We start from the raw sequence: 97,335 nt of genomic DNA on the forward strand, positions 1-97,335 counted from the left end.
TGACCAATGACCAATGACCAATGACCAATGACCAATGACCAATGACCAATGACCAATGACCAATGACCAATGACCAATGACCAATGACCAATGACCAATGACCAATGACCAATGACCAATGACCAATGACCAATGATAAAAAAACAACGTCTTTTACTCCCCATCCTTGATATTATCACCCTAGGCATTTGGGGAATTTTATTAATTCAATACTGGGTCAGTGGCGAATTACAGTTACTCATTCACCCGAATTACTTTGCCTTAGTTCTAGGAACCGGGATACTTTTGCTAGTGCTGGCGGTATTAAAAGCCATTCAAGTCATCGGTCAATTACCACCCCGAAATCCCAAAACCATGCCGATGATGGAACATATTAGCTGGTTTCCACCTGGTTGGAGTACAGGATTACTGCTAGCCACGGCGATTTTAGGGTTATTAGTCGAACCCAAAGTCTTTACCAGCCAGACAGCGATTCAACGAGGTGTAATGGAATCCTTAACCGCCACCCGCACCCAGCCTCAATCCTTCCGCAGCCTCAGCAAACCCGAAGCGCGATCGCTGATTGAATGGATTCGCACCCTGAGTGTTTATCCGGAACCTGATGAATATGCGGGTCAAGCGGTTAATGTTAAAGGGTTTGTCGTTTATCCCCAAGACCTATCCTCGAACTATTTATTAGTAACGCGCTTTGTGATTACCTGCTGTGCAGCGGATGCTTATCCAGTCAGTTTACCCGTGAAACTTTCGGGAAATCGTCAGGCGTATAAACCGGATACTTGGATACAAGTGAAAGGTAAAATGATGACAGAAACATTACAAGACAAACGGCAATTGGTGATTGAAGCCAGTGAGGTAGAAAAAGTTCCTGAACCCGATAATCCTTACTATTATTAAATGAATCAAAGAAAATGTGCGATCGCGTCTCTTCACCGCCGATTCAAATCCCCGATATCTTGAAGACATCGGGGATCTCGCCCGCTCATCCAGTTCTGTTTAAATCACCGTAAAAACGGCTGACGTTAAACTATCAGCATTCACCCCATTCAAAATCGCCAAGGTTTCATCATTAATCTGAATCAAAGAATCATTACCGGATTGGCTAATATTCAACTGACTAAACATCAAACCCTCTGCCAATCCAATCCCGTCTTCCTTGATACGAAAATCGAGAATCGTATCCGTTCCTTCACCCACTGCCAAAATAAAGATATCACGACCGCGATCGCCTGAAAAGTTATCCCCCACTAACCGATCATTTCCTAAACCACCGCGCAGGATATCATCACCCCCATCGCCCCACATTTGGTCATCGCCGTCTTCCCCATAGAGGGTATCATTCCCAGCTTTCCCGCCAATGCGATCATCACCACCCCCCCCATAAATGACATCATCGCCGCCAACGCTTTGCGGAGAACGTTGATTCAAATCCCCTCGCAGTACATCACTCCCTTCACCACCAAAAATCAGGTCATCGCCTAAACCCCCTGCAACCGTATCATCTCCCATTCGACCATAAAGGGTTTCGTTAGCGTTAGTCCCCACCAATGCTTCCGACTCAGAGGTTCCCCAGAAAACATTTGGATCACCCCCTAAACTCAAGCGAGACATTAAGGGATCATGGTCACTGGCTGAGTCATTAAATTCGCTATTCGTATGTACCGCATCAAATTCGGTATTAGCGACTAAATTATCGCTGACTAGAATATGATCCAATGACTGGGAATTTCCCCGAAAGATATAAGAATAACGCTCATTTTCGGGTAGCGTTTCGGTTAAGTTGGTCAGACTCTCTCCCTTGAGTATCTCTAAAGGCGATAAGAACTCAAATTCGTTTAAATCCCCCAGTACCACCACATTAGCATCGGGGTCATTCGCCAAGATAGTCTCCACATAATCGTTAACCGTTTGGGCTTGGGCTTCCCGTTGTTCTACACTCCCATTCACTGGCGGTTGCACTTGACCAAATAGAGGCGTACTGCCACCTTTTGATGCAAAATGGTTATTAACCAGGGTAACCTTTTCTCCCTTAAATAGGAACTCAGCCGCCAGAGATTTCCGGCTGTCCTCAAATCCCGGATCTCCCACACCAATCCGTTCACCGGAGTTGGGAATCAGGTCTACGCGGTCAGGATTATAAAGATAACCGACCCGAATATTACCGCCCGGTTGACCGCCATCTTGATTATTCACTGGGGGACTATCAAAGAATTCATACTCAGTACCACCAGCAGTAATAATCGCATCAATTAAGGTTTGATAGGTTTGGCTAGCGTCAACTGTACCATCATTCGTCGATCCGGTATTATCTTGAATTTCCTGGAGGGCGATGATATCCGGCGTTTTCAGATTGTTAACAATTTGATTCGCGATCGCATCAAATTTACCCTCAGCAATATCCTCATCCCCATCCTCATCATTGGGGTCGAGATTTTCTACATTGAAGCTAGCAACAGTGAGTTGATTCTCCGTCCCGATCAAGTTAGTGACTTCCGGTTGTAACTCTGAGGAAATCGGAGTAAACGCCTCAGTCGCCTTCACTTCAAAGTTGCCGAAATTGTAACCCACTACACCCGTAACATCACCCAGTTGATCGCCGACCTTTACCGATGGCGAAAACCCCGGTAAGATATCATCATCAACCTGAATCTGAATCCGTTCGGGATTAAAGTCATCGGGACTAATATTAATCGTCCCTCGGTTACTTAATCCTGTCGCATTCACCCCATTATCAGCGACAGTGAAAATTTCTCCAAATCGGTTAATCGGACTAACAGCTAACGCATCTTGAACAGTGACTCGCATTCCTTCTAACGTTTCATAGAAGTCTATGCCATCTTCAGCCGGATCAAAGATGGTCAGGTTATCATTATCGATAATTTGATTCGGGGGAATGCGACCATCCGTTCCCAGGATAACGGCTGTTGGTAAAGCATTCCCTGTGGACAAGGTGGTAATTGTTGGATTACCGCTGATTTGAGTAATAGAAAGATTCCCCGTATCTGCGCCACCAGGAATAAATTCACTAACTGTCCCTTCCACTTGCAACTCATCACCAATACTGACAGTGGGTAGAGACTGGGTGAAGACAAAAATACCATCAGCAGTTAAATTATTACTATCCCCTGTCGCGTCTTGCAGGTAAAATCCATTCCGATCAATGGCTGTAACGATACCGTTGGTGATTACCGATTCACCCTCAAAGGGCGAAATTTGACCTATACCTTGGATATCGTAAATGGGGATAATAGTCGGTGGTTGTGCAGTAACTTGTTGATTCACTGTACCCGGCGTGTTAAAGGCTTCACCCACAACCGGACTTCCACTGAAACCGGGAATTCCGGAACCGTCAAAGTCATTGCGAACCCAATCGGTTACCGACTCATCCGTACTATTAACAAAACGAGATGCGCCGCCAGGAGTAAACGAAATCCCATCATAGCCTGGAGTTAAGACAACAGCCGAGTACGTGCGATCGCCACTGTCACCATCACTGACGCCAATACTATCAGCAATCGTCGTCCAAGGGGTTAAATCCAGAACACCATCATCATCGGTATCCAAGTCATCCCCGGAACTCCCCGTAAAGTTCTCGACTAGCAATAGTGTCTGTGTACCGTTCTGAAATCTGCTATTAACAAACCCCGTTGTCCACAAGCCATTGGCGTCTGTTGTGCCTAGGGAATTAACCGTGGTAATCTTACCCGGAGTTGATCCGCGATCGCCTTCAATTTGCAGTAGGGAATAATTACTATAGTCGCTATTGGCGTCAGCGACAATTTCTACATATTCGTTGGTATCTGTTCCCGTGTGATTAAAGACAAACTCGTTAATCAGTGGCGTGGTGGGCGTACTATGATTACCAAAACTTTGTCCTTGATTAATCCCATCAAACGTATCACTGGTTGTTTCCATCCAGGCAAAATCAGTATAGGTTGTCCCCGTTCCGGTCAGTTGTAAAGACGCACCAATCGGCGTACTACTTCCCTGAGAAACACCAATATCAATACTGGTCATTCCCGCTGCTATTCCGTCTACAGCCGTAAAACTGCCTTCATAGCTGAGAAACTGGACAACGCTACCATTATTATCCACCAAAGCTATACCATCTGGGCTACCATTTTGAATCCCATTAGTCGGATAGTCGAATGTAACCGTACCAAAGCCATTATCTTGGTCAGGAATGACGCCACTGAGAGAGGTTGTCGTGTAAACCAATCCATTCGCACCGTTATATAAAACGATACTCCAGTCTGTCAGGTCAATTCCTGCTAAACCCGCTAGTTCAATCGCTTCACCGACATCTGTTCCGGTGTTGTCATAGTGAATCTCATTAATAAATACGTTAGCCATAATCAATTATTTTTTGCTGAAAAAACACGGCAATTACAAGCAAAAACTAAGCTCAGTCAATGGTTTTTACATTGCCTCACTGTTTGGGAGAAATCCAATTAAGGATTAACAAAAAATCTTGATAATTTTATTGAACAAAAATCTTGACTTGCCCCCTTTAATCCTAGATTTAACCTGATAGAAAAAATCTAGGTTAGTCAAGACAACCGTATTTTATCCGACTGGGGCTTAAGAGGAGGTAAAGATAAATCTAAGAATCGGGTACTTTACCGAATCTTCATATTCGCGGTAGGTATGGGTATCATATTCAGATCCCCGACTTCTTAAAGAAGTCGGGGATCTCGCCCTGAAGTTGACACCATTGCTCCCCCAGCTTCCCCTAACCCGATTTGATTTTGTCCGACTCCTACGAACCAGTCACCTCAATAATTCCACAGCCAACTCGTCCACCAGCATTACCCGTAGGTTGACCAAAATCATCAGGCTGTTCATGAAGAATCACTGCCCGATTCCCAATCGCATATTTCCCTTCGGTAAACGTGAGTCGCTCAACCGTCATACTTTTTGTGCCAGTACCATCTTCAGCAATCGTAATATTGCCTAAATCTCCCGCATGAGCATTTTCAAATCCATCTTCGGTAATTAATCCATGTTTCACATCATCTGGATTAAAATGACCGCCAGCCGCATTCCCTTGATCCGCACAACTCCCCGCTTCATGGATGTGGAAAGCCCGTTCTCCAGGTGGAGCATTTGTCATCGCCACTTCAATCAACATACCGTCCGCCGTTGTCGTAAACTCAGCCTCTCCCAAAACTTCTGAGGGATCGGTTGTGCTGTTAATTACGGCTGTGGCGGTGCTAGCTTGTTGTTCCGTGACTTCTGCTTGGGGTTCGGTTACAGGTTCCTCGGTCACATTGTCCGCTGGCTGACAGCCGTACACGAACATCAGCAGCGTCGAAAAAAGTGCGATCGCGATAATTCTTAGGGGTCTATTAATCAAGGTCATATCCAGTTAAATGGTAATGCACTACAAGTTGAATTAAACCAGTCAAATTCAAGCTATTATTAATCCTCAGCTATTTCCTAAAAAATGTCAATTTCCATAGATTCCACCTGAGTAACCCCGGCTGGTGGCACAAAGGTAAAGGTATCAGCAGCAACTACAGGCGATGGCACACGGCGAATAATTTGTTCGGTCATCTTGATCTCCATTCCGTCCGCTTTCCCATTCATTTGGATCTGATTTACCGTTGCTGTATTCGGTTCCACTAGAACGGTGAATGTAAATCCGGCTTGGTTATCTTTATAGTTATAGCCATAGTAATCTTGCCCTTGTAAAGTTTGCCAACCTCCTTCTACGGGAACATCTTCAACTTTCAAAAAAGATTCCAGCATCTCAATAACAGCGTTAGGAGCCATTTCTCCCTCACCAAAAATCTGCCGGAATGGGGCAGACATTTCCAGGAATAGCATCGAAGAAAAGCCAATTAAAAAGCTATCATTTGACTGATCAAATTCTGCATAATCGCTCACGGCGTATTGTTTTAACTCTGGGTTATAAATCCATACTTGACGACCATCAGAAATCAGAATATAAGTCGGTTGACCAAATCCCCCTGACTCAGGTGTATAAATTTCAGAGCGAAACTGCTGAGGAGATTGGGCAATTGTTTTAACCAACACCGAAAATTGACCAGTAAAACCCCGTGCCTCAAAACTGAATTGCATTTCGGATTCAGTTTGATAGCGTTCGGCTTGAATAAAATTAGCAACCGTTTTAGCTAAAAGACTGACATCAAGTTCATCCGTCAAGGGACGGCTTATTCCCGGTGTCGGATTCGACTGGCTAAGTTGACTGGGGACAACTGATTCTGAGGGAGAAACTTGAACCTCTCTAGATTGAGGCTTGACCCGAACCCCCGGTTCTCCATCTTGTCTCGCTTGAGCAGTCGTTATACTAAATAGTGTCCCGTTGTCGCAGATAGAGGGAATGATACCCCAGGCATTCACCGTGGCAGTTATGCCGAAAATTGTAATGGCTTTTTGCAGTCGGTTCATTGTAAGAGTTAATCGTTATTCCTTTTACCCTAAACCAAAGCAAGCACGATGAATGATGAATTTCCTGTTTCCTGACAAAGGACAAAGGACAAAGGACAAATGACAAAGGACAAATGACAAATGATACCCTTTGATCTGCAAGCCCCCTTTGAAGCCAAGGGCGACCAACCCCAAGCTATTTCCCGCCTAACAACTTCGCTGCAAGCGGGTAACCGTTTCCAAACCCTACTTGGTGCGACGGGAACGGGTAAAACCCATACCGTAGCCAGAGTCATCGAACAGATGGGTAAACCCACTCTGGTACTGGCGCACAATAAAACCTTAGCCGCCCAACTCTGTAACGAATTGCGGGACTTCTTTCCCCAGAATGCGGTGGAGTATTTTGTCTCCTACTACGACTACTACCAACCGGAAGCCTATATTCCCGTCAGTGATACCTATATCGAAAAAAGCGCCGCCATTAACGATGAAATCGATATGCTGCGCCACTCCGCCACGCGATCGCTCTTTGAACGGCGAGATGTAATTGTGGTAGCCTCGATTAGCTGTATCTATGGCTTGGGTATCCCCTCCGAATACCTCAAAGCCGCGATTCCCCTGCGAGTGGGTACAGAATTAGACCAGCGTCAACTCCTGCGAGATTTAGCCTCCGTCCAATATTCCCGCAATGACATCGAAATGGGGCGAGGAAGATTCCGCGTCAAGGGGGATGTCCTGGAAATTGGTCCGGCTTACGAAGACCGAATTATTCGCGTCGAATTCTTTGGTGATGAGATTGATGCTATCCGTTATGTTGACCCAGTAACTGGCGGAATTATCCAAAGTCTCAACGCCCTCAACATCTATCCCGCCCGTCACTTTGTTACCCCCGATGAACGATTAGAAGAAGCCTGTAACGCCATTGAAACAGAACTCCACGAACAAATCACCACATTACAACAGGCTGGCAAATTACTCGAAGCCCAACGATTAGACCAACGCACTCGCTATGATCTAGAACTCTTGCGCGAAGTCGGATATTGTAATGGTGTAGAAAACTATTCCCGTCACCTTGCTGGGCGCAGGGCGGGGGAACCCCCAGAATGTTTAATTGATTACTTCCCCGACGACTGGTTATTAGTCGTGGATGAATCTCACGTCACTGTACCCCAAATTCGGGGGATGTACAACGGCGACCAAGCCCGGAAACGGGTATTAATTGACCATGGGTTTCGCTTACCCAGTGCAGCAGATAATCGTCCCCTGAAGGCAGACGAATTTTGGACAAAAGTTAACCAATGTATCTTTGTTTCCGCGACTCCTGGAGATTGGGAAATAGAACAGTCCCAAGACCAAGTAGTGGAACAAGTGATTCGTCCCACAGGGGTGGTTGACCCAGAAATTTTTGTCCGTCCAACTGAAGGTCAAGTGGATGATTTATTCGCGGAAATTCAGGAACGGGCATCCAAAAAAGAACGGGTACTGGTCACCACCTTAACCAAGCGCATGGCGGAAGATTTAACTGAATATTTACAGGAACGCGGGATTCGCGTGCGCTACCTACATTCGGAAATTAATTCAATTGAACGAATTGAAATCTTGCAAGCATTGCGGGAGGGGGCTTTTGATGTACTCATTGGTGTGAATTTGTTGCGCGAAGGATTAGATTTACCAGAAGTATCTCTGGTGGCTATTTTAGATGCCGATAAGGAAGGATTCCTGCGGGCAGAACGTTCCCTGATTCAAACCATTGGTCGGGCGGCGCGTCATGTTCGGGGACAAGCCATTCTCTATGCGGATAATCTCACCGATAGCATGGCAAAAGCCATTGATGAGACCGAACGGCGTCGAGGAATTCAATTGGCATATAACCGGATGCATGGGATTACCCCGCAACCGATTGTCAAAAAATCCAGTAATGCGATTTTGGCATTCCTAGACGTGTCGCGGCGGTTGAATCATCAACAGTTGGTAAAGGTTTCTGAACAAGCGGAGGATTTACCCTTAGAACAGATTCCAGAAGTCATTAGTCAATTAGAAACCCAGATGAAAGAGGCGGCGAAGAATCTGGAATTTGAGCAAGCTGCCCAATATCGCGATAAAATTAAGCATCTGCGGGATAAATTGGTGGGTCGGTAAGGGCAAGTGTAATGGTTCAACACTATAATCCTCAAATTCATCATCGACGTTCAATTCGTCTAAAATCCTACAGCATTTCTCAGTCTAGTGAGGTACAGGCACAAACAGATGCCACTCAACCCACCCAGACCAAATTTTAAGTGGTAGAACCTTAAAAACCTTACATGCTATGAAACCCCTAAACCTAATTATTCCACTATTACTTGTGAGTACGTCTGCCTGTATGAGCGCGACTGTCGAAGAGACTAGCGCCGAAATGCAGGCAACGATAGCCAAAGCGAGAGATTGCGCTGGCTGTGACTTGAGTAAGATTGATCTCAATGGTGCAGACTTAAGCGGCGCTAATCTCAAGGAAGCTATATTAGATGGTGCTGATCTGAGTAATGCCAATTTAGCAGAAGCGGATTTGAGTGGTGCGTCTCTAGATGGTGCTAATTTGAATGGAACAAACTTCAATAGTGCCAACTTGAAAGGGGCTAATTTAAGTAATGCGTCGCTAATTAGCACAAACTTAGTTAACGCCAATTTACGCAAAGCCAAGATTAAGACTGCGAATGTCTATCTCACAAATTTTTGTGGAGCAACGATGCCTAATGGAAGTCGCTCTATGCAAGGTTGTAGTTAACCAAAATTAAGTGAATCGTTAGCGCTTGTTCCCAAAAATTGAAACGTTTACAGTTTTACCCGTGATTGACCTGGGCAATTTGCAAAGCGGAAAGATAGGAGGTTTTGATTCTTCCTGTACAGGTTCTCTCTAATACGTCTCTCAAACCGGAAAATAACGACACTCGTTGCCGCGACTCTAACTTTATGTAGGGTGATATTGTACTCAAAAGTGTCAAATACTCATCAATACTATGAGTTGTATGACAAACGAACTGTTCTGACAAAAAATTCTGGAATAAACCTGAGTTGATAAAATCTTGTTCAATTTCCTTCAGGTTGGCTTGATGGGTTTCTATAGATCCATACCGAGCAAATTCGGGAATAGATGGCGCTTGAGTTTGATAAACTTCATCGAATTGATGACAAATTTCATTATTAGGGTGCGGCGGTGTATTCCACAACATAATTATAGAGCCATTTTCTTGTAAAGCCCCAGCCGATTTTTGCACCCTCATTTCGGGTGAAACCCAATGCATTGAAGTCGCGGCAAGAATAGCATTGAATCGCCCAGCTTCTAGCTGCCATTCTTCAAAACTTGTATTGATAATCTCCACATTGGGATAGGCTGAACAGTTGCTTTTGGCGAGTTTGCAAGCGGCTGGGCTTGGCTCAAGACAAACCATGGAGAAGCCTAATTCAGCAAATTCTACAGTGGCAATTCCTGGACCACATCCTATTTCTAGAATGGTAGCTTGAGCAGGAAGTTGAGCTAACTCAACAGCGCGATGGATTAGGGTTTTAGGATAGCGTGGTCGAGCTTGATCATAGACATTGGCGACATCACTGTACCAGTGTTTTCGTTGTTCTAAGGTATAGGCGTCTTTGATGCCACTACACCATACTTTGACTGATGCCGAATCTTTATCTGTCATCATACCCAATCTGTCATCATACCCATAATACCCAGGTGTGGTTAAAAAGACTACAATGGATTGTTGGATTCATCCACTTTGACGACTTTGGGATGATGTAGAAGCGCTTCTTCCGGTGTCATCTGAGCGTAAGCAATTACAATCACATTGTCTCCAACCGCGTTCAGACGAGCCGCCGGACCATTCAAGCAGATGACACGACTTCCCCATTCCCCAGGAATGGTGTAGGTTTCCAGACGAGAGCCATTATTAACATTGACGACCTGTACTTTTTCGTAAGGTAAAATATTTGCCGCTTTTAGGAGTTCCTCATCAATGGTAATTGAGCCATCATAGTGCAGGCAGGCATCGGTTACTTTTACCCGATGCAACTTGCTTTTAAACAGGGTAATCAGCATTTGAAAAAATAACTCTAATTAAATTTTACAATATCTTTATATTTATTGACGTACCCATTTATCTACCGATAGTAAATAGGTGAGTTAAAAATTTTTCAATTCCTGTTGTCTGTTGCCTGTGACACACCGAGCGTGTTACCGAGCGCAGTTCGACCAGGCTCACTGACCATCGAGGTAAGTCGAGGTGTTTCCTGTTTCCTAAAAATGGGATGCACCCATAGGAGTCTTACGCCAAACTAAAATTATGCCATTGCCAATTTAACTGCACGATTGAGTTGCTCTTGGGAAAAAGGCTTCGTCAAGTAAGCTTTAGCTCCCTGTTTCATGCCCCAAAGACGGTCAATTTCTTGATTTTTAGAGGAACAAATTATAATAGGAATGTTAGCTGTTGCCGGATGACCTTTAAGTTTTCGACACAACTCAAAACCACTCATTCCTGGCATGACAACATCTGTAATAATCACATCGGGTTTTTTGTTAGTTGCGTGAGTCACCGCCTCTTTGGGCTTAGACACTCGGATAACGGTGTGACCCCCTTCGCGCAGGTAGTTCTCGATCAGATCCATCTGACTGGCGTTGTCTTCAACTAGTAAAACTGTACTCATGTTGGCTGATTCCTATTCAGAAAAGTAGGGACAAGTGAAACCTTAGCCTCGTGATTAAAAGGTAGGATTACGTGATCTCGCGATCGCAGCATCAGTTCTCCACTCAGCCGTTTGGCTTGCGTCTCTGAATCGTCACCGACTAGAGTTGTAACCGGACAAGTGTAAAATGCAACCTGAGATTAACACGCCTACTGTTTCCATAGCGCCTCGTCTGCTGCGTTTGGCTCGCTTAAAAATGAAGATGCATTCCCAAATGAAGAGGTAATGGTTTAGGCTTCAACCGACAATCATAGCATTGGATAATCTTTGAGTGGAAGGGCATTTACGAATCTATTACAAAAAGTGATCGGATCGTCATTTGTCCTTTGTCCTTTGTCCTTCATCATTGATCAGGGGTTGAGGGGCGTTTACAAAACTTCATATCGTTAAGTTTATTTAGACTCACGGATTTAACTATCTTGCAAGAGTTCATCGATTAAAGATTGCAAGTCATCAATAGAGAGCGCCTCAGTTTCCGGGGCTGACTCTGTGTCCAGGTTAGCAGACGACTGGTGACGCGATCGCTGAATTAACCCTTTGAGGTGATCCTTGAGTTGCTCCCTCATTGACTCAGTTGTGGCAATAATGTGCGTTACCTGCTCGTCGGTTAAGTTAGAGGGTTCCTTCATCCCGTCAATTAATTTTTTCAAGGCGTAAAACACTTGCATTAAAAATGCTTGCAACCTCTGGTCAACCTGGAGTGAACCCTGCTGTCGAATCAAATTAACACAATCCACTAAGCATAAACCGGTTTGATGAATCCCTTGGATATGAAGCTGACTAATTGGCAGCAGGTTAGCCCCCCCCACAATACCACAACGAGTCGCGTGGCAGAGTTCATTCACTTGGTCTGGGTCTTTGAGCGTCCTTCGCAGATGCAGCAAATACTGCTCAATGAGTTGCAGGTGTGCTTCGGCAGCCTCAAGGTAGTAGCCTTTTATTTGCTGTAGCTGTTCTGGCTGCATAAAGAATGTCCTTGCTAGATGCCGGATTGTTTGTCGGGTATAGCATTGTGGCTAGGAATAAAGCATTATCTATCCCTATGATCAAAAAAATAATCTTACTCTAACTTTTAGAGCAGGTCAATCGCTAATTTATGTTAAGAAATGACGCTTTAGCTTATGATAATTCACGGTGTTTGACATTACTTTTCTTTGTTAATACAGTCTGCCAATTCATTCCCGACGATACCGACCTCGGACTCCCCCCACTTATGATCAGTGAAACCAATCGCACCCCTAAATAGCGGAGTTTTTCCGGTTTTAGGTATGGCGTCAGGGACTTCCATCCTTCTCGGCGAACTTTCCGCGTATAAAACAGAAGGCTGCGGAAAAAATCCTGAAATCGTCTTCCCCGATAGGCTTTCTGAATTCCGCCTGGATCAAGTCGTATATTATGGGGATTGTAGTTATTTCGATTTAAGGGATTCAGTTTCGTCAGTCCTTCTGTTTGAGCAAACTGCTGGTATGTAATCCCCTCTTTTCGGGATTGGGGATGAGTGTGAGGATAAATCCATTCCCATACTGCCCAATCCAGACCAGAAAACAAGAATTCTGGCACATCTTTAGTCACCTGACAATATTTTAAGCGAATCCCGATGGGAATTTCTGCCCAAGGTCCGTGCTGCCACACAAAGTCGGGATCAAAAAATGCTTTAAAGGCAAAATCTTTTTCATTTATCCTCAGACGAGCCACCCGACCAATCATTCCTGCTCCAGCCATTTCTATTTCAATTTTCATGGCTTGGGTAAAGAGAGGAGATGGGCAAGTCTCTCCTTCTTTTTTCATCAGAATTATCCTTTTCGTCTGGTGTTTTAGCCGGAGCCTGACTCGTTTGAGGTAGAAGGTTGTGCGCTCCCCTTCCTGAACCGTCCCCCGTACATATCGGGCTAAATGGTCGAGAAATCGTCTAATTTCCCGCGCTCCGATTCCGTTGGTTAAATCAATGAACGTTGAATCAGGAGTATAGAAGTATAATCTGGTCTGACCCGATTGCTGACGCGCTTGTTGACAGAGACGATAGAACTGATCAGGAGATAACAGTTCCTGCTGGGCTTGCCAAAGGATAGAGGTTAAGGTAGATGTATTCAAGTGAGGGCGATCGCTCATATAAGCTAGGTTCGTAGTTGCGCTGTCTTCGCTATAAACGCTTAAATCAGTGTTATTCAGGTTGATATACTATGATCATCGCTCAAAAATAGGCAAGTTGGGAATTGGGATCGCTTGGCTTTTCGGAAAGTAGTCGGACTTTCATTACAGTTGACGGTTGAGATGGGGAAGGAACAGGGAACAGTAAGGATTTGAGGCTCTTTAAGCTGTTCGGCATTTAAACCTTAATGTCAATAATGGCGAAAGCCGTGTAGTGCGTTTAGCGAAGCCATGCCGCAGGCTTTGCATCTTGCTCGCTACTAATACCCAATTTAAATGCATGACAGCTTATCATTTCTTAGTACCGCAGACAGAATTGATGTCCAGGGACTTATTGGGTAGAGCGATCGCTCTACCTAACCGACTTGAACGTTTTGTGCTGTAATCAAGGATTTTCCCTCAATCACAAACTTTGGTAGCCAAGAAAAATTCAATGGCAAATTGTATCAAATCATACGGAAAATTGGATAAATTTTCTTCCTTTATTATCTGCCCTCCTCCTTTTTTACACACCACTTCTCTAAGCCGACGTAAAAGAAAATGACTAATCTTATATCGCCAAGGAAGCCAGCAAATCTCATAGATTCTAAACTTCAGCAGAACCAATTTAAAATTCTCTTTTTAGAGATTCAGCCAATTGGCGCATATCCAATCAAACATCTGGCTGAGGTAAAATTGGCAAAAACTCCTTCACAATTGAAACTAAAGCCTATAGTCTCCTACCATGGCAACGAAAATCAGAAAATTCTTCTCTGCCCTTGAAAACCACTCTTCCCGCGTTGGATTCCCAGGTCGTCAATTCTTTGAATGGGGAAATCAGAGAGATAGGAGACTTAATTCAAAACTCTGCCGACTAGGGAAGCGAAGGGTCAACACTCAAAACGCTCCCACTTTCCCTGTATGTTCCTGGTAAATAGCTGTTTAAGCTGTATATAGTTATAATAGCACTTTTAAAATCCCAATGAGTTAAGTTTACATTATGAACTTTGATAAGAATTATCAGAAATGTTTGGACAAGCTCATCTGGGCAACCCATCAGCTCGGCGTTAAAGTTGCCCAATCGCAGCTTGCGAATCTTGCCAAAATCATCGTACAAACGATGATGGGTCCCTGGCGCTATTTTCATTCCATCGAACATATTTTAGAGGTCGGTGGCTCGACGGATGCCATTGAAGTTCTGGCGGCTTTATTTCACGATATTATCTATGTGCAAGTTGATGGGAGTATTCCGTTTAACCTGACACCGTATCTCGCTCCTTTTATTGAAGAGGAAAGAGGTAAGTTTTTTGTCCGCAGCGATAATCCAGGTGAACGCGATGCCATGTTTGAGCTAGTCGCCACTCTGTTTAAGGTTGCGCCAGGAGAGGAACTATTTCCCTTTACCGGACAAAATGAGTTCTTAAGTGCGATTGTTGCTGCTAAACTACTAGAGCCTGTTTTGACGCCAGCGCTGATTGTGCAGGTTGTGGCTTGCATCGAAGCGACCATTCCCTTCCGCACGCAATCTGATTTTGGGTTAAGCCCTAGCGAAGAATTATATCAGTCTTTGAAATCGATCAATCAGGGATTTAATCTTAACTTAACAAGTGCTGAACTCCTCGAAACCGTGAAGCGTTCAGTACGGTTAGCGAACCGGGATGTTGGTGGATTTGCTCATCCGAGTTCTGCTGTTTTCTTATCCAATACCTGGAAGTTATTACCCGAAACCAATCATACGTTGAAAAAGTCAGAGTCGTATACCGTTAAGGATTATCGCTTTGCTATCCAAAAAATGGCAGTTTTCATGAAATTCCTGAACGCCGAACTGATTTTTCGACAATTCCGAGGCGAACCTAATGATTTAATTTATCTCCAGTTTGTCGAGCAAGCTCGTCGGAATCTAGAAGTGGCACGACTATATTTAGACAGTAAATTGGTGGCGAATGGAATTTTAGAAGCCTTATCATTGCGTTTAGGTTCAGATGTTCCCTTAACCCTTATGATGGGAGAGTTTGGGGATGAACCGAGTTCAATCGGTCGTTTGGGCGATTATTTTCCCACACTGATTAATCCGCATCGCCCGAAAACGCTTCTAGAACGGGAAGTGTGGAAATTATTAGAGGAGGGACGCGCTCAAAGCATTTCCTTTGATTTTCAAACCTCTCCCCTAACCAGCTTTGTGGTTCAATACATTGGATTTGATGGGATTTGCCAGATGTGGCACGAGACCCAGGAGTTTTTTCAAGGGAAAATAACGTCGGAAGAATTTTTAGCCCGTTGGGATGCTGATCTAGTGAACATTATTATCGATGGGGTGGCTAAACTTTTGGAAAAGCGAAAAGTTGCCTTATGTAGTCTCTATAAACCGTTATCGATGAATGGAGTGAGACAATGACAACATGATTAGATCTCTGTATTTTTCCAGACGCCCAAACCTTGTAGAGACGTTCCATGGAACGTCTCTACAATTACAAAGGAGGGTGATACCACGCTCATCTAAAAATTCTGGCGGTTGGCGATCGCACCCTCCATGCGTTCTAACACCTGCGCCACAGGAATCGCCCCTAAGTCTTGGGATTGCTTCCCAGCGATGCGAGTCCGCACACTAAGACTATCCGACTCAACCTCCTTCGCCCCGACAACCGCCATTACGGGAATTTTTGCCTTCTCGCCATTGCGGATCATCTTCGGTAAGCGATCGCCACTGGTATCGACTTCGACGCGAACTCCCACCAGGCGCATCTTCTGGGCGACATCTTTGGCAAAGGATAACTGTTCATCACTCACGGGTAAGAGTCGCGCCTGCACTGGGGCTAACCAGAAGGGGAAGTCTCCCGCATACTCCTCAATCAAAATCCCAATTAGCCGTTCCAATGAGCCAAACGGCGCACGATGAATCATCACCGGGCGCTGGCGTGTCCCATCTTCTGCCACATACTCTAAGTTAAATCGCTCTGGCAGGTTATAGTCCACCTGTACTGTCCCCAATTGCCATTCGCGATCTAAAGCATCATGGAACATGAAATCCAGCTTCGGACCATAAAACGCGGCTTCGCCAATGCCTTCAAAATGCCCCATTCCCAGGGTTTCCACTGCCCGACGAATGGCATTTTCGGCTTTATTCCACGCCTCATCTGAGCCAATATATTTGTCTTGGTTGGGGTCACGGAAACTCAAACGGGCTTTAAAATCTTGTAACCCTAGGGTATTAAAGACTGATAGAGTTAAATCAACCACCCGCAAGAACTCATCATCCAGTTGTTCGGGAGTGACAAACAGATGAGCATCATCTTGGGTAAAGCCACGAACTCGGGTTAATCCGCCTAGTTCCCCGGATTGTTCATACCGATAAACTGTGCCAAACTCCGCCAGACGCATGGGCAGATCTCGGTAGGAACGTAGTTCATGCTTATAGATTTGGACATGAAATGGGCAGTTCATAGCTTTGAGGACAAAGCCCTCGGCTTCTGACTCTCCCATCATCGGGAATAAGTCTTCTTTATATTTCTGCCAATGTCCTGATGTTTTAAACAAATCGACGCGACCAATATGCGGGGTGACCACAGGCTGATAGCCGCGCTTAATTTGCTCCTCTTTGAGGAAGTCTTCTAAGGTACTCCGCAGGATTGTCCCTTTGGGTGTCCACAAGGGCAAACCGGGTCCTACGGGGTCGGATAAAATAAACAGTCCTAGGTCTTTGCCCAGCTTGCGATGATCCCGCTTGAGGGCTTCTTGTTTGCGCCGCTTATATTCAGTTAGTTGTTCCGGCGTCTCCCAGGCGGTGCCGTAAATTCGCTGGAGTTGCGCCTTATTTGCATCGCCGCGCCAGTATGCGCCAGCGACACTTTCTAGGTCAATCGCTTTGGGATGAATGTCGCCTGTGGTTTCAACATGGGGTCCGGCGCACAAGTCCCACCACTCTTCTCCGAGGTGGTATAGGGTGATTGGGTCTTCTAAGTCTTGGAGGATTTCTAGTTTGTAGGGTTCACCGAGTTCTTTGATCCGGCGTTCGGCTTCCTCACGACTGACTTGTTCCCGAATTAGGGGGAGTTTACGCTTGAGGATTTTCACCATCTCTTTTTTGATGGCTTTTAAGTCTTGCTCGGTAAAGGGTTCGGGTTTGGCGAAGTCGTAATAAAAGCCATTCTCAATCCACGGACCAATCGTCACCTGTGTCCCCGGAAATAGCTTCTGCACCGCCATTGCCATGACGTGGGAGGCGGTATGACGGATTTTTTTCAGGCTCTCGGATTCACTGGTCCGAGGCAAATGGATTTTTTCGGGTTTTTGGGGGGCTTCTACGTTGGACATGGGTGACTGTGCCATTGAGTTGAGGTTGAAAGCAGTTCTACGGTTTCCCTGGTTCCTTTTCTCCATTCCATGATACTCACCTTCTTCATTCAATGCAGGTTGCCGAGTTGATTGCGTATTGTAAAGAATTGTAACTAGCGTTAAGATAAATTTACAGATGAATTAGCGCTTAAGATTCATGCCTCAGTCTCAGCCTCACGAGCAAGACCTGCTCAAGTCGATACTACAGCCACTTTTGGATGATTTTCAATATTGGTTTTCGCGATCGCATTCGTTACTCGAATCAGAGGAGATCAGCTTTTTAAGCCGACAGCAGCAGAGGGATTTACTCGAGCGAGTCAAAATCGCCCAACGGGAAGTGAATGCGGCGGTAACATTGTTTCAAGCAACGGATGGTCAAGTGGGGATTGAACCCGCTACATTAGTGCCATGGCATCGGTTAGTCAACGAGTGTTGGCAAGTCGGGATGCGCTGGCGCTCATTGAAATCGGGAGAATCCGAGTCGGAGGTTTCCGGAAATGTCAATATTGAGCCGAGAGAGTGATCAAATTTCTGCCCAGGTTTGATAAGCTAAACGGATTACAGATAAAAACGTAATTTCAAAGACCCACCTAAGATAATCGATTAACAGATCAGCGGTTTAGTCTGGAGGATGCCATGTTACACCTACTCTACATAATTGCCTTTACCGTTATTGCATTTCTCGCGATCAGAAATTTGATTCGCAGTTTGCTGAACTTGAGTATAGATGCTCAACGGCATTACGCACCTGCGGGAAAGGCTTCGTTTGCTGCGTCTAGTTCTAGCAATACTCCTGTCCCCCATCCAGAACTGTTGGATGATACCGGGAATCCGACAAGTGAACCACTGCTGGTGATGAAATCAATGACGGTTGAAGACGCCCGTACTCAGCTTGATGCTTTATATGATGCTTCCCCTAGCAATAGCATTGATAAGTCGGAAGACATTTAGTGCAGATAAGCTAAAGGCTATTTATAGTAGGTAGACGCAAAAAGCATCACAAGTTATTTATTGGCGGGTGGGAGCAACAGTTAGCTGTCCTGATACGTTAGCTTTGAAAACCCGCCGTACTTTAATTGTGTTTGCCTACTTAACCCCGATGACTCCCAGCTTATTAGAAATAGCGGAGCAGCCCTAATTAGCGCCGTTCTCCAGTGAAGATACCTTTGAAGATATCCTGAATATCTTCCTGTTTATAATCCTTAAATTCCCCAGCATCAAACCAGATACCATAACAAATTGGGCATTTTTCGTACCAAATATGAGATTGCTTTAGGTCAACCATTTTGGTCATCCTGGCTTTGCATTTCGGGCAATCAATATCTTCAATGGCATTAAATTTACTGCCGATTTTGGGATCACCCGTATCAATTGCTTCCGAACCCTCGATTGTCTTGAGAGTTTGAGCTTCTTGAGAATCAAACCAAATGCCATGACAATCAGCGCATCGGTCTACTTCAATATCAGCATAAACGACAGATTCTAGGCTTCCTTGACACTTAGGACATTTCATTGATGTCATTTTTCAACCATTCCATTCGGGATTTTTTTAAGATGGCTGTAGTTTAGCAATTTTATGGGCAACCTATAGAGTTTTATTTTTAAAAGTTAACGAAAATAAATCATAAGTAATAAGTAATAAGTCGTCGGTGTGGGTTTTAGACACCGTAGGGGCAGGTTTAGCCACAATTGTAGGGGCGGGTTTAGGGAATCAATCGTAGGGGCAGGTTTAGCCACAATTGTATGTGCGGGGATAGGGAATCAATCGTAGGGGCGGGTTTTGGGAATCAATCGTAGGGGCGGGTTTAGGGAATCAATCGTAGGGGCGGGTTTAGGGAATCAATCGTAGGGGCGGGTTTAGGGAATCAATTCAGCTAGTCACCGATAAATGAAAAACAAAACCCGCCCTCCCCACCGATAAATGAAAAACAAAACCCGCCCTTTCTCACCGATAAATGAAAAACAAAACCCGCCCTCCCCAACGATAAATGCGATAACGGGTTGAGATAAGGAAAGAACAGAGAACAGTTGTTAACATTTCTTAGTACAGCGGACAGAATTTATGCCCAGGTACTTATGCTTCCGTTCACTGTTACCTGATTAAGACTACCCAGCCATTTAGTTCTTGGCACGCGATAGGGTTTAAACATCAAGGGTTCCCAACCGCCAAATTTAACCAAGTGAGCCAGAAAATGTAACGTCCCGGCTAGAATATCACTCCGTTGCGGTTGTAGAATATTGCTTAAGTTTAATTGATCCGGAGATTGCCAAACGTCCTTCATTGATGCCACAATATCTGGAGCCTTGGATAAGCGCACGAATAAAAAGACAACTTGAGCCATTTTTGCTTCAACAGCCGCTGGGTTTTTGAGTTGATTACCTTGGAACGTTCCGCCAAAACGCTGCTGGATAAATGTTTTAACCTGCTGGGAATAGGCTGTCGAATTATAGTCAGCAATTCCTTGAGAAACCGATTGATAGCGACCCGAATTAATCAGATATCCGATAACACAAGCTGCCACATCTGCGGTATAGTCTGAATCTCTAGCAAAGCGAGTTAAGGCTTCAGATAAGCTTTTGACAGCGAGGGTTTCATATTGCGTCCGATACACAATAATGGCTGAACCAATATCACCCGCCCACGCCGTATGATCTGCTGTCCATTGGGTTAAATCTGACCATTGAACGCCTGGTTGATTAATTTGGTCAGACAGGGAGGCGAGAAAATGACCAAAGTCTGTCATTTCACCACTTAATTGCACATCCCCATTTAGTTTTCCTTGATATTCCCCTTGAATATAGTCTTGATGATAACCTGTGGCGGTACTCCATAACCGACTTGTATAGTTTTTTCGGGTATAGCCGCGCAGGATATTGGCAATTTGATAGGCTGATTTATCGGGGTTTTCCCGTTCAACATTCCGGATAAATTCTAAGGCTGTTTCAAGTTTAGACATAAATTCGTCATTTGTTATTTGTCAATTAGGACATCGCTTCCCCGTTGGATGTCATTAAATCTTATATTCAAAACGGCTTGTTGTAATCGTGGGGACAACCAAGCATTATACTGCGGATAAACGGGTAAGCGTGGTACGAGATGCCATCCGGCTGGTTCGAGGATATTTCGTAGTCGCTGAATTTGAGGATGGGGATAATCGGGATTAACCTCATCTTTGGGTCCAATTCCCCCTAAATCTCTCGCCCCTGCTGCTAAACAAGCGAGTAACCATTGGTTATCTAGGACTAAATTAGGCGGAATTTGCAAGGTGATATCGGCGGGTAAAATTTGACGGGCTTTGGCAATAACTTGGGGTAATTGCTGCGGATCAAATGCGGGGGCTTGCCAATGTTGTTGATCACCGGGACTATGGGGTTGTAAAATTACTTCTTGGATGTGACCATACTGAGTATGAAGCTGCGCGATCGCATCCAAAGTTTCCCACCAATCCTCACTTGTCTCACCAATCCCCAACAATAGCCCGGTTGTAAACGGAATCTGCAATTCCCCCGCCCAAACAAGCTGTTGTAGCCGTACCTGTGGTATCTTACTCGGTGCATGACGGTGAACGGTTTGCTGGAGTTGTGGCGTTATCTGTTCTAACATTAACCCCATTGACACATTTACCGACTTTAGCGATCGCATCTCCTCAAACTGCAAGGGTCCAACATTAGTATGGGGCAAAAATCCTCTGGATAGGGCGAGTTCACATAAATCATAAATCCGCTGGAACCAGGCTTTACGCCGTGGTGAATGGGGATGCACTTCACCACTGAGAATAAGGATTTCACAAATTCCCTGGGATTGAAGCTGTTTTAAGAGATGATCAGCCTCAGTTAGAGTTAACCATGAACTTTGACCTGGATCAGTGCGAAAATTACAGTAGCTACAACGGTTAAAGCATTCGTAGGTGGGAACTAGCGTGTAAGCCGGACTATAGGTAATAATTTGAGAAGCGTTAATTTCCATTCTCTCCCAACTTTCAACCTGGCATCACTATAGGCTGCACTTAATCGCAGGCAGCAGGCACGCACCCTATAGTTTTAGCTAGGGAGTAGCGACTAGCTATTGACTGTCATAACATATATATTATATACTACATTTATGTTATGGGAGATAATATTTCACGAAGAATTTTACGAATGGTTCTTGGAACAAAACGATGGCTTACAGGAATCGATTGCTATGGTGCTTGATGTTCTTGAAGAGCAGGGAGCAAGTCTTGGTAGACCATACGTTGATACCATTAAAGGTTCATCGCTTCCAAACATGAAAGAGCTACGTGTTCAACACGCTGGTGAACCATACAGGATACTGTTTGCTTTTGACCCGAAACGGCAAGCAGTTCTTTTGCTTGGTGGCAATAAATCTGGAGATAAACGCTGGTATGAGAAAAACATTCCAATAGCAGAGCGGCGATTTAGAGAATACTTAGAAGAAACTAAAGGGGGTGAGCTAATATGACAGTTCATAAAACTTACAAAGAAGTAAGAAATAACTTTTCTCCCGAAGCTAAAGCACGTATTACTGCTGGAGCCAACAAAATCAGAGAAGAACTGAAAATTATCCGCACTATTCGAGAAGTTGCAGGACTATCACAAGAAGAATTAGCAGAGCGACTTGAGGTAAAGCAGCCCTATATTTCACAACTGGAAGGGAGAGAAAATATCACACTCAATACGCTGGTAGGAGTGGTCGTTGCTTTAGGAGGTTCTGTAGATATTACTATCAATTTCCCTGAGAAAGAACCCGTATGCTTTTCTCGTATTGAAACCCTCCTATCTGCGAAAGGAGCAGAGTCAGAAACAGAAATGTAATGCAGCGGCGGCAGAGGGGAGGGAGCAGATATCCCCACTACACAAGAATTTCCAGACTAATGACTTAAATCTCAGCCATATCTTGGGAACGCTCCAACCAAATCGCTCTCAATCCCGCCGCTTTAGCCCCCTGATAATCATCCCGCAAACTATCGCCAACGTGCCACGCTTGTGAAGGTTCACATCCATGTTTCTGTAAAGCGCTAGTAAAAATTTTGGGATCAGGTTTAGCCGCCCCCACTTCTGTGGAAATGGTGATTGAACTGAAAAATTCATCCAGATTCAGTGCTTTTAGCACAAAGTAAAGGCGAGAATCAAAATTCGACAAAACACCCAATTGAATACCAACTCGCCGCCACGCCTCCAGTGCTGGGATAACATCCGGGTAAATAAACCAGGGTTCGGCGGTGGCAAAGTGGTTGTAAAGGTGGTCAAAAAAATCGGTAAAGTCGGCAAACTGTTCCAGAACACCAACGTTTTGGAACGTGCGAAGGGCAATCACGCGCCACCATTCAAATTCACACTGAGGAATCTCTTGGGAGTCTGTATCTGGAAAAACTAAGGGATCAGCCGCCGCAAATGCTTGGAAAAAGGCATCGTTAACCAATTTGGGTGGTACATTTACATTAAACTGGCGAGCTATGCGGCTGTAAATCTGACCCACACTCCCACGCACCCCAAATAATGTACCGACGGCATCGAGTAAAATGACTTTGGGATTGGTCATTTGTCCTTTGTCATTCGTCATTTGTCATTTGTCAAATAGTCATGGCGGGTTTAGTTACTTATGGGTGAGGTTAGAAACGATAGTAGTAAAACCCGCCCCTACATACCCTCATTTTTGAGTAGATTCAATAAAGGTTGTGCCATCCAATTGAAACCAACTTTGAGCTGATGATCTAGGGTGGGCATACGATAAAGATAGGCAAGACGCCGCGCTAAGTGGGCGAAGACCCCATCAAGTTTTAATCCTAACCCGGTCAGTGTGGCGTTGTCTGTCCCTAATGTCATCATCTCGCCTAAATGCTGGTAGCGGAAGGGGAGTAAGGGACGCCCAGTCAAAGATGCCCAAATATTCCAAGCGGCGTAATCAGCTTGCTGGAAGGCGGATTGAGCCGTATTGGGGACTTGTTGACCGGTGATGTCTCGACAATCGGCTAGATCCCCTAAAGCATAAAGTTCTGGATGGTCAACCACTTGTAGGGTTGGGGTGATCATGAGTTGACCCCGGTGGTTTTGTTTAAAGGGGAGCGATCGCACGACAGGGGCGACTGTGGTGCCAACTGCCCATACCACTATATCTACTGGAATGGTATCCACCTGTCCTTTGTACAGCAGAGAAATGGTATCAGCGCTGATCGCATCGACCGAGGTGTCTAGGTCGATCCATACCTTTCGTTCATTTAAAGCCTGTTGTGCGGCTTCACGGTTAAATTCGGGAGAGGTTTTCAGAATCATCTCACCTTGTTCAATTAACCGGATGCGTCCCCGTTCTCCTAACCGTTCAGCGAGTTTGCAGGCGAGTTCCACGCCACTATATCCACCGCCAACAACCGCGACACGAATTTTTTCCGCCTCGGATTCTTCGAGAATGCGTAATCGTTCTTCTAAACGATAAGCATCTGCGATCGCCCGGAAGGGAATGGCATGTTCAGCCACACCGGGAACGATCTCCATCGGTGTCACTCCGCCTAAGGATAAGACCAGGCGATCGTAAGCAAACTCTACGCCATCCTGCAATTGTACCTGCTGCCCGTCACTATCAATACCCATCACTGTCGCTTGGGTGAAGCGCACTCCTGTATTTGCCAGGAGTTCTTCAAAGGGTGGGGCAATTTCCCAGGTTTGCAGTTCACCTGTCAGGAGTTCGTACAGCAGCGGCATAAATACGAAGCGATCGCTTTGATCAACAAGTATAATTTCTGGCTGCTGTGACTTTTCCCAAGGGAGTTGGCTTAAGCGCAGGGCAGTATACAGCCCCCCAAAGCCTCCACCGAGAATACATAATCGGGTTGTTTGGTCACTCATTGTTGAATGGGCGGATTATCCGTGGTAGGGGAACTTCCTTCCAGGATAGCAAGATACCCAATGTAGAGACGCGCCATGGCGCGTCTCTACAGGCAGGGCGGGTTTTGAGGTAAGGTTATCTATAGCGAAACACGATTCCCAATACACCCCCCTCTGCTTTAGATATCGCCGCGAATTTCTTCGACTACGCCATCTCGTAGGAGAATTTCGACCTGCATTTTGCGAACCAGGTTATCTCCGGCTTCAACGCGGAAGAAGCTTTCGATTTGACCTTGATTGACTTCTTGGTCAAGTTCGAGCATCTGTACCTGTTGAAGTTGCTGGAGTTGCTGGTTTTTTTGCTCAAGCAGCTCACTTTTCTTTTGATTAACCTGCAATTGAATACTTTCGATTTGCTGCTTGACTTGAGGACCCGGAGGATTCACACTTTGCTTTTGAATTTCCGCGATCGCCCGTTGTCCTTGCATATCCAACTGTTGAAGTTGAGAGTCCAGTTGGTTAATTTGTCCCTGGAGTTGTTGTTGTACCTCCTCCTTCCAGCGGGGTGTGACAATGGCTTTAATATTAACCGGTCGCTTCAAGAGTAGGTTGGATTGAGATTCTTTGGATTGAGAGTCTTCTGTAGGCATATAGGTATTTCTCAGTAGGTCTGACACTTAAAAAGGTAAGGGTTAATCCGGCTAACAGGATAACCCAAAGTTTGGGGGCATAATGATGTTAAGCGCAACAGACAGCTTGCCAGCAGGCTCTTTCACCCTATTTCCCCGCAATTAGGCGAACATCCCGTTAATGATATCGTGATATCGTTGAGTAACAACGGGTCGCCGGATTTTCAGTGTTTGAGTCATCATGCCATTTTCTATGGAAAAGGGGTCTAAAATCAGCGCAAATTGACCAATTCGATCATCAGGGCGATAACCTGGTCGATTTTTGACTTCCCGGTTCAATTCTTGCCGGAATAGGTTCTGCACCTCTTTACTTTTCAGGTCAATACCCGTCCGGAATGACTCGCTGTCCTTCTGCGTATCGGAGTTGGGCAAGTTTAGGGTAATATTTTCAGCGGCTGCCCACTGTTGCAGGGCATCCAGATTCGGCACAATTAACGCACCGAGCGATCGCTGATCTTGACCTACTAGCATAATTTGGTCAATATAAGGACTTCGCAGACAGGCATCTTCAATCGGTTGCGGCTCGATATTTTCGCCGTTGGTCAATACGATGGTATCTTTTGCCCGTCCTGTCAAGACTAAATCATTGTTGGGTGTCACCCATCCCAAATCGCCGGTATCAAACCATCCCTCGGAGTCAATGGCTTTTGCCGTTGCCTCTGGATTTTTATAATACCCTTGCATTACTTGGGGACCTTTCACCAAAACTAACCCCTGTTCGTTTGTGGGCAAGGGTTTCCGGGTTTCGGGATCAACAATACGAATCTGGGTTCCAGGCATGGGTAATCCGGATGAACGGCGCAGATTCCGTTCCATCCGGCGAACGTTCGTCACGGGAGAGGTTTCAGTGAGTCCATACCCGACGAGAATCTCAATCCCGGCAATTTCAAAGAAGTTTTCTAAATGCATTGCCAGGGAACCCCCACCACTGATAATGGTTTTGATTTGACCCCCAGTTGCCTCCCGCACGGTTTGATAAATGAGTTTGTCGGCTAATTTGTGGGCGGGTAACAGGAGTGAGGCTTGGATGCTGGCGCTGAGGCGTTCTAGGGGACTAGGGTTAAGCTGGTTCAAGTCTAATCCTTGAGCGATTCGCCGCGCTTTGATATAGCGCTGACTGATATCCAGTAAGGTATACACTAATTTTTGCTTGTTCGGGGGTTGCTCCCGAAACTGCTTTTGTACCCCGTCATAAATGGATTCCCACAGCCGAGGAACGCCGATCATGTAGATGGGTTTAAAGGCTTTGAGATCGGCTTTGACATGGCGAATTGTGGTGTAAATTTGGGTACACCCTTGAGACAAGAGGAAGTATTCAACGGTGCGTTCGTAGACATGCCACGTCGGTAAAATACTCAAGATGCGATCGCCTCCTTTGGGTTGGAGAACGATCCCAAAGGTGGTGACTTGATGCAGCAGGTTTCCATGGGTTAACATCACCCCCTTGGGTTTCCCGGTGGTGCCGGAGGTGTACATTAAGGTGGCGAGGGTTTGACGGGTTGCCTGAACGGGTTGTAGAGTGGTTTTTGACCCCAGACTCATCACCTCAGAGAAATTAAGCACCTTGAGCTTGTCTTCAGCAGGTGGTTCTTCATCGGAGAGTAGGATCACAAATTGAATGGGCAAGTCGTCAAGATGAGGTTTGAGTTTGGTCAGTGTCTTCGTATCTTCGACTACTAACGCAATGCTGCCACTGTGTTCTAATATATACCGCAGTTCATCAGGATCAGCTTGGGCGCTGCGAACCACATTTGCCGCCCCAGCCGTCATGATCCCCTGATCAGCAATTAGCCAACGGGGACTGTTATCGGCAATTAAGGCGATACGGGGCGGAAGATCCGAGGATTCCTGTTCCTGCTTGATCACGGGATTATCGAACAAGGTTTGTAACCCCGCCGCCAATTGTTGAATCTGGCGTACCAACTGGGTGTACGTTAGGATAACCTCTGGTTGGGTATGGGGATCTCTCAAGGCGATGATTTGTCCAAACCGCTGCGCCGCGATCGACCAAATTTCTGGCAGAGACTGGATAGAGGAATAGTCAACTAAGGAGTGGAGCAGGTTACGCTCCTGGGGACTCATCGACAACGACATAGAATTAGTTGGTTTTGTGTTTAACATCTATTACAATTGCTGGTTTTTTTTACCATACTCTTTTGAAGTGAGGCAGAATAGGGGTTTCAGGTGGACAGAATCTCTTCTGTCTGTCATTATTGTGTCTTCCTATACCCCATCTCTCCGTTTCCTGAAAAATTGTCACAAATGATGTAGGCAAGGCTGAGGGTTTAGTAGGGGAGGAATTTCCTGCTTAAAAATCGGGGGATATCACAGGAAGAGTCAGGATCATCTATTGTTCAAAGGGGGAAGACTATGAAACTTTTGGTTGTTGAGGATAATCCTACCTTAGCCCAAACCATTGTGGCAGGATTAACCCAACAAAATTATGTTGTTGATCTAGCCCAGGACGGTGAGACCGGGTTAGACAATGCTTTAGCATATAACTACGATCTAATTTTGCTTGATATTAATTTACCTCATTTGGATAGTATTAGTCTTTGTCGTCGTTTAAGACAAGCGGGAAATACCAGTCCGATTGTTTTATTGAGTGCATCAGCCGCGACTCAAGATATGGTGGCGGGGTTAGATGCAGGCGCTGATGATTATATTATTAAACCTTGTCCCGTTGAAGGGTTAGCCGCTCGAGTTCGGGCTTTACTCAGACGTAACCGAGATACCAGTACCCCAACGTTGCAATGGGGGAATTTGGAAATCGATCCGAGTACCTGCGAAGTAACCTGTCAGGGACAACCCTTACGTTTATCTCCTAAAGAATATGGTCTTTTATATTTGTTGATGTCCTCTCCCACCCGGATATTTAGTCAAGATTATATTATCGAAAAACTATGGACGTTCGGAGAGCCACCTAACCGGGAAACGGTGAAGGCACATGTTAAAGGATTACGACGCAAGCTCAAAAAAGTGGGTGCAGGTGACATTATTGAAACTGTGTATGGGTTCGGGTATCGTTTGAAGGAGCTGTGTGAACTGCAAACGGCGTCTAAGCTTAATCCCATTCTGGAACGGTTTGTGGCAATGCGCCAGATGGAGTATTTGATCCTTAATCCCGATTTAACCATTCGCGAGATTTCTGAGCAAGCCAAGAACTTTTGTGATTTTCCCGAAAAGTTAACGGTTGGACAACTGGTGAGTATTAGTTTTCCAGAGTTGATTGGTTTAGACGATATATTATTGGATGTTTTGGCAGGAAAAACAGAAGATTTTAGGTTGGAAGGTGTGGCGCGTTCTCATAATCCGCAGCGACCGGAGTATATTGATATCTATAGTATGAATGTTGATAATCAGTTATTTCTGCTGTTTGAAGATGTCTCCCATAAAATGAGCTGGAAACAGACGGTTACTCAACAAGAAAATGAAACCTATCTTTTATTGGGGTTTTAATCTGAATGTCCCATTTTATCAGACGCCCCTGGTGTTGATGACGAAAGCGATCGCTACTTTAGCGGAAGCCTGAAACCCTTTTGGGTAGAGGATTTTGCGGGTATGGGTGAGGAGGTTACTTTTCACGGGATCTGGAAAACCTCTCTCCTGCGAGGAGAGAGGCTTTGAATTCTCCCCCTTCCGTGCAAAAAAAGCGAAGCAACATCTGGTCTCCCCCTTTTGAAGGGGGACGGAAGGGGGATCAAAAAAAGGGGTTAGGTTTGATATCGATTTTTCTGGATGGCGTAAAAAGTTAGGTGGAAAGGTGCGATCGCTCTCCTCAAACGAGTCATCTAAAAGTTCTAGGGGAAACAGGCAGACAAGGCGCGATCGCGATCGCTGCTCCGGCTTGTATTTAATTCAGTGATATTCCACTTTAGAGTGATGAAAGACGTGGCAGCTTCTCTTTATCCTTTAGGTGAAGCTAAAAGCAAAAAGCAATGAATAAGAGCATGAAAACCAGTATAATTTCAGGACTTACTCTAACATTAGCACTGGGTTGTAGCTCTTCTCCACTGTCTGCCCATGAATCTTTCTCCGGGCAAGCTAACACCCTCGACACGAATAGAAAAACAATTGCATCAGAAGTAAGCCACACTAAGCAGACATCTCCTCCAGACTTCAATGATTATCCAGCAACCGAATCTTTCTCAGGTAATCCTGCACCCGTTGACTTAAGCAGTGACCCAGATGCTAGAAGATTCCGCACTGTTTTACGAGAGGGCGCACAAACGACGGAGGACTTCATTATATGGAACCCTGTGAGGAATAACGCCAATCAATGAATTCAGGCTCTACCGAGGCTAGAGAGGAGAACCAGCGAAATCGTTAAAGGAGGAACGAATCAGACCTAATGATTAGGCAAAACTTCAGTTCAAAAAAATCAAAACCGATATTTCGCTACCTATCTGTGGGAATCATTAGCAGCGTAATTCCCTTAAGTTGGACTTTACCTGCCAATGCCCAAAATCCTCTTCAAGATTATCGGCATCGATATGTGGCTAATTCGAGTCAAGACACAACGAACAGCGTTGAGTTTAACTGTCAAAATATCTTAGCATCGGCTTCAAACTCCTCGACGGATGAATATGGACAAGCCGAACCTGAAGCGGCTTACTACCAGCTAGAACAGTATTCTCCTCAAGAACTGCCAACCCTGCGTCAAGGTAGTACAGGACAAAGAGTCAGACAAATGCAACTCTTTCTGGCAGATCAAGGCTACTATGACACCACCAGAGAAGACCTTACAATTGATGGCATTTATGGCAAAGGAACCGCTAGTGCGATAGAACAGTTCCAACGCATTCATAATTTAAATGATGACAGTATCGTGGGTTCCCAAACCTGGCAAGCTATCATCAATCGAATCGAGGAAATTTTATCAGTTCCACCGTCTCAACGGGGTACTCTGAGTAGCTATTTACCAGAAGTTTGCCGACGGGTTCAATTTCTATCTGACATCTATAGTGATAATCGTAGCCAAGCTGAAGTCGAGGCAATTCGTCAATACCGCCAAAAGTGGCAGAGTCAGTATGATGAGCGAGCAAAATTTTTGGGTCATTGGTATGGACCCTTTGGTGTTGCCATTACTCTAATTCCGACTTCTAATCCTAATCGTGTCTGTGTGCAGTATCAAGACGAGTATGGTGCAGGGGTAGAATCAGCAGAATTTAGAAACAATAAACTACTCTGGAAGGATCACATTATGCTACTCATGCAGGACAGATTAGTATTAGTTTGGTACGGACAAGGTGAAATTGATGCGAAAGTGGATGTTCAAGACTTTCCTTCGGCTAAGATTCCGGCGACAGTCCGCGATGACTCATTCCAAGAGCAATACGAACAGTTAGGATGTCAAGGATGGAATTAGTGAGTTATATCATGTTCTGAGGATTGCCCATAATTGCAATAGGGAACAGTAAAGAATGTCCTAACCTTTCTTAGTACTGCCATACTCTAATTTGCAATCTGTTATAAAAAATTGGTCTTGTGTCAGAAAACAAGACCAACTTAAGGCAGAAAAAATCCGTTTAAAATTAACGGAATACTTATTGATTAATTTCTGATTGATTAAGAGGGGATATCTTCCAGAGCTAAATCAAAGGTAATCTCATGAACACCAGGAATATCTTTAATTTGCTCAATGTATTTACGCGCCGTTGCTTGGTCTTTAACTGTTCCGGTGAGTCGAACCGCACCACTCGCAACGCCAGCAACTAGGTTCTCAGAAACATCGGACTCAATCTTATCCTGAATCTGAGAATCACTCAGTTCCTTTCCACCTCGGCTTGATTCAACATATTCAATTCCTTGGTACTGACTCCCCACTGCAGAGGTGGTCACTTTTTCATTGTTGGGTTGTTGACTGCCTTGAGAGGAATCTACAGCAGCTTGAGGGGGAGCAGCAAAGGCAGGAAAAGCACTATTAAATGTAAAGATGGCAATACCCAGCAGCATCATAGCTGAGCGAAACAGGCGATTCGGCTTCACGAGAACAAGACTCGCGATCGCCAAAGTAGCGATGATCATTAATACGTTGATCATATCCATAACTATCATTTTCTCCGTACACTACAGCTAACATTACCGACTGCTGCGAAAATAGGCGTCATTCTACAGTCATAAATTGCTTTTCTATCCAAAGATAGATACGAAATTAAGGAAACCGGGATATGGAAAACCCTTAGAGACGCGCCCTGAGGTAGAGACGTTGCATGCAACGTCTCTATATCTTCAAGCAACGCCTAAAGCGCCTGCACCTGCGGAAGCTAGCGCCGAAACCAGCGCCGTACCAAACAGCCACCAAGCAGCAGCCGCCGCCGCTTTGCGAGTTTCTTCGGCTTGACGTTGTGTTTGATGCTTGACCTGTTCTAAACGCAGTTGGGCTTGTTGTTGAATCCGTTCTGCCCGTTGTAGCACACGAGTGCGAACCTGCTCAATCTGAGCAATCATCTGATTAGCATCGGCTTCGGAGATATCGTCACGGGAACTGAGAATAGCGACGAGGGTATCCCGATCAAACTGAGACAAGCGATCGCGCAGTGCATCAAACCCAGCTTCTGGGTCATCAAACAATGTCCGCACATCTTGCTTGATGCCATCATAATTCAGTTCCGGACGCTCTAAGCTATTCAGGTAGTCGCGAATGCGCTCAAAAATACCGTCAATAATCGACTGAATCCGATATTGTACCGTCCGGATTTGGGCGATCGCTTGATCGCGCACCTGGAGGATTTGATCGACAATCTGATTAACATCCTCTTCTGAGATATCCTCCCGTTGGGATAACAGCGCCACCAGCGTCGAACGATCAAAGTGGGATAGGCGTTCTTGCAAACTCGACATCCCAGCACCGGGTTCATTCAGCAACATTTGCACATCCCGCTTAATTCCTGCGGGATTCAGTTCCTCTTTACCCGTCGAACGCAGGTAATCCTCAAAGGCGGCTTGGAAATCTTGGGCGGTTTCCTGAGTGCGTAGCGCCCATCGTCGGGGGGCTTTGACTACACGGCGCAGGGTGGAAAGCACTTGATCAATGATCTGATTAACCTCTTGTTCACTCAGATCATCCCGTTGGGCGAGTAACTGTACCAGAGTATCACGATCCATTGCTGCTAATCGACGTCTGATTAAGCGGCTTCCAAGCTGTGGATCATCCAGAAGTTTGGTCAAATCCCGCTGAATCCCGTCTGGATTGAGTTCTGGCTTCCCGGTGTTCCGCAGATATTGAGCGATCGCGGACATGGTTTTATCGTATTGCTCTTTTGTTGTATCCGCCATTTTTTGGGGAATACTGCGAACACGAGTCCAAGTCCGTTCAACCTGATCGATAATTTGGTTAATTTGGCTTCCACTCAGGTCTTGACGCTGATTTAACAGTTGTACCAACGTATCCCGGTCAAAGCGTTCAGCGCGTTTACGCAGCAGCAGCCATCCCGCTTGCGGTTCATCTAAGAGTAATTTGAGTTCCTGTTCAATGGCTTGAGGATTCAGTTGAGATTTACCCGTGTTACTCAAAACAGACTGAACCTTCATCCACTGGGCTTCAACTTTTGCCTTCAGCGCCTCTTGGGTTTCTCTGGCTGTATCCAAAACGCGATCGCGGGCTTTCTCCAGTTCCACGATGACGGCTTCCCCTTCCACAGGGGTTAAGTCTTGACGTTGTTCGACTAACCGTTCAAATAGAGGACGATCAAACTGAGCCAGACGATTGCTCAGGTGTTCATAATCTGCATCAGGATCTTGTAGAATCTCCCTAATATTCAGTTGAATCTTCTCAGGCGTGAGTGCTTCCTTGGGCGTGGATAGGAAATATTGCTCCATCGCGGCTAATAGTGCGATCGCCTCGGCGCGTTCTCTAGCCGCAATTGCTACCGCTAAGGCTTCTAAGCGAATGATATCCAGCCAAGTCGAAATTTCTCTGATCCGTTCTTCAGTAAAAACACCCCGTTGGGCTAACAAATCAGCAAAATCTGACCGATTGAGCTGCTCTAATTCCTGCACCACGGTGGCGGGGTCAGCTTCTGGATCATAGAGTACATCTCGGAATTCCCGCTCCAGCGTTGGTCGATGCATCTGCCAAGAATATTTATTGAGCAGGTAATTTTCCACATCAGCCCGCACCGTACTGTAGGTTTTATCCTGAGTACCACCACGGATCTGAGCAGAAACTTGACCAACCTGTTCAGTGACTTGGCTTCTGGCGCTTTTAAGCTGACCGACAATTTTCTCCATATCTAAGTCTGATATATCCACACGTCCCATCACCATGCCCATCAGACTATGCATACCTGTGGATGCAGCTTGAGCCAGAGGTCCTGGATGTTGGGCTTTGCGGCGCTTGCGGAGTTCTGCCACTAAATCATCGAGCTTCTGGGTAAACTCATCACTAACGAGCTGATCCGGCGTAGCTGACTGAAGGTACTCCCTAAATTCTGCGATCGCATCTCTAGAAGAAGGCAGCCGATTCACCGTTTTCTTCCAGACGGCTTCAAGTTGGTCAACAATTCGATTCACATCCCGTGGCGGTAAATCGCTGCGGCTACTTACTAAATCAATAAATGTCTGCCGATTAATATCACGCAGGCTGTCACTACCAGCAATTTCTTGTAAATTTGGGTCATTGATTAAGTCTTCTAATTCCGCCCGAATCTTTTGCAGATTCAGTTCTGGAGGTCGTATCGCCTGAATATAATCTTCTAAGTTCTCGCGAATCGTCTCCGGGTCAATTGCAGAACCCAGTTCTCGACGTACCGCCGCCGCTGTTGCTTCTGCGGTTTGCACCACCTCTTTTTGGACGGCGCTACCCCCAATTGCGGCTGTGGCGGTGCCTAAAATAGCTTGAAAACCAGAGGTAGCGGTACTCATTACTGATCCGATCAACGAACCAACAGTTGTCGAACTGACCCAAACCAGTAACGAAAAGTACGTTGCCCAAATCACCAACCCGACGATCGCACCCAAGCCGGGATTTTCCAGCAAGCTTAATTCTACGGCAAATAGACAAGCAAAAAATAGCGCCAAGGTAACGCTAATTAACGTGGCTAATCCTAATGCTGTACCAACCTTGCGAATTGTACCCTGCACACCGTCTGATGACTTCTTGTCAGACGATGATGAGTCTCCGCCTCCAGCAAAGGAAATTCCCAATGCCACACCCAGATTCGTTAAGAGCATCTGGAACGCAAACGCTAAAACCACACCAGCGACTAATGTGGTAAAAAATTGAGGTCCGTCAAAGATCAGCGCGGCATCTTCAACGGTATCGAGTTCTGGCTCTATCGGTATCTGTGCTATCCAATCTGCCCAACCCATGAGTCCTAGTGCTAGTCCCACACTCTCAACCATAATGTTCTTCCTCTACATAAACGATGATCAGAATAGGATTCCCTCTTCCAGGACAAATCCTCCTGTCTTTCTGCCAGAATCGTTGTCTCAAGGCAGAAAATCATCTCCCCAAGGGGTGAAACTCTTGGGCAAATTGCCAATTTATGCCCATTGATAGAGTTCAGTGGGGGATGGCTGAATACTCCCATCAAGATTCCTGATCTTGGTGTTGCCGCTATTGACAAATTCAATCTATTATGCATAATGAGCGGTGCGGTGTAGGTGGGAAGATATAACAGAATGACTAACGGAGTTAAAAAAGTATCAAGTAATACAAAAAATGGACTAACTCATGCCGACTTACTCAACATCATTGCTAAAGCTGCCGAGGAGGGAACAAACAGGCTCTCTTTGTCAAAGGAAGGTATTACAGAAATTCCCAATGAAATTGCCCAACTAACTACGCTGGAAGAACTGAGTTTATCGGAAAATAAGATAACAGAAATACCTGACTGTATCGCCCAACTGACTAGACTGGAAACTCTAAATTTATCGAATAATCAGATAAGAGAGATACCCGACTGTATTAGAAAGCTCAAAAAGCTGCGCTGGCTGAATTTAGCAAACAATCAGATAACTGATATATCAGCATGTATTGACATACTTATTAGGATTAGGTGGCTAAACAGTCTTAATTTGGCGAATAATCAGATAATGAAAATACCGAAAAATATCGTAAATTTTGCACATTTAAAATGGCTTGATTTATCAGCTAATAATATAAAAACTATACCAAGCTGTATTACCAATATCCATAAACTAGAAAAGCTTGATTTATCGAAAAATGCTATAAAAAGGATACCGAACTCTATTATTCATCTGACTAAGCTGGAAGATCTGAATTTAGCGAATAATCAAACAACAGAAATACCGGAATATCTTGCCCGACTCTATGAACTGACAAATCTGAACTTAGCGAATAATCAGATCAGGGAAATACCTAGATGTATCGGCAAACTGACTAAGCTGTGGCAATTAAATTTATCAAACAATCAAATAACCGAAATACCTGAAGATTTTGACAAACTGACTAAGCTATGGCAATTAAATTTATCAAACAATCAGATAACCGAGATACCTGAATGTATTGCCAAACTTACTAACTTACAATGGATTTATTTATCGCACAATCAGATAACCGAGATACCCGAATGTATTGCCCAGCTCACTCAGCTACGGTGGCATAGAGAAATCCATTATTATGGAAGCTATGTATTGAATCAGCTAGATTTATCGAATAATCAGATAATAAAAATACCAGAATATATGGGCAAACTCAATTGCCTGAAAAAACTCAATTTAGCAAATAACCAGATTAGGCATATACCCGAATGTATCGCCCAACTCCATGAACTAACAGAACTGAACTTGGCGAATAATCAGATTAGGGAAATACCGGAGTGTATAACCGAACTGATTTACCTAAACTGGTTGGATTTATCGAATAATTATATCAGGGAAATACCAGAAGGAATCACCAAGTTTATTGGGGAAAAACGGGGGTTAAATTTCTCGAACAATCAAATCCAAGAGATACCAACATTTATCGCCAAATTCACTCAACTGAACGAGCTGAATTTCTCTAGTAATCAAATCAAAGAAATACCGGAATCTATTTCCCAACTTATTTATCTGAGAAAGCTTAATTTAGCGAATAATCATGTAATAAATATACCCAAATTCATTAGCAAACTCACTTACTTGGAATCGCTTAATTTAGCCAACAATCAGATCAAGGAAATACCCGAATGTATTATACAACTCACTGAGTTAAAAGAGTTAAATTTATCGGGGAATCCGATAGGAGATGTAGTCTTAGGACTACCCCACCGTAACTCTAAATCCCCTCGTCCCGGAGACATGGTGCTGGGTTCTCAATCTTCTCCCCAGGGGATTGAGTAAACAGGTAGTGATACCCCCTATTCGTTAGCGGTATCCTAGAAGGACAAAGCTTGCGACCCATTAGTTTTGGTAAAGGATGAGGTAGCATATTAGCGAAAGGCACGGGTATTAGGAGTTTGACGTGGGTTTATTTGAGGATCTCAATCGCTTTCTGGAAAATCGGCTGGATGAATTTCTTCGCAACAATCCCCATCTAGAGTTACAGGCACTCGAAGAACAGTTACGGGAGCAAGAAGAAGACACATTGAAGCTGATTGCTGACTTGCAACTTCAGCAAAAGCGCCTACAGGACGAAATATTAGCAGTTGCCCAAGATATTCAGCGTTGGCACGAACGGATGAACAAGGCTCAATCGAAAGGCAGACCTGATTTAGCCCAAGCCGCTCAACAACGAGAAGCTACGCTTTTGCATCAAGGGAATCAACTTTGGGGCAAGATGGAAGGGGTTAAACAGCGAATTGCTCAGACGAAAGAACTCCAGCATCAGATTCAAACCCGTCGTAATGAAGTTCATGTCAAAGCCAGAGAAGTCGAAGCCGCCCGCGCTCAAGCCCAAGCTCAATCTCAGTGGCAGACATCGGCTTGGAACCAGAGTTCAAACTACAACATTGGAGCAGGTGCAGACCCCTTAGAGGCTCAGTTTCAGCGCTGGGAAACTGATGAGGAGTTAGACCAAATGAAACGGAATATGGGACGCTGAGGGGTGTCCCTCCCATTAGGTATCGATAAACATTGTAGTGGCGTGGCACACCTTATTTGATGAATTAGAATTGGTTCGTAGTGAGGGCTTCAGCCCTCTCCAGCTAAGTGTTATAGCACTCTTCGTGCTTACTACAAACAAAACCCTATTTTAGCTGTGTCACGCCAGTAGGGGCGACCCGCCGCATTTAATTGACACCACCCAACCTTTAATTTAATCGGGTCGCCCCCAGCCCGGTATCGGTAATTATCTAACACCACGTACATTGGCAATTGGGCGAGTCGATATAGGTTAATTCTTACACTGCCTACTATGTGCAGCGACCATCCGTGTCAACTTAAGGTGAAAACCAATACTGGCAAGGGTTTAAGCTGTCTCAAAAGGGGGTAACAAAGGCAAATTTGGTATTACCCCTCCCCATTTACCCATTCCCGGATGAACGACGAGGAATCGTAAAGGAAATGGAACGAGGCGGCTTAGGTAGTGATGTGGATGACGATGGATTAAGCACCGTCGAGTTAGATGCTGGATTAGCACTCTCCACAGAGGGAGACTGAGTTTGATTGCTTGAGAATTGTCTGGGTTGTAGAGAGATAGACCAACCTGGAGATTTACCGTAGTTAGACGCGATCGCGAGTAACGCTCCTGCCAAAATGAATACTGGCATGGGTAGGATAAAATCGCTCATCCACTGGGACAATTCTATTAGGCTAAATACTACCACAAAGGTGGTAATTACAACTCTCATCGCTCTGACTTAAAACTAGCGCTGCCGCCATCATCATACACCATGCAAATTTTTGCGATTCGCTTAAAACCCAATGACGACTTAAAGGCAAACTTAGGGCATTTCGTCAAACAGCACCAGATTGAAGCTGGATTTATGGTAACGGCTGTGGGTAGCCTTAAACAAGCCACCCTGCGCTTTGCAGGTCAAAACTATGCTCAAGCCTTCAAACGGCGCTTTGAGATTGTTTCCCTGGTTGGCACCCTCTCTATTCATGGTATCCATCTACACATTGCCCTGTCAGATAAAAAAGGCAGAACAATCGGAGGTCATCTTCTAGAGGGATGTATTATCTATACAACGGCTGAAATTATTATGGGTGTCAGCGACAATTTAATTTTTTTGAGAACGATGGATGAAACGACGGGATATCAAGAGTTAGAAATCCAACCTAAATAAACCTTACTGTACAACAGGCTGACATCTGTCTTCCTCAAACCCAGCCAAATCAGTTTATCACAGTCGTTTAAGCGTCATAAAATCAAAACAGATGAGCTTAACGCTCACTCAGATAGTCGCTGAAAGCAGATTGAAAAATAAAAAACTATCCTTCACCCAGAATTAGCTGAAGCGTTCGATGCGCTTCTTGTAGGGTTTGGAGTTCGGAATTAAACTTCCAGAGATAAGGCTTAACTCTATTGCCTCCCACAATAGCAGGTTCCCAAGCCGTCAATTGCCATCCTTGCTCAGTTGCGGTAAGGCAATAATCAATTCGGGGAGGAATAATCGAGGGGTTGGCGTTAGTAATCATCATTGCTTGCTCGTAATACCCTGTAGGTGGTCAAAAAATTTGTGATTGAGGGTAAGGAAGCGATCGCCTATAGCTTACTGGTGATGCCCTGAGTCCTATCAATCATCTTGCCACTCCTTTCTCAAGATGGTAAGCCTTACCCGCAATCTTTATCGAAATATCATAATTAAGTTGGAACAAAACACGAGGTTATGGGGGGTTGCCGAAGTCTCTGTGAAATTGAGCTTCATACAACCTTCACATAACTCGGTCGAGTAAATATACTTATTCTACGGATTGTTACAAAATAGACAAGAGGGGAGCTGGGGGAGTTATCAGTTATCAGTGAGCAGTTATCAGTGAGCAGTTATCAGTTATCAGGAGATGGGGGACACCTCGACTTACCTCGGCTTCGCTCGGTAACACGCTCGGTGTGTCAGATGGGGAAAAGTGTAATCAGTGTCAATAAGCTCTCGCCTCCCTACCCCTATCTCTCCAATAAATCCGTGCAATCAGTGTTTTGACAAATGACAAATGACAAATGACGAATGACAAATCACCACTCAAACGCCTATTTGCCTACGGTCATAACTATCGCACACAAATCAGGCAGGCGATCGCCTGTTCGGTTCTGAATAAAATCTTTGACTTAGCGCCACCCGCTTTAATTGGTGCGGCGGTGGATGTGGTAGTACAGCAAGAGGATTCTCTCATCGCCCAACTTGGCGTCACCGATAGTTTCACTCAACTGTCGATTCTGGCGGTGCTGAGTCTAATCATCTGGGGATTAGAATCCCTGTTTGAATATGCCTACAACCGACTTTGGCGTAATCTGGCACAGACAATTCAACATGATTTGCGCTTAGATGCTTACTCCCACTTACAATCCCTCGACTTGGCTTATTTTGAGGATCGGAGTACGGGTCGGTTGATGTCGATTCTCAATGATGATATCAACCAACTGGAACGCTTTCTGGATGTTGGTGCGAATGAAATTCTCCAGGTATCCACCACGGTTGTCATTGTTGGTGCTACTTTCGTGATTCTGGCACCTGGGGTGTCTTGGATGGCACTTCTCCCCATGCCCTTTATTCTCTGGGGTTCCATCGCCTTTCAGCGTCGTCTTGCGCCCCGTTATGCTGAGGTTCGGGAAAAGGTGAGTTTACTTAATGGGCAATTAGCCAATAATTTGACCGGAATCACCACAATTAAAAGCTTTACAGCAGAAGCTTATGAAATTCAGCGCATTAGAGCCCAAAGTGAAGCCTATCGCCAAAGTAACCGTCGCGCGATCGCACTCTCGGCGGCGTTTGTTCCCCTGATTCGTATCCTTATTTTGTTGGGTTTTATCGGCATTCTTCTCTATGGGGGGATGGAAGCCGTAGCGGGAAGATTAGCGGTTGGTACCTATAGCGTGTTAGTCTTCCTCACCCAACGCTTACTCTGGCCCCTCACCCGATTAGGACAAACCCTGGATCTCTATCAACGGGCAATGGCGTCTACAACCCGGGTGATGAATTTGTTAGATACACCCATTACCATGCATTCGGGGGAGATTTCCTTACCTGTGACTCAGGTCAAAGGTGAGTTAGCGTTAAAAAATATTACCTTTTCCTATCAAGGACGCCATCCTGTGATAGAAAATCTTTCCCTGCATATTCCAGCCGGAAAAACCATTGCTATTGTTGGTGCGACAGGTTCCGGGAAAAGTACCCTCGTCAAGTTATTATTGCGACTCTATGAAGTCCAAGACGGAACCATAACCCTGGATGGGATTGACTTGCGCCAGCTTCAGTTAGCTGATTTACGCCAAGCCATTGGTTTAGTCAGCCAGGATGTATTTCTGTTTCATGGCACAGTGCGGGAAAATATTACCTATGGTAGTTTTAATGTCACCTTATCTGAGGTAGAAGCCGCTGCCGAAATCGCTGAAGCCCATGAATTTATTTGCCAACTTCCCCAAGGCTACGACACAATTATCGGGGAGAGAGGACAAAAGTTATCCGGTGGACAGCAGCAGCGACTGGCAATTGCCCGTGCTATCTTAAAAAATCCCCCGGTGCTGATCCTCGATGAAGCCACCTCCGCCGTGGATAACGAGACAGAAGCCGCCATTCAGCGATCGCTAGAGAAGATTACCCAAAACCGAACCACGATCGCGATCGCTCATCGCTTGTCTACTGTACGCAATGCTAATTGTATTTATGTTATGGATAAAGGTAAATTAGTTGAACAAGGCACCCATGAAGAATTACTGGAGCAACAAGCTATTTATGCGATGCTTTGGCGAGTTCAGTCTGGGGTTAAATAATTGTCATTTGTCATTGGGAATTGGTCATTTGTCATTGGGGATTATCAACCATGATTATGTTCAGTAAAGCTCAACCAAATAAGCCAGAGGAGCAGTGGAAAGTTAAGCTAAATCAGTTTGCCAAAGAACATAGTAAGAAACTGGCGGCGCTGTCATGGGGACTCTTTCTAGAGAAGGGCGAAAGCGACGAAACGATAGGAATTGACCTAAAACCCAGACCCCATTTTGTCTATTGTCCCAAAGCCGCCCTGGAAAAATTAAATCAAAAGGTGGAGAACTATCTTCAAGAAGTAGTAGGTATTGTTAATGCTCACCAACCTGATAAAGAAGTGTTAATGATTGGGATTGGTAATGACCAAATTAAGTTAATTCATTTTGAACCAGAATCTCCACCTCCGGTATGTTTTGAGGAAGTGGGTAAAGATGTCGATACATTAATTGAAGAATTAGAACAGCGTTTGAGCGAATTTGATATTCGTCCTTAGTTGTCAAAACACTGATTTCACGGATTAATTGGAGAGAGTGAGGTAGGGAAGTGAGAGGTTAGTTACACTGATTACACTGAGTTACATCAGGGTGAAAACCTCCCCGTTAGCAGTAAAACCCACCCCTACAATTCCCCCAGCTCCCCCAGCTCCCCTGTACCCCTGCATCCTCATCCTGCGATCGGTACAATATTGAACAATAGTCAACAAACTACCATCCAACTCTGCTAACTATGACGCCTGACGTAAAAACGTTACCCCAGGAACCGACTGACACGAGTGAAACCGACTACCTCGACGAACTTCCCAACGATGTCGAGATGTCGCTGTTTGATCACCTAGAAGAGTTGCGGCGGCGAATTTTCTATTCGCTGCTGGCTGTAGCCGTTGGTGCGATCGGCTGCTTTGTAGCAGTTAAGTACATTGTTCAGGTATTGGAAATCCCGGCTCAAGGCGTTAAGTTTTTGCAATTAGCTCCCGGTGAATACTTCTTTGTTTCCCTGAAAGTAGCGGGTTACAGTGGTTTGCTGGTGGCGACACCGTTCATTCTTTACCAAGTGATTCAGTTTGTCTTACCGGGATTGACTCGCCGCGAACAACGCTTGATTGCGCCTATAGTTTTAGGGTCGAGTATTCTGTTCTTTGTCGGGTTAGCATTTTCCTACATTGCTTTAATTCCCGCCGCGCTGAAATTCTTTATTAGTTACGGCGCTGATGTCGTTGAGCAAGCTTGGTCAATTGAACGGTATTTTGAATTTGTGCTGCTTCTCATGTTCAGCACGGGGATAGCTTTTCAAGTCCCAATTATTCAGCTTCTCTTGGGAAATTTAGGAATTGTCTCATCCTCTCAAATGCTTTCCGGTTGGCGGATTGTTATTTTAGGTGCAGTGATTTTAGGCGCTGTTTTAACCCCCTCCACTGATCCTCTGACTCAAAGCTTACTCGCTGGTGCGGTTATCGGTCTTTACTTTGGCGGAATTGGTATGGTTAAGTTATCAGGAAAGTAATTGAGTTCGTAGTTTGTAGTACGGGAACTTTAGCCTGTTACGTTTGTAGTACGGGCTTTAGCCTGTTAAAATTCTGGGTTGACTATTAGCGTAACAGCGATCGTTCAGGAATAGTTGTTTACCCCCACGCGATCGCGAATCACCTGGAGCCTTGAAGCCTTTACCAAGGACTACCAATCATCGTAAACGCCGCCCAATAATAAGGATGAGAGAAATTTTTGTCGGGCAATTCCGATACAACGGGGCGATTTTCCCCTTCTCCCAACCCCCGTAATTCTCCTGATTCCACACGCACCTCCCCTCGCAGCATGGCGATTTGGGCGCGTCGCAGTGCCTCGGCTTTAATCGTTACATCCGGCTGACCCAATTGGTTGTAGAATCCACTCATTAAGGCAAAAGAGCCGCCATCATCAACAGACCAAAGACTGGCTAAAGCTGACTTAACCCCAGCTTTCACCGCTAATCCGGCAAAGCCTAACTCGGCTTCGACACTGCCAAAAGCGGTACGACAGGCGCTTAAAACCAAAAGGTCTACTTGGGGCTTCTCATGCCAGCCCAGTTGTCGCATTTGGTCGAGTTGCAGTTTCGTGTCCCAAAGCTGAATATAAGAATTGCTGGGGTCTCCCTCCTGGAAATTGGCGTGACTGGCAAGGTGGATGATTTGCCAAGGTTCTTGTTGGCGCTTTTGTTGCAGATTCTGGAGGGTGAATTGGTCGTTGAGGTAGGCGTCTCCTGACCAGACTTGTTGGGTAATGGTTTCCAGTTCGATAGGGACAGCAGGTAAGGGTCTTTGGTCAGTAAATTCAGAGGCACCCATGGCTAGGACTGGCGCATCTTTGACGGGATTGTAGCGGGTATTGGTCAGGCTGATGCTGGGGATGGAACCGAGGGCATATTTTTCGATGAGAAACTGTTCCCCGTCGTGTAAAGCCGCCATGGGGATGGTGCGTAAACCCGCGTCCATGGCAAAGATGAGGGTGTCAATACCGAGGGCTTCTAGATGTGGTTCTAGGGGGGCAATCATCCAACTATAGAGTTGTTGGGCGGAAGGTTTCAGGGAGTCTGGGGGCAGGTCAGAGTTGGTGACTAGTTTATAGAATTCGTTGAGTTTTTTCTGGAAGGCTGCACGATTAGCTTCGGGAATGGTTTTGCGGATGGGAGTACCGTCGGGAACAACCATGATGAGTTCCAGTTGGTCGGGTAGGGAAACGGCGTAGACGATAACTGGGTGAGTGCCCGTTTCAGCAGTAATGGTTTTGAGAGTATTGCGAATGGTTTCGACGCTGGCTTCTTCGTTGGCAATGTCTTCACCTAAGTAGTCTTCGTATTCTCCTTCAAATAGGTCATCAATGGCGGGAATGGCATCATTGAGGTTTTGAGTTAGTAGGTTGGGGATGTTGATGCGTCCGGTGTCTAGGTTTCCTGTACCGGGAATATTCCAGACAAAGCTAGATTCTCCGGTGAGGGGGTCTTGGTTGGCTGAGGTTTCAGCGCCGAGAATATCGCCAATGAGAAAGGCTAAATCGGTTTGGGCGCCGTCGGGGGAATCAGAGGGGCGTTCTGAACCCTCTGGGGGAGATGGGGGAGTAGGGGGTTCTGGGTTAGAACCAGGTGCGGGGACAGAGATGATTTGAATCCCGTCTTGGGTGTGGGTGTAGGGAAATTCGGCTGTAGGGGAAATGGTTTGTTCAGGTACGGTATTTCCGGTGGTAATTGCCCCGGCTGTACCGTTGGTGTTGGCATCACCGACAATAAAGGGAGTGACGCCTGCGCCGCCGTGACGAATCGTGATTGTACCGCCTGCGGTGACGCCGCCTGTGGAAATGCTGGCGGTTGTGCCGTTGAGATTTGGGAAAGTGTCAGTGACGCGGAAGAAGCCGGAGGTAGTGATATCGACAGCGCCGCCTGTGCCAGCAATGCCACCTTCGGTGTTAATGCCTGTGACGGTAATATTGCCACTATCTGAGTTGAGGGTAATTTTACCCCCATTGTTAATGGCTGAATTAGAGAAGATGGGTAGTGAACCTATATTGATGTTGGTGGCAGCATTGAGGGTCATATCACCGCCATTACCATTGCCGGAAAAAGAACCGATACCGCTTCTGATAGTCAGGCTTTCATCGAGAATAGTAATGGAACCACCACTATCAAGGTTAATCGTACCAGCATCCCCATTCGTCGCACTAGATGAGATGCTGTTGCTGGTAATATTTCCTGCGGCATTGAGGCTGATATTGCCGCCATTTTCATTGCCTAAAGTAGTCACTAGGGATGTGGTAATATCAGCCTCACGACTGGTGAGGTTTATCTCTCCACCATCACCATTAGCTCCATTAGCATTGATGCTATCTGTGGAAATGCCGTTAGCCGCTTGCAGAGTAATATTGCCGCCTGTGTTATTACTGAAAGAGCTAATAATGTCTGTGGTGATTTCATCGCCACTGGTGAGGCGAATCTCTCCACCATTATTGGTAACGCCCCAGGATAAGATGTTTTCGGTGGTAATGTTACCCCCGGCATTAAGAGTGATGTTGCCGCCATTGGTGTTGCCTGAAACGTTGATAAGGGCTGTAGTAATATTGCTATCGCTATCCAAGTGAATAGTGCCGCCAGTGCCGTTGCTGCTAGTGGCTAATATACTATCAGTAGAGATGTTACCTATGGCAGTGAGAGTGATAGTTCCGCCATTTTGATGATCGACAACGCTGAGACTACCTGTGCTAATTTCACCACTTTTACTGGTCAGGCGAATAGTTCCACCATTATTGAGTGTGCCATTACTGTTTATATGGTTGGTAATGATATTACCAGAGGCATTGAGGGTAACCGTGCCGCCAGTCCCATTACTTTCAGTAGTAAGAATCCCGGTACTCGTGTTAATCCCGCCTCGGTTATTTATTAAAGTAATATTTCCACCTGTGATATTACTGGCTGTGATATCGCCACTGGCATTATTCGTTAAGCCATCACCTGTACCGAGAATTAAGGTTGTATCGCCTGTGCCGGAATTGAGAGTGACTCCAGGGGTGATGGAGATAACCGCTTGACCAGAGTCGCGAAAAGCATTGACGACTCCATTGGCAGTCGTTTCATTGGCAATTAGGGTGAGATTGCCGTTATCGGTGGAGATAGAGGAATTGACGATAATACGGCGTCCTGCCTGCATGGTCAGGTCACCGCCATTACCACTAGGATTGGTGCTGATAATGGCACGGTTCACGGTAATATCATTATTGGCTTGTAGCACTACAGTTGTACCAAAGCTCAGGGTTTGTTGTAACGTACTGGGGGCAAGTGTAACGGTAGCACTGGGGTCGCTGTTAAAGCGGAACTGATTTGGCTCAAAAATGGGAGTTGAAAGGCGAGTGGGATTGCTAGGCGCAACAGTTATCCAATCATTGCCTTCACTGGTAAATCTGACTAAAAATGTGCTATTCACAGCGTCTTCAACCACTGTAATTGGATTGTCATAAACTGTGCGACCAATAATACTGTTTTGAGAATTGATAGTATTGATGTCATCCCGCGTTCTTCCCGTGCTGCCATTACCCCAGGTCACCGCCCCCGCACTCTCTACCGCCTCGTTCTCCCAGTCAGAGTTACGAACCACGTAATGACCGTTGCTCAGTGCCAGCACACCACCATTGCCCAGTCGATCAAAATCTTGAGTCCCCACCACACTATTGTCCAGTGACACTTTTCCCGTGATGCCAGTAGCGCCATTGCCCCAGGTCACTGCCCCCGCACTCTCTACCTCCCCGTTAGCCCAGTTGCGACTGCTAACTACATAATTGCCGTTAGTCAGCGCTACCACAGCATTGCTGATTACGTGTTCTCCTCCGCCTACTCGGTCAAAATCTTGAGTACCCACCAAACTATTGCTGAGTTCCACTTCACCCGTGATGCCAGTAGTGCCATTGCCCCAGGTCACTGCCCCGACATTCTCTACCATCCCGTTGTCCCAGTTGGGGCTGCGGATCAGGTAATTGCCGTTGGTCAGCGCCACCACACCCTCACTGCCCACTTCGTCATTTTCTTGAGTCCCCACCAAACTGTTGTCAGCAGAAACCTCTTCAGAGATGCCAGTAGTGCCATTGCCCCAGGTAGCTGCCCCCCGATTCCCGTTCCAGTAGGGGCTAATAACCACGTAATTGCCGTTGGTCAGCGCCACCACGCCTTCACTGCCCACTTCGTCATCTGGTTGAGTACCCACCAAACTATTGCCGAGTGCCACTTCCCCCATGATGCCAGTAGCGCCATCGCCCCAAGTCACCGCCCCAGCATTCACTGCCTCCTTGTCTGGGTTGTCCCAGTTTGGACTGCGAACCACGTAATTGCCGTTACTCAGAGCCACCACGCCTTCACTGCCAACTCGGTCATCTTTTTGAGTACCTACCAAACTATTGTCGAGTGCCACTTCCCCCATGATGCCAGTAGCGCCATCGCCCCAAGTCACCGCCCCAGCATTATCTACCTCCTTGTCTTGGTTGTACCAGCCGGGGCTACTAACCACGTAGTTGCCGTTGGTTAGCGCAGTTACGCCCCCACTACCCACTCGGTCATCTTTTTGAGTACCTACCAAACTATTGCCGAGTGCCACTTCCCCCATGATGCCAGTAGCGCCATCGCCCCAAGTCACCGCCCCAGCATTCGCTGCCTCCTTGTCTGGGTTGTCCCAGTTGGGGCTGCTGACCACGTAATTGCCGTTACTCAGAGCCACCACGCCATCACTGCCCACTAGGTCTTCAGCTTGAGTCCCGACCAAACTATTGTCCGATGCCACCGCCTCAGTGATACCTATGCTGCCATCGCCCCAAGTCACCGCCCCAGCATTACCTGCCTCCTTGTCTGGGTTGTCCCAGTTGGGGCTGTTAACCACGTAATTACCGTTAGTCAACGCCACCACACCCTCACTGCCCACTCGGTCGTTTTCTTGAGTACCCACTAAACTATTGGAGGTGGAAACTTGCCCTGTAATACCTATGCTGCCATCGCCCCAAGTCACCGCCCCAGCATTACCTGCCTCCTTGTCTGGGTTATCCCAGTTGGGGCTGTTAACCACGTAATTACCGTTGGTCAACGCCACCACACCCTCACTGCCCACTCGGTCGTTTTCTTGAGTACCCACCAAACTATTGGAGGTGGAAACTTGCCCTGTGATACCTATGCTGCCATCGCCCCAAGTCACCGCCCCAGCATTCGCTGTCACTGGAGTTGAGTCTCCGTTATCCCTGTCCCAGTTGGGGCTGCTGACCACGTAATTACCGTTGGTCAGCGCCACCACGCCCTCACTGCCCACTCGGTCATTTTCTTGAGAACCCGTCAAAGTGCTAATTAATTCTCCTGTAGCACCGTCATAAAGATAAACCGCTCCCGCATTCTCTGCCGCAAAGTTATCCCTCGGCTTAGTTACCACCACATTCCCGGTACTCAACGGTACAATATGCTCACCAAACTCCGTGCCACCACCAGCATTGGGGTCAATGAGGTCAAACAACTGCGGGAATTCCGTACCCTCGACATCATCAATCACAATATTTTTCGGGTCAAGCAATAACGTCCCAGCGTCTCCATTCACCGCCCCCGCTTCCACAACCCCTGCCATCGCCAGTGTCTCTTTCCCCGACACTTCCACAAACCCACCATCACCCTGCACTGCACCCCCCCGCGCCTGAATCGTACCCGCAAATTGGGTGAGTTGGTCTGACCAAACAATCACTTTACCCGCATTTCCTACGGTTAGCGCATCTGCCTTGAGAATAGTGGCATGATTAATCAGCGTATTTTGAGCATTGACCATCCCCCCTTGCCCCAAATTCAGGGGATTTCCCTGAAAATCACCCCCGACTAAAATCTCTCCACCCCCACTATTACCACTCACATCCACATCCGCCGCTAATAGCCGCACATCCTGACCAAACAGATGCACAGAACCGCCCACCTCTCCTGTGGCATCAAAGCTACCAGAGGTGGTTAATTGAGTCTCCTCTCCCCCATAAACCCCAATCTTTCCCCCTTCCTGAGTCCCCGTCGCCGAAGTCAAAGCACTCGCGGTCTGAATCAGCGTCCCCGTATAATCAATCTGAATTTCTCCACCCTGACCATTACTACCATTGGCACTCAGCCTGCCACTATCCAACAAATTCTTCGTCTCAATCTGGATATGCCCCCCATTCTGCCCATCTGCGGTAATTTCCCCCTGGTTATACACCACCGTTCCTGCCAGATTAACTTCTCCGGCATCAGGACTATCCACAGAAACTTGTCCCTGATTATTTACTTGTCCCCCAGTCCCCGTTAACAATACCGCCAAATCCAAGGGCTGAACCGGGATAACCTCTCCCTCACCATCCTGGGGTGGGACAAACTCCAAACTCAACAAATGCCCCGGTTGACTCACCCGGACTAAATTCTCCCCGGCTACAGCCGCAATAGTAATCGTTCCCCCCGGTGCGGTGAGTTCTCCCTGATTGGTTACACTTCCCCCCAGTAAGGTTAAAGTCTGACCCTCACCGACGACCAAATTCCCCTCATTGACAATACTGCCCGACTGCGCCAAATCAAAGGCAAACTGACTAGGATTCCCAATTAACGTGTCGTAGTTATTATCACCAAAAGCATTAAACCAACCATTCTCCTCAAACCCAATTCCCGTCGCCGTAGTTGCGGTAAAATCCCCCATCACATTTAACTGAGAATTCGCACCAAAAATGATCCCGGCTGGATTCATTAAAAATAAATTAGCGTTCCCCCCCGTCACCTGAATCAACCCATCAATCATTGAGGCATTTCCGCCCATCACACGGGCTAAGATATTTTGAATATCTGGCGTAGAGAGAAAATTAGCAATCTCATGGGCAGAGAGTCCAAACTCCTGAAAACTATGAAACAGGTTAGCCCCATCCCCCGATAAAGAACCCCCCGAAATATCGTACTGATTGCCATCAATCGTCACCACCGTACCCGTACCATCTTCAGCCTGGGTAATCGATTGCGCCTGAACTGGAGACATGGCATGAAGCGTAACCATGCCCAGAGAAATTATTCCCCCTAAAGAGAATAATCCAGGTAACTTGCCAACGGAGGAGTTGCACATTTTTCTAACCTGATTTCACAAATATGCCTAGAAGAATAATGGCACATTTTTTTGAGAATGGCTCAGGGGAAGTTGACCAAAATTTCGGATTAACCTCAGGGAATATTAGTCTCAAACTGCTACAACCGTTACGCCTGTTCTCTTAGGGGTTGATGTTGTGAATCTTTGACTTAATATTTGGTTACAAAAAATTAATTTAACCAAGAGTCACCTTAACGGTTCACAGGCGGTTGTAGACGCCCAACCCAGATAGATTCAGTCAGGTCGTACAAAGTATTACCTTTACGTCATTACTCTCCCGATTGTAAATAAATATGAAAAGTATTTACCCTGAGTAACGAATCCGATTTAATAGGAGATGTGCTGTACAGGCATCTACCACCAATCCCTCATCAAATTAAGCAGTTTTACCTAAATATTCAGGGAACTTTCGACCGAGTAGCACGACTAGCTAGAAATAACTGGAAACACCTAAATATTAATTCAGGGAATAGCGAGTATTATGACAAAAACAACCTACTCTCTACTCTTAGCAACCACCTCATTGGTTTGCTCTCTTTCACTGGTGAGCTTCTCGCGCTACGCCACCCCAGTGCTGGCAGAATCTCAACCCGTTAATTCATTCACCAGTAACCTTTTCTCTGGTTCATTGGCGATCGGATTCAAATCTCCACGAACTGAAGGAGAACCTAAAGAAAGCGGCACACTCGGCACTCGTGGCGGATGTCTTACCGATGAATCTTTATCTCCTTCTCTGACTCCGCTAACACCGGGTACTGTGCAAGGATTAACCGAACATCTGGACAGTGTGGAGGAATATCCCACGTTAACCGTAAGTGAACATCCCACCTTCTTCGTCTATGTACCCGAAACCAGTGCCAAAACTGCCACGTTTATTTTGACGGATAGCGACGTAACTGAACTGGTTTACTATACCACTATTGAGCTTCCGGAAACTCCGGGTATTATCAGCATCAAAGTCCCCACAGATCAAGACTCATTAGAGATTGATCGCGTTTACAAATGGACATTTAGCCTGCAATGCCACTCAGCCGGTGCCGATGGAACTCCGAAAGTGATGGGATGGATTAAACGCACTGAACCCAACCCAGCTTTAGAAAAAGACCTAGACAAGGTGAAGCCTTTGGAGTTAGCGGCATTGTACGGAAATCATGGCGTTTGGCATGACCTTTTAGCCACATTGGTTGATTTGAGACTGTCTCACCCAGAGGATTCTAACCTAACAATGATGTGGGAAAATCTGCTCAAATCAGAATCCGTGAAACTAGAAAAAATTTCTCAAGCGCCTCTGGTTGAAAGTACGCCAGTTGAGTATTGAGAATTTGGCGAGGATGGCAATGGGTGGGGAGAAGTTGAGACGAAAACATTGGAAATCCAATTGACTAAATTAAGTCAAATTGTAATGGCGTGACATGGCTAAACTGGTGGAATTTTCTGGACGCACGTTGGTAAAGGGCTCACGTTGGGAAATCTGGGCGCACGTCAGTGCGCCCCTACAGTGCCTATTACGAATCTGTTTTAATTCAATGGCATTCAATTAATAACAAAGGACAAAAGGACAAAAGACCAATGACCAATGACCAATGACCAATGACCAATGACAATCCTTCAGTTTTTCCAGGAATGGCGGGGTGTATTCATTTCAGCGCCAACTGTCGCCGGATTAACCATTGCGCTGCGCTTAACCGGTGCGTTACAACTCCTTGAATGGGCAGCATTAGATCAATTTTTCCGCTGGCGTCCTCCGGAACCTACCCCCGAACGGATTGCAATTGTGGCGATTACGGAAAAGGATATCCAAAATGCTGGACAGTGGCCCATTTCTGATCAGATGTTGGCACAGTTAATTGAGAAACTGAAACAGCAACAACCCAAAGCCATTGGTCTGGATTTATTTCGGGATTTGCCTGTGCCACCAGGTCATGACGAATTAATGAATGTTTTTGCCTCTACACCCAACCTAATTGGTATTGAAAAAGTTGTCGGCGATGCCTTGGGTGAACCTGTCGCCCCACCGCCTATTTTAAAGGAACAGGGTCAGGTGGGTGCAGCTAATGTGATTTTTGATCAAGATGGGAAAGTCCGCCGTGCCTTACTGTCAATTACCCTAAAAAATGGCGATACCATTGAAACCTTAGCCGCTAAGTTGGCATTACTTTATCTGGAAACCGAAGGCATTACCTTAGAAGAAATTGAACCCGACTATAAATATGGCTTAGGTGATGCGGTATTTACTCGCCTACAACCCCAAGATGGCAGTTATATCAATGTCGATACAGGCGGGTACCAAATCCTGTTTAATTTTCGCAACCATGAATGTCGGGGAAAACTGGAGGGAACCTGTCCCGTCTATCCCACGGTGTCCATGACTGAGGTTCTAGAGGATAAAATTCCCCCAGATTGGGCAAACAATCGGATTGTTTTAATTGGTACAGCGGCAGAAAGTGTCAAGGATCGGATTTTTACCCCATACAGTAATAGTTTTTTCACCGCCCCGAATGGCGTGGAAGTTAATGCAGATTTGACCAACCAAATTTTAAGTGCCGCATTAGATGGGCGTCCCCTGATCCAAATCTGGTCGGAACCGATAGAATGGGGCTGGATTATTCTCTGGTCGTTTGTCGGTGCAACCGTGGGCTGGAAAGCATTCCGTATCCGTTGGAAAGCCGCAGGACTTTTTGTGGTGGGAGGATTGCTGACGATTGGGTCTTACTTTGCATTTCTGGCGGGGTGGTGGATACCGTTGGTTCCGCCTCTGTTAGCCCTGAGTGGTTCGGGTGTGGCGATTACTGCCTATATCGCCTACACGGAAAGCGAAGACAAGCAAACCGTTATGCACCTCTTGGGACAACACGTCTCTCCTAAAATAGCCCAAGCCATCTGGCGCGATCGCAACCAACTCCTCAAAGATGGACAGTTATCGGGACAGAAGCTAACCGCAACGGTTCTATTTACGGATTTAAAAGGCTTCACCACAATCACCGAAAACACCGACCCAGAAACCCTAATGGTCTGGTTAAATGATTACATGAATGTTATGGCAGAGACAGTTCTCAACCATAATGGCGTCCTAGATAAATTTATCGGTGATGCGGTGATGGCAGTCTTTGGTATACCCATCCCCAGTACCACAGACGCCGAAATTACCCAGGATGCGATCGCGGCGGTGAATTGTGCCATAGAGATGGGCAAAAATCTGCGATCGCTGAATCAGCAATGGCAAACCCAAGGATTACCCACAGCCGCTATGCGTGTAGGAATTGCCACGGGTACAGTCGTCACCGGAAGTGTTGGTTCTCGCCAACGCCTCAACTACACCACCATTGGCGATAGTGTGAATATTGCCGCCCGGTTAGAAAGTTATGATAAATCGATTGATGGTGGACTCTGCCGTATTTTAATCAGCGAAGAAACCTATCAGCATATCCACGATAAATTTACCAGCAAATTTATTGGCACGGTGCAGTTAAAAGGACGCCAGCAATCCATCAAAATCTATCAAATTTTAGAGTCAATCGAGTAACCTGTTCGGCATTTAAACCTTAATGTCAACAACTGCCAAATCATTGTAATGTGAGCATCTTGCTCGCTACCCATTCCCAATTTAAATGCGTGACAGCTTAATAGCCATTAGGATCTACTTCAAATTAACATTGTTTCAGCAGCGCAATCCACATATCAGGCGGACTGGCATAATAATTAATCTTATCCACTTGATAGCGATTTGAAGTAGAACCTCTCTGCAAGATTAGATAATCACCAGGTTCTACGCCTTGACCCTGTTCTGTCATATACGCTCGAATTCCGCCATCTTTGGCGACAAATACATGATTGTGACGCTCATTGGATACTTTGTAGTGATGCGTTTTCTGCTGTCGCTGGGATGGATTGGATACAATAATTTTTTGGTTTAAGGACAAATTCGTGGAAGAACGGGTTGCGAACTGGGTTGAGGACATATCTGACACGTCTTAGCTCAATGTTACAAGTTGTTAGAAAAAGTTATTCCTGAAAATGCATGACTACATTTTCATACCAATTGTTGATTGACTAATTAAGTTTTATCAAAGTCAGTGGCTGTCTATCTCAGCAAAATAGCGTAATTTTTATCCGCCTGATCACCGATATTCGGATAAATAAACTATTGTAAAGATATTTTTATGTAAATATACAAAATTAAAATAATCTTTTCATTAAATAGGTTAAATAGTCGTGTATTATAAACAGATTTGGTTTTGTTGGCAGCGGTAAAGATAGTTGAAGCACTGGGAGTAGCTGCTGTCATTGAAATGAACACTGTCTATAGTTTTGTAAAGTTTTATTAAGGGTAGCTCATGATTCCAGGGGAACTCATCATCCAAAAGGGAGAGATTGAACTGAATGCGGGACGTCCTACCTTGCGCCTGTCGGTAGCGAATACAGGCGATCGCCCGATTCAGGTGGGTTCTCATTTCCATTTCTATGAAGTGAATGACGCTCTCACCTTTGATCGAGAGCAAGCCAAGGGAATGCGGTTAAACATCCCGGCGGGTACAGCCGTGCGTTTTGAACCGGGAGATGAACGGGAGGTTGAGTTAGTTCCGTTTGTCGGTAGTCGTCAGGTTTATGGGTTTAATGGCAGAGTCAATGGGGCGCTATAACGGGGAGCTGGGGGAGCTGGGGGAGCTGGGGAAGCTGGGGAAGTCATAACATACGCTTATGCTACTCTAGATCCCCGACTTCCTGGTTGAAACCCTGATGTCACCAATGAATTGATTCAGAAGTTGGGGATTTATCGGATAAGTAGCAAGAATTGTGGCTTAGGGTCAGGAATTGACGGGACTGTGAGCCACCGAGGACGCTTTTATCGGGGAGTTATCCGATACCCGTTGTAATCGTGCGCCAAGTTTCTGTAACTTCGCCTCTAGCTTCTCATACCCTCGGTCTAAATGATGCAGTCCCTGAATTGTGGTTTTACCATCGGCGGCTAAGGCGGCTAATATCAGCGCAGCGGACGCTCGTAAGTCAGTGGCAACTACAGGGGCTCCTGATAACAAAGGGACACCGCGCACGATCGCATTATTCCCTTTAATCCGAATATCTGCCCCCATGCGATTCAGTTCAGGAACATGTCCTAAACGATTTTCAAACACGGTTTCAGTAATTACACTATCCCCATCACTCAGGGTTAGGAGTGCCATGAAGGGAGCCTGCATATCCGTGGGAAATCCGGGATAGGGCAAGGTTTCAATATCCGTCGCCCGAATAATTCCCGTCGGGATAATCCGCAGACAGTCTGGGGTTTCCTGAATCACTCTCATGCCAATATCTTGGAGTTTGGCGATCGCGGCGGTAATATGATCAGGCACAACCGGGGACAGGGTGAGTTCTGACTGAGTAATTGCCGCCGCCACTAAAAACGTACCCGTTTCGATGCGATCGGGAATAATCGAGTAGTCTACTGAATGTAAACTGGGAACGCCAGAAATAATAATCGTGTTGGTTCCCGCCCCTCGAATCTTTGCACCCATGGCGTTACAAAAATTTGCCAAATCCACCACTTCTGGCTCTTGGGCAGCATTTTCTAAGATCGTTTCCCCTTCTGCTAACGTCGCCGCCATCATCAGAGTTTCCGTTGCACCCACACTGGGATAGTCCAGATAAATTTTTGCCCCATTTAACCGCCGCCGTCCATTCCCCCTCACATAAGCATGAACCATACCATGCTCAATTTGCACCTCAGCCCCCAGCGCTTGCAATCCCCTAACATGAAGATCGACAGGTCTAGCGCCAATGGCACAGCCACCCGGTAAAGGAACTTGAGCCGCACCCAATCGTGCCAACAGAGAGCCAATCACAAAGAAACTGGCTCGAAGCTGATTCACAATCTCGTAGGGGGCTTTTGACTGCTTCAAATGACGAGCATTGATATCCAAGATATCTCCTTGGCGCTCTAGCTTTACACCCAAAGCCGCCAGCACCTGACCCATCCGCCCTATATCTACCAGAGAAGGCACATTACGCAGTCGGCAATCTTCAGGACATAGCAGCGCCCCTGCCATAATTGCCAATGCTGAGTTCTTCGCGCCACTAATGGTGACATGTCCTTTCAGGGACGATCTGCCCCAAATCTCTAGAACGGATGGGTTTGACTTGGGTGCAGAGCCAGTATCTGTCAAATTAAGAGAGTGGTTGATAGGTCTATCCTCCAGAATCGGTGAAATCTTGGCATGTTTTAAAATTTGGTTTTGATTCTACCTGAAAGAGGGCAAATGTCTAGATTTGTCCCCCAAAATAGTGAATCGACCAGCCTTGGATTGTACCTTGTCCGATGCTGAAAATCCGCAAAAAAGAAATAGTTGACAAATGGGTCAGGATTGTTGCATGATAGAAAACTGCATGGAAAATTAAACAACCCAGCGGAACTGGCGGAATTGGTAGACGCGCTAGATTCAGGTTCTAGTGTTCGCAAGAACTTCCGGGTTCAAGTCCCGGGTTCCGCATAGAAAATTGTAGAGACGCGCCATGGCGCGTCTCTAAATACCATTGAAATAATGCTAACCAGTACCAAAAATCCTCTAGTTAAGGCAATTCGGAAATTGCACACAGCCAAAGGACGACGGGAGGAGCAACTTCTGTTGTTAGAGGGAACTCATCTGTTAGCAGAAGCCTGTGCGGTCAATTATCCCTTAGTCACGCTTTGTTGTACACCCGATTGGCAGCAGAGTCATCCCCAACTTTGGCAAGACGCTACCCCTCACTGCCAGCGTGTAGAACTTGTTAGCGCCTCGGTTCTCAAAGCCATGGCGACAACGGTTCAGCCAGATGGCGTAGTGGTAACGGCAAAATCTTCATTCCTCGCCCCGCCTCAGATTCCCTGTTCCCTTGGTTTAGTTTTAGAGACGCTGCAAGATCCAGGAAACTTAGGTACGATCATTCGTACCGCCACCGCAGCCGATGTGGATGGTTTATGGCTCAGTCCAGACAGTGTAGACTTAGAAAATCCCAAAGTATTACGGGCTTCAGCCGGTCAATGGTTTCATCTGCCCATGAATGCCAATGCTAATCTGACTCAGGTGGTTAAGCAAAGTCAGGCTCAAGGGGTACAAGTTGTGGCGACTTTACCCAAGGCGACATTAAGTTACTGGGAGGTAGACTGGCGCTGTTCTAGCTTAATTCTACTGGGCAATGAGGCGGCGGGGCTGCGTCCTGAGTTAGCCACACTCGCTGATCAATCGGTACAAATTCCCCTAGGTCAGAATGTAGAATCGTTAAATGTGGCGATCGCGGCAGCTTTAATCGTGTATGAAGCCCTGCGCCAACGGGTTGGGGGAACAGGGAATAGGCAATAGGCAATAGGCAATAGGGAATGGGGAATAGTGAATAGGCAATGGGCTATAGAAATTTTGTCCCTTATCTCCCCCTGCTTCCCCAGCTTCCCCATCTCTCTATTCCTCCTCCAGTGGTTCAGTGTCACCAAAAAATGCATCTAGATCAGCTGCCGCTTCTTCGAGAAGATCTAGATCAAAAACGTCATCGTCTGACTGAGCCGATTTTGATTGAGGAGTTTTTGATTGAGAAGTAGGGGATTTCAATGAAGAAGGACGGGATTTCGATTGGGGAGGAGGAGATGTATGACCCAAGAGATTCTCCAGTTGGTCAAGTGACTCTACAAACGCTCTAGCTGCTTCATTTCGATGATTTTGTTGAGACTCGCGCATAATGGTTTTATCCCCTAAAGCTATTGTTTATTGAGAGTGAACGCTACTCATTAGCCTATACTCGGAAAAACAACACCCTTACCGTTTCATTCTATGGTATAGTTTTTTAGTTTTAGGGCTAGCTGCAAAAATGGTAAATATTAAGAATCCTCAAATCCTTACTGTTGCCTGTTGCCTAATCTCAACCGTTAACTTTAATGAAAGTACGACTACTGAGATTAGGACAAGAAATTGCTCTACTGAGTCAAATGGCAATCTGCGATAAAATCTCCGCTTTTTCGGGAAATAATATTTACTCAAAAAATAGTTTTTGTATAATCAAAGATGCCAAAAATTATGTCGAAGCAATTAAACCACAATCTAAGAAATCTCCGTGACCTATCCAATTTAACAAACGCACAACCCTTAAAGAAACCACCGCCTCAGCTAGATCAGGCAAAATTTTTTAGCAAAAGCTTGCGATTAGTCAGGGGTCAAGTTGAAAATAAGGGGGCAATTGCGTCAGGAAAATGGATGTGAGTCAAGAATTTGATTACGATTTAGTGATTATCGGTGCTGGCGTCGGTGGACATGGCGCGGCATTACACGCGGTAAGTTGCGGATTGAAAACCGCCATCATTGAAGCATCGGAGATGGGCGGGACTTGTGTGAATCGTGGTTGTATCCCGTCAAAAGCCCTATTAGCCGCCTCAGGGCGGGTGCGTGAGTTACGCAATACTCATCATCTGGAATCCTTGGGAATTCAGGTGGGTGGCGTGAACTTTGACCGAGGCGCGATCGCGAATCATGCCAATACCCTGGTGAGTAAAATTCGTGGCGATCTCACCAACAGCCTCAAACGTTTAAAGGTGGATATCATTCCCGGTTGGGGTCGAGTGGCGGAACCCCAAAAAGTAACGGTGACAACAGACGAGGGTGAAAAAACAGTCACCGCCAAAGACATTATCCTCTGTACAGGTTCCGTTCCCTTCGTTCCCCCCGGTATTGAACTTGACGGGAAAACCGTCTTCACCAGCGATCAGGCACTAAAGCTGGAATGGTTACCTCAATGGGTGGCAATTGTTGGCAGTGGTTATATCGGGTTAGAGTTTGCTGATATCTATACCGCCCTAGGGTCAGAAATCACGATGATTGAAGCCCTGGATCAGTTAATGCCCACCTTTGACCCCGATATTGCCAAACTCGCCAGCCGGGTACTGATTTCTCCCCGCGATATGGAAACCTATTCCGGCACTCTGGCACAAAAAGTGACTCCGGGTTCACCGGTGGTGATTGAACTAGCGGATGCTAAAACCAAGGAAGTCGTGGATGTCTTGGAAGTGGATGCCTGCTTAGTCGCCACGGGACGGATTCCGGTCAGTAAAGATTTAGGCTTAGACGCCGTAGGCGTGGAAACAGATCGCCGAGGCTTCATCCCTGTCAATGATCAAATGGCAGTGTTATCGGGTGAGGAAACCGTTCCCCACCTCTGGGCAATTGGAGACGCTACGGGTAAACTCATGCTGGCACATGCGGCATCCGCTCAAGGAGTTGTCGCCGTAGAAAATATTTGTGGGCGTCAGCGTACTATTGACTATCGCAGCATCCCCGCCGCCGCCTTTACCCATCCAGAAATTAGTTACGTGGGACTCACTGAACCCGCCGCCAAGGAACTCGGTGAACAAGAGGGATTTGAAGTTGCCTCAGTGAGGACGTATTTTAAAGGAAATTCCAAAGCGATCGCCGAAGGAGAGGCGGATGGGATTGCCAAAGTTATTTATCGTAAAGATAGCGGTGAAATCCTCGGCGTTCACATCTTAGGCATCCACGCCTCTGACTTAATTCACGAAGCCTCAAACGCGATCGCCCAGCGACAGTCCGTGAATACTTTGGCATACTTAGTCCATGCTCATCCCACTTTGTCAGAAGTCCTTGACGAAGCCTACAAGCGAGCCGTTGCTAGTCATTAGACAAGGCAGGAGGCAATAGGCAATAGGCAACACCTCGGCTTCGCTCGGTGTGTCATAGGCAATAGAGTTTTTTTGACAAAGGACATAAGACCAATGACAAATGACCAAAAACAAATTCGCCGTCGTCCACCTAATCCGGCGGTTGACCTGAATATCCTGCGCTATCAAGTTGTTCTCCCAGATGCCCAGCCACGGCATATCCTAGAAGAAATTGTCTGGCATAAAGAAAAAGAAGTTGACCAGATGCGGGAACGGCTGAACTTAGCTCAACTGCGGAAACAGATCGAGTCAGCCCCGCCAGTGCGTGACTTTAAAGCGGCGTTATTAGCGGCAAAGACTCGTCCCGCCTTAATTGCTGAAGTCAAAAAGGCATCACCGAGTAAAGGGGTGATTCGGGAAGAATTTGACCCAGTTGCCATTGCCCAGGCTTACGAACAAGGGGGGGCGAGTGCCATATCCGTGCTGACGGATAAAAAGTTTTTCCAAGGGAGTTGGGACAATCTCAGCTATGTCAGGGAAACTGTAAATTTGCCCATTCTGTGTAAAGAGTTCATCATTTATCCTTATCAACTCTATCTGGCTCGGAGTCGTGGCGCTGATGCGGTGTTGCTGATTGCGGCGATCTTGTCGGATCAAGACTTACGGTATTTTGTCAAAATTGCCAATGGGTTATCCATGACCCCTTTGATCGAAGTGCATACTCTGGATGAATTAGACCGCGTGTTATCGGTAGATGGCGTTACCCTAGTAGGTATAAACAATCGCAACTTGACAGATTTCTCGGTTGATTTGCAAACGACCTGCCAACTTTTGGCAGCACGAAGTCAGCAGCTTAAAGAACGCGGTATTCTGGTTGTCAGTGAGTCAGGACTGCGTAAACGTGCTGATTTAGAGCAGGTCGCATCGGCGGGGGCTACAGCCGTACTGATCGGTGAATCATTGGTCAAACAGCCTGATCCAGCCCTAGCCGTTACCAATCTGTACTCGTTCAACTGAAGCGCGATCGCAATTCGTCCATTTAAGGTAAACCCGGTTTCATGGAGCCAATACCCCTTCCGTCTTATATTCACTACGAACTGCTACTACAGATGCTAGAGCGTCATACTTCCTTTGCCACGAATCAAAACCCCATGATTCGAGAACAGGTGCATCAATTGATTGTTACCCTCCGCAAAGCGTTAGCCCAGCAGAAACAACTCGAACAAACCTGTAATCGGCTCAATTTACCAGTTGAGTACCGTTGGTTTCTCAATAGTGTCAATGTTGAGTCAAAATCATCAGATAATGGTTTTCCCCTAGATTCGGATACCAAAACCCAGTCATGAGATAGTGGTGTGATTCAGAATTAGGTGATGCTCAAAGGTTGAGGATAAAGCTCATGGATAATAAGTTGATGCTGATGATTCCCGGACCAACACCGGTGCCTGAACAGGTTTTGCTGGCGTTAGCCCAGCATCCGATCGGACATCGCAGTGGGGAATTTAGTGCCGTTATGGCAGAGGTAACCCAAAACCTAAAATGGTTGCACCAGACTCAAAATGATGTTTTGGTGTTAACGGTGAGTGGTACGGGTGCCATGGAAGCTGGGATTATTAATTTTTTGAGTCCTGGCGATCGGGTTTTGGTCGGAAGTAATGGCAAATTTGGCGATCGCTGGGCGAAGATGAGCGCGGCGTTTGGTTTAGAGGTGGAGACGATTACGACACCGTGGGGTCAACCCCTTGATCCGGAGGTGTTTCGTCAAAAGCTGGAAGCGGATACGGATAAGACGATCAAAGCCGTCATCGTTACCCATTCAGAAACCTCCACCGGGGTACTCAATGACCTGGAAACGATTAATCGTTATGTCAAAGACCATGGTCAAGCTCTAATTATTGTAGATGCAGTAACCAGTGTGGGCGCGGTCAATTTACCCATTGATGAGTGGGGGATTGATGTAGTGGCGTCAGGTGCCCAGAAAGGCTATATGGTTCCCCCAGGATTAGGATTTGTTTGTGTCTCAGATAAGGCATGGCAAGCCTACGAAACGGCTAAACTGCCTCGCTTTTATTTAGATTTGGGAAGCTATCGCAAAGCAGCACAAAAGAATAGTAATCCGTTTACGCCTCCGGTCAATTTAATGTTGGGACTGCAAACGGCGTTGCGAATGATGAAAGCTGAGGGGTTAGATAATATTTTTGCTCGTCATCAACGCTTGATGCAGGCAACTCGGGCGGCGGTTGAGGCGCTTTCCCTTCCTTTATTTGCTCCGGATAATGCTGCTAGTCCCGCAGTAACGGCGGTAGCCCCTACGTCGATTGAAGCCGAACAAATTCGTAGCGTGATGAAAAAGCGCTTTGATATTTCCCTGGCTGGGGGACAAGATCACTTCAAAGGGAAACTATTCCGGATTGGTCACTTAGGCTTTGTCTGCGATCGCGATATTTTGGCGGCGATTGGGGCGCTAGAAGCCACGTTGCGGGAATTAGGTTATGAGTCCATGACACCAGGAGCCGGAGTGTCAGCAGCCGCTCGCGTCTTGACTCAATCGTAGGTTAAGCCATAAACGAGACACCCAAGACGCCAAAAAAGAGCGGGTCAACTAGCGACCCGCTCTTTCTGGTAGAGGACTCAACGGTCAATGGATCATAGGGTATGAATTTCGACGGTTTAGACGTGAATGGATTATTCCCAAAGCGTAAGCATTTAGACATTCTTCATTTTCTCCTGACCGATTGTTTGGGTTTCAGACTGTTTCCAGCCAGTCATAGATTTGGTCTAATTGCTGCAATGTGACTAAACCGTACTGCCACAGAATCATCGGTAATGGTCCTGGGTCTTGTTCCCGACGTCGTTGAGCGATCGCAATGGAATCAGTAGAAATTGCCAATTCCTCTTGCAAAAATCGTAAAAATTCAGAATAGGTTGCAGGTGCCATAATGGCTGTTCACCTCCTTATCGGCTACTATTGTGGAATCAGCGTCCTGCCTCCTTTAGCAATGGGTAGACAGATTTAATACTGTCTACTAGCTGAGGGTTCTTTGCTTATTGTGATAGGTTAATCCGGCACTGCTTGTGTCCTAGATCACTGACCATCTAAGATCTTGATTGATCGAGTTGAAAACTCACTGGATGTGCTGACCAGGTATCGTTTTAACCTTCACCCCCCATCAACTTGAGGGTAATTTTAGTTAACTCACTTCACACCACTAAAAGCTAGTTGCAGACTACACCCCTACTTGGTCGTGTTGATGGGTAGCCACAGCTAAGACAGGTCACTACCTCGTCGTCAGATAGTCTTTTATGAGAATCTATCTTACGAAATGTTAACGTAATTTCGTATAAATATCTTTACATCGTTGATTTAATTTTTCAATGATGTTAATCAAGTTTTAAGATTCTGACGAGGGATTAATCTCTTCCTCTAGGAGGATGATTTTTATGTGATCGCCTACTTGTAGTCCTAGTTGAGCGGTTCGTCCCCCAGCGAGTTCAATCACTTGGTCAACCAGAACCCCTGGTCCATAGGTAGGACAGGGAGTGGAGATACAGGGGGGAACATTTTCCGCGATCGCTTTGACCTCGCCATCTCGCAAAAAGATCATATCCAGGGGGATTTTCACATTCTTCATCCAAAAGCTAGCGGGTCGCGGCGGATTCAAGGGAAACAACATCCCTCGATCTGGCGCTAAAGCCGTGCGATACATCAATCCGATCTGTTGTTGTCGAGGTGTCCTAGCCACTTCGAGTAAAATCTGCTGATCACCGATCTGGGTTTGAGCGCTAATAGGTAACATCTGACCGGAATTAGAGGATGACGAGGAGAGGGAAGGCGGTTCTGGAAGTGGTTTGCCAGATTTTAAGGGGGTGCCATCGGCGACAGGGTTGGAACCGGAAACCGAACATCCAAACAGTATCAGACTAAGCGTGATTCCGAATAGGCGAGTATGATAGGTCATGAGTTTAGGTTAGGGAGATGGGGTTGTAGAGACGTGCCATGGCACGTCTGGGAGTAGGGGAAGATGGGGGCGAATGATGAATGAAAAATGACGTAGCTTGCTTCTTTTCAGGAGCGAGTAGGACAAATGACCAATGACCAATGACCAATGACAATCAAAACCGTTAACTTTAATTTTTCCCACCCACTTAACTAAGATTCTCGTAAAACATACCCGACACCCCGGACAGTTTGAATAAGACGCTTGTCACCCTCATCTTCAATTTTCAGGCGTAGGTAACGGATATATACCTCAATCACATTCGACTCACCTAGAAAATCGTATCCCCACACATTTTCCAGAATCTGTTCGCGAGTTAAAACTTCACGGGGATGAGTCATCAAATACTTCAGCAGTTCAAACTCTTTCATGGTCAAATCAATCACTCGTCCTCCCCGCATAGCGCGGCGCGTCGTCAAATCCAACACCAAATCCCCAAATCGGAGTTGTTCACTCGTATTGGTATCCGGTTCTAGATACAGACGTATCATCTGCAAAAAGGCATCAGCGCGATAGGGTTTTAGGAAAAAATCATCAGCACCCGCTTCTAAGCAGGCGACTCGATCCTCAATCGTGTCGCGAGCGATGAGTAAGAGTAAGGGAACACGAGAACCGGCTTTTCTCAGGCGAGTACATAAATTGAGACCGGATTCGCCAGAACCAGAAAGCGATTGATCCACAACCATCATAGCGGGTTGGATTTCACAAGCTTGATGCCAGCCACTGGGCGCATCTGTGGCGATAACCGTATGATAGCCAGCTTCTATTAGATCTAGACTCATGCGTTGAGCTAGACTTTCATCGGTTTCTACAAGCAAAACACAGGGATTACCGTTAAGGGGAGCAGATTGCATAGATGGCGTTGGTGGTGAGTCGTTGGGTTTAACACCGGAATGTCCTCTATTGTTCTAGCATGACTGAGCCTTGGGTGAATTGTTCTACGCCTTTGGGAGTGGGTTGTCACTGACATCTTAAACCTGTCTCAATACATAAATTTGATGCAGTGGACTGACACAGCTAAAATTGTGGGATAAATTGTAGGTTGGGTTGACGACAGGAAACCCAACAGAATATAGGGCTAAAGTTACCTACTACAAGCCAAATCTAATTCATCACATAAGGGGTGCCACGCCACTACTTTCTGTTTCTTATTAGTCGTCTTCAGACGACTTTCGCTATGAGCCTCGGAATTGATTCCGAGGCGAAGTAATTTGGTGGAGATAGAGTAGAGGGTGATGGGTTGACAATGATTAGGGATTTAGGCATTGTTGACATCCTGCTCTAATTCTTCTGGGGTTAAAGAGAAGGGAGATACCTGATAAGCTGTTATGCATTTAAACTGTGATAATAGCATTACCCTTATTTTTCAGTTTCCGCCCCCAATTAATAACTAGCTTGTCTTCATTTAAAAGTTGATGCAACAAGGATTCTAACTGTTAAATGGATTTAAAAAGCCGATTTATGTTAAGCTAAAAAACAGCATTAAATAATCCTTATGGTATCAACCGACAGCTCTTCAGAAACTAAATCCCGCCCCAATTGTCCCAGCATCGGCATCATCGGTTGCGGCAATATTGGAGGAAAACAAGCCGCTAATTTTCTAGACCACGGTTACTCTGTCTATGTCTATGATCTTGATCAAGATTCCATGGCACAGTTGCAATCGTTAGGTGCAAAAATTACCCAGAGTTGTGCCGAAGTTGCAAGCCATTCAGAGATAATCTTTACTGCCTTACCGACTCCTGATGATGTGATCACAGCCGTGCTAGAGGGTGAACAAAACCTGAGCCAAGGATTGCAACCCGGCAGTGTTTACGTGGATATTAGCACCAACTCTCCTGAAACAATTCTCAGACTTCATCAAGCCATGAAACAACTGGGAATTGAGATGTTAGATGCTCCCTTTAATGATTGCTCGGAAGGGATTCAAAGTCAGCAAGGTATGGGTTTAGCGATTTTGGTTGGCGGCTCACGGGAAACTTTTGAGCGAGTTGAACCCATTCTCCAAGTCATGGCAGATCATGTTCTGTATTGTGGCGAAATTAGCACCGGAACTCGATGCAAACTTATCCACAATGCTGTTAATGCGATCGCCGTTCAAGCGGTGAGTGAAGGAATTACGTTGGGTTTAGCTTCGGGAATCGAGCTACAAACGATTTGGGATGTGCTACGTTTGGGATCGTTTGGTCAGAATCCTGGGGATATTCACGGCTTACCTCATTATTGGTTCTCACGACGCTGTGATGACGTATCTCAACATCCTGAATTTACTGTCCAATTACTCTATAAAGATTTGCGGCTAGCTCTGGAGTTAGCCAGTCAGCACGACATTGGTGTTCCTCACTTAAGTTTAACCATCAAAGACTATGAAGAAGCCGAGCGACGCCAATGGTCTGATCATGCTACGACTAAAGTTCGCTGTCTGCAAGAAGAACGCGCTGGAGTAATTGCTCAAGATTCTCCTCAGTTATAGCGCTACGCGCTAGGCAATGGGCAATAGGCAATAGCATCATTTGGTAGAGACGTTCCGCCGGAATGTCTCTACAACAGTTCGTTTTGTCCTTAGATTAAGGCTTCGGCGATTGCCGTCTCCAATAACTCATTTAGGGATATTCCAGCATCTTTTGCCATACAAGCCACAACACTTTTAGGAGAAAAAGAACAGTATAAACCTGCCTCTAAAAACCAGGGTTCTCCTTGAGGATCAATGCGAAAATCAAACAAGCTATACTGACGACAACCTAACGCTTGATGACATTGTTTGGCGACATCTTGAACCTTGGTTGTTATCGGATCGGTTGTTTCAACGATCCAAGCCTTTTTCTTATCCTTAGCTGCCAAAGTTAATTCACCCGTCTCTATTTTTTTTAACTTGTCACTATAGTTACGAATTGGATGGTTTTCCGGATTGACTGAATATTCTTCTAAAGGAAGTCCAATTAACTCTCCATTTTTAACAAAAATCCCACATCTGACTTCTCGTCCGAGTTCAATATAGTCTTCAACTAAGACTTCATCGGCATAGTGAAACGCTTGGGTTAAAGCTTCATCATAGTCAGCCCTATTTTTCACGAGCGTAACTCCTAAAGAGTTATCTGAATTAGCGGGTTTAATCACAACAGGTGGCATTAAATTGGGAGTGTCTCCTTGGCGTAATAGTTGCCCATAAGGAACTTTTACCCCCGCAGCAGCAACAATAGCTTTGGCTTTAGCTTTATGGGCGGTTAATGCCATCAACTCCGCTTTATTGCCTACATAAGGAATAGTTAAGAGGTCAAATAAACCTCGATAGTGAGTCATTCCAGGAATACAAAACATTTGCGGTAAGACTACATCAATGTTTTGTGTAGTGATCCACTGTATGGCTTCAGCAAGAGACAGGGGTTTTGCGGCGTCAATATCTTCTGGTGTCAACGATGAAGGAAAACGCCACAATCTATCCGGGGTAATATAGGCAATAAAAAAATGATAGCGTGAGGGATTAGCGGTTGCTGTGATACAGTCTTTAGCATAAAGACGGGATAAGTCGCCATAAAACTCATTTTCAGCAGAACCCACTAAATGAAGAATATTCAGCACTGACATGATTTAATCTCCTGATAATTTTAAAACCCATTAATTTGACAAAATTTAACTGCTTTCTTTAGCAATAAACAACTGAGATCCTAAATAAATCAGACCCCCCGTTGCCATACCCGGAAGCACCTCATAAACCACACCCGATAAATCCAGTCCCACCTTCCAGATCAACGCCGCCGCAATCCCCCCGAACATCATCGCGATCGCGACGGGCGTGGTTACCGATTTTTGCCAAACTCGTAAGATTAATAAAGGTCCCAAACTGGAGGCGAGAACTGACCAGGAAAATGTAATCAAGGCAAAGACATTATCATCTCCGGCTAAGGCAATAGTCAAGGTAATTACCGTCACCGTTAAGGTTCCCAACTTGGCATAATTATACGAGTGCGCCAATCCCGGAAACAGGTCTTGAGTTAACGCGGCTGAACAGGATAAAATTTGGGAATCCGCTGTCGATATTGTAGCGGCAAAGAGTCCCGCTAGCATCATTCCAACTAAGATAGCGGGCAATAATTCCAGGGCTAAATAAGGCAGTGCTAATTCTGGATCACCATTGGTTAACAAATCGGGCAAAAGCACCCGCGCCGCCATCCCCACTCCCATCGCTGAAGACGAGGTAAAGAAAGCGCAAATCACTTTAATATCCCGTGCTAAACCAATCTTATTCGCCGAATTAATTGCCATTGCCCGAACTAAAATATGAGGTTGACCCACGACACCGAATCCGGCTACAATCCAGCCAATTAAAAAAGGCAAAAATCCCCACTCCAGATCCCCTGGACTTAAACTCACCAATTCTGGGTCAATGGCGGCAAGCTGTGTCCAGAATCCAGTCAATCCGCCACAATTGGCAATCGCCACTACTAATAGCAGCAGTAGGGAACCAATCATAATCGTGGCTTGCACCGCATCCGTCCAAATTGAAGCCCGAATTCCCCCAGAAAAACAGTAAATCATCACTACAATCGCGCCCACAATCACACCGAGGGAATAATTCCAATTAAACACCGCATGAAGTGCCTTACCTCCAGCAACTAATTGCGCCGCTGCATAAGACCCCAGAAACGCGATAGTAATTAACGCTGAAATTGCCGTAATCCAGCGAATTCCTTTGGTTTCTTGACCCAAGAAAGAGGACACCGTGTCGGCAGAAATTTCTTCGGAAACTTGTCTAAATCGTTTAAATACAAACCACCAAGCAATATAATCTCCGATCATCCAGCCCAGGGTTAGCCAAATTGCCGATAATCCAATTGTGTAAGCAAAGCCAACTTGACCGATAAATAGTAAACCACTTTGACCCGTCGCCATCGCCGAAAGGGCAGTTAGCCAGGGATTAACATTGCGGCTGGCAAGGAGGTAATCGGTTGTCGTCATTTGCTTTTGGGTTGCCGAGTAAATGCCGACGCCAGTAAACAACAAAAGAAATACGATAAAGGTAGCTGCAATCATTACTGAATTATGAATTAAGGATTAAATCGCTCAACATTGAAAGGCATAATAATAAAGCTAAGCTGTTATGCATTTAAATTGGGTATTAGTAGCGAGCAAGATGCAAAGCCTGCGGCATGGCTTCGCTAAACGCACTACAAGGATTACGCCATTATTGATATTAAGGTTTAAATGCCGAACAGCTTAAAACGGTTGAGATTAGAGAACAGGGAACAGGGAACAGTAAGGGTTTGAGGGCGATTTACAAAACTTAATACGGTGCTGCTTTCTTTTCTCCGACTACTTATGGCATCATAGGCTGTTCCCATAATTTAACCTTTTACTCTCGATTTTATTTATTCTCCCCCAGCTTGCCCAGCTTCCCCAGCTTGCCCAGCTTTTCAATCTCCCCCCAATTCCACCAATTTACCAATATTAAAATCAATCCTAATCCAGCCCTGCATCCGGCGCAGATTATCCAGCAACAATAAAGGAATTTGCCAGTGATGTACCATCAAAAACGGTAAGGGATCATTCACCTGAAAAATCGCATCTTTCCCGCCAAACACTGTCTGAAACCAGCGCCGAATATCTCCAAATGAGCGAATTTCATTCAACCGCCAAACTTCATGATATAACCAATAAGTTGGCTTACTTTCCGGCAAGGGCTGCAAGGGTTCAGGTAAAGGTGTGTCACTCAAATACGCCTCTGCTACTCCAGGATGGTTATAAAACATAGTAATCGCCGAATGCGTGCGCGGATTACACTCGATCGCGTAAACCGTCCCATCCTCTGCCTTGATAAAATCAAAGGAGGCTTGTCCCGTCAGATTCAATCCCTGGACAAACCGACTCACCCACTGCAAAATATCCGGCTGATCAACGTTTTCATAATTTACTTGAAACGCCGACGATTCACAGCAACAGTGCAGTCGTAATTCCCCATTCCGCACCGTACTATGAGTACAGTATTCCTTACCTGGAATAAACTCTTGCATAATCCAGGGTTTCTCCTTACTGATGGGCAAACTATTGACAAATGCAGCCGTTTCTGATGGAGTTTCGCAGGGGAGTTTAGTTAAGTTTAAACGCCGCACCGAGTCGTAAGGAATACTCTTCAGGATGTACTTGCGTTTCTCTTGGGAAAAGTCAAAATCAATCACCTGTTGCGGATCAGTAATTTTGAAGGATTTGGGTACAGATAAGCCAAATTCTCGTGCTTTTTGGGCAAAGGCAAACTTATCATCCAGCAGTTGGGTGACATCTGGATCAAAGTGGAAGACTTCACAACACCCCGATAATATCGGTTTGGCTAGAGAGTCATAATAACTGGCGACGGGACTACAGACGGGAACATAAACATCCACATTTTCCTGTTTCGCGATCGCGAGTAAGGCTTGAATGTAACCATCGGGATCTTTGTTGGGGGCGGGAACCGTATAAAACCGATCAACCGCCCGCGAAAATCGATGTCCCACCAACCAATATTTATGAGTTTCCACTAAAATAACCCGATGTCCATCGGCGTAAAATGACCGCGCCAGTTGCAAGGATTTGGTCATTTTCCCCCCGGTAAGCATAATCGTTTTCGGATTGGGGTTAGCGACTTTGGGTTTCTGGAAGGGGCGAGTGAGACTATCCCACACCAGCGCCACGATGACAACGGTTAAATTAAATGGAAACGCGATCGCGAGTAAGGTTAATGTCCCCAGGTTTTGCAGTATGGCGATAAGATGCGCTTTTAGGCTTTGGGATTGCTCCATAGTATTTACCTGAAGTAATCATAATGAACCCGTTTTAACGGGTTTTAGCTTTTAGCCCGTACTTTAGTTCAGGGCTTTAGTCGATGCATTCATGTTGAGTCGGGGCGGGTTTAGTTACATTTTGGTGAGGTAAGAAAAGATAGTTGTGAAACCCGCCCCTACCGATTGTTAAGGTTTAAACCCGTCGAATTAGGGTCAAACCATCACGCAAAGGTAAGACAACCTGTTCCACCCTGGAATCATCCGTAACCACCTGATTAAATTTGGCGATCGCGTCTCCATTGGGTGTCCGTTCTTCGGGTGCTAAATAAACTTGTCCTTGCAGTAAGGTATTATCGACACAAATTAACCCGTCTGGTGCTAATAATTGAGTATCGAGGAGCGTATGATAATAATCCACATACTCCTGCTTATCCGCATCAATAAATACCAAGTCAAACGACTCTCCCGCTTTCGCTAATTGACGCAGTGTCTCCAAAGCTGGGGCAACTTTTACGGTAATTTTGCCACCATGCGGTGAGGCTTGAAAACAGGTTTGGGCAAAACTTGCCACATACTCATCCACCTCACAAGCAATCACTGATCCATCATCGGGTAATCCTTCCGCCATGGCTAAAGCAGAATAGCCTGTGAACATCCCAATTTCTAGCACCCGTTTCGCCCCAGTCATCTTGACAAACATCTTCAAGGTTTGTCCCTCAATATGTCCCGATAACATCTCCTGTTCTAACTGGCGTACTGTCTCGCCATCGGAGAAGAGTTTACTCCAGTCTTCAGTGCAGGTTTTCTCAACTAAGGCGGTTAAAGCGGGAGAATCGGGGGTGGTATTTTGATTCAGGTACGGTTCAAGTTTAGCCGCGAGTTGATAGGCTTTTTTTAGAGAACTTGCCAGTTGTGGATTTTGTGCCTCATCGACTAATTCCAGGGTTCGTTCTAGTTGTTCGACTAGAATTCCTAGGGGAGTCACGGGTCGCGCGATCGTTTCTTTTGTTACAGTTTGCATGATTTTTTTCCTTACTTAATGGTGTGGCAATTTGTACCAAACGTTGCATGGTAGAGACGTTGCATGCAACGTCTCTACAGGGGTTGAAGGGATAGAATTATTCCAAACCCAAATCCTTGAGATACATTTCTACGCCAGCACCACCATCCGGTAACGTTGCACAAACGGCTTTATGATCCTCGACTGCTGCTTCCAGTAAATCCGCTGGTACTTCTTGTGCATAATCACAAGTACCGATACCACAAGGTAAAGGTGCCCACAGTCCCCCATCTCCCCGTTTGCGCCGCATATTTTGCTGACCCGCAATCATCAGATCAATGTCTTCTAAGATGGGATGATAGACACTCAACCCTAAAGAACGAATCAGTGCAATAATGCGATCGCGTTCTGTGGGTTGCAACCAGCCTAATTTCGTCGCTAACGTTGCGCCATACGCCATTCCTGTCGATACCGCATGACCATGCATTAACTTAGCGGCGGGTTCATAACGGGGACTCCAGGTGTGACCATAAGCATGAGGGCGATCCTGATACGTCTCGAACATATTCGTTCCCTCATATTTCATATAGGAGAATAATGCCCGATAAACCACTTCATCAGCAACCTTGGCTAATTCCTGATCGTTCCCTAACGTCGCGAAGTGAGTTTCTACCAAGCGCGAACCATACTCTTCCAGCAGTTCAAACAAAACCTTGTCATCCGTCACCGCCATTTTAATAATTTCCGCCATCCCATTCCGGATATGACCCGTGGCGAGGCTGCGGAAAAAGGTGCGATCGACCAAGGTTAACACAGGCGGATGATACGCCCCGATACTATTCTTAAATTGTTTGCCATTGGTACAAGTACGCGGACTCGGACCGGCGTCAATCGCGGCGACTACCGTTGTCCCCACCATAATATAAGGCGTGCGGCGGTGTTGTAAGGCACAAGCTAATCCCGCCACATCACTGAGAACCCCCCCACCAATCACTAATACGGGTTCATTGCGAGAGACATCACAGCCGTCTTTTCCCAGGAATTCCAGCAGACGATGGACGGTTTCTGGGGTTTTATCCGCTTCCCAAGCGCGACAAACATTCATCTGTAGGGGGATTTCGTGGGTGTCAAAATAATGACGCACCGATTCCCCATATAAACGATCTACCGTTTGGTCAATGATGGCGACACAGCGACCCCGACTATTATAGATTTCCGCTAGGGTTGGGTTAGAGGGGTCGAAGACACCCTGAATTAACTTGACTTGCGCTTTTAGGGTAAAAGTTGCAGTGACTTCAAACGAGCGACTATCATTCCCCGGAACGATTTCTCCCGACCCGGTATACCATTCCGAGGTGCGATACTTCGCTCCATGTTCGACTCCAATATTGTTAGCGTCTGGACTGGAAAAAGAGTCAATTAAATCTTCCCGAATCGTTTCAGTCCGTTCGGTTTGAGGAAAGGTTGTTTGTGGAGTCATTGTCGTTGGGTTTCTCCTGTACTTATGACATGAAAGGGTGTTGTAGCGTTCTGAAATTATTGGCAGCGAAAATTAACCCGATGCCAGGGGAAACACTGTTGTAAAAATTGGCAAGTCATACCAGAGAAGCCGCGTAGACCAGCATTGAATGGCACTGATTTAAGGGAGTAAGCACAAAGCGATTCTAGAGCGCTCACAGGCTTACCTACAAACACTTAATTCAGCACTATTCTGTTTAGGGCTTCTCTCAAATTGACCCAAAACACAGGATTTCTGGTTGATTCAATTATTCTCAACCAAGTAAGTCATCAGGGGTTATCCTGATTGACGATGTTTTTCCAATGGTGGTATTGAATTTTGGAAAAAAGGACAGAAAACCAATATCTAAATTGCTAACCTGAAAGCCCTAGCGCCATGGGAGTACAATAAGTAGACAACTCACTTTGACTCCCTTGCCAGATAATCTGGACAAGCAGCTCTAGTCTTCCATTAGCGGGTTTTGGGTTAAATACTTTTTGTCAAAATGCCCGTTGGCAAAACGGTGAACCAATTGATTTTGTCAAAGGGTCTTACTTACAAAGCAAACTTGGCTTACCACCGATCTTACGCCTCACTAGCGCCGTTGTTGCCAACCAATAGTCTGTTTGATCGGTAGGCTTCCATTTTAAATTACACCCGTGATTAATTTGCTGATCAGGGTTCAGCGGTTTGGTGGTATGATCCATCTTTATTACTATCCTAAATTTTTCATCAATCATGAGTGTGTTAATGATGAATTCACCAATAATCAATCTGCCCATTCAGACAAAACAGTTTGGCTAAAGGAAATTATCTCTGACCAGAAACAATTTTCGGCAGGTAAAGGAGGTCGCCCTCGTTTCAAGATTTAATACACGTTTGCTAGTTTAACGCTTTACGTTTCTTACTCTTTCTGTTATTGCATAAGTTTATCGTTTAATAAAAATCAATAAATAAACCTTATTAGATGGATGTGGAAAAAATATAGCAACCGCCATAGCGGTTAGGACACATCATTTATGTAGAGACGTTGCATGCAACGTCTCTACAATGATGCCGAAAGTCCTAATCGATGTGTCTACTGCTATAAATTAAGTCATATTTGTCAATAAGTAAAAATACTGATGATGCCCCAAACGGGACATTAATCAATAGGAAAATGACTGTCAATAATTGATTATTTCCTTTCAGGTTCTTAGCCTGTAGCGGTTGATTGATAAAAATTGAGTAATAAAAGATCACAGGGTTGATCAGCGCGATCGCTCTTCCAGCCAATAGTCCAAATCTGCCAAACTGTTAAAGTCTAAAAAATCTTCTCCTAAACGTTCCAACTCTTCAATCGATAACGCTTCAATTTGGCTAGTTATCGCGATATTAATCTCACCAAAACGCTTTTTGAGTTGACGCCGGATTAACGCGATCGCTTCCATGAGTTTTCCTTCTTCTTTGGCATAAGTTATCCGCCCTTTCTCATCTTGTAACATTATCCCTCGGCGATCCACCACGTCTAACTCTTCTACCGTCATTTTGGCTTGGTTGGCAATATTTAAAGCCAGTTCTATCTCACGAACTTCTCCTAGATTATCGGGTATGGCATCCAAGGTGGCAGCTTCTTTAATAAAATAAATCCATTTATCGCTTAAACTCTTTAATTCTGACAGGGTTTTACTAAATTTCGGCAATTCTATAAAAATGAGTTGCAATTCGGTATCGGGATAGGCAATTTTTTTCGTTTTTTCCTGAAAGATAAATTGATTGATTACATCAGGAGTCTGGTTAAACAGGATAAAATCGGTGATAGTGACAGCAATCACCGGGGTAAGACTGAGATAGTCTTCGCCGATACCTAACTGATTGGTGTAAGCCTTGCTTAAATTATAAACAACTCGTTTACTAAAAGCACTCACCCGCGCTATTTGCATTTCAATAACGACAATAGACCCATCATACAAAACCGCTTTTACATCTAAATACGTGTCTTTTAAGGTCATTGCCTGACCCGGATTATAGGGATTGATAATTGTCAAGGATTGAATAATCTTCTCGCCTCCATAAATTACCGCATTGAGAAAACTGATTAAAATATCCTTACTTTGTTCAGAACCAAATATTTTTTTAAAGGCATAATCGACCTTGGGACTGATAAATTTCATACTTCCCCTCTTTAAGCCTAAATATATTTAAGATGGTTAAATTTTACCACAAAGACAACCCTACTTTTCACGGTATGTGGCACAGAGAATGCAGGTAATTCGTCATTCGTCATACTCGCTTCGTGAGAAGCAAGCAACACGCCCTATCAACCAAGCATTCAATCCCATCCTGTCATTCTGAACGCAGCGAAGCGGAGTGAAGAATCCCTCTAAATGTTGAGGCTAATCCTAATTTATGTCCAGGTACTTACTGTTCCCACTCTACTGGAACAACTTTTAACTCCTGTTCGTTGTATGCGCTAAGACAAGCCCGTATCTGTCCGTTTGACTGGATTATGCCTCTGATGTGATACTTGTAACCGTCTCCGTATTCTATTCGCGCTATCTCCACGGCTTTAGCTTCAATTGCACTATCTGGTTTCAAGTAGAAGAACTTGATGCTCAAAGGTACTGCTACAAGCACTATCCCTAGGATGAATGCAAGCTTTAGAGGGGGAGCAGAATAAGAATGATCCGATCGAACCAATGCTGACACGATAGGTGCAGCACGCAGTTGGGTGTAGACCCAGAAAGCAACAGCGATCGCCATAATCTGAACTAGGGTTGGCATAAAATTGCCCACTGGATCAACGCGAAATGCAATTCCCCATAAGTCTGTCGGAAACAAAAAAGGAAGCTGTATCAGATTGCTGGCAAAGTAAGCGAGAATTAAGGCAGCAAACCATGTAACTAGGGGAACGATTTGCAGATTTCCCCGAAGGAACAACACACCCAATACCACTAAGATTGCAGATCCAGATGATGAAGGTATGGGATTCGGATTTGATGACAATATGCACTGCGGATCATCAAGCGTAGACCACAAATAGGCGAACTCGAGAATCCCAACAGCGATCAGCACAATACCTACCCGCGTCAAAATTTGTCATTTGTCATTTGTCATTTGTCATTTGTTGAAGATGACTTGCACTCTAATCAGGGCGGGTTTAGTGATATCAGGGTGAAAACTAAACGTTAATAGTAAAACCCGCCCCTACACACAGGGCGGGTTTTGCTGACAAGCTAGTACAAGAAGGCAGAAGTCCGAAGGCAGATGGCAGAAGGCTATAAGGCTCATGGTAGCTGCTTTTAAGGAGCTTGTTAACTGATTAGTTATTTCTGCCACGCTGCACTAGGAAGAATAACCAATATTAGTCCGTCGCCCCCTCACTCCATCTCCCCATCTCCCTTAACTCTCTCTACCTCATCGGCGGCGTCTGGAAACTCATCTGTTCCCCGGACATTGGTACTGACTCCAGCAACTGGAGAATGCGCTGTAAGGGAATATCTACCCACTTGGGTCGATTATTGAGTTCATAGCCTAACTCATAAATCGATTTCTCAAACAGATAAGCATCCAACAGCACCTGCAACTCCTGAGTTGTTTCGGGAATAAACGAATGACCTGCACTTGTAGCCAGATAGGTTTTCAGGAAGGTATCACTCACCCAGGAATACCAGAACCCAGTCCATTGTTCCATCACCGAGAGATTATCCGGGCGGATCATACCACTGTCCATTTCATTGCGTAAGCCCAACGCCACCGCATAGTGGAACGATTGCAGCATTCCCGCCACATCTCGCAGAGGCGATCGCTTCATCCGCCGTTCACTCAAAGGACGGGCGGGTTCTCCCTCAAAGTCAATGATAATTAAGTCTTTCCCCGTATATAAGACTTGTCCCAGATGGAAATCCCCATGACAACGAGTCCGCATCGACGTAATTTGCAGATTGAGTAAGGCTTTAAAGCGTCCTAAAATCTGCTCTTGGCGGTTGAGAATGGTTTGGGCTAAGGGCTGAGTTTCCTCCGGTAATACCTCGATCCGCTTTTTCAGTAGCAGTAACACCTGACCCGTCAGGTTCCGCATATACTGATACACAGACCGTTGATAGAACGAGGTAAACGGTTCCGGGGCAAAGTTAGGATTCTCCGTATCCGAGGACAAAGCAATATGCAATTGAGCCGTTCGCTTTGCCAACAGTTGCGTCGTATCCAAATAGGGAACAATCAGATCGTAGCCAAAGGGCGGATCAGTTCTATCCAGCGACTCGACAGCCGAAGGTAAGAGGAGTTCCCTCTCCTGTAAATCTGATCCGGGCAATACCATCACTTGCTCAAAATAGCCGCGCAGGGAATCTAAGGTATACGACCAAGCATTGGTGGTATTGGGAACAAAGGCTTGCAAAGCGCCGATGGTAATCGTATCTGAGTTGGAAACGCGATACTCTAGCGCCCCCGCCACGGGAACAAAATGTTCGGTAACTTTTTTCTCGGTGAGGAAACGCCCAATTTCTAAGTCTGGGTTAATTCCTTCCTCAATCTTGCGGAACAGCTTTAAGATAAAGCGATCGCCATACACGATTGACGTATTACTTTGTTCGCCTCGAAGCAGATGCGGCTCCAGATGAGTCGCCTCCTGCATCAGTTCAGCTAGGGCGTCTGTTGCTGTAGCCACTAAGGTTCCCACCTTTCCTTTATAGCGATGCTTGTGACGAACGGCATCTAAGGGGAAGGCTAAAAAGTCCGGTTCAGCTACCGCATCGAATAATAAGCCCACCTCTTCATGTCCCTCAACCTGGAGATAGGCAATGACCTGATGAGCCTGAATGTTTGACCCATCGCCACCCAGTTCCGTTCCTGGCGCGTAAGCTAAGGGCAGAATGTAGGTTTCTGGGATACCCTCGGTGTATTCGAGTTTGAGAAAAATTAACTCCGCCTCGGTTTCTTTATAGGAGATGGGAATTGCTTCCACAATCTCTGCCGATTGTACCGTCCTTGCCTTACCCCCAAACCAGCGACAAGTATAGAGGTAATTGGGCAAAATCGACTCCAAGGTAGTCTTTAAAATCGGTTGAGAAAACACCGTTTGCCATTTGCCACTCACCCTCAGTGTTGGGGGTTGAACTTGGGAACTGGGAGTTTCCGCTAGAGTGTCTTGCAACTGGAGAGTAAACCAGTAGAAGCTATGCGGACCCAAGCTGAGGAAATAGGAGGAAGAACCAATCGCTGGGAATGGGGTACGTCCAAAAATCTCCACCGGCACCATTCCTTGGAATGCCGAGAGATCCAACTCCACCGTTTGCACAAATCGCGACAAGTTGGCAACCACTAAAATATGTTCCCCAGCATAGGTGCGGGTAAATGCCAAAACCTTACGGTTATCGGGATGGAGAAACTCAAACGTCCCTCGCCCAAAAGCTTGGAAACGCTGGCGGGTAGCAATTAACCGCTTCATCCACCACCACAGGGAATTGGGATTCCCCTGCTGCGCTTCTACATTAATCGCTTCATAATGATATTCTGGGTCAACAATCGGCGGGGCGTAAAGTCGTTGCGGATTCGTGCGCGAGAAGCCAGCATTGCGATCCGCACTCCATTGCATCGGTGTGCGTACCCCATTGCGATCGCCTAGATAAATATTATCGCCCATACCAATCTCATCACCGTAGTACAAGACTGGCGTACCCGGAAGCGATAACAGCAACCCATTCATCAACTCAATTTGGTCGCGATTATTCCCCATCAGGGGGGCGAGGCGGCGACGAATCCCTAAATTGAGCCGTGCCTGCGGGTCTTCTGCATACATTTTATACATGTAGTCCCGGTCTTCATCGCTGACCATTTCCAGAGTCAGTTCGTCGTGATTCCGCAGGAACAATGCCCACTGACAGTTATTGGGAATTTGCGGCGTCTGGTTGAGAATATCAATGATGGGGAAATTATCCTCCATCTTCAATGACATAAACAGGCGCGGCATTAGGGGAAAATGGAAATTCATGTGACACTCATCCCCCTGCCCATAATACTCCGCCGCATCTTCGGGCCACTGATTCGCCTCAGCCAACAGCATCCGATTGGGGAACTTGGCATCAACATGGGCGCGTAACTGTTTCAAGAACGCATGGGTAGCGGGTAAATTCTCACAGTTTGTGTCTTCTTGTTCATACAGATACGGCACCGCGTCCATCCGCAGTCCATCCACCCCCATGCCTAACCATAAATCCACAACCTCTAAAACCGCTTTACCGACTTCCGGATTTTCGTAATTGAGGTCAGGTTGATGGGAATAGAAGCGATGCCAGTAATAGGCTTTCGCTACCGGGTCCCACGCCCAGTTAGAATGTTCAAAATCCTGGAAAATAATCCGGGCATCTTTATATTTTTCTGGGTTATCACTCCAGACATAAAAATCCCGTTCACTGCTGCCTTTTGGGGCTTTGCGAGCGCGTTGAAACCAAGGGTGTTGGTCAGATGTATGGTTAACGATTAACTCAACAATTACCCGAATTCCCCGTTGATGGGCAGCATCTAAGAGCATTTGAAAGTCTTCGATTGTGCCAAAAATGGGATTAATTTTTTTATACTCGGCTATATCGTAACCATCATCTTTAAGCGGAGAGGGGAAAAAGGGTAATGTCCAGATTGCAGTGACCCCTAAATCCCGTAAATAATCGAGCTTCGATGTCAATCCGCGCAAGTCACCAACTCCATCGCCATTGCTATCTGCAAAGGCACGAATCGGCACTTCATAGATGATGGCATCTTTAAACCATAACGGATCATCTTTCAAGATTGAGTTAAGCATTGGTTCTTTGGTAGTTCTCCCTGGTTGATTCGTCATTGGTCATTGGTCATTGGTCATTGGTCATTGGTCATTGGTCATTTGTTGCAGATGACTTGTACTCTAGAGGGGCGGGTTTAGAGATATCCGGGTGAAAACCAAACGTTAGTGGTAAAACCCGCCCCTACAACTGTCATAATTCTCCCCCAGCTCTCCCAGCTTCCTCATCTTCCCCAGCTTCCCCAGCTTCCCCAGCTTCCCCATCTCCCCCGTTCCCTGTTCCCTCTTAACCTATTGCCTTACCCAGAAAACATGGGCTGGAATACCTTGAGGATTGAGTTCTACATAGTTATGTCCGCCAAACCAGGTGTAGTGGGTATCACTGAGTAGATCATGGAGATAATATTCCCGATAGGGGTCAATTCCTAAGGATTCTAAGGGCAAATCAATGAAGCCTGCTTGCATCCACTGAGGGTCAAAACTGACCACCATTAGCATCACATCCTTGCAATCATCAGTCTGTTTGCTGTAACAAATAATATGGTGATTATCCGTGTGATGAAACCGCAAACTGCCGTTACTTTGCAACGCGGGATGTTCCCGACGGGCGAAATTGACCCGGGCAATCAAGTCTTTGATTGTATAAGGACTATCTAAATCCCATTCCCGAATCTGATATTTCTCTGAGTGTAAATACTCTTCACTACCAGGTTTTAGCGCCCGATTTTCGCAGACTTCAAACGCAGGTCCATAAATCCCATAGTTTGCCGTTAAAGTTGCTGCCAGCACTAAGCGAATAATACAGGCAGGGCGTCCCCCATGCTGAATAAACTCATGCAAAATATCGGGGGTATTGGGCCAAAAATTAGGGCGAAAGATGTCATAAGCCGGGGTTTGGGTGAGTTCGGTGAGATATTGAGTCATTTCCCACTTACTATTACGCCAAGTGAAATAGGTGTAGGATTGGGTAAATCCTAACTTGGCGAGGCGATACATCACTTTGGGACGGGTAAAGGATTCCGAGAGGTAAATTAAATCGGGATAGGTTTGTCTCAAATCCGCAATTACCCATTCCCAAAAATCGAATGCCTTGGTATGGGGGTTATCGACTCGGAAAATCCGCACGCCTTTTTCAATCCAAAAAAGCATGACACTCCGCAGTTCTTGCCACAGATTTTGCCAGTCTGGGGTTTCAAAGTCAATCGGATAAATATCCTGATATTTTTTCGGCGGATTCTCGGCGTATTGAATCGTCCCATCCGGGCGACTACGGAACCATTGGGGATGTTCTTTAACGTAGGGGTGATCTGGAGAACATTGGAAGGCTAAGTCTAAGGCAATTTCAATCCCATGATCTTTGGCTTTGGTGACAAACTCCTCAAAGTCAGCCATGGTTCCTAATTGAGGATGAACCGCCTTGTGTCCGCCTTCGGCTGCACCAATGCCCCAGGGTACACCTACATCGTCAGGTTGGGCGACATTAGTGTTATTTTTGCCTTTGCGAAATTGCTTACCAATGGGATGAATCGGGGGTAAATACAGCACATCAAATCCCATACTGGCAATATAGGGTAAGCGGGCTTGGGCATCTTTGAATGTGCCATGTTTGCCCGGTTCACCACAGGAACGGGGAAACATTTCGTACCAGGTGCTAAACCTTGCCCGTTCTCGGTCTACGGTAATTCTCAGTTCTTTGTGGTACGTGCTGGCAAATTTGCGGTCTGGGTATTTTGCCATTAGTTGCGCCAGTTCTGGGGAAATGGCTTTATCCCCTACAATTGGTTGGGCGACATCTTGCGATCGCAGTGTCGAGACCCAGGTTTTTAACTGTGCCGCATCATCCCCACTGGCACGTTTCACCGCGTCTTCGACTAAGTTTGCCCCAATCAGCAAGTCAACTGACACATCCTGTTCAGCTGCCAGTTTTTTGGTCATGTCCCGTTGCCAGGATTTAAAGTGGTCAGCCCAGCCCATAATGGTATAGACATAATCCCCCATCTCTGATACAGTGAACTCTCCCTGCCAGCGATCGTTAACGGTTGGCGATAAGGGAACCTCAAACCAGGTTTGAGACGTTTGGGGACGGTACAAAATGACACCCGATACGGCATCATGACTGTCACAGAACATATCCACTTCCACATGGACTCGTTCCCCAACCGTCCGTTTGATGGCAAAACGACCCCCATCAATTTGGGGCAACACACCCTCGATTTGAACTCGTCTCCGACCTTCCTCTGGTAATGGCAGCATTGATCAACACGTCCTTTAGCTTTTGCTTCTAAAACAGTCGCAGGTGCCCCTTACTGTCATACCGCTTTATCCTTCAGCCCTTACTCTTGTTCCTTTGACTCTGGCTAAGGAACTGAAGTTGGTGTAACTACCTAACTGTAAAGCGTTTCAATAAACCTGTCCGACTGCTACATTAGTTAACTTTACGAATTAATGTCAAGATTTCTATGCAAAATGTTAATAAACAGCGTTATACTCAAAAGATTTACGGCTATTAGCCTACAGGAAATACCCATTTGATTCATCTGACCTAGGTATGAGCGATCGTTAAGCTCATCCTTGGTGTCCCATGATTCCAAAATAACGGTAGCATTCCTATGCCAGCCGAACTACGCTGCTGTGTTGTGGGGGCGGCGTCTCATCCATCCGGATCAACTTAAGCCAAAACCGTTGCTAATTCTGGTTTTCAGCCACTCGTACCGGGTAGCTTTTGATACTTATACCCAGTTGCCGTCTAATATATATAGAACTTTCTTTTTCCCCAATTTCCTCATCTCCCCCTCACCCCCTCACCCCCTCACCTCTATCTGCTATCTTTGAACGCAACTTGGTATTACCCGTCAAAATTATGCCCCAGCTTCCCCTGCACCCCCTACTTAGAGGCTGTCGTCAGTCTAACAAATTTACAAAATCTTTAAATTATCGCTTTATAGCTTTAAGATAACTTTATCTATTAAAGTTCAGTTATGAGTAAAATACTAATACAGACCTTTTCAGCGGGCGCAAAAATTTTGAACGAATTGTCGTTCTGCTGAACTGACCCCTCAATTGAGTCGAGAAACTGTTCGTGACTTGGCAGCTAGGAACAGTTCCTCCTTAAATCATGTCCGCTCAAATACCCTTGATAAAAATGGCTGAAACTCCTTGCTTTAGGTCATCACAATTATGGGCAATCATCGATCAGGACATGATATAAGTCCGACTTACTGCTAGTGAAACCTAGGTTTTGCATAAGTTAGCTAAGCGATAAATTTGGCTGCCCATAATTGATTAACAATCAGGGAATAATTCATGAAAAAGGAACTGAGACTGGTTCAGCACATATTGTTCTTCGCTACACCTCTAGTCACGAGTTCAGTTATAGCGGTTTCACCAACTCTGGCAGCGACCTTTGCCTCGGCGGAAGCCAACGTATTGCTAAGCAACTTTAATCAAAGCCCAGATTTATCTACGGTTTCAGCTCAAACGAATACGATGGCAATGACACCCGTCAATGTCATCTCAGATTCAGATGAGGGTGAAAATGCCCGTTCCGCATCGGCAGGGGACTCAGCAACGGCTATCGCCGAAGCCGATTCACTCTTTTTTACGAACCCTCCAGCCTTTGCCGCTAACACAACCTTGAGTGAGGCTTTTGGCGATGCCGAAAACTTTTTCGGGTTTGCCCAAAGTGAAGCGTCGGTAACGGGTGGATTTTTGATTAATCCAGCCCCAAATTCGACGGAAACATTTTCTTTTGATTTGACGGCTTTCTCTACCCTAATCACTTCAGGAGAAGAGAGTAAGGCGAAAGCTGATATATCCATAGTAATTTTAGGGGGAACTGATCCTAATCCGGTGAATCAAACGGTTTTTGATTTCTTCTCTGTGTCCGGAGAGTTAAACACCCTAGGACAGGATGACATATTCTCGGTTGAAGTCAGCGACAACTTTACCTTAAATACCTTCTTGCCATCGGGAGACTTTGGTGTAGACTTAGAAGAAGAATTGGCGGATGTCTTGGCGATCGGCTCCTATCATCGTCAGTTTGATCGCCCAACTTATCTAACGTTCATAGAAACTAAAGAAACCAAGGCAACAGTTAAAGACTCTGCACAAGTACCTGAGCCGATTAGCACTCTAGGTTTATTGGTTTTTAGTGGCTTAGTCGGTTTGAACTCTAGACGTAGAATTTCTTAGGAATAGATTTTCCTAAACCATTTTGATGACACATTATTCCTTAAGTAATCCCTTGAATTGAGGGATTACTTATGCTTTTTAATCCTGGATTAAGTCTAAATAATTGATAGACTTTAATCTGATACCATTTCTCTTTAATCGTGCAATGAATACACCCCCACCCCCCTGTCGTCCCCCTGAGCAAGAGCTACTAGCGTGGCACACCTAAATTGATAAGTAGGTGGATTTTCATAAAAGTTAACGGTTGAGATTAGGGAATTCACCAATTCATAAACCCTTTAAAAAAAGATTTTTATTTTCAAACTAACTTCACCCATTCAATTTATATTAGGGATAGGATACAACTATAAAGCGTTGGAAGTTACGAGAATTACAATTTACTGATACTCGGCTGTATGTAACTACCATTTAATTCTCTCAACTGTTATTAACTATTATAAATAACAGTTAAATTCAGTCTGATTTACTTGCCAACACATCGATATTTATAACCGCTATGTCGAGCGTGAGATTGTGCTGTCCCTATTGATGATAAGGAGAAAATCATGAAACAAGAACTGAGACTTGCTCAAAGTGTATTGTCCTTTGCTGCACCATTAGTAACCAGTTCGGTATTGCTAGTTTCACCAAGTCTGGCGGCAACGTTTGCTTCGGCTGAGGCTAATGTATTTCTAGAAAACTTTAGTCAAAGCCCAGATTATTCTACAGTTTCAGCGAAGACGAATACGGTGACAATGACACCAGTCAGTTCAGTCTTAGATGCAGATGAGGGTGAAAATGCCAGTTCCGCATCGACAGGGGACTCAGTAACGGCTATCGCCCAAGCCGATTCACTGTTTTTCACAAACCCTCCAGCTTTTGCTACGAACACAACCGTGAGTAACGCTTTTGGTGATCAAGAAAATTTCTTCGGATTTGCCAAAAGTGAAGCATCAGTAATTGGAGGATTTTTGCTTAATCCAGCCCCGAATTCGACGGAATCATTTTCTTTCGATTTTACGGCTTTCTTTAACCTGGCAACGTCAGGGGAAAAGAGTACGGCGGCGGTGGATATATCGTTAGTGGTGTTAGGAGGAACTGACCCTAATCCAGCGAATCAAACAGTCTTTGACTTCTTCTCAGTCTCTGGAGAATTAAACTCCTTAGGAGAGGATGACTTATTCTCAGTTGACGCTAGCGACAACTTCACCTTAAATACATTCCTACCCTCTGGAGACTTTGGTGTTGACATAGAGGAAGAGTCGGCGGATCTCTTGGCAATGGGTTCCTATCAACGTCAGTTTGATCGCCCGACTTATCTAACGTTCGTAGAAACCAAAGAAACCAAAGCAACAGTTCAAGCACCTGAGCCTGCTAGCACTCTCGCGTTAGTAATATTTGGTGGCTGGCTCAGTCTAGCTGGTAGATCTATCAGCATGGGTTGTCGATCAAAAAGGAGAATCTTGTAGTCACAGGTATAAGCAGATTATTGTCTGATTTATAGCCAATAATTGATATCTGATCAATCGCCTGAATTTAGGAGGTTGATCAGGTTATTTTGTTGATTAAAATAAAATATTAAAAATAGTAAAAAAAGATGCCTACGACTAGATAATATGCTAGTTAAACAGGACTGCCAAAATGGCAGCTTTATTTTTCAAGATGCTCCATTTTACTGCTTATTTTATCTACACTATTGACAGAAATCAATTACAAATCCAATAAATGGAGAGTTAAACCAATGGTATTTCTCAACTTAACCAGCAACAATGATATCGTCAATCTAACCACTAATCCTGCTGCAACAAATAGTAATGATGTAATCTATGGTCGTCGTGGCGATGACCTGGTTTTGGCAGCAGATGGTGATGACTTTATCAAGGGCGATCAAGGCAATGATACTTTAGTCGGGGGGAACGGTAGTGACAAGTTGTATGGAGGTAGCGAAAATGACCTGCTTTTTGGCGAAGATGGCGATGACTTCATCAGAGGTGATCAGGGAAATGACACATTATTAGGAGGATTTGGTAACGACAAGCTGTTTGGAGGCAGCGAAAATGACTTGCTCTTTGCACATGATGGGGATGACTTACTCGATGGAGGTAGTGGTGACGATATCCTCAACGGCGGAGCTGGCAATGACCGACTGTTAGGGGGTATTGGTCAGGGTAACGGTACACTCACGTACGATTACAATGGCACGACCTTGACAGGTATTAATGATATCCTGAATGGGGAGAGCGGCGATGATACACTACTGGGCGGTAGTGGCAATGATGTCCTCAAGGGTGGAGATGACGACGACACAGCTCTTGCTAGCTTCGGCGATGACTTACTCCTTGGAGAAAGCGGTGATGATGACCTGCGAGGCGACGCTGGTCAGGATACGTTAGAGGGGGGTGCAGGTGCTGATAACCTCCTTGGAGGTGAAGGCGATGATTGGCTTTTTGCTGGTTTATCCAGTAATCCTTTTGCCACTACTGATAGTGATACTCTTAGTGGCGGTCTTGGCAATGATTTTTTATTTGGGGATCAAGGCAATAATATCCTTGTCGGAGGTAGTGGCAATGATATTCTCACAGGATTTACTGGTAATGACATACTCAACGGTACTGGGGGGACAGGAGACTTTGAAATTGATAGCTTAAGAGGCGATGCCAGTGGTGTTGCTCCTGGAGCCGATATGTTTATTCTGGGAGATATTAATAACGTCTTCTACGACGCGGCTGGCGGTGGCGACTTTGCCTTGATCAGGGATTTCCAGAATGGTTTAGATAAGCTTCAGGTCAAAGGAGGAACAGGACAAAGTTATCATCTAGATCCCATAACCGTAGATGATGTTACAAGTACACTTGTCATTTCTAACGGTACTGAACTCATTGCTGTTTTGGAAGGAGTCGCATCTGTTACAGCCAATCCTTTTATTTTCGTCTAACGGAATGTCAAAAACCCTACTCATAATTTTTAGATGTGGGTAGGGTTTATACCTACAGTCCACCACCACTCCGAAAACCTGGAGAAGAATAAATTTACCTGATTATTGCTCTTACTAAAAAACAGAAAATTTTTCTGTGTTTCCTCTTGTCCAATGTTAATTAAGCATAATAAATACAGGAGAGCTAAAAAGACTACTAGCAACATTTTCAATCATTTTCGCTGTGAATCAGGTGGGTAACTTCACTTTCTAACCATTGTCCAAATAGGCGATTGAGAATTTCTTGAGACCGTTCAGGGGTTAATTGGGCGGGGATAAACTCTTCTACTCGTAACAGATGATAACCGAGATCAGTTTTAATTGGACCGACTACCTCGCCAATAGGTGCTGAAAAGACTGCCGATGCCATTTCCGGCTTTAACCGCCAGCGGTAAACTTTTCCTTCATAACCGCACCGACGCTTGCGTTCTGGGTCAATATCGTAAAGGTGGGCTGCCTCATAAAAGCTAATTTCCCCTTCTTCAATTTCATAGAAAAGTTCTCGCGCCAAGGGTTCAGAGGCAAGAATCAGTTGATAGAGCAAAATTTGCTCATAGTCTAATCGATTTTGAGTAAAAAACTTTTCTACCTCGTTGCCAAACAAACAATCGGCTAATTTCTGGGTCAGCAAGCGCAGACGAATTCCTGCTTCCCAATCATCAGGTGTTATCCTCTGATCCGCCAACCAAGCCAAGGTGTCAGCCGCCTTTTCCAAGTGCATTGCCTGACGTTGCTTATCTGCCTCCGCCTGAATTTCTTCTGGCGTGACGACTATGCCTCGTTCCTGAGTCGCTCGCTCAATGACTCGTTGCGACCAAATCTGATGACAGACTTTTTTATACTGTATGTCTTGTTTGAGAAACTCAACAATTTCTTCTGACTCAACGGACGCGCCTGTATCCACCATTATCGATTGATTGGAACTCTCCTTAAACCTAACCCTGGGAAAACTCGGCTAGGTACACCGACAACCCTGTAGGAAATATTACTATCTTTTTGGACAAAGCTGGATGCGGAAAAAATGCTGATAAATGTAGTTGCAGGATTGTTGATGCTGGGGTTCGGTAGGATTACTCTCACCCTGGGGGAAGAGGGTGCAATAGAAGCCGGGGGAGCGCTTGTCGGGTTAGCGGTGACACTGGGGGAAAACCCTGGCTGATTATTAACTGCTGGAGACAAAGGAGTTGTTGTCCCAGGACTAGGACTACTGAGGGAACTGGGAGCAACGGTAGTGGTTGCTGGCGGCGGAGTATTCACGGAGGTATTGGCTGAAGTGCTACCCCCACTGGAAGTAGCCCCGGGCGTAAACGTTGCTCCAGGATTAGGACTACTCAAAAAATCTGTGAAAACATTAGCACTGGTTGTCGGCGGAGCATTCGTGGAGGCACTAGCGGAACTGCTACCACCACTGACGGTAGCACCAGGTACAAAAATCGTCTGACTACTGCTACTGGTGCCTGTGGGTGAGGTGGCTGTTGCACTGCTGGTTGCACCTGCACCCTGGGAATTCACGAATGCGCTACTCGAAGCACCTGCGCTAACTATTTGAGCTAGGCAGGGCGAAGTAACTGCTAAAGTGCTAATTAAGCTGATTAATATCAAATATAATTTGGTCATCATTGGTGAACCAGTCCTTCCTTAACACTAGGGAACTCTGATTAAATAAAAATTGCTAGCACTACTGGTGATGCCTCCAGGCATGAACATTGTAAGGCGACTGTTACTGTGTTCTATAACAGAAGAGGCTGTCCCATTGCTGTTAGCACCTGCCCCGTAGAAATTCACGTAGGAACTACTAGAAGCGCCTGCACTAATAATTGCCGCTGGAGCAGAAGGAGCAATAGCAATCACGAAGCTCCCGATTACACAAATACAAAAAGCGTAGTTTGTTGATTTAGCCATATTGATTTCCTATTAAGGCTTTTTGGGTTTTTCAATAAGTTAATAGAAATAGAACTGAACTACGTCCTATTCTGTCAGTATTAATTAACCCCTTACAAAGGACGCTCTTTACCGTTAATTTTCACCCATGAGACCTACTTATTTTAACCAAATTTGAAAATTATAAGCGTCCAAATCATGAAATCAGGACGCCATAACCTCCAAAAAATTATACACTAAATGGAATAGTTTATATGTTGCCATTGACTTCTTTTCCAATTCGGGAGCTACTCATAAAACCTTTATGAGTAGCTCCCATTGGCTTTAATAGTAGTAGCCATCAGTTTGAGACAGAGAGGTTGCACCTGCTGAAGAGAAGTAAGGATCGGTATAACTGAAGGAAAAGGCTTCAGCGTTAGTGTGAGAACCACTAGCAGAAGCATCACCTTCAGCAAAGGCACTGTTTCCACGCACAGAGGAGTAGGTGTTTAGATACTTGGATACATAAACATCTTCATAGAAGTCAATGTAGACATCCTTGTTGATGTAGGTATACTGGTTTAAACTACCACGACCGACGACTTTATTGTCTTCATTAACGACTTCTAGGTGATTCAGGTCAGAAATATTCATGGTTTTTCTCCTTTTTGGCAATCAAGTTATTTCAGTTTTCTGGGTTTTTGCTGTTGGATTTGGCAAAACATCAAACGGTTCATTTGAGAGCTACTGGTTCCTACTCTACTTGGACTAGTAGCTCTCCTTAGCTTCAGTAGCAGTAGTAGCAGTAGCTATCACTTTGAGACAGAGAGGTTGCACCTGCTGAAGAGAAGTAGGGATCAGTATAGGTGAAAGAAAAAGCTTCAGCATTAGTGTGAGGACCGCTAGCAGAAGCATCACCTTCAGCAAAGGCACTGTTTCCACGCACAGAGGAGTAAGTGTAGAGATTCTTGTACACATCAACATCTTCATAGAAGTCAATGTCAACGTCTTTGTAAATATCGGTATACTGGTTTAAACTACCACGACCGACGACTTTATTGTCTTCATTAACGACTTCTAGGTGATTCAGGTCAGAAATATTCATGGTTTTTCTCCTTTGTGCAAGTTTATTGATTTCAGCGTTATTTGTTTTTTGCTGTTGTATTCAATATAGCTTGTGCAAATTTAAAATACAAGGTTTTTTCAACTAATTACTGCCAAATTGGCAGAGCAATAAAAACACGACTTTGGAGAAGTATTTTGTGTAAAAATAGACATGAAAATCCTCCTAATTCTTAGAGTTTTAGAATTAGGATTGCTCGGTGATGGGCTTTTATATAAAATCTGTTGCTTGACAGCAATTCCTCGATTAGTTAGGTCTAGCTATGCCTCATACTATAAAGCCTTTCTAGCTTTGAGGATTGACTTCATCTACTCGAGAACCGCTATAAACGGAGTACAACTTGATTAATGTCGCTTCCGCTGGGACATCGGTCATTGCTCATTATTAGGACAGTGACTCTTGTTTACCCTTCAATACAGAAGCCAACAATTTTGATATTACACTATCTTCAATGATAAAAACCCATTAAATTAAGTCCATGCTGCCATTTTGGCAGCAGGATTTTTATTCTTTTCTAGAGAAACTAAAATGTGAATGATTCACTATTACTAAAAAAAGACAACCCCTTTTTTTAAAGCTTTGATGAAGATTGCCTTTTTCAATATGAAGATTCAGTAAAGCCGATGCCAAAACTTGCTGGGAAAACAACTCCCCATACCCAGTTGCTGTTGAAGATGTGATTGAGTAACCAGAAGAACGCCGGAATATTCCCTATATATATAGGACAAATAATAGCTGTAGGGACACGGCATTGCCGTGCCCCTACGATTACGATAAGGAAGGTATAGTGAATCCTAACCCAACCCAGTCAAGCGGTTAAACAGAGACGATACGCCTGAAAACCAATCATCCGAAGGCGCTACAGAATCTGGGATACAGTCTTCTGACTCAATTGCTGGCAACCCCTGTAGGTTATAGCCGCCTTTCATCGATAGCGTTTTGTGATCAACGACTTCTAAGTGATTCAGGTCAGCGATTTTGCAGGAGGACTTTCTGGTTGGTTGTCCTGGGTTCCCAGAGGTGTCCCCACTCTGAAGATTCTCTTGAGGCTTCTGGGAACTATGTTCTTTCCTCAATCGGTTGTAGGTACGGTAAGGAATATAGTATTGGGGATTGTGACCCGCAAAACGCAGCAGCAAAACACAAGCCCACGAATACTTCCCTTGGCGAATGGCGTCTATTATCTGCTCGAACTGTTCGGGATCGAGGGTTTTCTCACGTTTGGCATTGATCGTTGGCATGTTATACGTCATGTCTATCCTTCTCTAAACTCAACAACATTTATCGACAATTAAAGACTGATGCCACCTTCTTGCAGCTCCCGGAAGGGTTCCAGTAAGATATCGGCAATGCGGCGGCGGCGGATAATAATCTCAGCCGTGGCAGTTTGACCTGCCTTAAACTCAATCTGATGACCACCTTCGGTAACATGATTGCGGTCTAGCTCAACTTCGACGTGATAAACGACACCGAATTGTTCGTCGGCTTTACTGTCAGGAGAGATGTAGGTAACTTCGCCCGTCACGATGCCGTAATCTTGATAGGGGTAAGCATCAAACTTGACCTTCACGGGCATACCCACCTTAATGAAACCAGCATCATGGTTGGGTAAACTGGCTGAAAGTACCAACGGCTCACCTTTGGGTGCTATTTCCGCAACGGTTTGGCTGGGTTGCACCACCTCACCACTATGGCTAACGCTGAGGGATGAAACCACCCCATCCACCGGTGCATAGAGAAATTGCTGGTTGAGTTGAGCTTTAGCCCTAACTAGCTGATTTTTATTGTCCGCAATCTTGGCTTTGAGTTGGGTCAACTCCATTTCCAGTTGCTGTATTCGCTCCTGTGCTTCAATCTGACTGCGGCGTACCTCGGTTTGTTTTTGAGCCAATCCTGCCTGAAGTTGGTCAATTTCTGCCAAGGTCTGTTGTAACTCACCTTGAGCTTGAATCATCTGTAAGTCCAAATCGCGCAAGGTTTGCTGTGCCTGAAATAGCTGCTCCTGAGTACTCGTCCCCTCTTGCAGTTGACTTTGGATAATCGCACTTTGGCTGGCACGCAGACTTTGTTCAGCTTGAAACACCATTTCTGAAGAAATTGCCCCTTCTTCCAAGAGGGGTTTGAGGGTTTTGAGTCGTTCAGCTTGAGCTTCTGCTTCCGCTTGCCGTCGGGCAAAGAGTTCATCGGCATGAGCAGTTAGAGGTTGCAGCCGTTGTTGTCTTTTTTGGTGGAACGCCTTTTCTGTGTGCAATTGCGGCAATTTCTGCTTTAACACGGTGATCTTTGCCTTAGCTTGAGCCAGGGCAGCTTGTTGGGCTTGCACCTCTGCCTGGGCAATGCGTTGGCGGGTTTGAGCCTCCAGACGGGTTCTCTCTATCAGTTCTTTTTCTTGGGTTAATTCGGTTTGCTGGGAATTGAGCAGTTGCTCTAAGCGCTTAACCTCTGTTACGGCAAGTTCGGTATCCAATTCCACTAAAACTTGCCCAGCTTTAATTAACTCCCCTTCTTCAACTTCAATATCGACAATCTTGCCAGACTGAACCGAGTGAATTTTATAGACATTGCCTTTTGGCACTAATCGTCCATGGGCTTTACCCACTTCATCAATGTGACCAAAGGTTGCCCAGGCACCAAATGCGATACAGAAGGCTAACCCGCCCACCATCAGTCGCTGGGGAAACCCGGCTGGCGGCTGGTCAAGCATCGTCTGTAAAGCCGTTGACCATTTGACCGTCGGTGTTGAAGGTTCTGGAGATTTCTGCTCATTGGGTTGCACTGAGGTGGCTGTACCTCCATAAATTGATGCAGCCTGAGACGGTGACAGTATTGACACAGTTGTTTTTTGCATAACTGTTACATCCTAGATGTGGTCAGTTGGGAAACGCTAATATTCTGTGGATATGAACCGATAACATTTCTGGTCAGAATTCAGACCACTTTAAAGATCCAACTGCTGCTGTGCTAGATGGTAGTAAAGACCTTGAAGTGCCATTAATTCCTGATGAGTCCCCTGTTCCACGAGAATGCCTCGGTCTAGCACTAAGATGCGGTTGGCATTCCGCACAGTGGAGAGGCGATGAGCAATAATAAAGGTGGTGCGATCGCGGCTAATCCGGGCTAGATTGTCTTGAAAGCGTCGCTCTGACTCAGTATCCAAGGAACTTGTCGCTTCATCCAGAATCAAAATCCGGGGGTTCCCCAACAAAGCACGAGCAATGGCAATTCGCTGCCGCTGTCCCCCGGAAAGCGTCGAACCCCGCTCTCCGACTTTGGTGTTGTATCCCAAGGGCAAGGCTTGAATAAACGCATGGGCTTCTGCCAACTTAGCCACTTCAATCACTTGCTCCAGAGTAAATTCCGGTCGATAGAGGCTAATATTTTCTAAAATCGTACCGGAGAAGAGGAAACAGTCTTGGGGAACCACGCCGAGTTGAGAACGTAACGATTGGGGCGAAACATGGCGAATATCGTGACCATCAATCGTGATTCGCCCAGAGGTGGGGTGATAAAGTCCTTGCAGCAGTTTCACCAACGTACTCTTACCCGAACCACTGCGTCCCACCAAGGCAATGGTTTCCCCAGCCTGAACCTCTAAGCTAATATTTTCCAGGGTATTGTGTTCCTCTTGTTCACCATAACGGAACGTCACATTTTCCAAGGTCACATCCCCCCGGATTTGGGGTAGCGTCAGCATGGGTTCTTGAGGATGTTCCTCCGGCTGGGTGCCAAAGACATCGTTGAGCCGTTCCACAGACACCAGGATTTCTTGGAATCGATCCCACAGGGCGACCAGAGACAAAATCGGACTCGTCACTTTGCCGATGAGCATGTTGAAGGCGACAAACTGACCAATGGTAAGCTGATCCTGAATTACCAATGTCGCTCCGTACCACAGTAATGCCGTGCTGCCGAGGGTATTAAACAAACCACTCACTGCCTGCAAGCCATTACTCAGATGGAAGGCTTTAAACTGGGTATTTAACTGACTGGTGAAACGGTCTTCCCAGCGCCAGCGCACCTCTTGTTCGGCGGCGGTAGATTTAACGGTTGCTACCCCTGTCATCATTTCCACCAACAAGGAATTTTGCGCCGCGACTTCCTTAAACACTTCCCGCGACTTCTGACGCAGAAACGGACTGGCGACCACTGTTAAGATCGCGATCGGCGGAATCGTGGCTAGCACCAGCAGGGTAAGCTGCCAGTTGTAGTAGAACATTAATCCCGCATAGACAAACACCATCAACACATCCAGCCAAGTACCAATGACTTGCTGAGTCAGGAACGCCTTAATTTTGCTGGTTTCCTGAACCCGGGTGATGATGTCCCCTACCTGACGGGATTCAAAAAACTTCAGGGGTAAGCTCAGGGTATGGTTAATGAAACCACTGATAAACGTGAGACTCAAACGATTGGAATAATAGAACAGCAGGTATCGTCGGGTGACACCGATGCCAATACTCCAAACGCCAAAAATAACCAGTCCAATGGCAAAAACCTGTAGCGTGATTAAGCTTTTGTTGACCACCACCCGGTCGAGGATAATTTGGGTAAACAGGGGGGTAATCAGACCAAAAACCTGGAGCAGCAATGACGCCAGGATAATCTGCAACAGGATAGAACGATGGGGCCACAGCAACCCCCAAAAGCGTTTCAGAGAGCGCTTTTCCTCGGGGGCGGCTGCCAGTTGGGCGGTTGGCTCTAACAGGAGTGCATATCCTGTCCAATTTGTCAAAAACTCTTGCCGGGGAACCAAGCGCTTGCCCATCGCCGGATCAGCCATGAGAACGCGATCGCCCTTCACCCGGTAAACGACGACATAGTGATCTCCCTGCCAGTGGGCAATCCAGGGATTTTTCTGCTGTTGCAGGCGACTCAAGGACGCCCGCACCGGCGTGGCTTTAAATCCCAAGGTTTGGGCAGCTTTGGTTAATCCTTTGAGCGAAGCCCCTGCTCGCCCCACGTCGGCTAACTCCCGCAGGGAGTTGAGACTAAACCGTTTCCCCCAATACCGCCCAATCATCGCCAAGCAAGTCGGTCCACAGTCTGAGGAACTCTGCTGCTGAATGAAAGGGTAACCGCGCCAAAACTGTCGTCCCCGATAACGTCCCGTTGTCGGTTGAGGAAAGGCGATGGGTTGGGTATCAGGGGACTCAAAAGAGGCGGGTTCAGGCTGGGGTTGGGGAACAGGGAGAGCCTGAGTCCGAGTTTTCTGAACCAAGCTTCTCGACGTTTTCGATTTTAGAGATGGATTGGGTTTGCTGCCATTGGTTGACTCGGGCTGAGCCTGGGCTAACACTGGAACAATCCCTTGGGCGGCTTGCCAATGTTCTAGGGGCAACCAGTAAACGGATAAATCAGTTTGGGCAACCCAATCCGTTGGTATAGGTTGTGGATGTCCCCAGCTTTCGCCGATAGTCGGGGGGAGACGGTGAGCATTAGATTCTGCTCCCTGACGTTCAATTTCACCCCCATGTAGCCAGAAGTGACCGGGTTGTTCTGTTGCTACATCCGCTAATGACTCACCTGCCCGAATCTGAATTTCTTCTATATAAGGAAGGAGTTGCTCGATCGCTAAATGACTTTGCGATCGCAGTTGGGTTAATGTCTTCCAGAAAATCAGGCGCTGCCTGTTTTGTGCTTGTTGTCGCCAGTGCGCTTCTAGCTCAGGGAACCGTTCTAACCAGGGTTGGAGTTGATCAAAGCGAATGCGAGCTATCCACCCTTCACTCGCCGCGATCGCTCGGTAAGGTAACGATTCATTGCACAACTGTTGATCAGCCCCCAATGAGTCTCCGGGTGTCTCAAGTACCTCAGCCGAAACCTCCCGCCCCTTAGAGGGATCAAAACCTAACAACCTGACCCGCCCTTGACCGATAATATGTAGATATGTATCGGAATATGTGCTATTATGTTCTGTGTGAACAGAATGTTGCGGGTTGGGTTGTTGTATAATATTACTTAACAGTTCAAAACCAAGCTGGAGTTCGGAAAATTCAAAAGATTGGCTCAACTCTAGGGCAGTTGTGGAGTCGAGTAAGCCTTGGCTTAACTGCTGAAGCACACAGCCGAAGATTTCGTCTAGTCCTTGGTAAGGAGAACTTAACGGGGTAGGATATTTCGTTAGTCCACCTGATACATTTTTCATGGACGCACACCTAAGATTGTCTAGTTCTAAGATCTGGTCAAACCAGAAAATTTTCACAATCTGTTACTATTGCTAAAGTAGGTACGCTCAGTTAAGTAACACTGGGTTTACCTATATGAAGCTGTGTAGATCGCCGGAAATGTCGCTGTACTCAGATCGCGTGACTTGGAATTTGCTTAGATGACAGGGTAATAGGTATGTTTGCCTACTTATCTAAACAAAAAAAATTGTTATTCCTTTGAACTCGATGTCTAAGTTAGACTATTCAATCTAATCATACTAAGTCAAGTATTAAAGCTGAACTTTACAGAATCTTTATAAGCATCTTCACAGAATTTTCATTAAGATTCTTATAGTGAAAGCGGTAGGCAGGGAAGCTGTCATGCACTTAGATCGTTGAGGCTGACGGGAAGACGGGGGACGGGGAGAAACTTTACCCGATTTGCTGTATTGTATGATACATTGTTCCGTTTAATTTCCCCTGGCTGCCAAGGATTGTTGATCTACGAAATTGGACAATTACCGAGTAGTATTGGGTAGTGGGATATTCACTCAACTGATAACTGGTTAGGATTATGACCGCCCAAGATTGGTGGCGTCACGCCGTTATCTATCAGGTTTACATCCGCAGCTTCCGGGATAGTGATGGAGATGGGTTGGGAGACTTACAGGGAGTTGTGCAGAAGCTGGATTACATCGCCTCCTTGGGGGTTGACGCGGTTTGGATTTCGCCGTTTTTCCCTTCGCCGATGAAAGATGGCGGTTATGATATTTCGGACTATTGTGCGATCGCGCTTAACCCGTAGGGTGGGTTAGGCAGTAATCAATTCCGGAAACAAACCCTTTAATAAAATATCTGCCGTAACCCACCGCATTATCCTTTGCAACAGGTGAACCAACGAGGAGGGCGAGTCGATAACATTAGTGGATTTCCCCTTAATGATAGTGCAGCGACTCGCCCCTACAAACAGGACACAGGACATAATAAAATAAATATCAGGTTGGGAATTCCCTAAATCTCACATCTAGAGGGTGCTATGATGATCATCAATCAAGGCTTACAGCGTATAGTATATGGAAGCGCGATCGCTCCCCTTTTCTTCATCCCCTGTAACCCTGTCCTCGCCCAGATTACACCCGATTCTACATTAGGCGCTGAACAATCCTCAATCCTACAGAATGGTGTGGTTATCGATGGAGTAACCGCCGATTTAATTCAGGATGGCGCCAGCCGAGGTTCAGCCTTATTTCATAGCTTTTCAGAATTTAATATTAACGAAGGAAAACGGGTTTATTTTGCCAACCCTGACGGAATCGAAGCCATTTTTAGTCGCGTCACCGGAACTGATCCCTCTGACATTTTGGGGACATTAGGCGTTAATGGCGCGGCGGATTTAATTTTCATCAATCCTAATGGAATTCTCTTTGGCGAAAATGCTCAATTAGACATCCGGGGTTCCTTTATTGGGAGTACCGCCAATGAGGTGGTATTTGAGAATGGCACAACGTTTAGTGCGACGAATCCCGAAGCACCGCCATTGCTTACTATTAATGTTCCCTTGGGGTTGCAATATGGTGAAGTAGCCCCCCCTTTGCAAGGCAGGGCTAATTCCGCAGTGATGAGAGAAAATTAGGGCGACCAGGATAAGCGCGTAAACTAAATCTTGTAACCATAGTTTAATCGAGTCATTTGCTTGCTATGAAGGTCAATCTCCACCGAAGCCTTAACCCAAGTGCCAGACTTTCGCGCTAAAAGAGGACGGCGTTATCCTTTGTGGTTACTTCTTTTGCTGGTCATTATGGGAACCTTGAGTGATTGTTTAGGTTATCGTGCCCTGGAAGATTTTTGCCGTCGGCATCATGACGCCTTAGTCACAAGTCTACAATTGCCTCCAACTCGTTTTCCCTCTGACTCCACTTTTCGGCGG

75 protein-coding genes, 1 tRNA gene and 1 pseudogene are annotated in these 97,335 nt (G+C 45.8%); 34 read left to right on the top strand and 43 right to left on the bottom strand.

What is annotated here, in order from left to right; all coding sequences use genetic code 11:
• Positions 1-132: 132 nt before the first annotated feature.
• Positions 133-894 carry a TIGR03943 family putative permease subunit gene (locus RID53_RS26950; protein WP_446391027.1) on the top strand — a complete coding sequence of 254 codons (762 nt, stop codon included), beginning with the start codon at positions 133-135 and terminating at the stop codon, positions 892-894.
• Positions 895-993: 99 nt separating this feature from the next.
• Here the strand turns inward: RID53_RS26950 and RID53_RS26955 are convergent, their stop codons facing one another.
• The 3 genes from RID53_RS26955 to RID53_RS26965 form a co-directional block, all read right to left on the bottom strand.
• Positions 994-4,350 (bottom strand): endonuclease/exonuclease/phosphatase family protein, encoded by a 3,357-nt coding sequence (locus tag RID53_RS26955; protein WP_446391028.1) that lies wholly within the window; start codon positions 4,348-4,350, stop codon positions 994-996.
• Between the two features lie 406 nt (positions 4,351-4,756).
• Positions 4,757-5,359: a superoxide dismutase family protein gene (locus RID53_RS26960; protein WP_446391029.1), complete on the bottom strand. Its 603-nt coding sequence runs from the start codon at positions 5,357-5,359 to the stop codon at positions 4,757-4,759.
• Between the two features lie 77 nt (positions 5,360-5,436).
• On the bottom strand, positions 5,437-6,411 hold the full coding sequence (locus RID53_RS26965; RefSeq protein ID WP_446391030.1) for a LolA family protein: 975 nt from the start codon (positions 6,409-6,411) through the stop codon (positions 5,437-5,439).
• A 120-nt stretch (positions 6,412-6,531) separates the two neighbouring features.
• Here RID53_RS26965 and uvrB point away from each other — a divergent pair, with 120 nt between their 5' ends.
• From uvrB to RID53_RS26980, 3 genes are read left to right on the top strand one after another with little or no spacing between them, the layout of a single operon-like run.
• Entirely contained in the window at positions 6,532-8,529 is a 1,998-nt protein-coding gene (gene uvrB / locus RID53_RS26970; protein WP_446391031.1) for an excinuclease ABC subunit UvrB, read from the top strand.
• A gap of 11 nt (positions 8,530-8,540) precedes the next feature.
• Complete coding sequence (locus RID53_RS26975) at positions 8,541-8,669, top strand: hypothetical protein (RefSeq protein WP_446391032.1); 129 nt, start codon at positions 8,541-8,543, stop codon at positions 8,667-8,669.
• Between the two features lie 29 nt (positions 8,670-8,698).
• Positions 8,699-9,154, top strand: a complete 456-nt coding sequence (locus RID53_RS26980) for a pentapeptide repeat-containing protein (protein ID WP_446391033.1) — start codon at positions 8,699-8,701, stop codon at positions 9,152-9,154.
• Between the two features lie 55 nt (positions 9,155-9,209).
• Here the strand turns inward: RID53_RS26980 and RID53_RS26985 are convergent, their stop codons facing one another.
• From RID53_RS26985 to RID53_RS27005, 5 genes are all read right to left on the bottom strand, one after another.
• Positions 9,210-10,070, bottom strand: a complete 861-nt coding sequence (locus RID53_RS26985; RefSeq protein ID WP_446391034.1) for a class I SAM-dependent methyltransferase — start codon at positions 10,068-10,070, stop codon at positions 9,210-9,212.
• A 47-nt stretch (positions 10,071-10,117) separates the two neighbouring features.
• Entirely contained in the window at positions 10,118-10,465 is a 348-nt protein-coding gene (panD, locus tag RID53_RS26990; protein ID WP_446391035.1) for an aspartate 1-decarboxylase, read from the bottom strand.
• Between the two features lie 242 nt (positions 10,466-10,707).
• A complete protein-coding gene (locus RID53_RS26995; RefSeq protein WP_044205846.1) occupies positions 10,708-11,070 on the bottom strand; it encodes a response regulator in 363 nt (120 codons plus the stop codon).
• Between the two features lie 449 nt (positions 11,071-11,519).
• The gene (locus tag RID53_RS27000) at positions 11,520-12,074 is read right to left on the bottom strand and encodes a hypothetical protein (RefSeq protein WP_446391036.1); all 555 of its coding nucleotides are present in this window, start codon (positions 12,072-12,074) and stop codon (positions 11,520-11,522) included.
• A gap of 154 nt (positions 12,075-12,228) precedes the next feature.
• Positions 12,229-13,218 carry a hypothetical protein gene (locus tag RID53_RS27005; protein ID WP_446391037.1) on the bottom strand — a complete coding sequence of 330 codons (990 nt, stop codon included), beginning with the start codon at positions 13,216-13,218 and terminating at the stop codon, positions 12,229-12,231.
• A 1,018-nt stretch (positions 13,219-14,236) separates the two neighbouring features.
• Between RID53_RS27005 and RID53_RS27010 the strand changes: the two genes are divergently transcribed.
• Positions 14,237-15,631, top strand: coding sequence for a hypothetical protein (locus tag RID53_RS27010; protein ID WP_446391038.1), 1,395 nt, complete (start codon positions 14,237-14,239; stop codon positions 15,629-15,631).
• Between the two features lie 101 nt (positions 15,632-15,732).
• On the opposite strand, the gene thrS is transcribed toward RID53_RS27010, so the two are convergent.
• Positions 15,733-17,562 (bottom strand): threonine--tRNA ligase, encoded by a 1,830-nt coding sequence (gene thrS, locus RID53_RS27015; RefSeq protein ID WP_446391039.1) that lies wholly within the window; start codon positions 17,560-17,562, stop codon positions 15,733-15,735.
• A gap of 163 nt (positions 17,563-17,725) precedes the next feature.
• On the opposite strand from thrS, the gene RID53_RS27020 reads away from it, so the two are divergent.
• Both RID53_RS27020 and RID53_RS27025 read left to right on the top strand, forming a co-directional pair.
• Entirely contained in the window at positions 17,726-18,091 is a 366-nt protein-coding gene (locus RID53_RS27020) for a DUF2605 domain-containing protein (RefSeq protein ID WP_446391040.1), read from the top strand.
• 113 nt (positions 18,092-18,204) lie between these two features.
• Complete coding sequence (locus RID53_RS27025) at positions 18,205-18,519, top strand: DUF2973 domain-containing protein (protein WP_446391041.1); 315 nt, start codon at positions 18,205-18,207, stop codon at positions 18,517-18,519.
• A gap of 187 nt (positions 18,520-18,706) precedes the next feature.
• Here RID53_RS27025 and RID53_RS27030 read toward each other — a convergent pair whose 3' ends face one another.
• The 3 genes from RID53_RS27030 to cofG form a co-directional block, all read right to left on the bottom strand.
• Positions 18,707-19,090 carry a TFIIB-type zinc ribbon-containing protein gene (locus RID53_RS27030; protein ID WP_446391042.1) on the bottom strand — a complete coding sequence of 128 codons (384 nt, stop codon included), beginning with the start codon at positions 19,088-19,090 and terminating at the stop codon, positions 18,707-18,709.
• A 538-nt stretch (positions 19,091-19,628) separates the two neighbouring features.
• Positions 19,629-20,525, bottom strand: coding sequence for a hypothetical protein (locus RID53_RS27035; RefSeq protein ID WP_446391043.1), 897 nt, complete (start codon positions 20,523-20,525; stop codon positions 19,629-19,631).
• Positions 20,526-20,539: 14 nt separating this feature from the next.
• Entirely contained in the window at positions 20,540-21,535 is a 996-nt protein-coding gene (cofG, locus tag RID53_RS27040) for a 7,8-didemethyl-8-hydroxy-5-deazariboflavin synthase subunit CofG (RefSeq protein WP_446391044.1), read from the bottom strand.
• 135 nt (positions 21,536-21,670) lie between these two features.
• On the opposite strand from cofG, the gene RID53_RS27045 reads away from it, so the two are divergent.
• Both RID53_RS27045 and RID53_RS27050 read left to right on the top strand, forming a co-directional pair.
• On the top strand, positions 21,671-22,030 hold the full coding sequence (locus RID53_RS27045) for a type II toxin-antitoxin system RelE/ParE family toxin (RefSeq protein WP_446391045.1): 360 nt from the start codon (positions 21,671-21,673) through the stop codon (positions 22,028-22,030).
• Positions 22,027-22,383: a helix-turn-helix domain-containing protein gene (locus tag RID53_RS27050; protein ID WP_446391046.1), complete on the top strand. Its 357-nt coding sequence runs from the start codon at positions 22,027-22,029 to the stop codon at positions 22,381-22,383. Before RID53_RS27045 ends, RID53_RS27050 begins: the two co-directional genes overlap by 4 nt.
• A 64-nt stretch (positions 22,384-22,447) precedes the next feature.
• On the opposite strand, the gene RID53_RS27055 is transcribed toward RID53_RS27050, so the two are convergent.
• The 4 genes from RID53_RS27055 to RID53_RS27070 all read right to left on the bottom strand — a co-directional run bounded on the left by RID53_RS27055 (position 22,448) and on the right by RID53_RS27070 (position 27,200).
• The gene (locus RID53_RS27055; protein WP_446391047.1) at positions 22,448-23,131 is read right to left on the bottom strand and encodes an HAD-IA family hydrolase; all 684 of its coding nucleotides are present in this window, start codon (positions 23,129-23,131) and stop codon (positions 22,448-22,450) included.
• Between the two features lie 77 nt (positions 23,132-23,208).
• Positions 23,209-24,411, bottom strand: a complete 1,203-nt coding sequence (locus RID53_RS27060; RefSeq protein WP_446391048.1) for an NAD(P)/FAD-dependent oxidoreductase — start codon at positions 24,409-24,411, stop codon at positions 23,209-23,211.
• A 158-nt stretch (positions 24,412-24,569) separates the two neighbouring features.
• Positions 24,570-25,040, bottom strand: coding sequence for a YlqD family protein (locus tag RID53_RS27065; protein ID WP_446391049.1), 471 nt, complete (start codon positions 25,038-25,040; stop codon positions 24,570-24,572).
• Positions 25,041-25,181: 141 nt separating this feature from the next.
• Positions 25,182-27,200, bottom strand: a complete 2,019-nt coding sequence (locus RID53_RS27070; RefSeq protein WP_446391050.1) for an AMP-dependent synthetase/ligase — start codon at positions 27,198-27,200, stop codon at positions 25,182-25,184.
• Positions 27,201-27,449: 249 nt separating this feature from the next.
• Between RID53_RS27070 and RID53_RS27075 the strand changes: the two genes are divergently transcribed.
• From RID53_RS27075 to RID53_RS27085, 3 genes are all read left to right on the top strand, one after another.
• Positions 27,450-28,538 (top strand): response regulator transcription factor, encoded by a 1,089-nt coding sequence (locus tag RID53_RS27075; protein ID WP_446391051.1) that lies wholly within the window; start codon positions 27,450-27,452, stop codon positions 28,536-28,538.
• A 491-nt stretch (positions 28,539-29,029) separates the two neighbouring features.
• Positions 29,030-29,362 carry a hypothetical protein gene (locus tag RID53_RS27080; RefSeq protein WP_446391052.1) on the top strand — a complete coding sequence of 111 codons (333 nt, stop codon included), beginning with the start codon at positions 29,030-29,032 and terminating at the stop codon, positions 29,360-29,362.
• 68 nt (positions 29,363-29,430) lie between these two features.
• Positions 29,431-30,447, top strand: a complete 1,017-nt coding sequence (locus RID53_RS27085; RefSeq protein WP_446391053.1) for a peptidoglycan-binding domain-containing protein — start codon at positions 29,431-29,433, stop codon at positions 30,445-30,447.
• Between the two features lie 200 nt (positions 30,448-30,647).
• Here RID53_RS27085 and RID53_RS27090 read toward each other — a convergent pair whose 3' ends face one another.
• The gene (locus RID53_RS27090; protein WP_446391054.1) at positions 30,648-31,127 is read right to left on the bottom strand and encodes a hypothetical protein; all 480 of its coding nucleotides are present in this window, start codon (positions 31,125-31,127) and stop codon (positions 30,648-30,650) included.
• 183 nt (positions 31,128-31,310) lie between these two features.
• Entirely contained in the window at positions 31,311-34,424 is a 3,114-nt protein-coding gene (locus RID53_RS27095) for an MFS transporter (RefSeq protein ID WP_446391055.1), read from the bottom strand.
• A gap of 279 nt (positions 34,425-34,703) precedes the next feature.
• Here RID53_RS27095 and RID53_RS27100 point away from each other — a divergent pair, with 279 nt between their 5' ends.
• Entirely contained in the window at positions 34,704-36,365 is a 1,662-nt protein-coding gene (locus RID53_RS27100; RefSeq protein ID WP_446391056.1) for a leucine-rich repeat domain-containing protein, read from the top strand.
• 121 nt (positions 36,366-36,486) lie between these two features.
• Positions 36,487-37,065 carry a TIGR04376 family protein gene (locus tag RID53_RS27105; RefSeq protein WP_446391057.1) on the top strand — a complete coding sequence of 193 codons (579 nt, stop codon included), beginning with the start codon at positions 36,487-36,489 and terminating at the stop codon, positions 37,063-37,065.
• A 421-nt stretch (positions 37,066-37,486) separates the two neighbouring features.
• Here the strand turns inward: RID53_RS27105 and RID53_RS27110 are convergent, their stop codons facing one another.
• Positions 37,487-37,813, bottom strand: coding sequence for a hypothetical protein (locus RID53_RS27110; RefSeq protein WP_446391058.1), 327 nt, complete (start codon positions 37,811-37,813; stop codon positions 37,487-37,489).
• Positions 37,814-37,855: 42 nt separating this feature from the next.
• Here RID53_RS27110 and RID53_RS27115 point away from each other — a divergent pair, with 42 nt between their 5' ends.
• Positions 37,856-38,251: a PPC domain-containing DNA-binding protein gene (locus tag RID53_RS27115; protein ID WP_446391059.1), complete on the top strand. Its 396-nt coding sequence runs from the start codon at positions 37,856-37,858 to the stop codon at positions 38,249-38,251.
• Between the two features lie 145 nt (positions 38,252-38,396).
• Here the strand turns inward: RID53_RS27115 and RID53_RS27120 are convergent, their stop codons facing one another.
• A complete protein-coding gene (locus tag RID53_RS27120) occupies positions 38,397-38,606 on the bottom strand; it encodes a hypothetical protein (protein WP_446339977.1) in 210 nt (69 codons plus the stop codon).
• Positions 38,607-39,123: 517 nt separating this feature from the next.
• Between RID53_RS27120 and RID53_RS27125 the strand changes: the two genes are divergently transcribed.
• From RID53_RS27125 to tatC, 3 genes are all read left to right on the top strand, one after another.
• Positions 39,124-40,893 (top strand): ABC transporter ATP-binding protein, encoded by a 1,770-nt coding sequence (locus tag RID53_RS27125; RefSeq protein WP_446391060.1) that lies wholly within the window; start codon positions 39,124-39,126, stop codon positions 40,891-40,893.
• 53 nt (positions 40,894-40,946) lie between these two features.
• Positions 40,947-41,378: a beta-carboxysome assembly chaperone CcmS gene (gene ccmS, locus RID53_RS27130; RefSeq protein ID WP_446391093.1), complete on the top strand. Its 432-nt coding sequence runs from the start codon at positions 40,947-40,949 to the stop codon at positions 41,376-41,378.
• A gap of 233 nt (positions 41,379-41,611) precedes the next feature.
• Positions 41,612-42,385: a twin-arginine translocase subunit TatC gene (tatC, locus tag RID53_RS27135; protein WP_446391061.1), complete on the top strand. Its 774-nt coding sequence runs from the start codon at positions 41,612-41,614 to the stop codon at positions 42,383-42,385.
• A gap of 160 nt (positions 42,386-42,545) precedes the next feature.
• Here tatC and RID53_RS27140 read toward each other — a convergent pair whose 3' ends face one another.
• Positions 42,546-49,481: a CHAT domain-containing protein gene (locus tag RID53_RS27140; protein WP_446391062.1), complete on the bottom strand. Its 6,936-nt coding sequence runs from the start codon at positions 49,479-49,481 to the stop codon at positions 42,546-42,548.
• A gap of 502 nt (positions 49,482-49,983) precedes the next feature.
• Here RID53_RS27140 and RID53_RS27145 point away from each other — a divergent pair.
• Complete coding sequence (locus RID53_RS27145) at positions 49,984-50,820, top strand: DUF928 domain-containing protein (protein WP_446391063.1); 837 nt, start codon at positions 49,984-49,986, stop codon at positions 50,818-50,820.
• A gap of 279 nt (positions 50,821-51,099) precedes the next feature.
• Positions 51,100-53,025: a CHASE2 domain-containing protein gene (locus RID53_RS27150; protein WP_446391064.1), complete on the top strand. Its 1,926-nt coding sequence runs from the start codon at positions 51,100-51,102 to the stop codon at positions 53,023-53,025.
• A 124-nt stretch (positions 53,026-53,149) separates the two neighbouring features.
• On the opposite strand, the gene RID53_RS27155 is transcribed toward RID53_RS27150, so the two are convergent.
• Entirely contained in the window at positions 53,150-53,461 is a 312-nt protein-coding gene (locus RID53_RS27155) for a hypothetical protein (RefSeq protein ID WP_446391065.1), read from the bottom strand.
• A gap of 375 nt (positions 53,462-53,836) precedes the next feature.
• Between RID53_RS27155 and RID53_RS27160 the strand changes: the two genes are divergently transcribed.
• Complete coding sequence (locus tag RID53_RS27160; RefSeq protein WP_006106558.1) at positions 53,837-54,142, top strand: urease subunit beta; 306 nt, start codon at positions 53,837-53,839, stop codon at positions 54,140-54,142.
• A gap of 165 nt (positions 54,143-54,307) precedes the next feature.
• Here RID53_RS27160 and murA read toward each other — a convergent pair whose 3' ends face one another.
• On the bottom strand, positions 54,308-55,660 hold the full coding sequence (murA, locus tag RID53_RS27165; RefSeq protein ID WP_446391066.1) for a UDP-N-acetylglucosamine 1-carboxyvinyltransferase: 1,353 nt from the start codon (positions 55,658-55,660) through the stop codon (positions 54,308-54,310).
• A gap of 240 nt (positions 55,661-55,900) precedes the next feature.
• Here murA and RID53_RS27170 point away from each other — a divergent pair.
• Both RID53_RS27170 and RID53_RS27175 read left to right on the top strand, forming a co-directional pair.
• A tRNA-Leu gene (locus RID53_RS27170) sits at positions 55,901-55,984 on the top strand.
• Between the two features lie 51 nt (positions 55,985-56,035).
• Positions 56,036-56,833 (top strand): TrmH family RNA methyltransferase, encoded by a 798-nt coding sequence (locus tag RID53_RS27175; protein ID WP_446391067.1) that lies wholly within the window; start codon positions 56,036-56,038, stop codon positions 56,831-56,833.
• Between the two features lie 96 nt (positions 56,834-56,929).
• On the opposite strand, the gene RID53_RS27180 is transcribed toward RID53_RS27175, so the two are convergent.
• Positions 56,930-57,202, bottom strand: coding sequence for a hypothetical protein (locus RID53_RS27180; RefSeq protein WP_446391068.1), 273 nt, complete (start codon positions 57,200-57,202; stop codon positions 56,930-56,932).
• 515 nt (positions 57,203-57,717) lie between these two features.
• Between RID53_RS27180 and lpdA the strand changes: the two genes are divergently transcribed.
• From lpdA to RID53_RS27200, 4 genes are all read left to right on the top strand, one after another.
• Positions 57,718-59,151 (top strand): dihydrolipoyl dehydrogenase, encoded by a 1,434-nt coding sequence (gene lpdA, locus RID53_RS27185; protein WP_446391069.1) that lies wholly within the window; start codon positions 57,718-57,720, stop codon positions 59,149-59,151.
• Positions 59,152-59,244: 93 nt separating this feature from the next.
• Positions 59,245-60,147, top strand: a complete 903-nt coding sequence (gene trpC / locus RID53_RS27190; protein ID WP_446391070.1) for an indole-3-glycerol phosphate synthase TrpC — start codon at positions 59,245-59,247, stop codon at positions 60,145-60,147.
• A gap of 41 nt (positions 60,148-60,188) precedes the next feature.
• The gene (locus tag RID53_RS27195) at positions 60,189-60,476 is read left to right on the top strand and encodes a DUF5340 domain-containing protein (protein ID WP_446391071.1); all 288 of its coding nucleotides are present in this window, start codon (positions 60,189-60,191) and stop codon (positions 60,474-60,476) included.
• A 53-nt stretch (positions 60,477-60,529) separates the two neighbouring features.
• Positions 60,530-61,684 carry a pyridoxal-phosphate-dependent aminotransferase family protein gene (locus RID53_RS27200; protein ID WP_446391072.1) on the top strand — a complete coding sequence of 385 codons (1,155 nt, stop codon included), beginning with the start codon at positions 60,530-60,532 and terminating at the stop codon, positions 61,682-61,684.
• Positions 61,685-61,876: 192 nt separating this feature from the next.
• Here the strand turns inward: RID53_RS27200 and RID53_RS27205 are convergent, their stop codons facing one another.
• From RID53_RS27205 to nblR, 3 genes are all read right to left on the bottom strand, one after another.
• A complete protein-coding gene (locus tag RID53_RS27205; RefSeq protein WP_006100242.1) occupies positions 61,877-62,068 on the bottom strand; it encodes a DUF2949 domain-containing protein in 192 nt (63 codons plus the stop codon).
• A 454-nt stretch (positions 62,069-62,522) separates the two neighbouring features.
• Positions 62,523-63,089, bottom strand: a complete 567-nt coding sequence (locus RID53_RS27210; RefSeq protein ID WP_446391073.1) for a DUF192 domain-containing protein — start codon at positions 63,087-63,089, stop codon at positions 62,523-62,525.
• Positions 63,090-63,280: 191 nt separating this feature from the next.
• Positions 63,281-63,982: a response regulator transcription factor NblR gene (nblR, locus tag RID53_RS27215; protein WP_446391074.1), complete on the bottom strand. Its 702-nt coding sequence runs from the start codon at positions 63,980-63,982 to the stop codon at positions 63,281-63,283.
• A gap of 641 nt (positions 63,983-64,623) precedes the next feature.
• Between nblR and RID53_RS27220 the strand changes: the two genes are divergently transcribed.
• The gene (locus RID53_RS27220; RefSeq protein WP_446391075.1) at positions 64,624-65,601 is read left to right on the top strand and encodes an NAD(P)-dependent oxidoreductase; all 978 of its coding nucleotides are present in this window, start codon (positions 64,624-64,626) and stop codon (positions 65,599-65,601) included.
• 89 nt (positions 65,602-65,690) lie between these two features.
• Here RID53_RS27220 and RID53_RS27225 read toward each other — a convergent pair whose 3' ends face one another.
• The 9 genes from RID53_RS27225 to RID53_RS27265 all read right to left on the bottom strand — a co-directional run bounded on the left by RID53_RS27225 (position 65,691) and on the right by RID53_RS27265 (position 81,388).
• Positions 65,691-66,713: a D-alanine--D-alanine ligase family protein gene (locus tag RID53_RS27225; protein ID WP_446391076.1), complete on the bottom strand. Its 1,023-nt coding sequence runs from the start codon at positions 66,711-66,713 to the stop codon at positions 65,691-65,693.
• Between the two features lie 45 nt (positions 66,714-66,758).
• On the bottom strand, positions 66,759-68,159 hold the full coding sequence (locus tag RID53_RS27230) for a sodium/proline symporter (RefSeq protein ID WP_446391077.1): 1,401 nt from the start codon (positions 68,157-68,159) through the stop codon (positions 66,759-66,761).
• A gap of 380 nt (positions 68,160-68,539) precedes the next feature.
• Positions 68,540-69,901, bottom strand: coding sequence for an ATP-grasp domain-containing protein (locus RID53_RS27235; protein WP_446391078.1), 1,362 nt, complete (start codon positions 69,899-69,901; stop codon positions 68,540-68,542).
• 175 nt (positions 69,902-70,076) lie between these two features.
• Positions 70,077-70,904 (bottom strand): O-methyltransferase, encoded by an 828-nt coding sequence (locus tag RID53_RS27240; protein ID WP_446391079.1) that lies wholly within the window; start codon positions 70,902-70,904, stop codon positions 70,077-70,079.
• 97 nt (positions 70,905-71,001) lie between these two features.
• Positions 71,002-72,363, bottom strand: a complete 1,362-nt coding sequence (locus RID53_RS27245) for a sedoheptulose 7-phosphate cyclase (RefSeq protein ID WP_446391080.1) — start codon at positions 72,361-72,363, stop codon at positions 71,002-71,004.
• 1,268 nt (positions 72,364-73,631) lie between these two features.
• Complete coding sequence (locus tag RID53_RS27250) at positions 73,632-74,534, bottom strand: Rpn family recombination-promoting nuclease/putative transposase (RefSeq protein ID WP_446391081.1); 903 nt, start codon at positions 74,532-74,534, stop codon at positions 73,632-73,634.
• A gap of 247 nt (positions 74,535-74,781) precedes the next feature.
• Positions 74,782-75,453, bottom strand: a complete 672-nt coding sequence (locus tag RID53_RS27255; protein ID WP_446391082.1) for a hypothetical protein — start codon at positions 75,451-75,453, stop codon at positions 74,782-74,784.
• A 319-nt stretch (positions 75,454-75,772) separates the two neighbouring features.
• Complete coding sequence (gene treS / locus RID53_RS27260; protein WP_446391094.1) at positions 75,773-79,159, bottom strand: maltose alpha-D-glucosyltransferase; 3,387 nt, start codon at positions 79,157-79,159, stop codon at positions 75,773-75,775.
• A gap of 267 nt (positions 79,160-79,426) precedes the next feature.
• On the bottom strand, positions 79,427-81,388 hold the full coding sequence (locus tag RID53_RS27265) for an alpha-1,4-glucan--maltose-1-phosphate maltosyltransferase (RefSeq protein ID WP_446391083.1): 1,962 nt from the start codon (positions 81,386-81,388) through the stop codon (positions 79,427-79,429).
• A 1,050-nt stretch (positions 81,389-82,438) separates the two neighbouring features.
• Here RID53_RS27265 and RID53_RS27270 point away from each other — a divergent pair.
• The 3 genes from RID53_RS27270 (at position 82,439) to RID53_RS27280 (ending at position 86,240) form a co-directional block, all read left to right on the top strand.
• Positions 82,439-83,326: a hypothetical protein gene (locus RID53_RS27270; RefSeq protein WP_446391084.1), complete on the top strand. Its 888-nt coding sequence runs from the start codon at positions 82,439-82,441 to the stop codon at positions 83,324-83,326.
• Positions 83,327-83,871: 545 nt separating this feature from the next.
• Positions 83,872-84,774, top strand: coding sequence for a hypothetical protein (locus RID53_RS27275; protein WP_446391085.1), 903 nt, complete (start codon positions 83,872-83,874; stop codon positions 84,772-84,774).
• Positions 84,775-85,046: 272 nt separating this feature from the next.
• Positions 85,047-86,240 carry a calcium-binding protein gene (locus RID53_RS27280; RefSeq protein ID WP_446391086.1) on the top strand — a complete coding sequence of 398 codons (1,194 nt, stop codon included), beginning with the start codon at positions 85,047-85,049 and terminating at the stop codon, positions 86,238-86,240.
• Between the two features lie 208 nt (positions 86,241-86,448).
• On the opposite strand, the gene RID53_RS27285 is transcribed toward RID53_RS27280, so the two are convergent.
• The 7 genes from RID53_RS27285 to RID53_RS27315 all read right to left on the bottom strand — a co-directional run bounded on the left by RID53_RS27285 (position 86,449) and on the right by RID53_RS27315 (position 95,407).
• Positions 86,449-87,186 carry a peptidylprolyl isomerase gene (locus RID53_RS27285; RefSeq protein ID WP_446391087.1) on the bottom strand — a complete coding sequence of 246 codons (738 nt, stop codon included), beginning with the start codon at positions 87,184-87,186 and terminating at the stop codon, positions 86,449-86,451.
• On the bottom strand, positions 87,186-87,899 hold the full coding sequence (locus RID53_RS27290; protein ID WP_446391088.1) for a hypothetical protein: 714 nt from the start codon (positions 87,897-87,899) through the stop codon (positions 87,186-87,188). The genes RID53_RS27285 and RID53_RS27290 overlap by 1 nt, the downstream gene beginning before the upstream one ends.
• Before the next feature lie 585 nt (positions 87,900-88,484).
• Complete coding sequence (locus RID53_RS27295) at positions 88,485-88,793, bottom strand: hypothetical protein (protein WP_446391089.1); 309 nt, start codon at positions 88,791-88,793, stop codon at positions 88,485-88,487.
• Between the two features lie 133 nt (positions 88,794-88,926).
• Positions 88,927-89,244 (bottom strand): hypothetical protein, encoded by a 318-nt coding sequence (locus tag RID53_RS27300; RefSeq protein WP_446391090.1) that lies wholly within the window; start codon positions 89,242-89,244, stop codon positions 88,927-88,929.
• A gap of 812 nt (positions 89,245-90,056) precedes the next feature.
• Positions 90,057-90,515: a HetP family heterocyst commitment protein gene (locus tag RID53_RS27305; RefSeq protein WP_006100114.1), complete on the bottom strand. Its 459-nt coding sequence runs from the start codon at positions 90,513-90,515 to the stop codon at positions 90,057-90,059.
• Positions 90,516-90,553: 38 nt separating this feature from the next.
• Positions 90,554-92,110 carry an HlyD family efflux transporter periplasmic adaptor subunit gene (locus RID53_RS27310; protein WP_006100042.1) on the bottom strand — a complete coding sequence of 519 codons (1,557 nt, stop codon included), beginning with the start codon at positions 92,108-92,110 and terminating at the stop codon, positions 90,554-90,556.
• A gap of 90 nt (positions 92,111-92,200) precedes the next feature.
• Entirely contained in the window at positions 92,201-95,407 is a 3,207-nt protein-coding gene (locus RID53_RS27315) for a peptide cleavage/export ABC transporter (protein WP_446391091.1), read from the bottom strand.
• 575 nt (positions 95,408-95,982) lie between these two features.
• Between RID53_RS27315 and RID53_RS27320 the strand changes: the two are divergent.
• The 3 genes and pseudogenes from RID53_RS27320 to RID53_RS27330 form a co-directional block, all read left to right on the top strand.
• Positions 95,983-96,198 (top strand): annotated as a pseudogene (locus RID53_RS27320) (alpha-amylase family glycosyl hydrolase); the annotation flags it as partial.
• Positions 96,199-96,444: 246 nt separating this feature from the next.
• Positions 96,445-97,041, top strand: coding sequence for a filamentous hemagglutinin N-terminal domain-containing protein (locus RID53_RS27325; RefSeq protein WP_446391092.1), 597 nt, complete (start codon positions 96,445-96,447; stop codon positions 97,039-97,041).
• A 75-nt stretch (positions 97,042-97,116) separates the two neighbouring features.
• Positions 97,117-97,335: transposase family protein (locus RID53_RS27330; protein WP_446391095.1), on the top strand; the 219-nt coding region annotated here is incomplete at its 3' end.

The organism is Coleofasciculus sp. B1-GNL1-01, from assembly GCF_040220235.1.
Taxonomy (GTDB): Bacteria; Cyanobacteriota; Cyanobacteriia; order Cyanobacteriales; family Coleofasciculaceae; genus Coleofasciculus.

Bases quoted from the DNA above. Each gene is read 5' to 3' on its own strand.
- RID53_RS27205 (WP_006100242.1), bottom strand. From the start codon at position 62,068: ATGGCACCTGCAACCTATTCTGAATTTTTACGATTTTTGCAAGAGGAA.
- RID53_RS27000 (WP_446391036.1), bottom strand. From the start codon at position 12,074: ATGCAGCCAGAACAGCTACAGCAAATAAAAGGCTACTACCTTGAGGCT.
- treS (WP_446391094.1), bottom strand. From the start codon at position 79,159: ATGCTTAACTCAATCTTGAAAGATGATCCGTTATGGTTTAAAGATGCC.
- RID53_RS27305 (WP_006100114.1), bottom strand. From the start codon at position 90,515: ATGACGTATAACATGCCAACGATCAATGCCAAACGTGAGAAAACCCTC.
- RID53_RS27265 (WP_446391083.1), bottom strand. From the start codon at position 81,388: ATGCTGCCATTACCAGAGGAAGGTCGGAGACGAGTTCAAATCGAGGGT.
- RID53_RS27225 (WP_446391076.1), bottom strand. From the start codon at position 66,713: ATGTCAGTGCTGAATATTCTTCATTTAGTGGGTTCTGCTGAAAATGAG.
- RID53_RS27065 (WP_446391049.1), bottom strand. From the start codon at position 25,040: ATGCCTACAGAAGACTCTCAATCCAAAGAATCTCAATCCAACCTACTC.
- RID53_RS27175 (WP_446391067.1), top strand. From the start codon at position 56,036: ATGCTAACCAGTACCAAAAATCCTCTAGTTAAGGCAATTCGGAAATTG.
- RID53_RS27025 (WP_446391041.1), top strand. From the start codon at position 18,205: ATGTTACACCTACTCTACATAATTGCCTTTACCGTTATTGCATTTCTC.
- cofG (WP_446391044.1), bottom strand. From the start codon at position 21,535: ATGGAAATTAACGCTTCTCAAATTATTACCTATAGTCCGGCTTACACG.
- RID53_RS27045 (WP_446391045.1), top strand. From the start codon at position 21,671: ATGTTATGGGAGATAATATTTCACGAAGAATTTTACGAATGGTTCTTG.
- RID53_RS27020 (WP_446391040.1), top strand. From the start codon at position 17,726: ATGCCTCAGTCTCAGCCTCACGAGCAAGACCTGCTCAAGTCGATACTA.
- RID53_RS27290 (WP_446391088.1), bottom strand. From the start codon at position 87,899: ATGATGACCAAATTATATTTGATATTAATCAGCTTAATTAGCACTTTA.
- RID53_RS27295 (WP_446391089.1), bottom strand. From the start codon at position 88,793: ATGAATATTTCTGACCTGAATCACCTAGAAGTCGTTAATGAAGACAAT.
- uvrB (WP_446391031.1), top strand. From the start codon at position 6,532: ATGATACCCTTTGATCTGCAAGCCCCCTTTGAAGCCAAGGGCGACCAA.
- RID53_RS27160 (WP_006106558.1), top strand. From the start codon at position 53,837: ATGATTCCAGGGGAACTCATCATCCAAAAGGGAGAGATTGAACTGAAT.
- RID53_RS27315 (WP_446391091.1), bottom strand. From the start codon at position 95,407: ATGAAAAATGTATCAGGTGGACTAACGAAATATCCTACCCCGTTAAGT.
- RID53_RS27300 (WP_446391090.1), bottom strand. From the start codon at position 89,244: ATGAATATTTCTGACCTGAATCACCTAGAAGTCGTTAATGAAGACAAT.
- RID53_RS26960 (WP_446391029.1), bottom strand. From the start codon at position 5,359: ATGACCTTGATTAATAGACCCCTAAGAATTATCGCGATCGCACTTTTT.
- RID53_RS27195 (WP_446391071.1), top strand. From the start codon at position 60,189: ATGGAGCCAATACCCCTTCCGTCTTATATTCACTACGAACTGCTACTA.
- RID53_RS27200 (WP_446391072.1), top strand. From the start codon at position 60,530: ATGGATAATAAGTTGATGCTGATGATTCCCGGACCAACACCGGTGCCT.
- RID53_RS27115 (WP_446391059.1), top strand. From the start codon at position 37,856: ATGCAAATTTTTGCGATTCGCTTAAAACCCAATGACGACTTAAAGGCA.
- RID53_RS27230 (WP_446391077.1), bottom strand. From the start codon at position 68,159: ATGATTGCAGCTACCTTTATCGTATTTCTTTTGTTGTTTACTGGCGTC.
- tatC (WP_446391061.1), top strand. From the start codon at position 41,612: ATGACGCCTGACGTAAAAACGTTACCCCAGGAACCGACTGACACGAGT.
- RID53_RS27060 (WP_446391048.1), bottom strand. From the start codon at position 24,411: ATGAGTGACCAAACAACCCGATTATGTATTCTCGGTGGAGGCTTTGGG.
- RID53_RS26980 (WP_446391033.1), top strand. From the start codon at position 8,699: ATGAAACCCCTAAACCTAATTATTCCACTATTACTTGTGAGTACGTCT.
- RID53_RS27275 (WP_446391085.1), top strand. From the start codon at position 83,872: ATGAAACAAGAACTGAGACTTGCTCAAAGTGTATTGTCCTTTGCTGCA.
- RID53_RS27220 (WP_446391075.1), top strand. From the start codon at position 64,624: ATGGTATCAACCGACAGCTCTTCAGAAACTAAATCCCGCCCCAATTGT.
- RID53_RS27125 (WP_446391060.1), top strand. From the start codon at position 39,124: ATGACGAATGACAAATCACCACTCAAACGCCTATTTGCCTACGGTCAT.
- RID53_RS27155 (WP_446391065.1), bottom strand. From the start codon at position 53,461: ATGTCCTCAACCCAGTTCGCAACCCGTTCTTCCACGAATTTGTCCTTA.
- RID53_RS27285 (WP_446391087.1), bottom strand. From the start codon at position 87,186: ATGGTGGATACAGGCGCGTCCGTTGAGTCAGAAGAAATTGTTGAGTTT.
- RID53_RS27310 (WP_006100042.1), bottom strand. From the start codon at position 92,110: ATGCAAAAAACAACTGTGTCAATACTGTCACCGTCTCAGGCTGCATCA.
- RID53_RS27240 (WP_446391079.1), bottom strand. From the start codon at position 70,904: ATGCAAACTGTAACAAAAGAAACGATCGCGCGACCCGTGACTCCCCTA.
- RID53_RS26950 (WP_446391027.1), top strand. From the start codon at position 133: ATGATAAAAAAACAACGTCTTTTACTCCCCATCCTTGATATTATCACC.
- RID53_RS27070 (WP_446391050.1), bottom strand. From the start codon at position 27,200: ATGTTAAACACAAAACCAACTAATTCTATGTCGTTGTCGATGAGTCCC.
- RID53_RS27030 (WP_446391042.1), bottom strand. From the start codon at position 19,090: ATGACATCAATGAAATGTCCTAAGTGTCAAGGAAGCCTAGAATCTGTC.
- RID53_RS27035 (WP_446391043.1), bottom strand. From the start codon at position 20,525: ATGTCTAAACTTGAAACAGCCTTAGAATTTATCCGGAATGTTGAACGG.
- RID53_RS26965 (WP_446391030.1), bottom strand. From the start codon at position 6,411: ATGAACCGACTGCAAAAAGCCATTACAATTTTCGGCATAACTGCCACG.
- RID53_RS26985 (WP_446391034.1), bottom strand. From the start codon at position 10,070: ATGATGACAGATAAAGATTCGGCATCAGTCAAAGTATGGTGTAGTGGC.
- RID53_RS27250 (WP_446391081.1), bottom strand. From the start codon at position 74,534: ATGAAATTTATCAGTCCCAAGGTCGATTATGCCTTTAAAAAAATATTT.
- RID53_RS27150 (WP_446391064.1), top strand. From the start codon at position 51,100: ATGACAATCCTTCAGTTTTTCCAGGAATGGCGGGGTGTATTCATTTCA.
- RID53_RS27075 (WP_446391051.1), top strand. From the start codon at position 27,450: ATGAAACTTTTGGTTGTTGAGGATAATCCTACCTTAGCCCAAACCATT.
- panD (WP_446391035.1), bottom strand. From the start codon at position 10,465: ATGCTGATTACCCTGTTTAAAAGCAAGTTGCATCGGGTAAAAGTAACC.
- RID53_RS27055 (WP_446391047.1), bottom strand. From the start codon at position 23,131: ATGACGAATGACAAAGGACAAATGACCAATCCCAAAGTCATTTTACTC.
- RID53_RS27145 (WP_446391063.1), top strand. From the start codon at position 49,984: ATGACAAAAACAACCTACTCTCTACTCTTAGCAACCACCTCATTGGTT.
- RID53_RS26955 (WP_446391028.1), bottom strand. From the start codon at position 4,350: ATGGCTAACGTATTTATTAATGAGATTCACTATGACAACACCGGAACA.
- RID53_RS26995 (WP_044205846.1), bottom strand. From the start codon at position 11,070: ATGAGTACAGTTTTACTAGTTGAAGACAACGCCAGTCAGATGGATCTG.
- RID53_RS27210 (WP_446391073.1), bottom strand. From the start codon at position 63,089: ATGACCTATCATACTCGCCTATTCGGAATCACGCTTAGTCTGATACTG.
- RID53_RS27085 (WP_446391053.1), top strand. From the start codon at position 29,431: ATGATTAGGCAAAACTTCAGTTCAAAAAAATCAAAACCGATATTTCGC.
- RID53_RS26975 (WP_446391032.1), top strand. From the start codon at position 8,541: ATGGTTCAACACTATAATCCTCAAATTCATCATCGACGTTCAATTCGT.
- RID53_RS27090 (WP_446391054.1), bottom strand. From the start codon at position 31,127: ATGGATATGATCAACGTATTAATGATCATCGCTACTTTGGCGATCGCG.
- trpC (WP_446391070.1), top strand. From the start codon at position 59,245: ATGACAAATGACCAAAAACAAATTCGCCGTCGTCCACCTAATCCGGCG.
- RID53_RS27005 (WP_446391037.1), bottom strand. From the start codon at position 13,218: ATGAGCGATCGCCCTCACTTGAATACATCTACCTTAACCTCTATCCTT.
- RID53_RS27080 (WP_446391052.1), top strand. From the start codon at position 29,030: ATGAAAACCAGTATAATTTCAGGACTTACTCTAACATTAGCACTGGGT.
- RID53_RS27235 (WP_446391078.1), bottom strand. From the start codon at position 69,901: ATGGAGCAATCCCAAAGCCTAAAAGCGCATCTTATCGCCATACTGCAA.
- RID53_RS27325 (WP_446391092.1), top strand. From the start codon at position 96,445: ATGATGATCATCAATCAAGGCTTACAGCGTATAGTATATGGAAGCGCG.
- RID53_RS27180 (WP_446391068.1), bottom strand. From the start codon at position 57,202: ATGCGCGAGTCTCAACAAAATCATCGAAATGAAGCAGCTAGAGCGTTT.
- RID53_RS27270 (WP_446391084.1), top strand. From the start codon at position 82,439: ATGAAAAAGGAACTGAGACTGGTTCAGCACATATTGTTCTTCGCTACA.
- RID53_RS27050 (WP_446391046.1), top strand. From the start codon at position 22,027: ATGACAGTTCATAAAACTTACAAAGAAGTAAGAAATAACTTTTCTCCC.
- RID53_RS27110 (WP_446391058.1), bottom strand. From the start codon at position 37,813: ATGAGAGTTGTAATTACCACCTTTGTGGTAGTATTTAGCCTAATAGAA.
- RID53_RS27095 (WP_446391055.1), bottom strand. From the start codon at position 34,424: ATGGTTGAGAGTGTGGGACTAGCACTAGGACTCATGGGTTGGGCAGAT.
- RID53_RS27140 (WP_446391062.1), bottom strand. From the start codon at position 49,481: ATGTGCAACTCCTCCGTTGGCAAGTTACCTGGATTATTCTCTTTAGGG.
- RID53_RS27010 (WP_446391038.1), top strand. From the start codon at position 14,237: ATGAACTTTGATAAGAATTATCAGAAATGTTTGGACAAGCTCATCTGG.
- RID53_RS27280 (WP_446391086.1), top strand. From the start codon at position 85,047: ATGGTATTTCTCAACTTAACCAGCAACAATGATATCGTCAATCTAACC.
- RID53_RS27100 (WP_446391056.1), top strand. From the start codon at position 34,704: ATGACTAACGGAGTTAAAAAAGTATCAAGTAATACAAAAAATGGACTA.
- RID53_RS27245 (WP_446391080.1), bottom strand. From the start codon at position 72,363: ATGACTCCACAAACAACCTTTCCTCAAACCGAACGGACTGAAACGATT.
- thrS (WP_446391039.1), bottom strand. From the start codon at position 17,562: ATGGCACAGTCACCCATGTCCAACGTAGAAGCCCCCCAAAAACCCGAA.
- RID53_RS27120 (WP_446339977.1), bottom strand. From the start codon at position 38,606: ATGATGATTACTAACGCCAACCCCTCGATTATTCCTCCCCGAATTGAT.
- nblR (WP_446391074.1), bottom strand. From the start codon at position 63,982: ATGCAATCTGCTCCCCTTAACGGTAATCCCTGTGTTTTGCTTGTAGAA.